Raw genomic sequence first — 114,321 nt, forward strand, 5'->3', positions numbered from 1 at the left:
GGCCAACAAACCAGTCGGCGGCCAGTGGAATTATGACCACGACAACCGCAAAGCCTGGCCAGGCATACCCTGGGAACCGGCAGATTTCCGGCCACGACATGACCATTCAGCCTTGTGGAAAACCATACAGCAGGCAGGCATCAATAGCTTTGGCGAGGCAAATGCAGCTAACTTTTCCTGGCCGCTGAACCGGGCAGAAGCACTGGACCAACTCGATGCCTTTATCCGGCATGCCTTGCCGCATTTTGGTGAATTCCAGGATGCCATGAGCAGCAAGTCATGGCGCTTGTTTCATTCACTGATTTCTTTTGCTCTGAATGTCAAAATGCTGCATCCGCAAGAAGTGGTCAGCAAGGTCGACGCCGCACTCTGGGCAGGTCATGCCGCCTTGCCTGCGGTAGAAGGCTATATACGCCAGATACTGGGCTGGCGCGAATATGTACGTGGTATCTACTGGGCGCAAATGCCCGGCTATGCAGAGCATAATTTCTTTGCGCATGAGGCAGAATTACCTTCATGGTTCTGGACTGGCAAAACAAAAATGCGTTGCCTCTCCAGCGCCATCACGCAATCGCTGGAACATGCTCATGCCCACCACATACAGCGCCTGATGGTCATCGGCAATTTTGCCTTGCTGGCGGGTCTGCAGCCACAACAGGTACATCGCTGGTATCTGGGTATTTATATTGATGCATTCGAATGGGTAGAGTTACCCAATACACTGGGCATGAGCCAGTTTGCTGATGGTGGCATGCTGGCGACCAAGCCTTATGTATCAGCCGCTGCCTATATCGACAAAATGAGCGACTATTGCAAGGGCTGTCACTACGATAAAAAGCAGCGCACTGGCGATAATGCTTGCCCCTACAATGCCCTGTACTGGGATTTTTTTGCCCGCAATGAAGACAAGTTATCCAGCAACCCGCGCATAGGCATGGTCTACCCGCAACTCAGGAAAATGGATAAAGATGTCTTGCAAGCGCTGCGCGACCGGGCAATAGACATACGTGCCAGACTAGATGATCTTTAAGTAGATGTAGCACCATCTGAAAGCCAAAAAATGAATCCCATACAGCCAAACAAGCTCATGCTATCCAAATGGACTGCAGTGCAGGTCGTTGCAAAGCAAAAGCATTTTCTGGTCAGTAAAGTCTATTTGCCTGAGTTGCAAGAAGGGCAGGTCGTTATTAATGCCCAGGTGGAATTTGTTGAACTCGAAGCCGTGTATACCAAGGCCAAACGCAAGATCGCCTGGCGTGAACTGGCTGACACGACAATGTGGAAGCAAGGATGGGTGTGATGCCAGATACGCTATTACCTTCGTTCCCACAGAATTTCAGGGCATTAATTATCGGCGCATCTGGCGGCATAGGTGCAGCGTTTGTGGACTTGTTGCGCGAGCAAAATAATTGCGCCATCATTGAATGCCTGCACCGCCAAAGCCAGCCAGCACTCGACTTTGTTAATGAAGCCAGCATTGCTGAAGCAGCGTCTGCGATGAAACAGCGTGGCCCTTTTCATCTCATCATCAATGCCACCGGCGTATTGCATACTGCTGACTTTATGCCCGAGAAAAAACTGGCCGATTTGCAGTATGAACAAATGCAGGCGACCTTCCTCGTCAATACTTTTGGTCCGGCCATGCTCCTGCGTCACTTTACTCCCCTGCTCGACAAGCAAAGAGGCGTCATGGCCATGTTGTCCGCCAAGGTTGGCAGCATAGAAGATAACCGCCTTGGCGGCTGGTATAGTTATCGCGCATCCAAGGCGGCGCTGAACATGATGATCAGGACTGCCGCCATAGAACTCAAGCGCACCCATCCCAATGCAGTGTTATTTGCCCTGCATCCCGGCACGGTCAACACCGCATTGTCACAGCCTTTTCGCGGTGCCAGCATAGGCCGCCCTGTGTCACAGGCAGCCAGTGAAATGCTGGCTGTGATCGACAGCATGCAGCCTGCACAATCGGGCGAGTTTTATACCTATGCTGGAGAGACGCTGCCCTGGTAATTCCTCAGATCAGTTGCATCACTTCATGCAACTGCTTGCGCGGTTTTTGCGGCCAGTTGCCTGGCGCCGCATAACCCACCGTGAGCAGCATGACCGGGATTTCTGTCTCATGCAAATCAAATTCACGTGACACCGCATCTGCATCAAAGCCACTCAGGGCGCAAGATGCCAGCCCCTTGCCCTGTGCTGCCAGCATCAGGGTCATCGCCGCCAGTGATGCTGAGCGTAATGCTTCATCCCTTTGCAGCACAGCATTATTAGTATGACTTTGCTCTGCCATGCCTACCCATGTTGTCAGCATTTTGTCATCAATGATTCCGGCATTAACAGCAGGGCGCAAGGCAGGTTCCAGTTGCGTGTGCGCATTCAAGGTGCCGCAGATAATGAAAGTTACAGCAGCATCGTTGACCTTTTGCTGATTAAACGCCGCCGCCTGCAAACGCTGTTTGGCTTCATCGCTGACAACCGCCAAAAATTTCCAGTTCTGGAAGTTATAGGCAGAAGGTGCCAGCGTCGCCAGGCGCACCAGTTCGCTGATCTCGCTATTGCTGAGTTTGCGGCTGGAGTCATAATTATTGGCAGAGACGCGAGACTCGATAATTTCTTGTATGGATGGGTGCATTTTGTTTTCCTTGATGTAGAAGAGAGTGATAAAAATTTTAGGCCTGGCTACGCATACTTTTTTGCACGACGATGACGCTGGCAAGAACGATCAATAAACCCGCCAGTGACATCCCGCGCATGCTTTGATCCAGCACAACCCAGCCCAGGATGACGGCAGTGATAGGGCTTAATAAACCCAGAGAAGACACAGCAACCGGTGACAAGCGCGCTATGCCGCGGAACCACAGGCTGTAAGCCAGCAAGGCACCAGCGATGGACAGATAGGCATAGCCCAGTATCTGCGTCAGATTCAGTGAAGGGAGTGGTGCATCCACCAGCAAGCTCAAAGGCAGCAGGATCAAACCACCCAGTAAAAGCTGCCAGCCGGTGAACGCCAATACCGGCAAACTGCTTTGCCAGCGGCGCGACAAATACGTGCCGCCCGCCATGCAAATCGCCCCTGCTGCTGCAGCAGCCAGACCGACGGCATCCATGACAGCGGTGGCAGACAGCAAAAGCGCCGCCATGCCCAGCACCGCAAAGATGCTGGCCGTGATTGTCACTACCGCTGGCCTGCGTTTGTCCAGCAACCAGGCCATTGCCATGATCAGCAAAGGTTGTATGGAGCCAATGACGGCAGCCATGCCACCCGGCAGGCGATAAGCAGCAATGAACAGCAGCGCCTGGAAGAAACCTATATTCAGTGCAGCCAGCACCAGCAAACGCCCCCATTCACGCGACAAGGGCAGACGCTTGCAAAACAGCACCAGCAAAATCCCGCTGGGCAGGCAGCGCAGCAGGGCGGCTGTAAATGGCCGGTCCGGCGGCAAGAATTGCGTAGTGACGATATAAGTCGAGCCCCAGATGGCAGGTGCCAGTGCAGTCAAGAAGGTATCAAGCCAGAAGTTAAGTCGGGAAGGCATATTTGCAGTTTTCATGATAATGTCTTGAGTTCAAGATAAATCATGGTAGCACAAACTATCTTGATATCAAGATAAATTCCCCATGCCGCGTGTGGTCTTTCAAGGCATGGACAAGGAGGCGCAGCAGCCAGCGCATATAATGGACGCCTGCAAAGAATAAATAATCAGGGAGCAAGCAAGATGGGCGAAAAGACAATGGATGCAGTCGACAAGATACTGGAGCAGTGGCGCAATGCCAGGCCAGACCTCGATTGCAGCCCCATGGAAAACATAGGCCGCCTGCGCCGTTGCAGTGACTTGCTGGGGCGCGAACTGGAAGCCACCTTCAGCAGCTTCGGCATGAGCGCCTGGGAATTCGACATGCTGGCCACGCTGCGACGGTCCAGCGCCACCTTCTGCATGAGCCCGACCGACCTGTTCTCCAAACTCATGGTCACCTCCGGCACCATGACCCACAGACTGCAAAAACTCGAAGCCAGCGGCTGGATACTACGCCTGCAAAACCCCGACGACGCCCGCAGCATGCTGGTGCAATTGACGGATACAGGTAAAGATTTGGTAGACCGTGCGGTGGCTGCTCATGTGGAAAATGAAAGGCGCATCATGTCTGGTTTGAGTGCTGCGGATTTGAAGCGTTTGAATGAAGGGCTGAGGGCGATGCTGGCGGTGTTGGAGAAACAATGAAGTTGAGAAAACCAGGCAAATGACAAAGCAACTGAATACGCAAGACATGATGACGCAGGCGCTTGCTGCATGCGGTGAACTTGACTATAAACATGCACTGCCCTTGCTGGAACAATTGGCTGCTTTGGAAATTCCAGAGGCATGTGTACGCCTGGCTTATATGTATGCAGATGGTAATGACGATGTCGCAAAGGATGAAGCGCTATCGACAATCTGGTACTCAAAATATTTCTTCTTGCTCAGACGCCAAATTCAGGAAGGTGATGCTGGCGCTAGTTATAAATTGGCTAGCAGCTATCAGTATGGAAATGGCATTCAATGCGATGAAAAAAAGGCGGTTGAGTTTTATACCCTGGCAGCCAGCAAAGGGCATTCAGAAGCGCAATTTCATTTGTCCTGTCTATGGAAATATGGATGGTGTGGTTTGAAGGCAAATCCAGAGCAACAGATGTATTGGCTTGATCAGGCTGTGCGGCTTGAACACCCAGAAGCTTTATATACTTTTGGATTGATGTATATGCAGGATGATTTCGACAAAGAACAAGGGCTGCGTTTTATAAGGCGTTCGGCAGAACTTGGATTCTGGGTAGCGGGTGACTACTTGGAAATGATATCTGTTAGTCAGAAAAATCAGAATTGAGGGCTTTATTTCATATCCTGGAAAATTGTGTTCATTAAACCTTCTTGATCAGTCCTAGGGCGTATCACACACGGCATAAATATTCACCCCGGAATCTTGAAACACCATGCAGCACATTGCATTGCGCCCTACGTTAATGAGTTATTAGCAGCGATTTACATGCGTCGGATTCCGCAGGGCTAATTGGACCTACATGGGCTATATGTTTAGTGAAGTAGTTCTGATCCCGAAAAAATAAAAAAGATGGCAACTGCCTTGCACTCAATCCTGTCTTTCGTACAGAATGCAGTAGTTCCAATTCGCCGTGAATCCATACCGCATGAAAAACTTCAAGCTTTCCCTGTTAAGGGCATCCCAAATTTTTGTTAATAGGAATTATTTGAAAGGCTTGGGAGCTTTGTTTTTAAAAGCATCGCAACTCTTCATTAACCGGCATCATCAGGGGATAAAACGCGTTGCACTTCTGATCGGACATCCAGGCTCAATTAATGAGGGAAGTGATGGGTATCTTGGTGGTATTTTAAAAGATTTAGATGCTTACCGAGAATTTCTGCAATCTCCTTTAGGCGGTAAGTGGCAGGAGTATGAAATATTTACACTGCAAAGTCCTCCGAGATATGTAGTGGATATGCATCTCACGCTTGCAAGTACTGCTGACTATGCATTCGTAGTTTTCCTGGCAGATGGAGTTCATGCGCCAGCGGTCGATGCAACTATGCTAAAAATCAATGATAAACAGACGATGCCTGAGCACGAACTTGTCATCCCTGGAGCGAGGCAGACGATCATATTGGACTATTGTCGCAAAAAACAGTCAGTCCAAATTGAGGATGAGTCAGATTCGGCAGAAAATGCACCACTACTTACGTTAGATCATGTGAATAGCCGGAAATTTTTCGATAAAGTCATCATGAAATGTGATCCGGAGACGGTCATTGCGCGTTCAAGTCAACATGGTCAATATGCGTGTGATACGCGTTCATACTCATCACAATTGATCAGGCAGTCAAAGAATTTTGCGCTAAACCTGAAATACGATACTTATGGATATTATCCGCTTTCAATTGCACAGGTACATGTCAGGGCAGCTTCTGTTGTGCGAACACAATCCAATAGACAGCAAATTCCAGTATTGGAGAGAGCGAAAACCAATGACACGTTTCCATTTTGTATTTTGGCATGGAAATTTTCTGACTCTTAGTAAATACGCCGTACATTAACGATAGGCAGATTTATCATTCATGTTCAGGAGTTCGTAATTCTGACTGACTTCCTTTTTTCAGGACTATGGTTTTGCTAACTTTCGATTTGTCGCTGTCGATGGATTCGTAGTACAACTGCTTGCCTTCTTTTGAGACGAGTAAGTTTACATTTTGACTGCCGCCATGCGTCCTTGCATTGAAGAACTCTCCGTTTTTGTCAGTTACAGAATCACTGACCCAATTTGCAAAGATCAACCATACCTTTGCTCCTACGACCGGTGCTCCATTTTCATCTACGACTTTTCCAGAAACCCTCATATGCGAATCGCAGGCAGATAAGCTAAAGAAAAATATCGGACAGAGGATGAGTTGTTTGATTAATTTCATATGAGATGATGTGAATTACTTGGTCTTCGATTCAGTTTTCTGAGAAAACGGTCGGTAGGTACGATTAGCGCAAGCGTAATCGTACGCATGTTGTGCATCACAATAAGTATTTTAGATCGTCATCCTCAAGCTGTCAGAGAAATGCATTTTTTAATTTATGTATAGCACTTATGTTTAACTGAGTTGTTAGCGGCGACTTGCATGCGTCCGATTACGCAAGCTAATCGGACCTACCTGACATACCTATGTTTATGCTCCGCGGCTCACAAAATTCTATCAATCTCTTTATGCGGCCTTGGACTATCGCATCAATAAGCCCTGCTACCCACAGCTTTAGCACGTTGCCCGCTGAATTGTCCTTTTCCAAAACCTGTCAAATTCCAGTGACCAGATACTGCGCCTGTCGCCAGATTGATCTTGCCATCGAAGCTGGCTGAACCGGCAAGGCCTTTTCCTGTCATTTGGACGACACCGTCAGTCGATACCTTGCCAGTAATGGTAAAGCTGCTGTGGGCGGTGCGCGAGTCGGCATTACCGAGAATATTGCCTTGATGGTTAACGTGGATATAAAACGTACCTGTATCAGCGCCTTGATAGCTACCGTAATAATCGCCAAGTATGCCCTGATTGCCAGATTCACTGGCACCACTCTGTGCCGATTCTCTGGCCAGCACTGTTGCCTGTGAGCGCAGCTGCGCAAGACTGATTGAACTTTTGGCAGACGCATCTGCTTCGACACCTGCTTCGATACTTGTTGTGATATCAGTCCTTGATTTTTCTGCCGCCTGAGACGCAGGCAATTTATCGGCTGATGCAGGGCTTGTTGTTGCTGATTTCTTAGCTGGAAGCGGGGTTTCTTTTGGAGGCGTAAGCGGCAGCTTTTGGAGTGCGGGTTTTTCTTGTTCAGTTTTTGGTATCAAGGGATAGGTTTGCTTCGCCACAGAGGTCAGGAAAGTTAGGTCTGTTCCTTTTGCAGCATTATCTGTCTGGCGAGTATTGTGTTGAGACAGTGCCAGGAGCAGCAGTATGTGCATTGCCAGGATGGCAATCAGCGGCCATATGCGGATAGCTGTACCACTATGCAATGATTGCTGTATTGATGTCATTCACATATCCCCTGACTTGACTTGGTTCCTGCATTGAGGGCACCAGGGGCATGATATGACAAATCAGTTTGACATGTTTCTGTCATTTTCTGAGACATGGCATGCGCCAGGTGAAGCAGGGACTAACCGGGCTGCATTTGTACCGCCCGCATCAAGCCACCCCGTAATATCCCAAAAACATCCCCGCCGTCAGTTCTATCAAGACCTTTTGCTGCGGCTCTTCCAGCATGGGTTGTCCCATCGCAACCTGTGGCCAGAAAGCCAGGGACTTGAGTTGTCCTTGCAGCATGTCGCCCATGAAGTAGGGGTCGCCAGCCTTGAGTTTTCCATCGGCCTGTGCTGCCCTGATCCAGGCGACGATGCCTTCTTCGCGTTTGCTCATGCGCTCTACCATGTCGCGGGCGCGGTCCGGCGTGTGGATGGTGGCGGCGACGGCGACGCGTACCAGGTCGATGAAATTGGTGTCGCTCATCAGGCGCATCTTGTTACCAAGGAAAGTTTCCAGCTGTTCGCGCAGGTTTTTATCGGCTTGATAGCGAAAATCATCCTGAGAAACAGCGCTTTGCCACAATTTTAACAATATTGCGGCGAACAAATCGTCTTTACTAGGGAAGTGGTTGTACACCGTGCGTTTTGAGACGACAGCCGTGGCAGCGATCTTGTCCATGCTGGTGGCGTCGAAACCATTGAGGCGAAATTCATGGATAGCTGCCTGCAGGATGGCTTCGCGTTTGCGGTCGGTCTGGCGTACGGGTTCGGACATTTTGTAATTTAAGTAATCTTGACTGGTTTGCAGCGAGAGGCTGCGGATAAAAAGAATTTTACACTAAGTAGTTTACTTTTCTAAATTTAGAAACTACACTGTGTAGTGTAATAATTCGATGCAGTAATCTGCAGTAGTCATCTAGCAATTAATTTGTGAGCCAGTTTTTCATTTTATGCCCAAATTTTCGCGATTTGTATTCAGTCTCTTCATGACAGGAGTGTTGATCACCATGGCCTATGTTTCTTATCCCAGTAATGCCCAGCAGTTACCCACTGTGACCCCACAGCCTGCCATTGAAGGTTTCGTCAACCAGGCACCTATGCGTGAACCTGGCTTGCTGGGCAACCTGAAAATCATGTGGAAGTTTTTCTTCGACAAACCCAGGGACACCGTGCCTGGTGGCAGCATCCCAGTGTTTGAACTGACCAAAGAACAGTTATTGGCTGCGCCAGACTATAGCCTGTATCGCCTCGGCCATTCGACCATGCTGATGAAATTGCAGGGTGAATTCTGGCTGACTGACCCGGTGTTTTCCGAGCGTGCCTCACCTTTCCAGTGGATGGGCCCCAAACGCTTTCACCAGCCACCTATCAGTATTGCTGACCTGCCGCCTATCAAGGGCATCATCCTGTCTCATGATCATTATGATCACCTTGATTACGCCGCTATCCTGCAACTGGCGAAAAAAACTGAACATATCCTGACACCGACAGGTGTGGGTGATCGCCTCATCAAATGGGGTATAGATGCAGACAAAATCCAGCAACTGGGCTGGTGGCAAAGCACCTGGATCAATGGCACGCAGTTTGTCGCCACACCGGCCCAGCATTTCTCTGGCCGTGGCCTGCATGACCGCGACCAGACCCTGTGGGCATCATGGAGCATACTCACGCCTGAGCTGAAAATATTCTTCAGCGGCGACACTGGTTACTTCAAGGGCTTTAAAGAAATAGGCGACAAATACGGCCCCTTCGATCTGACCATGGTAGAAACCGGTGCCTATAACAAGATGTGGCCCGATGTGCATATGCAGCCAGAGCAATCATTGCAAGCGCATATCGATTTACGTGGCAAGGTCATGCTGCCCATCCATAATGGTACGTTTGATTTGTCCATGCATAGCTGGTACGAGCCTTTCGAGCGCATAGTCGAACTCGCCAAACAGCACGATGTGAGGATAAGTACACCGCAAATGGGTGAAGAAGTCGATATCGCTGAACCGCAAACCGGCAAGCGTTGGTGGCTGTTCCCCATGGCGCAAGCGAGCAAGCCTGTGTCCTTGCAGTCTGCGCTGGCGGAATAAGTTCAGACTAGCAAATGAGTGAAGATATTTCTTTGCTTGTTCGATGATCTGGACTTGGCAAACCAGTTCAGGCATTGATCAGTGAGAAGCTCGTCGACAAGTCCTTGTCGACGAGCTTGCCAACTTTAGAAACTATGTTCCAGCGCCGGGAAAGATTTGTCTTTCACTGCCGCCACATAAGCCAGAACCGCAGCATCAATACTGGTCTGGCCTTCCATGAAGTTTTTCACGAAACGGGCTTTACGGCCTGGGAATACGCCCAGCAAATCATGCATTACCAATACTTGGCCTGAGCAATCGACACCTGCGCCTATGCCTATGGTGGGGATGTGCAGAGAATCTGTAACTTCCTTGCCCAGGCTGGCGGGAATTGCTTCCAGTACCAGCAGGGTGGCACCGGCTTCCTGTACGGCCAGTGCTTCTGCTTTCAACAGGCTGGCTGATGCATCAGTCTTGCCCTGCACCTTGTAGCCACCTAACTGATGTACAGATTGCGGTGTCAGGCCCAGATGGGCACAGACGGGTATCGCGCGTTCAGTTAAAAACTTGATGGTGGGCAGCAGCCAGGTGCCGCCTTCCAGCTTGACCATTTGCGCTCCAGCCTGCACCAGTTGCACGGCATTGTTGAATGCAGCTTCTGGAGTGGCATAGCTACCAAAGGGCATGTCAGCAACGACCAGGGCTTTTTGGTTGCCACGGGCGACAGCGGCGGTGTGATAAGCGACGTCTTGCAGCGTCACTGGCAGGGTGGAGTCATGTCCCTGGCACACCATGCCCAGGGAATCACCGATGAGCAAAATCTCTACGCCGCAACGGTCCATGAGGGAAGCGAAACTGGCATCGTAAGCGGTGAGCATGGTGATTTTTTCACCTTTCTCACGCAGAGCGATCAAGCCAGGAATGCTTACTGCTTTACGGTCTTGCAAATATTCAGCCATTCTTTTTCTCCAAAGGTGATGCTGTCGTTGGTTTTTTGTTTGACAGCGATTTTGTCTCCACCTACATCTTCTCAAGGTCTGATAAGACCCATAAGTTCACTTGCCAACGAAGAGGAAAGCAACGGCCGCCATGATGCAGGTAAATGCAGCACCGTGTCTCCAGTGCAAGGGCTCATCCAGGACAGTGACCATGAATATGCCAAAAACGATCAGGGCTATGGCTTCTTGTGCAACTTTCAATTGACCAGCGGACCAGCCACCAGCAAAGCCAATCCGGTTTGCCGGAACAGCAAGACAGTACTCAACAAACGCGATTATCCAGCTTAGCAAGATAACACCAAACAGAGGCTTGTTCATCCCGCCTTTGAGATGCCAGTACCAGGCTATCGTCATAAAGATATTCGAGAGTGAAAGCAGTAAGATAACTTGCATATTAATTTTTCGACAATGCACTGAGCATCGCTTTTGTTATATCGAAATACCAGGGCGACATCATACCTCAGCGGCCCGGAAACGTTTAGTGGCGTGTTTTGTAGGAGCGGCTTTAGCCGCGAACATCGGGGCCGTGCCGGGTGATGTGCTTAGATCGGTTAATCGCGGGCGTGTTGGAGGATGATGGTTGATCAACCAATCGCGGCTGAAGCCGCTCCTGCGGGGGGCAAATATCGATTTGTGGTTTTTAAGCTGTGTTTACTTTTGCGGAGGGGATGTTGTAGGAGCGGCTTTAGCCGCGAACATCGGTGCCGTGCCGGGTGATGTGCTTATATCGTTCAATCGCGAGCATGTTGGAGGATGATGGTTGATCAACCAATCGCGGCTGAAGCCGCTCCTACAGGGGGGCAAATATCGATTTGTGTTTTTTAAAGCTGTGTTTCCTTTTGCGGAGGGGATGTTGTAGGAGCGGCTTTAGCCGCGAACATCGGTGCCGTGCCGGGTGATGTGCTTATATCGTTCAATCGCGAGCATGTTGGAGGATGATGGTTGATCAACCAATCGCGGCTGAAGCCGCTCCTACAGGGGGGCAAATATCGATTTGTGGTTTTTAAGCGGTGTTTACTTTTGCAGAGGGGATGTTGTAGGAGCGGCTTTAGGCGCGAACATCGGGGCCGTGCCGGGTAATGTGCTTATATCGGTTAATCGCGGGCGTGTTGGAGGATGATGGTTGATCAACCATTCGCGGCTGAAGCCGCTCCTACGGGTGGGGCGATGGGCTTATAGATAAATGGCGTCCCATAATGGGTAATCGCCCAATTTTTGCACCAGGCCTGCACGTAAGGGGTTGGCAACTACATAGCGCGCCATGTCCTGGATATCTTCATCTGCTCTTGCTGCGTGATCATGAAAACCGTTTTGCCATATGCCGTTCAAGCCGAATAAGGGGCTTATGAGCCGTGAAGATTGGCCCTTTACGTGTTTCATCACTGCTGACAGATCACTGGCTTCACCCAAGGTAAATAACCAGTGCAAATGGTCTGGCATGATAACAAAAGCCAAGGTTGTGCTCATACCAGCCTGATCACTTGCTCGTAATATCTTCACCAATTGACGCCCTATACGCCAGTCTGCAAACAAGGGCTGGCGTTCACGCGTTACTGTAGTGATCAGATAGATACGACCAGGTTCGGAAAAGCGGCCGCGTCGCAGATTGCTGCCTTGGGCTGGCATTATTGACTCCGTGCAAACTGATAGAAGGTAACAAGAAACTCTGGTTTTTGTTGCTATTGTAGTTCGCGGCTAAAGGCGCTCTTACGGAGGCATTGATGGTAGGAGCGGCTTTAGCCGCGAACATTGGGGGCCGTGTCGGATGATCTGCGTATATTAATCATTCGCGGCTGAAGCCGCTCCTACAGAGGGTAATTCTTGTATGCGTTGCTCAGTCACCGCAGAGACATAGTCTTGCGCACGGCCTTTGCCGGGGATGCTGATATCGACAGATAATTGCAGCAGTGGTAGCAGCACGAAGGCGCGTTCTGTCATGCGTGGGTGGGGGACTTGCAGGTCGGCGGTGTTGATTTCTTCATCGCCATACAGGAGCAAATCCAGGTCCAGGGTGCGTGGGGCATTGCGGTAGGGGCGTTCGCGGCCATGGGCGAGTTCTGTGGCTTGCAGGTGTTGCAGCATGTCGACAGCACTCAGGCTGCTTGAGAGTTCAGCGACGGCATTGACGTAATCATCACCAGTAGAATCGATGGGCGCACTGCCGAACAGGGCAGACTGCGCCACGAGGGTGGTGTCCGGCAATTGCGCCAGCGCGGCGATGGCTTTGCCTACGGTGACTTTAGCGTCACCGAGGTTGGCACCTATGCCTATAAAAATTCGTATGCTCATTCAGCTGCGGCGGCTGCCTTGCGTGGGGCGCGGCGGCGGGGTTTGCGTTTTTTGGGGCCAGCTTCGGCTGTTTTTGGTTTGCTGTTGATCAGTTGTTCACGTTCGGCGCTGTCGCCTTCCATGAAGTCTGTCCACCATTCACCGATTTCTTCATCGATCTCGCCAGAGGCGCAACGCAGCAGCAAGAAGTCATAACCGGCGCGCAGGCGTGGGTGTTCCAGCACCTTGTACGGGGTCTTGCCTACACGTTTTTCAAAGCGTGGCTGCATGGCCCATATGTCGCGCATGTCGGAACCTATCTTGCGCTGTATCGCCAAGGCATCAGTCTGCGTATTCAATACATCATCAGCGGCCAGATGCAGGGCAGGGATGGGAAATTCGCCAGCGGCTTTATAGGCTTCCCATTTTTCCACAACCTGATGCCACAACAGCGATGCAAACAAAAAGCCTGGTGAGACTGGCTTGCCTTGTTGCACGCGTTCATCGGTATTGGCCAGCGCCAGGGTAACGAATTTCTCGCCCAGAGGTTGCTCCAGCACCACGTCCAGCAAAGGCATCAGGCCATGGTGCAGGCCTTCCTTGCGCAGTTGCTGCAGGCAGGCCATGGCGTGGCCGCTGGTCAGCAGTTTCAGGGTTTCATCAAAGACGCGGGCGGCTGGCACATTGTTGATCAGCGGTGCCATCACGGCGATAGGTGCGCGGGTGGATGCGTCTATCGTGAAGTTCAGTTTTGCGGCAAAGCGCACTACGCGCAGCATGCGTACCGGGTCTTCTCGGTAGCGGGCTTCTGGCACGCCTATGATGCGCAGGGTTTTCTTTTTGATGTCTTTCATGCCGCCGTGATAGTCGAGCACGACTTGTGAGGCCGGGTCGTAATACATGGCATTGACGGTGAAGTCGCGGCGGGCGGCATCTTCATATTGTTCGCCAAAGGTATTGTCGCGCAGCACGCGGCCATGTTCATCCTTGGGTGCGCCATCGGTGGCAGAGCCGCGGAAGGTGGTCACTTCCAGCAAATCCTGCCCAAACATGACATGCACGATCTGGAAGCGGCGGCCTATGATAAAGGCGCGGCGGAACAGGCGCTTGACCTGTTCAGGCGTGGCATTGGTGGCAATGTCAAAGTCCTTGGGTTTGACGCCTGTCAACAAGTCGCGCACAGCACCACCCACCACGAAGGCTTTAAAGCCATTCTCTTGCAGAGTCTGGGTGATGCGTATGGCATTCGCGGACACCAGTTGCGGGTCTATGCCGTGGTCTTTATGACTCAGCACAGTGGGCTTTTGGTTGGCGCTGGCGGCATCGCTCTTGTTTTTTACGCCCAGTATTTTGCGAATAAATTTCTTGATCATTGCTTGTCAAACAGGTGAAGTTGAGGCCAACCTTTTGCCTGTGCATGGGCACTTAATTTGGCATTGGGATTGGTTGCGACAGGATGGCTGACGCGTTCCAGCAGCGGTATATCGTTTTGCGAATCGCTGTAAAAATAACTATGGGTAAAGTCGCTGAGTTGCCTTAGTTGTGTAACTTCTTGCTTTAACAGCCAGTCTTGCAGATGCACGACCTTGCCCGCGCCAGAACTGGGCACGCCCAGCAGCTTGCCAGTGATATTGCCATTGGCATCGAGCTCAGGTTCTGCCGCCATTAAATGTTCTACGCCCAGCGCAATGGCGATGGGGGCAGTCACAAAACGGTTAGTGGCGGTGATGATGGCGATCAGGTCGCCCTGGTCCTGGTGCTTCTTGATCAGATCATAGGCAGCAGGCAACAGGGCAGGATTGATGACTTCCTGCATGAATTGTTGATGCAGCTCATCCAGTTTGCTACGCGGGAATTGCGCCAGTGTACCAAGGGCAAATTCCAGATACTCGACCGGGTCCAGTGTGCCAGCCTGGTATTGCGCAAAAAACTCGGCATTGCGGCGGGCAAATTCGTCAGCATCTACAGCGCCAACGCGACACAGGAACTGGCCCCATTCAAAATCAGAATCGATGGGGATCAGGGTGTGGTCAAGATCAAATAAGGCGATATTGCGCATACTATTCTGCCGTGTTGTCAGGGTCCTGCTGTTGCTGCAACATCAGTTCGCGCAGCAGAGGCAGGGTGATGGGGCGCTTGGTGACCAAAGAATAATGGTCCAGCTGGTCGAGGATATTGCTCAGCGTACTCATGTCGCGGCGGTAATGGGTAATCAGATAGGGTAACACGCCAGGGGAGATCTGTATGCCGCGCGCCTGGGCCGCTTTTTCCAGTGCTTCTATCTTGTCTTCGTCTGTCAGGCCATGTACCTGATAAATCAGGCCCCAGCCAAAACGGGTGCGCAAGTCGTCCCGCACATTCAAAATCATGGGCGGGCGGTTGCCTGCACCAATCAGGAAACCACCACGGGCACGCGCTTCATTGAACAGATTAAAGGCAGCGATCTGGTTCAGTGGTGGCAACTGGTCGCAGTCATCCAGCAGGTAGAGGCTGACACCTTCGGTAAAGTCAAAGGCGCTCTCAGGCGCATCTGCCGGGATGTAGCGGGCCGTGCCATCTGCCGCCAGGGCATGCAGCAAATGGGTCTTGCCAGCACCTGGCTCACCCCAGATATAGACTGAACGCTCGCCATACTGGCTGGTGATGCGCTGGTCAAACATGCCCAGCAATTGCGCCAGCTCAGCATTTTGCCCCACCACAAAGGTGGCAAGGGACGGCAGTTTTTGCGCGTCCAGGTCGAGTATTAATTGCCTCATGTCTGACTATAAAATGGACTATTCAGGTAAGACACACGCAAGTGCTTGACGGCAACCGAGATCACGGCAGAGGCTGGCAGGGCAATCAAAATGCCGATAAAGCCAAATAATTGCCCAAATGCCATCAGGGCAAAAATCACGGTCAAAGGATGCAAGCCTATGCGCTCACCCACCAGGCGTGGTGTCAGGTAAAACGATTCTACAACCTGGCCTATGCCATAGATAATGGCGACCGACATCAAGCCACTAAAGCCATCAAATTGCAGGATAGCACCTATCACTGCCAATACCAGGCCCAGGCCATAGCCCAGGTAAGGGATAAATACCAGAAAGCCAGTGATGATGCCAACAGGCAAAGCCAGGTCAAAACGGGCAATACTCAGTGCCACTGAGTAATACACAGCCAGTACGATCATCACCAGAATTTGTCCGCGCAGGTATTGCGCCAGGATATCGTCCACTTCTTCCACCGCACTCGCGGTGACTTTGACAAAACGGCGCGGGATGAAGTTGCTCAGGCGACGGATCAGTGAATGCCAGTCCATCAACAGATAAAACAGCACGATAGGGATCAGCAGCAAATTGGCAATCATGCCCATGACCGCAGTGCCACCAACACGCACAGAATTGAGTACGGCCTTGCCTATGGCTTCACCACTGGTGGATATTTGTTCAGTCAGCAAACTCTTGATGCCATTGCTATCGAGCCTTACCTTGATACCAAATTCATTGAGCAGGGGCGACAGCATTTCATCGAGTTTGTCAAAGAAGCGTGGGATTTGATCTTGCAATTGAGGCAATTCTTTTTGCAAAATAGGGATCATGATCAGTATCATCGCCAGCACAGCCGCTATCAAGATGACAATGACCAGGGTGGCCGCTACCGAGCGCGGCAAGCCAAACCGGCGTATGCGCAGGGCACAAAGCTTGTCCACCCAGGGTGTTAACACATAAGACAAGATGCTGGCGACAATAAAGGGCATCAGCACCGGGCCTAATAAGCCTAGCAACAGCAGCAAGGCAAATGCCACTGCCAGCCACAGCATGGATTGTTTTTGCTCCGACGTAAAAGTAAATGGCATTTTTAGGCTTGGTTAGTAATCATTTGTCATCGAAATTGCCGTTTGTCCCAAAAAAGCGGGGTTTTCGCGGTCAATTTGTTAAAATAGCGCTTTTGCCGGACTTTTCTGGCAATTTCTCTATTTTACCGCCTCCTGCCCCTATTGCCGAATATCATGAGCACTTCTACCCCTGTTTCTCTCTCTTACGCCGACGCTGGTGTCGATATGGTTGCCGGCGACGCGCTGGTTGATGCCATCAAACCCTTTGCCAAACGCACCATGCGCGAAGGTGTCATGGCTGGCATAGGCGGTTTTGGCGCCATGTTTGAAGTCAGCAAAAAATACAAGGAACCTGTCCTGGTCTCCGGTACTGACGGCGTCGGCACCAAGCTGAAACTGGCTTTCCACCTCAATAAACATGACACCGTCGGTATCGACTTGGTGGCCATGAGTGTCAATGACATCCTGGTACAGGGCGCAGAGCCTCTGTTCTTCCTCGACTATTTTGCCTGCGGCAAGCTGGATGTGGCAACTGCCACCGACGTCATCAAGGGCGTGGCCTTTGGTTGCGAACAAGCTGGTTGCGCATTGATAGGCGGCGAAACCGCTGAAATGCCATCCATGTACCCAGATGGTGAATACGATCTGGCTGGCTTTGCTGTCGGCGCAGTCGAAAAATCCAAAATCATTGATGGCAGCAAGATACAACCGGGCGACGTCATCCTCGGCCTGGCATCTTCCGGCATCCATTCCAATGGTTTCTCGCTGGTGCGCAAGATCATCGAAGTCGCCAAACCAGACCTGAACGCTGATTTCCATGGCCGCAGCCTGGGTGATGCCCTGATGGCACCAACCCGCATCTACGTCAAACCTTTGCTGGCATTGATGGAATCCCTGGAAGTCAAAGGCATGGCCCACATCACTGGCGGCGGCCTGGTAGAAAACGTCCCACGCGTACTGGGCGACAAACTGACCGCTGTTCTGCATAAAGACGCATGGACACTGCCACCCCTGTTCACCTGGCTGCAACAACACGGCGGCGTGGCCGACGCAGAAATGCACCGCGTATTCAACTGCGGCATAGGCATGGTCGTCATCGTTGCTGCTGAGCTGGCTGATGCAGCCCTGGCACAACTGACTGCGGCTGGCGAATCCGTCTACAAGATCGGCGAAATCCGCGCGCGTGAAGGTGATGAGCATCAGACCATTGTGGTGTAATGGCTTGAGCACTAGTTAGTATTGATTACGGGACCTTTCAGGTCCCGTTTTTTTGGGAGAGTCATAAAGGCGAGACCCGGCAAAGCTGACATTCTTGTCCTATAATGCAAATATGAGTGTAAATACAATTGTAAATACAGATTCGGTGCAATTATTTACTTAGGTGAACAATGCGCTTTGAATGGGATGAAAACAAAAATCAAATCAATATCCGCAAGCACGGCATAGACTTCAGTGATGCCGCCGATATTTTCAAGCATCCTATGCTGACGCTGTTCGATGGTCGTGAAGATTAAGGCGAAGATCGCTGGATTGCGCTGGGATGGATTCGCAGCGTGATCGGCGTCGTGGTTTACGTAGAAAGGGAGGGGGATGTCATTCGCATTATCTCTGCCCGTAAGGCAACAAAAAATGAGGTGAAACGCTATGAGCAAAGTATCTAAAACAGATTGGAAGCGCCTGGAAGCGATGGGCGATGAAGATATCGACACCAGCGATATTGCCGAGCTGGGTGAGGATTTTTTTCAGCGCGCAGAATTACGCGCACCCGCCAAGCAGACCGTGACCATTCGCCTTGATAGTGATGTGCTTGAGTGGTTCAAGGAACAAGGTCAGGGTTACCAGACACGCATCAATCAGTTATTGCGGGTGTATATGGAAACCAAGCAGCAGAAATCTAATTGAAAATTCGCTTGCTCCTGACTGGTAGCAAGCGAATGAACTTATACTAATAAGTATGGTTACCTGCACAGTCGTGATGTAATCGATCGATCATGTCAACGGTAAATTTAATGAGGCTCGTAATACTTGCTAAGATTTTTAGCAGTTTCAATGGGCGGCGAATTTTTGGTGATAAATCAGGTACCCATCGTTCAAAAATTTGATAGTTCAATTTCATTCTCCTTTAAAAAAAAGTGTAGTTATCATCGCATGCGACTTTGATAAAACCACTTACGATAAACGCCCAAAAATTGCCTATTTCGTGCATTTTTTGATTTTTCCGCAAAAAAAACTATTTTTGGCAAAATTAAAAACAAAAATTAAGCGAACGGTTTGCTCTTGAGTGCAGATTAATGATTGCTTCTTTCTTTTTAGTTAAACAGTTGGGGATTCCAAAAATACTCTAAATTCCATGAAGTAAATAACATTCACTATTTATTAAAAATGAGCGCAATCCCCATTTGACTGCCCCTAACATATGCACGTCTACCTAGATGGCACGATTCGCCACATGCAGTCGTAATCATGTTGTGTTTAAAAATGTACACAAGCAAATACAATGCATTTTCCGAATTTGAAGTGTCCATGAGTAGGAAACGCTAGGCGTACCATTTTTATTTGTAAGTCAGTACCTGTATCGCACAGATTCAGAAGCCACTTGTTAAACCCATGCATAGTCAAATCACTCATATCCTTGCTAATTAAAACAGCTTCGCCCACGATTTTTTCACTGTTAGAATTTGCAGGCAGCCCAGGCATGCATATAGCAATGCGTTAACGGCGAATTAATCAGCTTTGCTGTCCGGGCTTGCATCTATTCTTTTCTGCTTGAATGACTTCAGTAAGCTTCAGGCAGCCACTTTTTATAAATGCGTTCAAAGCTGCCGTCGGCCTTCATGTCTCGGAGGTTTTATTACCAGCAGAGTGCGATACGAGTTGCGTCCTGTACTGCTTCCCAAACCATCTTGTTCGTACTCACGCTATGTATAAAGTGAGTTCTAACTGTCCAGATTGTCCAAATTGTCCGGTCCCGGACAACTATCCCAAGTCGTGCAAGGAGAGTGGCAAATAATAATCATTTATCTTTATTGCCACATAATAATCCTGTATATTTGCCTGCAAATCCCCTGTACGACCTCCCTCCAGAAAGGATACCTGTATGCACCATGCATTGCGTAGTTCTTTGATTCTGCTGGCTCTGATCGGTGGCAATGCTGCTGCGACGAGTCATTCACTGGGTATAGAGCGCAAGCAATATGGCGAATCGATAGCCTATGACATGAATGCCTCAGGCCAGGTGGCTGCCGTCATCAAGGAGAAAGACGGTACGCCGCATGCCGTGTTTTTTCAAAATGGCAAACTGGTCAGGCTGGAAATGCCTGGCGAAACCGAGAGCGAAGCCAAGCGCATCAATGACAGGGGCGACATCGTCGGCTCTTCCAAAAAGGGGGAGATCTGGCGGGCATTCATCCGCAATCGCGATCGTGAAGTAAAAGAGCTAGGCACTCTGGGTGGCCCGCATAGCTATGGCGCTGCCATCAACAATACCGGCATGGTCGCAGGGTTTTCTGACACGCCAGATCGTGACTGGCATGCCTTCCTGTACCAGCCCGGCGAAGCACTGCAAGACCTGGGCACGCTGGGCGGCAGGGTCAGTTATGCCAGCGGCATTAATAATGCTGGCGAGGTAACGGGTACGTCCATGATTACCGACGGTTCACGCCATGCTTTCCTGTACAAGAAAAACACCGGCATGGTCGATCTTGGCACACTGGGTGGCCGCTATAGCGCAGGCACAGCCATCAATGACCAGGGTGCTGTGGTTGGTACTTCTGAAATGAAAGACCGTCGCTGGCATGCCTTTGTCCATGACGGCAAACAGATGGTAGATCTCGGCGCCAAGATAGGTTTTGGCGACAGCTTTGCAACCGGCATCAATAACGAAGGCCATGTGGTTGGCGTTGTCGATACCCAGGATCTGCGTTTGTCCTTTGTCTGGCGCGACAATAAAATGACCCTGCACCCGGCTGGTAAAAGCCTGTACCTGACCAATGCTATCAATAACGTAGGCCAGGTCATAGGCGCAAGTTACGACCGTGGCCTGAACGCTGCTACCATGCCGTCCAACGCCGTCCCCTTTGTCGATATGGGCGGTGACAAGATACTGGGTTTTAATATCGTCACTGTATTGATTGCTGCGGTAATCGCCATTTTCCGCAAGCGTATCAAGGGCTTGTTTTTCGATAGCAGGTTGTTTTTCAGGCCTTGAGTTTGCCATGAAGCAGGCAGCGAATGCCTGCTTCATATTCAACAGCAGCAATGAGTGATGCGATAGCCCAATATTGCTATTTCTCGATTGCAGGCTTGAAAGCAGCAACCTGTTTAAGCAGGCTTTCCAACCCACCATAGACGCTGATCTTATCGATTTTTTCAGTCATTTTTTCCAGTGTCTCCAACTCCTTGAGACGCAAGGCAACCGGGTTATCTTCCATCACTCTTGAGGTATTCATGAGTGATCTGGTGGCGGCGGTTTCTTCGCGGCGGCGTATCACATTGGCTTGCGCAGCTTTTTCTGCCTCCACTACCTTGCCCAGCATGGTTTTTATTTCACCCGGCAAGATCAGGTCCTTGATACCAAGGCTGACTATTTCTATACCCTGGACCTGCGCCTTTTGAGCAACATAGTGCAATATCTGTTCATCAGTTTCATTCTTGTTTTCCAGCAGGCCATCAAGCGTCTTGCCGCCTACTGCAGCCCTTAGTGCAAACTGGATTTCCTTGTAGATGAAATCTTTGTAATCATTCAGGCTGGCCAGCATCAGGGGTGCGTCTGTGATTTTATATCCTGCCGTTACATTGACGCGTAAAGGCACCTTGTCCTGTGTCAGCATTTCCTGGCCGGTAATTTCCAGCGTCGTCAGACGGGTATCGATGACGGTCAGGCTTAAGCGGTTTCCGCCGTGCCAATAGGCATAAAAACCTGGTTTCAAACTGGCGTGGAAAACGCCATCAATGTATAGCATACCCACATGTTCTGAAGGCACTTCGTAACTTGTGATGTGTGGTGCCAGTAATTTCGCATTATTGGCGTTGCTGCGCATAGCCAGTACGATGTGGTCTTCAATTGCGCGTGGTGCCTGTGCCAATGAAATCAATTCCAGCGTCAAGTCGCTACTGGCGAGCGCGGGTGTCGCCTGGCCGGTGACATGCACCAACTCATTTTTGTCCCACCAGACCGCCAGTTGCTGGTCACTGGTTTCTATCTTGTTCAGTTGTGTCGACAAGACCGGATGCGCGCTGGCGACGATGGCATGCACGACGTCTTTGGCATCTATCACTTGTGACTGCCGGCAAATCGTTAACTTGGTCTTGGGCAAAACATCAAAATAAGCGTGTCTTCCGGGCAATAGAAAATCACTGAAGCTTTCCTCTGCAAACAACAAGCCATAAGCACCCGCCGGTATGGTGACCTGCTTGACGCAGCCAACAGATACACCGATGGGAATTTGCTTTAACCACTCGTCAGGCACCTTCAAATCTGGCGTGATATTTGCCCTGAACACTTTAACGCCCAGACCCTGCTTCCAGAAGGCGCGTAATGAATTTGGTGTCACGCACAGAAATTGCTGGCCACTGCATACCAGCGCCACTTCATCGTGCCCTGTGCGGACAATTTCCAGATCTGTGGCCAGTGCTGCCCCATGATGTGAACTGATCCACTCAAGGTCAGCAATGTTTGCCGGGAAATCAGTCAGGTTGCCAAGCTCTACACGCTTGGACCTGGGTAAGAAATAACTGCCCTTGGCAAGAATTTTTTCAAAACCGCTACGGCCATATAAAAGACCAATCTGGTGATCTTGAATTATTTTTCGGAGGAACATAGACATTCTCAATGAAGATAAATATTTCGTCAGATGAACTCAAGAAGCCGGGGCAAGAAAAAACTATGTAAGTCAGTCAGGCGAAAACACACTGACACACATCAGTTTTGTGCAGAATAGCCTCAAGAGAACTATCCCCGCAGCATGGCGGATGAGCGTGCATGTAAGGTGCCGCAATCTTGCTTCTCGTACGCTCGCCAGAGAAACGTCAGCAAAGACACTGCTTACGTTTGCCTGGCCTTAATAGTTTGAATTAAGAACCGGGACACATACATGGTAACAATCATGCGAAGCGATGCTGCGTTGTTCAGGCGCATGCAAACTGAATACTTGAGTTTGCATGTTCAAGAACAGGAAAGCAGTTCCCTTGAGGATTACTACTGATGTATTACACATTTTTACTTCGATCAGATTACGAGTCTGAGGCTCATTTTGAGCATGGTGCGTAGTATAGGAATCGAACCTATTAACAGTTGCCTGGTGCGGTACACAAACGCATAAAATACGCTGTGCCAGCCTGAACCCATGAGTCAGAGCCTCTGCAATCAGACAACTTAGTTCCCACCGAGGAAACGCAAAGTGAGTATAGCCTGTTTGATTGCGCTGAGATTTGAAAAATGAAAAAATTTATGCCTGATGCATGCTCAGGCTTTATATATTTGTTTTCCCGCCATTTTTGACCAGGCCCTTGTGGTGGTTTATGCTGGATAATCGATCCGGCTCACTTTAACGATAAAAACCATGACTACGCTTAACGAAACCTGGGAAGAACGACTGGCTGCCTTATGGGCAGCGCTCGATACTATGCCGGTACAGGATTTCATTGCAGGCGTCGATGCAATGGCTGCCGAGCTACCGCAAGATGATGCCACTGGTCTGTTTGAACGTGGTGCTGCGCGAGACTCTTGCGGTTTTCCTCAGCTTGCCATTCCCCTGTATCAGGCAGCACTGGGAGCCGGACTGTCGGGTTTGCGGCGTCGCCGGGCAAATATACAGATGGCCAGTTCCTTGCGTTATCTGGGGGACCCGCAAATTGCGGCGGATTTGCTGTTTACAGAAATGCAGGCGAGCAGTGATGAACTCGATGCAGCGGTACGCGGCTTTCTGGCCCTGGCACTGGCTGACCTTGGTCGCGAACGCGAGGCGCTGGCTATCAGTCTGACAGCTTTGTCGACTTATCTGTCACGCTACAACCGCTCGCTGGCAAGGTATGCGCAGGGCCTGGTAGAAAAATCGACTGACTGACGATGTGCGCAATGTTGTTGAGCAGGTGCGATTAGCTTTGCGTAATCTCACGCCTGTGATGCCTGAAAATTTCTGCAAATATTCTCATAAGTGAGGGGATTTTTTTCTTGAGTTGTGTCCGATGCAGCGGCCACACTTGTCATTGCGAGCTTTAATCGTTAATCACATACGTGCGATTACGTGGGGGCTAATCGCACCTACAACTGGGATAATTTACTCGCGCGGCTTCACAGCGGAAACATCTGTTCCGCAACCTGCTCCCAAGTGTCCCGTGGCCCGCTCACAGGCACTTGCTGCATGCAAAATGTGATGTCTGAATCTGGCCTGATCAACATATAAGCGGTCAACTGGCGTTGAAAATCTGCTGTGCCGATATCTTCAATTTCACCGTAAGCCTCCAACAACGACTTGAGCAGCAAAGGGTTACCTTGCGCCATGAATATCATGGGCGTCAAGATTTCCAGCCTGTCGCTGTTACCGACGATGGCATCGCCAAAGTCCAGCAAGCCGCTTAACTTCCATTGCCCCTCTTCCTGCTTCGCCATCAAATTCCATGGATGTATGTCCATATGGATAAAGCGTGGCTCGCCTGCACTGGCAAAGTCTCCGGCAGCTTCTATGTACGGCATGACTTGTGCAAGCAAGCCCTCAGGCATTTTCCTGCGCTGGTGTCTGGCCATGCAGCCGTCGATTAACTCTTGTATATACGCTGGCCAGTCTACCTTGATGGCGATGCCTGCATCAAACTCTACATGACGAAGTTCACGAAAAAGCTGGCCAGTCTGGACCATGATGGCTTGTTTCTGTTCCAGCTCCAGTGAGGGCCATATGTCGGCCAGTAAAGTGCCCTGCAAGCGGCTGAAGATCACAAAAACCCAGTGATCAATTTCGCCGCTGGCGATCAGGCGTGGTGTTTGCAAGGACAGTTTATTTTCCAGCAGTGGCGCAACCAGGATTTCCTTATCCCCCTGACGCCGCCAGTTGGGTGGCGCAAGTTTGACGATCACTTCATCACCCAGTCCGAACAAGGCATTCCCACCCAGCGGTATTTTCTCCCATGTGCCAGCGGGCAGGTCGTATGCCTGTTGCAGATGCTCCAGTACCGGCATCCAGTCTGTCAAAGGTGTATTTGCTATGTAGTCATTGCAGGCTGGATTGTCTAAATTTTGCGGCAGGCAGTTGAGGATTGTTGTCATTAAATTTTGTGTGAGGAAATTTTTTATTATCAAAGCAAGGGTAACCCAAAAGTAACGGGACCACCAAGGTCCCGTACACGATCAAATTAAAAAATAGAAAATTTCGTCAAGGCAGTCGCGCATTGTCCTGCTTGATTTTGAACACTTCTGTTCCTATCGCATAGCCGACAAAACCCTTGTCCGTTGGCAGCAGGCGTATCTTGTTGACGGCGCGGCCCATGGGGACGTGCTTCCAGTTCTGGCCGCCATCGGTGGTTTGATAGCCGCCGTCGATGGCACCTACCCAGCCGGTGTTGGCATCGATGAAGCCAACACCAAATTCACGTACTTTGATATCGTTGACCAGGGGGATTTCTTTCCAGCTCAGGCCGCCGTCTTCTGTCTTGGCAACATAGCGCTGGCTGGTGGCGGGGTCAGGGTTGTAGCTTTGTATGGTCACATAGCCGGTATCGCGGGTCGGGAAGCTGGCTTTCCAGGTCAGCTCATACGGGCGGGTGGATTCATAGACGGTCTTCCAGCTTGTACCGCCATCCCTGGTCATGATGATGCGGGCATGGGATTTTTCTGTGTCGCTGCTGGATGCGCCAAATACAAAACCTGTCATCGCATCAAAGAATTTGACGTCGAGTATCATGCCTGTGTATGGCGTCATGTCCATGCTTTTCCAGCTGCTGCCACCATCGAGCGAACGCAGCAAAGTCGCCGGGCCGCCGACGCGGCCACCGGCATGGATGATTATGCGCTTATCGAGTACGCCAGAATTGATGAATTGATTGTGCAGTATATCGATGGCGCACAGGCCCTTGATCTGTATGCCTTCCAGCCCTTTGGCAACTTGCCAGCTGACACCGCCATCACGGGTTTCATACAGCGGCGTGGTATCGGTGACACCAGGAAAATAATCAGTACCAATATTGCCAGCATAGCCGTGCATGGCATCGACAAAACCTACCGTGCGAAAGAAAGTGCCGGGCTTGGATAATTGCTCTTGCCAGTTCTGGCCACCATCCGTGGTTTTGTAAATCTTGCCGCCACCATTCACATACCAGCCCAGCTCAGGCTGGACAAAGAAAATATCATCCTGCTTACCCTTGTAGGCGACAGTATTGAGTTTGCTCCATGCCGCATCGATACTCAGTTGGTAGCGCGGTGCGCTGGTCTGCGGGGCCGTACTGCATGCCGCCAGGCCTATGCATAGCAAGCCGCTGAGTATAGTTGCTGTTGTCGCCGTCCAGATTTTTTGTGGTTTGGTTTTCATTTTTATTCTTGATGTAAATGTTGAAAACGTTTGGACTGGGCTGGATGGCGGAAGTTTCTGGAACTGTTTAGTGCCCGGAGAAATGTTTGATGGATGTATTTCTTAACTGATGATGTGCTTGCATAGTCTTGTTGCCGGACAGGTGGCAATCGAAAATACCGCATGGGCTGTACCTGATTTTTCGAGGTACAGCTCAAATTTCGATCTTTGTAACTTAACTCAAACGCCTGTGCCTCACCAGCACCTGTTCCTGCGCCTTGAAATGTGCAGCGAGTTTTTCCACCATGTAGACAGAGCGGTGCTGGCCGCCGGTGCAGCCTATGGCGACGGTGAGGTAGCTGCGGTTGTCGCGTTTGAAGGCGGGCAGCCATTTGGCGATGAATTGCTGGATGTCGGCAAACATGTCGTCTGCCATGGGCTGCTCTTTGAGAAACTGGATGACAGGCTCGTCACGGCCAGTCAGCGGTCGCAGCACGGGGTCGTAATGGGGGTTGGGCAGCATGCGCACGTCGAAGACAAAGTCGGCGTCCAGTGGCACGCCTATCTTGAAGGCGAAGGATTCAAACATCAGGGTCAGCGGGGTGTAGCCTACCTGTATGACATCCTTGACCCAGGCGCGCAGCTTGTTGGCGCTGAGGTCGCTGGTGTCAATGACATGGGCCACGACTTGTATGCCTGAGAGTATCTCGCGTTCTTCCTGTATGCATTCTGTCAGGCTGAGCCTGTCGCCAGGTTCTTTGTCGAGACCAAGGCGGTGCGACAGCGGGTGGCTGCGGCGGGTTTCTGAAAAGCGGGCAACCAGGGATTCTGTACTGGCCGTCAGGAACAGCACTTTGACATGATGGCCCTGGTCACGCAGGTTCTTGATGGAGTCAGGCAGGCCTGTCAGCAAATTGGCACTGCGGGTATCGATAGCGATGGCAGCAGCGGGTATGCCTTCGCGTACCAGGGTATTGATAAGGTCTGCCAGCAGGCTGGGGGGCAGATTGTCGACGCAATAATAACCGGCATCTTCAACTACATTCAGGGCTACCGATTTACCGGAGCCGGAGATACCGGAGATAAGCAGGATGTCCATAGCGGATGCGGTCGTGGATAATAAGAGTAATCAGTCGCCGTTTTCCATGGCGCGTCGTTGCCGCTCCATAAAATCTTCCAGCGTATTAATACCACGTAATTGCAGAATGGTATTGCGCACCGCCGCTTCCAGCAAAACCGCGATATTGCGGCCAGCAGCGACCGGGATGACGACTTTTCTGATCTGCAGGCCCAGCACTTCTTCGGTTTGCGAATCGATGGGCAGGCGTTCGTAATTTTCTTCGAGGGTACTGCGACGTACCAGATGCACGATGAGTTTCAGGCGCATCTTGCGGCGTACGGCGGTTTCGCCAAAGATGGTCTTGATATCGAGCAGGCCCAGGCCGCGCACTTCCAGCAGGTTTTGCAGCAGCTCGTGGCAACGGCCTTCTATCATGTTCGGGGCGATGCGCGAAAACTCGACGGCATCATCGGCCACCAGGCCGTGGCTGCGTGAAATCAGTTCCAGCCCCAGCTCGCTCTTGCCCAGGCCGGATTCACCGGTGATCAAGACACCTACGCCCAGCACGTCCATGAAGACGCCATGCATGGTGATTTTTTGCGCGAGTTTTTTCGACAGATACACGCGCAGATAATCGATGACTTGCGCCGATGGATAAGGGGTAGAAAACAGCGGGATATTATTGTCGTCGCAAGTCGTCAAAAATGCCGGTGGCGATTCCAGACCCTGTGCCACGATGAGGGCAGGCGGTGCACCGGCGACCAGTTCACGCATGAGATTATTGCGCGAAGCATTTGACAGGCGGTTGTAATACGAGAGTTCCTGATGGCCCAGCACTTGTATGCGGCCAGGGTGAATCAGGTTCAAATGGCCGACCTGGTCGGCAGAAGAAGCTGCATCGCCCGTGATCTGCTTGTCTGCACCGGCAAAACCGGCAAACCAGCCCAGCTGCATGGTGTCGCGGTTATCGTCGTAGATCTTTTGTACCGTGAGTTCTGTCAATGATGGCATGGCTATATGGGTTGAATCTGACGATGTGCTGCTGGGTAGCAGGGAGGAATAGCTAATCAGGGCGGCCAGTCATGCACACGCATGGCTGGCACTGGCATTCAATCAGGCATTGCCTGGCAAATTCGGACGCCATGCCATGATTTTTTCATAGATCGCTGCCGCACTGGTTTCCGTATTGAGTGTCTCGCGGAAAGTTTCATTCGACAGCATTTCGGCCACTTCAGACAGGATTTCCAGATGCTGTTGCGTGACATTGTCAGGCATGAGCAAAAAGATCAGCAGGCTGACAGGCTGGCTGTCTGGCGACTCAAATGGAATGGCTTCTTTTAATCTGACCAGGGCAGCAATCGGGGCTTTCAGGCCCTTGATGCGGCCATGCGGGATGGCAACGCCATGCCCCAGGCCAGTAGAGCCCAGGCGCTCGCGGGCAAACAGGTTATCGGAGACAACTGAGCGCGCTATGCTGCAATTATTTTCGAATAACAGCCCGGCCTGTTCAAATGCTCTTTTTTTGCTGGAGACTTCCAGATCCAGAAGTACGTTGTTAAGAGGCAGGATTTTTGCAATATTCGTCATGGTGCAAGATCGTTTTACAGCGAAATGGTGCGATGCACAAAATTAGGTTTTGACAAATTATAGGCTTCTTTTGACTGATATGCGCAAAACCTGACAACACTTTTAGCGAACGTTGTCTCTTAGTAATTTTTCAAATTTATCAACAGGCAATGGCTGGCTGAAATAAAAGCCCTGCATCTCCTGACAACCAGAGTCTGCCAGGAAGAACATCTGGTCGGCTTTTTCCACACCTTCTGCTGTGACACTCATGCCCAGGGCATTGGCCATGGCGATGATGGCGTGCGTCAGTACAACAGAATCCGGGTTGCCCGGTATTTCGCGTATGAAAGAGCGGTCTATCTTGAGATTGTCGATAGGAAAGCGTTGTAAATAAGATAAAGACGAGAAGCCTGTGCCGAAATCGTCAAGCGAAATGCTGACGCCGAGTTTCTTGATGGCAGCAAAAACCGGTAACAGCAAGTCTATGTCACCCATCAGCAAGCCTTCGGTAATCTCCAGCTGCAGGGCAGCGGCAGGCAAGCCTACTTCCTGCAAGACTTGCTCTATGTATTTTGGCAAGCCAGGGTCCTGGAATTGCTTGGGTGAGATATTCACGCTGATGACCATGTCGGGCGAATACTGTTCGCGCCATAACTGGGTTTGCAGGCATGCCTGGCGCAAGATCCAGCGGCCCAGCGGCAAAATCAGGCCTATCTCTTCCGAGATGGGGATGAATTCATTCGGCGGCACCAGGCCCACGTCCGGCATTTGCCAGCGTATCAGGGCTTCTGCACCAACGATCTGTGATGTGCTGAGGCTGATCTTGGGCTGGTAATACACCAGGAACTCATTGTCCGTCAGCGCACGGCGCAGATTGGTTTCCAGCGCATAACGGTGCTGGGCGCGGACATTGAGTTCTGTTGTGAAGAACTGGTAATTATTGCGGCCAGATTCTTTGGCATGGTACATGGCAGAATCAGCACAACGCATGAGCGTGGGGCCATCTTCACCATCATGCGGGTAGACACTGATGCCTATCGACGTGCCCAGGTGATATTCGTTGCCATCGATGACGAAAGGATCTCGCATGCGCGCCAGTACGCGTTCAGCCAGGTCCTTGAGTTGTACGGCATCTTCAAAAGCTTCGGCGACGATGACGAATTCATCGCCACCCAGGCGGGCCAGCATGTCGGTCGTACGTATGCAGGAACTCAGGCGCGAAGATACGTCGCGCAAGAGCGTATCGCCAGCCGCATGACCAGCGGTGTCATTGACGTTCTTGAACCTGTCCAGATCAAGGAAGAGCAGGGCCAGACGGTGCTGGGTGCGCTTGGCACCCGCCAGGGCCTTGGTCAGGCGCTGGTTGAGCTGATGGCGGTTCGGCAAGCCAGTCAGGGCATCGTAAGACGCCATGAAATGCAATTGCCTTTGCGTCTCGCGCACTTCTGTCGTATCAGTAAATGAGATCAGCACTGCAGACACCGAGGCGCTGCTTTTCTTGTTGATGGGCAGTACATTCACCAGCAGCCAGACGATGGAACCATCGCGCAGTTCCACTCCCATGGATAAATTCAAAATCGGCGTCTTGTTGCGGAACACGACCGAGGCAGGGTCATCACCCATGCGTATGGATTGTCCCTCGTCACCGAGTATGCTTTTGAAATAACGGTGCCGTCTGCCGACAGCACTGATATCGTCGATCTTGAGAATGCGTTGGGCGCTGGGATTGCAGGTCAGGATCTGGCCGCTGGGGCCTATCACCATGATGCCTTCACTGAGATTGGTGACCACGGAGCGATAGCGTTCTTCGCTTTCCTCCAGGCTTTGTTCCATGTTCTTTTTGTCTATCGCCAGGCCGATAAGATCGCAGGCATCCATCATCATGGCCTGTTCATCTTCATTCGGGCTATGCACCATCTGGTGATACACGTCTACTGTCCCGAGCAGGGTGTTAAAGGCGGTAGTGATGGGCAATGACCAGCAAGAACGCAGGCCATAACGCAGGGCTGGCTCACGCAGGTTTTTCCACAGCGGGCTGACAGCGATGTCCTGGACGATGGTAGTGCGGTTGTAATAGATAGCTGCCGAGGCCGAGCCTGAACTGGTATCGACAGGCACGTTGCCGAGCAGGGCACAAAAGCCGTCTGGCAGCGAAGGCCCGGCACCAAAACTCAGTTGCTCGGTGCTGGCATCATACAAAGTGATAGCGCACAGCGCGCCATTGTCGAGCAGCCTTTCCATGCGGTCGCAAACGTCTTCCAGGATATCGGTCAGAGGCTTGTCGAGCGCGATCATCTCGAGAATTTCTTTCTCGTGATGCAGGGCTTCATGGACGCGGCTGGATTTGTAACGGACTTGATCGATGAGGGGCAGTGCGGTGACGGTAGCGCTGGAGCGTGAATTGCTGCGGGGAGAGATTTCTCTTGCAGTCAGCAAGATGGCAGTTTGTTCATTAAAACTGAATTGCCTGCCACGCACTTCTATATCCAGCAATTGACCATCCAGCCGTATGCACTGACAGGTATGTTTGCTTTGTGCCCCATCCTGCCGCAATTTTTGCAATATGGTTTTGGCACCTTCATGATGCCGTCCATGCAAAAAGGCTTCGGGTTGCAAGCCTATCAATTGCTGGGCATCGCCAGCGTGCATGAGTTCTACACCCGCCGGATTGGCATACACCAGATTGTCGTCTATCAAGACATACATCGCGTCCGGATTATGCTCCAGCAAGGCCATATGCCAGTCTGGACTGGCGACAGGCTCGCGTGTGCTAGTGCTTGAAAACGGGACCGGAATTATCACGACAACAATCTATAAAACGAATAAGTCTGCTTACTTTACATCAAGCAAGTTCTAAGAACAATGATGGTAATTAGCTAGCATATGAAAAACATATGAATGCAGAGCAGGGGAAATTTGCCTCAATTCCATGCGCTGACAGGGGCAGATGAGGGACGCAGACAAGTGTCAGCAACCACCCATTTGCCGCAGTTTTTATTTCAGCTCAAAGCGCACGAACATGAACAGTACATCGCCATTACCCTTGTTCTTGGAAAGGCGCGGTACATAGGTCGCCATCAGTTTGGTGCTGCGTGTGCCTATGGATGCCACCGGCAAAATCACAGGGAAGGGGATGCCACCAAAATAATCAGTACGGCTGATCAATACGCCAGTCGCGCCACCGCCAACTTCGACCTTGTCACCCAGAGTCTTTGTCCACTGATATGCATAGCCAGCCATGGGTTGCGGGCGGAAGTGCGAATCAGAGATCACCATGGTGTACAGCATTTCTTCATTGTCTTCCTTGGTACGGATGGCTTTGCTGAAACCCAGGCCCCAGGTATGTTCATTCAGCTCGGCAATTCTTTCCTTGGTGTAAGTACCGCGGCCATGATGGGTATGACCAGCAACCATCAGCGACAGATCACCTTCATCAAGGATTTTATTGACCTTGGCTTTGGCACTGTCCCACCAGCCCATGTCTTCCTGGGTGGCTGGTGCTGGCGGCGTGCTATTTGTGGAGGTTGTCTGGGCCTGACTTGTTGATATGCATAACAGCAGGCTGGATGCGCACAAGGCAGCGCGCAGGGAAAAATGTGTAAACTTCGACATAATATTGGTTACAAATGGATACAAAAAATAGGAATAAGAAGGATGCTGCCCGGCTTACTGGCGCGCATTCCGGCGGTTGTCCGGGCCCTGGCCCGTACTGAAATTGCTGCGCCATGGATTGATGTCCAGCCCGCCGCGACGGGTATACCGTGCATAGACTGACAACTTCTGCGGTTTGCAGTGGCGCATGATATCGACAAAGATGCGTTCCACACATTGCTCGTGGAATTCATTGTGGTCGCGGAAGCCTATCAAATACTGCAACAGGCCTTCCTGGTTGATTTGCGGGCCTACGTAATGGATTTGCACACTACCCCAGTCTGGCTGGCCAGTGACCAGGCAATTGGACTTCAGCAAATGCGAGATCAGGGTTTCTTCTACTGCTGGCTCATCAACATTGGCGGTCAGCAGTGTTGGATTGGGGGTATAGCTATCGACTTCAACATCGAGCCTGTCGAGCAACTGGCCTTGCAGTTCATGCATGGCGAGTTTGTCGAACTGGTCTGGCGTGGTCAGCTTGACCTGCACTGCCGCACCAAAACCGGCAGACAAATCTGCCTGCAACAGGCTGACGAGAGCATCAGTGCCTGCCAGGCGGGTCTGGTTAAAAGAATTCAGGTAAAGCTTGAATGATTTGGATTCTATGATGTTCGGCGAGTCTGCTGGCACGGTAATGGCAGCGATTGCAACTTGCGGTTTGCCGCGCATGTTGAGCCAGGAGATTTCATAGGCATTCCAGATATCCACACCAAAGAAAGGCAGGCTGCTGCCCAGGCCTATCTCTTCCCTTTTTCCGGAACGGGAGATAGGGAACAGCAGGCTGGCATCATATTCGGACTTATAAGTCGCGGGCTTGCCCAGTAAAGAATGCTCAGGCGTATTTGGTGCGGAATCTGTCATGTTGTCTGTATTAACTTGGGTAGGCTGTATCAGCCCAAAAATAATTGATAAACGGGATTCTTGCTTTCATCCCAGTAACGGTAGCCCAGGGTTGCCAAAAATTCGCGGAAAGCCTTCATTTCTTTCTTTGGAACCTGCAAACCCACTAAAGTTCTGCCGTAATCGGCACCATGGTTACGGTAGTGGAACAGGCTGATGTTCCAGTTCGGTGCCATGCTGTTCAGGAAACGGCCCAAAGCACCCGGGCGCTCAGGGAATTCAAAGCGGTACAGCAATTCATCCTTGGCCAGACTGCTCTTGCCGCCGACCAGATGGCGGATATGCAGTTTCGCCAGCTCATCGTGCGTCAGGTCCAGCGTGGCAAAACCATGCTTTTCAAAATTCTTGGCAATTTTGCCAGATTCCAGCTTGTCGTGTACTTGTATGCCCACAAAAATATGCGCGGCTTTTTCATCACTGATGCGGTAATTGAATTCTGTGACATTGCGCGCGCCTATCAGTTCACAGAAACGGCGGAAGCTGCCGCGCTCTTCCGGTATGGTTACGGCAAACACCGCTTCACGCGCTTCACCGACTTCGGCACGCTCAGCGACAAAGCGCAGGCGATCAAAATTCATGTTGGCACCACAGGCGATGGTGACCAGGGCTTCATTCTTCAATGGCTTCTTGTCAGACTTGGCGCGTTCTATATAGGCTTTGCAACCTGCTACTGCCAATGCACCGGCTGGTTCCAGAATGCTGCGGGTGTCCTGGAACACATCCTTGATGGCGGCGCAGACAGCGTCGGTATCAACCGTAATCACTTCATCGACATATAACTTGGCGAGGCGGAAAGTTTCTTCGCCCACCAGCTTGACGGCAGTACCGTCAGAGAACAGGCCTACATCATTCAAAGTCACGCGCTTACCCGCTTTCAGGCTGCGTGCCATGGCGTCAGAGTCGGTCGTTTGTACACCAATGATCTTGATATCCGGGCGAACCGCCTTGACGTAAGCTGCCACGCCAGAGATCAGGCCACCACCACCGATGGCAACAAAGATAGCGTGTATAGGTTCAGAATGCTGGCGCAAAATCTCCATGCCCACTGTGCCCTGGCCGGCGATAACGTCCGGGTCATCGAAGGGATGGACAAAGGTCAGCTTGCGTTTCTTTTCCAGTTCCAGCGCATGGCCATAGGCATCGGTATAGGAATCACCAAACAGGATGATTTCAACCAGATCACCACCATGGGCGCGCACTGCATCGATTTTGACGGGCGGCGTGGTGGTCGGCATGACAATAACGGCCTTGCAACCCTTTTTGCGGGCACTCAGGGCCACACCCTGGGCATGGTTGCCTGCAGATGCACAGATGACGCCGCGCTTGAGTTGCGCCGCTGTGAGATGGGCAATCTTGTTATAAGCACCGCGCAGCTTGAAGCTGAACACGCTTTGCATGTCTTCGCGTTTGAAATAAATTCGGTTATCCATGCGAGCCGACAGGCTGGTGGCGTATTCCAGCGGGGTTTCAAATGCGACGTCATAGACGCGCGCTGTCAGGATCTTTTTCAGATAATCGGTGCTCATGGATGTCTTATTGTTAGTTAAAAATGGCTGATCTAGTCGTGATTTACTGGTGATCTAGAGCTAATTTAGCCCTAAGTCGCAGCATACTGATTTGAAATTGCAGGCGCCATTATAATGTATGCTTTTTACAGCCATATCAAACCACGATGATAGAAGCCGCAGTCCATTGGTTATTAAGCATGCTGGCCCTGCCTGAAATTGGTCTCAGTTCAGTCTTTATCATCAGTTTTATCTCCGCCACCTTGTTGCCCATGGGGTCTGAGCCTGCAGTTTTTGCCGTCATCAAAAGTAATCCCGCGATTTTCTGGCAAGTCATCATCGTCGCCACCATAGGCAATACCCTGGGTGGCATGGTTGACTATGGCATAGGCTATGCCGCCAAACAAGCCTTTGACCGCGAGCGTGAAAGCTACTGGTATCGCTGGCTACAGCATTTTGGTGCCAAAACCATGCTGCTGGCCTGGCTGCCCGGCATCGGCGACCCTATCTGCACCCTGGCAGGCTGGCTGCGTCTGCCTTTCTGGCCCAGCGTGTTTTACATGGCCGTGGGCAAATTTGCACGTTACATCGTCATTACCTGGTTATTGCTCAAAGTGCCAGAGAGGGTCTGGACAAAGATCGCCAACTTTATATTCTGAGCAGGTTCTGACATGGGCCGGGGTAAATATTATGGCAAGTGGCGACGCGCGGGCGAAGAGCTGGAAGCGGCTTTCTACCAGCAAGGCTGGGCAGCACGCATCGCCTATGCATTGAAGCTGCAAGGTGGCTTGTATATAGACAGGCGGGATTTTTACCTGCCTCTGCCGGTTACTAAAGGCGTTCACTGCAAACTGGCCTTCATCTCAGACTTGCATGCTGGCCCCTTGACGGATGTGCGCCTGCTGCAACAGGCATTTGCCGCCATCGCTGCCTTCGAGCCAGATGTCATCCTGTTTGGTGGTGACTATGTGTCCCTGCATGCCAGGCATATGCAAGACCTGGTCAAACCGCTGGGTTTGCTTAATCCGGCGACGCCCAAGTTTGCCGTCGTGGGCAATCATGACCTGTGGCTGGATGATGAGCATATAGCCAGGTGCCTGCAAGATGCGGGCGTACAAGTGCTGGTGAATCAAAACGCTCGCCTGCCTGCACCATTCGACGCGATTTCCATCTGCGGCATGGACGAACCCGGCGTAGGCATGCCCGACGCAGATCAGACTTTTGCCGGTGCAGGCGAGTTGCGCCTGCTGCTCATGCATTCGCCGCTGGGCCTGAAACATGTCGCTGGGCATGATTTCCAGATCGCCTTTTGCGGTCATACCCACGGCGGGCAAATTGCCACGCCGGGCGGCATGCCCCTGGTCTTGCCACCCGGTTCGGGTGAGCGCCGTTATGCCCGCGGCTTGTTTGCCTTGCCAGACGGGCGTCAACTGCTGACCAGCCGCGGCATAGGCATGAGTGATTTGCCAATACGCCTGTTTGCCCCGTCTGAAGTGCATTTATGCCATTTGCATTCTGTCCTTGATGTAGTAGAACATGAATAACCCTAAATTTTTATGCTGTAAGCGGATATAAGGCAATGTTTGACTATAATGCTTGCTCTAAAGCACGATTAGCTTGATTAGCAAGAACAGCAGGGCTGGCACTAATAAAGCTTGTGTTTACGGCAATTACAATAGTTTTTATCTGAATTTATCTGAATATTTTCGCCCTAGCATGCGGCTCAGGCATGCGCATTACAAGGAAAACAAATGCAAGATAGCAAATCAACAAATCAACAACCACGTCGTGGATTTTTGCAAGGCCTGGTGGCCACTGCAGCAGGCGTCACTCTGGCAGCGCCAGCAATGGCAAAACCGGCAGCCAGCCCAGCGACAGTGCATCTGGATGCGGCCAAATGGTCGCCACGCAACCGTGAACTGGTTGCCGCCATGATCGCCCGCAATGGTAGCGCCAGCAAAAACTATTCTGCCAAGCGCAAGCCTTACGCCGTGTTTGACTGGGATAACACCAGTATCATGAATGATTGCGAAGAAGCTTTGTTGATCTATCAAATCAATCATCTGGCATTCAAGCTGACCCCGGCAGAATTCTCCGCCACTATCCGTCAAAACGTACCGGTTGGTAACTTCACTGCTGACTACAAAAATGCAGCAGGCAAGGTACTGGACCTGGAAAGCATTTGTACTGACCTCGACAGCGACTATGCCTACCTGCACGCCAACTACAAAGGTCTGGCCGGTAGCCGCAGCCTGGAAGAAATCATGGAAACACCACAGTTCCAGGATTTCCGCGCCAAGCTTTACTTCCTGTACGAAGCCGTCAATGACACGCATGGCGTGAATGTCGGTTACCCATGGGTTATCTACTTCTTCGCCAACATGACCGTTGCCGAAGTCAGCGCACTGGCAGAAGCTTCGAATGATGCCAACCTGGGCATGGGCCTGAGCAAGATCAAATTCACCAGCCCGGCATCCCTGCCTGGCGTAGCTGGCGTCATCACGACTTCCCACTTCCAGGGCATACGCCTGTGTACAGAAGTGGCAACACTGATGGACACGTTCCGCCAAAACGGTTTCGACGTCTACGTCAGCACCGCTTCGCTGGAAGATGTAGTTGCCGTATTCGCGACCAATCCTAAATACGGTTACCACGTCAAACGTGAAAACGTCCTGGGCCTGCGCCTGGAACAAAACGGCGATGTTTACAAAAACGCCTACCGCAAAGACTGGCCTTTGAACTGGGGCCCAGGCAAGACTGTCGTCATCAAACGCGAGCTGGTTGCCAAAAAAGGCTACGGTCCTATATTTGTTGCTGGTGACAGCGATGGTGACTACGACATGCTGCGCGACTTCAAAGAAACAGAAATCGGCCTGGTCGTGAACCGCCTCAAAAAAGGCAAGATCGGTGAATTGTCCAAAGCTGCTGCTGACGCCGCCAAAGAAGCCAACCCACGCTTCCTGCTGCAAGGCCGTCAGGAATCCACAGGTAACTGGTTGCCAGTGGAAACAACACTGAAACTGGGCAAGACTGCGCCTGCTTTGCTGGGTTGATTTTTTCTACATGAAGAACGGGCGGCTGAGGCTGCCCGTTTTTTTAAGCGAAAAATTGCAATAAAGTTAATTGCTGTATTAAGGAATTTTTGGTATTAAGATTGTTAGCATCTGAATTCATTACTTATGCCTGCAAAGTATGAAGAGCGCGATACAGGCAAAAGAACTGCTACAGGTAAAAGAGACAAATGAGCAAACATGACAAATTACTCGATGTGCTGCACGGTACAGCGCAAGGCTTGCATTCTGCCGGGGTAATGGATGCCACTACCATGCGCGAGTTTGATGCTCCATGCCTGCCACCAGTGCAAGACTATACGGCTGAGCAGATCAAGCACCTGCGGTTGCGCGTCAAGGCGAGTCAGGCTGTGTTTGCGGCTTACCTCAACACCAGTCCTTCAACAGTGCAAAAATGGGAGCAGGGGCAAAAACATCCCAACGGCCCTTCGCTAAAACTATTGAATCTGGTGGATCGCAAGGGTTTGGAAGTGCTGGCTTGAATTTCGATAAGCCTTTCTTTAAAGGGCGTCAGTTTGATGAATGCCTGAGCATCAAAGACATGATCAATATGAGAGAACTGGCATTGTGTATTCCATCCACGTAGGCCCTGTGACCATTAGTTTTGCGTCAGCAGTAATGACTGTCCCGCGTCAAATACAACACCAAGACTGGTGCGACGAAGAGGGAGTGTATGTTCCTCAACCCATTGCAATCAAGCAAAATAACTCATTTGCTATCCTGAGAAGTGAAGTTGGCTCTATGGGAGAAAAAGGGCCTCACCATGTCAAGGTTTGCGAACCGTTTGTCTACACGGTGTCTGACTTGGCAAAACAATTGGTGGGCCAGAAACAGAATCTGCATACGCTGGATGAGATATTGCAAATCATGATGTTGACGGATTATCCTTGGGGGAAATTGCTGGCATGCAATTGGTATAAGCTTGACTATGTCCCCGGGTTCGTCTGCTATTATTTATTACCTCATACATGTCCGGCGATCAGCATAGGGACATTGAAGCTGGATTGGCCAACAGTGAATGTCATGCCCAGAGATGTTGCTGCTGAGGCAAAATAAAAAAGCGTAAAAAGAGATAAGGCCAGGTTTATCTGCATCGCCTCGTGCAAATGGACTATTGCCTGCTTACGCACAGGTGTAAAATACGACAAACGATGTAAATCAAATTTCCCTGCACAACATTTGTGCAGCCGTAATTGAGATGAATTTGCAAGCTTAGCCACTTTTGCGTCATTTCTGACGACTTTTGCCAAATTCCATTTGGAAAATTGCCACAAACACCATTCATTACCGTATAAACTTCAAGGCTGTTGGCGCGTTGTGCATCGCAATAAGCTAGAATGGACTTTTATATATCCGTCCAACCACGTCACTGATGAATGCTCCAGCCCAGATACAGGCCTTGCTCGCAGATGCACCCCAAGGCGCAACACCGACCCGCGTGCGGGAAATTCCCTATAACTACACCTCGTTCTCTGACCGCGAAATCGTCATCCGCCTGTTAGGTGAAGATGCATGGCAATTGCTTGATCAATTGCGCGGCAAACGCCAGACCGGGCGATCTGCGCGCATGCTGTATGAAGTGCTGGGTGATATCTGGGTCGTGCAGCGTAATCCCTATCTGCAAGACGACATGCTGGACAACCCGCGCCGTCGTCAGGATTTGATTGATGCGCTGAACCACAGGCTGGCTGAAGTAGAAAAACGCCGCCTGAGCACGGTCAACGATGATGCCGAGCGCAGCAATAGCGTGGAAATCCTGGTGCAGGCTGCCCGCAAGGCCGTGGCAGCATTTTCCAAGGATTTTCGCGACACCTATGATTTGCGCAAAAAAGCCAACAGGCTGCTGGCGCGCTTCACGGCAAAAGACAATATCAAGTTCGATGGCCTGAGCCGTGTATCGCATGTCACTGATGCAACCGACTGGCGCGTGGAATACCCCTTCGTCGTGCTGACGCCTGACACTGAAGATGAAATGGCTGGCCTCGTCAAAAGCTGTATAGAGCTGGGCCTGACTATCATCCCACGCGGCGGTGGCACGGGTTATACCGGCGGTGCTATCCCGCTGACGCCTTTGTCGGCCGTCATCAATACAGAAAAACTCGAACAACTGGGCGAGGTCGAAATGACGCGCCTGCCGGGTGTGGATCGCGATTATGCGGTTATCTATTCAGGTGCCGGTGTGGTCACCAAGCGCGTCTCGGATGCTGCTGAAAAAGCCGGTTTTGTATTTGCCGTAGACCCAACCTCGGCCGAAGCCTCCTGCATAGGCGGCAACGTCGCCATGAATGCAGGCGGCAAGAAGGCGGTATTGTGGGGCACTGCGCTCGACAATCTGGCTTCATGGCGCATGGTTGATCCTAACGGTGACTGGCTGGAAGTGACACGCCTTGAGCATAACCTCGGCAAAATCCATGATGTGGAAGTGGCGAAGTTCAAGCTCGAATGGACACACCCTGGCGAGAAACAGCCCTTCAAGACCGAACAACTTGATATCAAGGGCCGCGTCTTCCGCAAAGAAGGCCTGGGTAAGGACGTGACAGACAAGTTCCTCGCGGGTTTGCCAGGTGTGCAAAAAGAAGGTTGCGACGGCTTGATTACATCGGCCCGCTGGATCTTGCACAAGATGCCTAAGTTTGCCCGCACCGTTTGTCTGGAATTTTTTGGTCAGGCACGTGATGCGATACCGAGCATTGTTGAAATCAAGGATTACCTCGATAACGAAACCCGCAAGGGCGGCGCTATTCTGGCAGGTCTCGAACATCTGGATGAACGCTATCTGCGCGCTGTCGGTTACACGACCAAATCCAAACGCGGTGTCTTGCCCAAGATGGCCTTGTTTGGCGATATCGTCGGCGATGATGAAAACGCCGTGGCTCAGGCCGCGTCTGAAGTCATACGTATTGCCAATACCCGCGTTGGTGAAGGCTTTGTCGCCGTCAGCCCTGAAGCGCGCAAGAAATTCTGGCTGGATCGCGCCAAGACGGCAGCGATTTCCAAGCATACCAATGCCTTCAAGATCAATGAAGACGTGGTGATACCGCTCAACCGCATGGGTGAATACACCGATGGCATAGAGCGCATCAACATAGAATTATCGATACAAAACAAGCTGGCCTTGCTGGATGGCTTGAAAGGCTTTTTCGCCAAACGCAATCTGCCGCTGGGCAAGAGTGAAGATGCTGCTGGCGATGATATCCCCGCGTCTGAATTGCTGGAAGACCGCGTCAATGAAGCCAATGTCTTGCTGCAGGCAGCAGAAGCACGCTGGACTTATCTGCTGAATAATCTCGACAAGCCACTCAGTGCAGCCAAGGCAGAATTGCTGGAATTGGGTCTGGACAAGCTGGAATTTGTCTTCGATGAAAGATTAAAAATACAGCCTGATGTGACCGTGTTTTCCATCGTCCAAGACAGGACAGTGCGGGTATCCTGGAAGACAGAAATCCGTGCGCAACTGCGCCAGATTTTCAGCGGCTCTGCCTTCAAGCTGATACTTGATGAATGCGTGGCTGTGCATAAAAAAGTCTTGCGCAGCCGCGTCTTCGTCGCTCTGCACATGCATGCCGGTGACGGCAACGTGCATACCAACTTGCCTGTTAATTCTGACGATTATGAAATGCTGCAAGTGGCGCATCACGCCGTTGCCCGCATCATGGTACTGGCGCGCTCACTGAATGGTGTTATCTCTGGCGAGCATGGCATAGGTATCACCAAGCTGGAATTTTTGACTGAAGATGAAATCAAGGATTTCCGCTCGTATAAATTGCGCATAGACCCTGAAGGTCGCTTCAACAAGGGCAAGCTGCTGAACCTGCCAGACTTTGCTGCCGACCTGCGCAATGCCTACACGCCTTCGTTTGGCCTGATGGGACATGAGTCGCTGATCATGCAGCAAAGCGATATTGGAGCAATCGCCAACAGCGTCAAAGACTGCCTGCGCTGCGGCAAGTGTAAACCTGTCTGCGCCACCCATGTGCCACGTGCGAATTTGCTGTATTCGCCACGCAATAAAATCCTGGCGACTTCGCTGCTGGTCGAAGCCTTTTTGTATGAAGAACAGACGCGCCGCGGTATCTCTATCAAGCACTGGGAAGAATTTGAAGACGTGGCCGACCACTGCACGGTCTGCCATAAATGCGTAACGCCCTGTCCTGTCGATATCGACTTTGGTGATGTGTCGATGAACATGCGCAATCTCTTGCGCAAGATGGACAAAAAGTCATTCAACCCCGGCACGGCATCAGCCATGTTCTTCTTGAATGCCAAAGACCCGGCGACCATCAAGGCGGCGCGTCAGGTGATTTTTGGCTGGGGTGTGGCGGCACAACGTCTCGGTAATACGGTATTGAAAAAGCTCGCCAAAAAACAGACCAAGGCACCACCGGCCAGCCTGGGCAAGCCTGTCATACGCGAGCAGGTGATTCATTTCATCAACAAGAAAATGCCGGGCAACCTGCCCAAGAAAACGGCGCGTGCCTTGCTGGATATTGAAGATGACAAGATGGTCCCCATCATCCGCAACCCGCAAACCACGACAGCAGATACTGAAGCCGTTTTCTACTTCCCTGGCTGCGGTTCAGAAAGGCTGTTCTCACAAGTCGGCCTGGCAACCCAGGCAATGTTGTGGAATGTAGGCGTGCAAACCGTGCTGCCACCAGGTTACCTGTGCTGCGGTTACCCGCAACGCAGTGCCGGCCAGTTCGACAAGGCCGAGAAGATGATCACCGATAACCGCGTGCTGTTCCATCGCATGGCGAATACCCTGAACTATCTGGATATCAAGACCGTCGTGGTTTCTTGCGGCACTTGTTATGACCAGATACAGGGCTATGAATTCGACAAGATCTTCCCTGGCTGCCGCATCATTGACATCCATGAATTTCTGCTGGAAAAAGATGTCAAGCTGGCCGCAGTGAATGGCACGCGTTATATGTATCACGACCCTTGCCATACACCGATGAAATTGCAAGACCCTTTAAAAACGGTGAATGCACTGATCACCACGGTCGATGAAGTCAAGATAGAAAAGAATGATCGCTGCTGTGGCGAAGCAGGTACGCTGGCAGTATCGCGTCCTGATATCTCTACCCAGATACGCTTCCGCAAGGAACAGGAAATGAACAAGGGCGCAGACAAACTGCGCGCTGACGGCTTCACTGGCGACGTTAAAATCCTGACATCCTGCCCGGCCTGCCTGCAAGGTTTGACGCGCTATGACGAAGATTCGTCTACGACCGCAGACTACATCGTCGTCGAAATGGCCAAGCATATTCTGGGACCAGACTGGATGCCGGAATACGTTGCCAAAGCCAATAACGGTGGTATAGAAAGGGTGCTGGTGTAATGAGCATTGTTTGTGAATTATGTGATGCTAGTGCTGGCGATATCCTCGTCAGCACGGATCAGTTACGCGTCATCCTCGTTGATGAGGCTAGCTACCCCGGCTTTTGTCGCGTCATCTGGAACGCGCATGTGAAGGAAATGACGGACTTGTCAGAAGCAGACAGGACGGTGTTCATGCAAGCCGTCTGGAAGCTGGAAGCAACCATACGGTCCGTCATGCAGCCACACAAGATGAATGTCGCCAGTCTTGGCAATATGGTGCCGCATCTGCACTGGCATCTGATCCCGCGGTATACCGATGATGCGCATTTCCCTAATCCTATCTGGGCTGTTGCGCATGGCAATGCTGACCAGGCTGCATTGGACGCACGTCGCAACTTGTTGCCGCAATTAAGGCAAACCATTATTTCGAATTTCGCATCATGAGCATAGGCAATCCACAACCAACTTCCCTGAATGCACGCACACAATCGCGGGTGCTTGAAGTCGCTTTTGATGATGGCAAGGCGTTTTCTTTGCCGTTTGAATTGCTGCGCGTGTCTTCGCCTTCTGCCGAAGTACGTGGCCATGGGCCAGGGCAAGAGACCCTGCAAACGGGCAAGCGCGATGTTGGCATTATTGGCATAGAGCCAGTCGGTAATTATGCGATCAAGCCTATCTTTTCTGACCAGCATAGCTCGGGGATTTTTACCTGGGATTATTTGTATTGGCTGGGTGAAAACCAGGCGCAGGTATGGCAGGAGTATCTGGAGAAATTGCAGGCGGCGGGGTTTGTGGGGGAGACGGGGCGGGATGCGCCTATGGTAGTGAAGGGTGGGGGGAGTTGTGGGACTAAGCATTGAGTGAGCATCTATCTCAGATCTCAATTCTCAGATTTCACGTCTCAGGTATAGACCAGCACCGCGATCTTTTGATAAGCCGTACACACATTAACGTCATTCCAGCGTGCTTTTAGCTGGAATCCAGCGGCGTTCTGGGCATGTAGTAAAGGTTATTAACATGTAGGTTGGGCTACGCATCATCAGCCCAACACTCAGCCGTTGATCAACGTATGCTCAAGAAAACGAAGCGATATTTCTGAGTTCGTTTTTTAATTGCCTGCATGCGTTATTTAAGATTGCCGGCCGGTGGTAGACCGGCAGCTACCCACCTTTTTGTCTCGCCAAAAAAGGTGGGCCAAAAAGGCGACCCAGGCGTCGTCGCCCCCTGAAGGGGGTTCCCGTTTGTGCAGTACAAAAAATGGGAAATGCCCAAAACTCGCTGCCCTTGCAGGGCGCACAATCGCTTGCAAGCGATTGCTGTTACGCAGGCGAAGTGCATGCACTTCGAAACCCCTGCTACACCTCAAACATCGGCCTTTCTTTTTCCATTTTCTGCCTTGCAGCAAAGGCATCGACACATGGGAACTGCAAATTCAAAAGCAACACCAAAGTCAAACCCAACTTCAAAACCGACACTAATATGGGTGCTGTTGAGTAGTGTGTGCCCAGCTTGGTTGCCTATTCCAAATCTGCCATATCAAGATAAATCGTCCCCTTAACACCAGCCCGTTTATCCACCTTGTATTGCAAGACCTGCAAAAACTCCGCATCTGTCACAGCCTGCAATCCTGTCTTTTTCACCACCACATCAGCCATCGCCGCAGCCGCAGGCACACTGATAGCCAGCACATGATCAAAGTCAGGCCTGCTGTCAATTTCCTTCAACAGGAAACGTTGCGTGCCACTACCAATCTGATGATAAACAGCCTGCTTGTTCTCCCGCATTTGTGGCGATAACTGGCGGAAGATCAGGGTTTTTTCTACGACTACCGGCACATCCTTATATTCGGTTTTGCCGCCCTGTTCAAAATGCCCAAGCACTATATTGGCCTTGAATTGTTTCAGTGGCAGCTTGCTGTCTGCGGCCAGTCTGGCGATCTCGAATTGTTCTGGTTCCATGGTCCACAAGACCAGTTTTTGTTCCAGCCTGGCTTTGATGGCAACATCGAGCTTTTTATCGAGACAGCGTATTTGCAGTACGACCTGGTAATCATGCGGTGCATGGAACATCGGCAGGTGCGAGACATACATGCCTTCGCTGTTGCCGAACAAAAGCATGCCGTGTACGCCCCAGGTGGGGCCGTGTTTGTTTTCAGCATGGGCGCTGAAGATGAAGCAAAAGCTAAGCAGGAATAAAGATAATAAACGTCTCATAGCTTCACACCTTCACCAGCAATTTGCCGCGATGTTCACCTGTGAATAAAGAATTCAGGGCGCTAGGTAATTGTTCAAAGCCATCGATGATGGTTTCTTCAAACACCAGTTCACCCGCCTTGACCCAGGGTGAGACGATGGCCAGCATTTCATCCATGCGGTGCAGGTAATCGCGGGCCAGTATGCCTTGTATGGTGGCGCGCTGGTAGAGCATGTGTTGCAGCAGACGTGGGCCCATTTCCGCTACGTCGAGGCCACCGCTGTACTGGCTGATCTGGCCGCAGATGATGATGCGGGCGCGGCGTTTGATGATGGGGAGGATGGCGTCGGTGACCATGCCGCCGACATTGTCGAAATACACATCAACACCGCTTGTGAGTTTCAGTATTTCCTGGCTCAGTGTTACGTCATCGCTGTATGCCTTGTAATCAAGCGTCCAGTCAGCGCCCAGCTTGTCCTTCAGCCATGCGCATTTTTCTGCGCCACCGGCTATGCCCAATACTTTTGCGCCATGGCGTTTGGCGAATTGCACCACCAGTGAACCAACTGCACCGGCTGCGCCAGATACGACGACCACTTCACCTGCATGCGGCTTGCCTGCTTCGGTCAGGCCAAACCAGGCGGTGCGGCCCGGCATGCCGAGTACGCCCAGCGCGGTGGATACGGGGGCAATGGTAGGGTCTATCTTTGTCAGTGCGCTGACATGCACACGCGCATGGCTTTGCCAGCCTGTCATGCCAAATACCCAGTCACCTTCTTTCAGACTGGCGGCATTTGATGCCAGCACCTGGCCGACTACACCTGCCGCCTGCACGGTATTGAGCGGGTGTGGTTCCGGGTTATAGGTGGGTTTGGATGACTGGTTGATGCGCATATAGGGGTCTACGCTGATATAGCGTGCGGCAATCAATACTTCATCGCGGTCCAGGGAGGTATCAAGGAGCTGGTTGCGCAATTCATAGTGTTCATCGCTGACTATGCCTGTGGGATGGCGGCTGTATATCCATTGCTGGTGTATCTGGTTTTCAATGCTGGTCATGGCGGGATCAAGTGAGTAAGAGATGCTGATATAGTAGGTCTGTTAAAATGTCTCGTAAAGCAATATAAATTCACATTTAATGTCCAAATTGGACATTTAGGCGAGAACTTAAATAAAATGAACCTGATAGACCTGAAAATCTTTGCCTGTGTAGCCAGGCAGCCATCGCTGGGGGCCGCGGCGCAGGAGTTGCATTTGACGCCATCAGCAGTGTCGAAAGCCTTGCGCAGGCTGGAAGGGGACCTGGATACGGTCTTGTTCGACCGTTCTGCCAAGCAACTCAATCTGAATGCCAGCGGCCAGCGCATGCTGGAGTTTGCACGCAACATGCTGGCCATGGCTGAGCAGGCCAGGGCTGACATGGGTGGTGAACAGGCCAGCTTCAGTTGCCGTGTGGCTGGTCCGGCAATTTTGCTTTGGCGGCTTGCCAGCCAGCTGGCCAGTGCCATGGCGGCTTATCCGGCGGCTGACTTGCATATGAGCAGCATGTATGAAGAAGATGCCCTGGCAGCATTGGCCCGCGGCGAAGCCAATACCGCCTTGGTGACGGCAGAGGTGCTGGATGGCAGGTCGGCTTACTGGTCGCCAGAATGGCAAAGCCTGCCGCTGGGGGCATTGAACTTGCAGTTACTGGCTGGCTTGCAGCATCCGCTGGTGCTATCTGCGCTGGAGCAGGGGGCTGGCAGGCAAGCTGGGGCATTGCAAGTCAGCAGCGGCCAGGTGCTGGCACATGATTTTGTCAGCCCCACCCGTTCCTTGTTTTGCGGCAAGCAGCGCGGCAAGCGTTCAGATGGCTGGCGCGACGACCAGTTGCCGCGCAAGATTGCTTACTGGATGGATGATTTGCAATTATTGCTTTCCATGCTCAAATCAGGCAAGGCGCTGGCCTATCTGCCCGATTTTGCCCTGACTGACCCTGAACTGGTGCGGCTGGAAGTGGTGGATTGCGGCTTTAGCTGTAGCGAAGAAGTGCATCTGGTCTGGAATGCCAGCACGGCTGCGCAATGGCAACTGGAGCTGGTGACCGCTCTCAAAGATCGGCCCAGCAAGGCCTGATTTTGGCGATAAGGCAAGGCTTTGGCCTGGGGATAGGCTACAATTCTCCCTGATGATACCAATAGCTATGCATGCATGAGGTTAAGAAAATGAGCAATACCACCCATTTTGGTTATACCACCGTAGAAGAAGATCAAAAAGTCCACAAGGTTGCTGAAGTCTTTCACTCTGTCGCCGCCAAATACGATGTCATGAATGACATGATGTCGGCTGGCTTGCACAGGGTGTGGAAGATCTTCACCGTGGCCCAGGCTGGCGTACGCCCTGGCTTCAAGGTGCTTGATATTGCCGGTGGCACCGGCGACCTGACCAAGGAATTCGTGCGTCAGGCGGGCAAGACAGGTGAAGTCTGGCATACCGATATCAACGAATCCATGCTCAGGGTAGGGCGTGACCGTCTCTTGAATAAGGGCCTGATCACCCCCACCTTACTCTGTGACGCAGAAAAATTACCTTTCCAGGATAACTACTTTGACAGAGTGACCGTGGCGTTTGGTTTGCGCAATATGACACACAAGGATCAGGCACTGGCAGAAATGCAGCGTGTGCTGAAACCAGGTGGCAAGTTGCTGGTGCTGGAGTTTTCCAAAGTGCCGGAAATCTTGCAAAAACCTTATGACCTGTATTCATTCAAGGTCTTGCCCTGGATGGGCCAGAAGATAGCTGGCGATGCTGACAGTTATAAATACCTGGCTGAATCGATACGCATGCATCCCGATCAGGAAACCCTGAAAACCATGATGGAAACAGCAGGTCTGGAAAGCGTGCAATATTTTAATTTGACAGCAGGTGTGGCTGCACTGCACAAGGGTATCAAGTTTTAAATTAATTTGTGAAGTAATAAATTAACCAGTTAGTAGAAGTAGTAAGTGGTAGCAAGTCTTGAATAAGTAGTAAACAAACAGGAAACAAAAACAGGAGTCAAATGATGAAAAAATTTCTGATCGCCATGCTGGTCGTCGCAACAACGATGGCCATGTCTGTAACTGACGCCGAAGCCAAGCGTCTCGGTGGTGGTGGCTCTATAGGCAAACAATCGAATAATGTCTCACGCCAGGCGACACCGCCTGCGGCGCAAAACCATAATGCAGCTACGCCTGCGGCAGCACCTGCTGCTGCGCCTGCTGTTACTCCGCCTAAACCTGGCATCCCCTGGAAGGGTATTGCCGGTGGTTTGATCGGTGGTGCCTTGCTGGGTGCAGCCTTGTCTCACTTTGGTCTGGGTGGCGCGGTTGCCAGCATGCTGGGCAGTTTGCTGACTTTCGCCCTGATTGGCCTGGCAATATTCTTTGTCGTGCGTTTCTTCCGTAGCAGGAACGGCCAGGGTACAGGCAATGGCTTTAACCAGCCAGCGTTTGCAGGTGCGCCAGCCATGCCTTCAGCAGCGCAACCTATGGCTTTCCAGAACAATGCGCCTGGTTCTTCCGGTAGCAATGTCGGTGGTCAAGGTGGCAACGCCAACTGGACTATCCCGGCAGACTTTGACGTGCCTGGTTTCCTGCGCAATGCCAAGACTTATTTCATTCGCCTGCAGGCAGCATGGGACAAGGCTGACATCAATGATTTGCGTGAATTCACGACCGCTGAGATGTATGCAGAACTGAAATTGCAAATCCAGGAACGTGGTGCATCGTCCAATGTGACGGATGTCGTGACCCTGAATGCCGACATGCTGGGTGTGGAAACTACAGCGACCGAGTATCTGGCCAGCGTCAAGTTCAGCGGCATGATCAAGGAAGCGGCCAACGCACCTGCAGAAGCCTTTACTGAAGTCTGGAATTTGTCCAAGCCAGTTAATGGTCAGGGTGGCTGGGTTTTGGCCGGTATCCAGCAAATGTAAAGAAGTTTTGATGCGGCACAGCGATGCTCGCTGCGATTAGCTGTTAAACTGGAAGCCGCCCCGCAAATTGCCGGGCGGCTTTTTATTTGCAGTTTTTTTGCATGATACTTTTGGCCGCGCACCCCATGCTGGCCAGGTGTTTTGCAATTGCCCTGATTTGAACATGATTCCCATCGCACCTTCTGCACCTGTTGCACACTTTATCAATCACCTGCTGGCACAAGAAAGCTGGGCCAGGAACAAGCTCTTGCCGCATGCTGGCAAGATTGCCTGCATAGACTTGCAAACCCTGCAATTGCGCCTCAAAGTCGCGTCAGATGGCTTGCTGGAAAATGCCGGTGCTGATGAACAGGCGCAAGTGACTATTTACGTCAAACTCAGCGACTTGCCGCTGATTGCGCAAAACCGTGAGCGTGCTTTTTCTTATGTCAAAATAGAAGGTGATGCCGACTTTGCCAATACGATTTCCAGCCTCAGCCAGAACCTGCGCTGGGAAGCAGAAGAAGACCTGAGCAAACTGTTTGGTGATGTGGCGGCGGTGCGCATGGTAGGCTTTGCCAGATCACTGCACAAGACAGCGCTGGAAACCCATCAAAAAATCCAGGAAAACCTGGCAGAATATTTTTTAGAAGAAAACCCCATGCTGGTGCGGCCCCAGGCCGTGCAGGGCTTTAGTACCGAAGTCAACAAGACGCGGGATGATGTCGAGCGTCTTATCAAGCGCATCGAAAAACTGGAAAGGATGCGCGGATGATATTGAAGTTTCTGAGGCTGGCAAAAATCATACGCATAGCCATCAAATATGGCATAGACGAGATTGCGATTTCCGGCCTGTCCGTGCCACGCACGGCACGCCTGATCGACACGCTGATTTTCTGGCGCGATATCTCGGCCCCGCGTGGTGAACGCCTGCGCAAGGCGCTGGAAGAACTCGGCCCCATCTTCGTCAAGTTTGGTCAGGTATTGTCGACCCGGCGCGACCTCATGCCCTTTGATATTGCCGAAGAGCTGGCACATCTGCAAGACCGCGTGCCCTCGTTCGACCCTGATCTGGCAATAGCGCAGATCAAGAAATCCCTGGGTTCTCATCCTGACCAGTTGTTCGCCAGTTTCGAGCGCGTGCCTGTCGCCTCTGCCTCCATCGCCCAGGTACATTTCGCCGTGCTGAAAGATGGCCGCGAAGTGGCCGTTAAAGTCCTGCGCCCCGGCATGAAAGAAGTCATCGATGATGACGTCGCTCTCATGCAAATCGCCGCAGGCTGGCTGGAAGCCTTATGGGCTGATGGCAAGCGCCTCAAAGCCAAAGAGGTGGTTGGCGAGTTTGACAAATACCTGCATGATGAACTCGATCTCATGCGCGAAGCGGCCAATGGCAGCCAGTTGCGCCGCAATTTTGCCGACTCGGATTTGCTGATGGTGCCAGAGATGCACTGGGATTATTGCTCGTCTTCTGTCATAGTCATGGAACGCATGCAGGGCATACCGATTTCACAACTGGATAAACTGCGCGAAGCCGGTGTAGACCTTGGCAAGCTCTCGCGTGATGGCGTCACCATCTTCTTTACCCAGGTGTTTCGCGATGGTTTCTTCCATGCCGATATGCACCCCGGCAATATCCTGGTATCGACGGCACCTGCTACTCTGGGCCGTTATATCGCCCTGGATTTTGGCATCGTTGGCACCCTCAATGATTTCGACAAGGACTACCTGTCGCAAAACTTTCTGGCCTTTTTCCGCCGCGATTACAAGCGCGTGGCAGAAGCGCATATAGAGTCAGGCTGGGCGCCCAAGGACACCCGTGTCGATGAACTGGAAGCCGCAGTGCGTGCCTGCTGCGAACCCATCTTTGATCGCCCGCTAAAAGATATCTCTTTTGGCCAGGTCTTGCTGCGCCTGTTCCAGACTTCGCGCCGCTTCAATGTAGAAGTGCAACCGCAACTGGTGCTGCTGCAAAAAACCCTGCTTAATATCGAAGGCCTGGGCCGTCAGTTGGACCCTGATCTTGATTTATGGAAAACCGCCAAACCCTACCTGGAACGCTGGATGAGCGAGCAGGTAGGCTGGCGCGGCCTCATAGAAAAACTCAAGGCCGAGGCACCGCGCTACAGCCACATCTTCCCGCAACTGCCACGCCTGGCACACCAGGCCCTGACACGTGCTGGTGAACCCAATCACAGTGATGAGATGTTGCAGGCCCTGCTGACAGAACAAAGGCGCACCAATCGCTTGCTGCGCACCATCGTCTATTTTAGTGCTGGCCTGTTTTCTGGTGTCGTGGTGGCGCAATTGCTGTTGCGCTTTTATTTCAAAGCCTGACTGATATTGCACTATGGCTTATTTCCTGACCCGAGATCCATGTGACCCGCAATTCTGGGATGAACGTTTTGAAAAATACTTCACACCCTGGGACAAGGGCAATGCTCCTGCAGATTTGCAAGCCTTCTTGCAGACCGCTGCCGGGCCTATGAATACCCTGATCCCTGGTTGTGGCAATGGTTATGAAGCCGCGTTTCTGGCGCAAGCTGGCTGGCCAGTCGTGGCCATCGATTTTTCACCCGCTGCCGTGCGCAGTGCGCAAGCTGCGATAGGTGAATGGGGCAGGCATGTCATCGAGGCCGACTTTTTTGCCTATACGCCTGCACAGCCGCTGGACCTGATTTATGAGCGCGCCTTCTTTTGCGCCCTGCCGCCAGCCATGCGTGCAGATATCGTCAAACGCTGGGCCACTCTTTTGCCAGCAGGTGCCTTGCTGGCCGGGTATTTCTTCTTTGATGATGCACCAGATGCCTCGCCCAAAGGGCCACCGTTTACCATACACAGTGCCGCATTTGCGGAATTGATGTCGCCGTATTTTGTCTTGCTCGAAGAGCGGGCCGTCAGTGATTCCATACCCGTGTTTGCGGGCAAGGAAAAGTGGCAGGTTTGGCGACGCTTGTAAGGTTGTAGGTGTGTAGGTTGGGCTACGGTTTACCAGCCCAACACTGGGCCTCAAAAAACGTATACCTTATTTAAGCGCCCAGTGTTGGGCTGATGAACCGTAGCCCAACCTACGATGTTAATTAGGCCCGGCACAACCTGCGAGTAACAAAGCCCGCGTTAATTTGCGATTCACGCAGGCACACCCCTTGCTTGTTCATTCCCCATACTGACCACGTCATAAGCCGGTCACCTCTGTGCTTCACTCTCCCTCATGGCTTATGCCTATTGAAAGGGAATGGAATGAACAAAACAGTCACACTGGCATTGCAAGGTGGTGGGTCGCATGGCGCACTGACCTGGGGCGTGCTGGATCGTCTGCTTGAAGATGGGCGTGTCAGCATAGAGGCGATCAGCGGTTCCAGTGCCGGGGCCATGAATGCAGTGGCGCTGGCGCATGGTTATCTGGAAGGTGGGGCGGATGGTGCCAGGCAGGCGCTGAAAGACTTTTGGGATAGCGTCGCCAGCAGTTCACCCTTCAGTATGCCTTTTGAAGAGCAGGGGCTGACGGCCGATATTGCAACGCAATCCGAGCTGCCTGCGGCCATGAAGCATTTGTTTTCCTGGACGCGCTTTTTTTCACCCAGCCAGCTCAATCCTTTTGATATCAATCCCCTGCGCGATATCCTGGCAGCGCAGATAGACTTTGAACGCCTGCGCCAGCAGCCTGGTATTCAACTCTTCATCGCAACTACCCAGGTCAGCACCGGTACCTTAAAACTGTTTCGTAACCGCCAGATGAGCCTGGATGTATTGCTGGCTTCAGCCTGCCTGCCGATGATACACAGGGCCGTCGAGATAGAGGGCGAGGCTTACTGGGATGGTGGCCTGACTGCCAACCCGCCCCTGTTCCCGCTGGTGCATAAGTGCAATGCTCGCGACATTATCGCCATCCTGCTGCATGCCCAGCCGAGGGCGCAAGTGCCTTCATCTGCCAGTGAAATCTGGCAACGCCTGACCGAGATGGGTTTCAGTTCCACCTTCCATACTGAATTGCAGGGCCTGCTGCTGGCCAAGCGTGAAGCAGACCGTGGCTGGCTGACCTGGGGGCGGCTGGAGCGCCGCCTGCGCAAGCTGAACCTGCACGTGATTGCCGCACCTGAACTCATGAGCCAGTTAAGCAGCCATAGCAAGATGAATGCACAGGCGGCATTTTTGCATAGCCTGCATGCAGAGGGGCGGGCAAGGGCGCAAGTCTGGCTGGATCAGCATTTCCAGCAACTGGGGCAATATTCCAGCTTCAGGATGGCGCATCTGTTTCGCTAGCGCCGGAGGGGGCGCTGGTGTTACCATCATCAGGTTTTCACTGGTATCCCTAGACAGACATGCGCCTCTTCAAGTCCGCTTCCGACCTTACGCATTTAAACGGCATCCCGCTACAGGCAGATGCCGTGCACACGCTGCATACCGCAGCAGACTACCGCAGTACTTTACTGGCAAAAATTGCCCAGGCAAAACACCGGATTTATCTATGTAGTCTGTACCTGCAAAATGATGAAGCCGGGGCCGAAATCATGCAGGCACTGTATGCTGCCAAGAAGGCCAGGCCCGAGCTTGATATTGCCGTCCTGGTAGACTGGCACCGTGCGCAAAGAGGTTTGATAGGCGCGGCAAAAAGCGGTGGCAATGCGGCCTGGTATCAGGAAATCAGCAAGGCGCATGCCTATACCGTGCCGCTATATGGCATACCGGTACAGACACGTGAATTGTTTGGCGTGCTGCACTTGAAGGGTTTTGTCATTGATGATGAAGTCATCTATAGCGGTGCCAGCCTCAACAATGTTTATCTGCACAAGCAGGATAAATACCGCCATGACCGCTATCTGCTGATCCACAATAAAGTGCTGGCCAACAGCATGGTGCAATTCGTCCGCGAGCATTTGCTGTCCGCCGCTGCCGTGCACAGGCTGGATATGCCAGAGATACCTGCTACCCGCAGCATACGCCGTGAAATCAAGCAATTCAGGGGCAGGCTGAAAAGCGCAAGATATGACTGCAACCTGGCTGAGCAAGAACATGACAGGCATGGCCTGAGCGTGACGCCGCTGGTGGGCGTGGGCAAGAATAATCCGCTCAATAAAGTCATTTGCCAGTTGCTGGCAGCCAGCAAGACGCAGATCACAATCTGCACACCTTATTTCAATTTCCCGCTCGCGGTCACGCGTGAAATCAATCGTGCTTTGAAGCGTGGCGTGCGCATCTGCATCATCGTTGGTGACAAGACTGCCAATGATTTCTTTATCCCGCCTGAAGAGCCTTTCAAGGTCATCGCAGCCTTGCCCTATCTGTATGAAGTCAATCTGCGCCGCTTTGCCAAATCGCACCAGGCAGACATCAGCAGCGGGCAATTGCAACTGCGCCTGTGGAAGGATGATGATAATACCTACCATCTCAAAGGCATGTGGATAGACCAGGATTATGCCCTCATGACAGGCAATAACCTCAACCCGCGCGCCTTCCGCCTCGACCTGGAAAATGCCTTGTTGATCCATGATCCACAGCATGAATTGCAACAGCAAAGACAGGATGAATTGAAGAGCATCATGGAAAAAACAGCCGTCATCACGCATTACCAGGAACTGGAAAAAAATACGGATTACCCAGATCCCGTGCGCAAGTTGCTGGGACGTTTGAGCGGCACAAGGCTGGACAGGCTGGCGTACAGGGTGTTGTAGCAGGTCTGTCGTCACGGAGTTTAGTGCTGCGATTTGTCCATACATATCCATACATGTCCTTGCACTTCTCTGTGACACCTCCGTGTCTCTGTGCCTCTGTGTTGAGAGGTCTTCCATTTTTTCCAGAAGTGCCGAAACAGGCAGGTAGAATATAAAAGTACAGAAGTAAAAATAAAAAAACAAAACAGGAGACTGCGTGAACGCGGAATTGCTATTGCCATTAATAGGCATACCCCTTGTCGTCATCGGCTTTGCGCTGCGCTTTAATCCCTTACTCGTTGTCACCATCGCCGGTCTCGGCACAGGCTTTGCCGTCGGTATGGACTTCATCAGTCTGCTGGAAACCTTCGGTGAAAAATTCCTGAATAGCAGGCAACTCACCAGTTCATTATTGATACTGCCCATCATAGGTTTGCTGGAACACTATGGCTTGCGTGAACGCGCCCAGCAATGGGTGGCGAGCATACGCAGTGCCACTGCGGGCCGTATCCTCATGCTGTATTTTGTTGTGCGCGAAGCCAGTGCTGCCATGGGCTTGCTAAGCCTGGGTGGGCAGGCGCAAACCGTGCGACCTTTGCTGTCACCAATGGCAGAAGGGGCGGCCAGCAATTTGCATGGTGATTTGCCACCCGCCATACGTGACCGCATCGCTGCCCACGCGGCTGCCTGTGATAATGTCGCCTTGTTCTTTGGCGAAGATATCTTCATCGCTTTTGGGGCTGTCTTGCTGATGGCGGCTTTTCTCAAGGAAAACGGCATTACTGGCGTAGAGCCGCTGGCGATAGGTCTCTGGGGCATACCAACGGCGCTGTGCGCCTTGCTGATACACCTGTTCCGCCTGTCACGGCTGGATGCCAGTATTGCCAAAGAGATTGCGGTATGGCAGAAGAGCCATCAAGCCAGTCAGACAAACCAGTCAGAAGCCGAGGTGAAAGCATGAACAGCCTGGTGAGTATTGATCTGGTACTTTACCTCATCGGCATCATCGTCATGCTGGTGGCTTTCATGAGCTTGCGCGATCGCAGTAATCCGCGCCGTATCACAACGGCCTTGTTCTGGTTCCTGTTTGGCTTCAGTTTTTTGTTTGGCGACCTCATGCTGGCTACCCTGGGCAAGCCGCTGACTTACCGTATCGTTGGCGTGACAGTGTTGCTCATGGCAGCGCTGGCAGGAGCCAATTTGCTGGGCATGGGCAAGCACAACGATGATGACAGGCCAGCACGTTTGCAAATCGCTGGCAAGCTGGGTAACCGTATTTTTATCCCGGCGCTGACCATACCCATAGTCACGGTCTTGCTGACGGTGGTGGTGAAAGACTTTCAATTTGCCGACTGGTTTTTACTCGATCAAAAAAACCTGACACTGACTGCGCTATTCATCGCCTGTATCTGCGCGCTGGGTCTGGCTTGCATATATACCCGCGGTACACCTTTGCAAGCTGTGCGCACATCGCGGCGTCTGGTGGACGCCATAGGCTGGGCGCTGACTTTGCCACAAATGCTGGCCATGCTGGGCGGTGTGTTTGTCGCCGCGAAGACCGGGCAATCTATCCAGGATATTGTCAAACTCTTCATCAACCCTGACAGTCGCATGACCCTGATCATCATGTATTGCACAGGCATGGCCTTGTTTACCATGATCATGGGCAATGCTTTTGCAGCTTTCCCTGTCATGACGGCAGGCATTGCGCTACCATTCCTGATCAACCAGCACCATGCCAACCCGGCGGCGCTGGTGGCGATAGGCATGTTCTCTGGCTATTGCGGCACCCTGATGACACCGATGGCAGCCAATTTCAATATCGTGCCCGCCGCCTTGCTGGAGTTAAAAGACAAGTATCAGGTAATTAAAGTGCAGATACCTACTGCATTGCTCGTCCTGGCTTGTAATATTCTGTTGATACACTTCTTTGTATTTCCCTGAACAGGTCTGGAGGCAGGCATGAAGCGCATTTTACTGACAGGGTTTGATCCCTTTGGCGGTGAACAGAGCAACCCCTCGTGGGAAGTAGTGCGCAGGCTGGATGGCTTGCTGATAGGGGACAGCCACCAGATCGTCAGCGCCCGCCTGCCTTGTGAATTTGTAAATTCCCTGCTGATACTCGATGCCGCACTCAGGCAGCATCAGCCATCTATCGTGATCTGCCTGGGCCAGGCAAGCGGCAGGGCAGATATCAGCCTGGAACGCATCGCCATCAATGTCGATGATGCCCGCATGCCTGACAATGCCGGTGCACAACCTGTCGATGTGCCCGTGGTGGAAGGTGGCCCGGCCGCTTATTTCAGCAGCCTGCCCATCAAGGCAATAGCGCAGGAGTTGCATCTGAACGGCATACCCGCCTCGATTTCGCAAACCGCGGGCACGTTTGTCTGCAACCATGTGTTTTATGGACTGATGCACAAGGCCAGCGAGTTGACATCGATACAAAGGGCGGGTTTTATCCACATCCCCTATTTGCCGGAACAGGCAGTGGCCCACCCTGGAGCTGCCAGCATGTCACTGGAAATGGTGAAGACAGGGATTTTGAAAGTGCTGGAAAGCGTATTGAAAACCGACAAGGACTTGCGCATAGCCGGTGGCGCTACGCATTGAGAGCTTTGGCGTGATAAAACAATGTCGCAGGATGCACGGCGCACCCTGCAAATTCCGGGGTTTGCAGTCTTAACGCAATTTCGGCATATCAGCCTGTTTGCCCTGCAAACCTTCGGCTTCCAGATTCTTGTCTGCTTCACTATCAACACACACCTGGGTGTCATTGACGGACTTGTTTTTGGACTTGGCAGCAGAGTCTGCCTTGTCTGAAGGCAAGTTTTTTTCTACCTTTTTTACCAGCACTTCAGCCGCTGGTGCATAGGGGCGGAAGTAGGAAATCAATTGCGCATCCAGGTTGGATACCGCTAAAGGCGCAGCAGTGGCAGCAGCTACCATTGCCAGCAAGGCTGTGGCAAATGACAGTTTGGACAGCAAGTTCAGTCTCGTTTTCATTTTTATATCCTTTTGCGACTACAGTGCAGCTTGGCAGAATGACTTCGGGCAGCAGTTGAATATTAGTCGGGTATCAGTCAGGTGTGAGCCCGCGATGATAACTGCAAATAACGTGCCATAGATGAAACAAGGGCAAAGTCCATACCTAAGTATGATCTCGCCATGCAAGCTGCTGTAAAACCGACGGCTTGCTGTTTGCTTCTTATCTATTCATTACTTACATACTGTCCGCTTTTCTACATCTGACGCGGACACTGCGGACACTCCGGACACATTGTTGGTACAGATAATGCGGGCTTTATTGTACGCCAGTATTGTCATGTTATTTTGTTACATTGTTGAATTTCATCAGCAAGCCTTTGGGGCCAACTGCCCAGCCACTCTGTGCATTGGCAAAAGCCACGGTATTGAGCGGTGTTTTATCCAGCACTTGCCAGGTCTTGCCCGCATCGCGGGAAATGCCGGAACCAGCCAGGCCTGCCGTCACATAAGTACTGGCTGCACCGGGTACCGTGGTGATGACAGACATGAAGCCCTGCGGTGATACCGGTGCTGGCAGCCAGGTCTTGCCGCCATCTTCAGTGCGGGCGCCGTTCAGGCTATCGAGTTGCGGGAGTTTATAGTCGCCACCGACGACCATGCCATGCTTTTCATCGAGAAAGGCTGCCGAGAAAGCACCCTTGCTGGCAACCGCAGCGGGTATGGGCAGGTTGGCGACAGTCCAGCTCATGCCTGCATCGGTACTGGCAAACACGCGGGCCTGCTCAGCACTACCGCTGACCAGCCAGGCATGCTTGCTGCCATAAGTGGCGAGGCAAGTACCGCTGGCGGCAAAAGCACCTTCATTGGCCAGGGCAGTCAAACCTGCATGGCGGCGTTCTTGCCAGTTCTGCCCACCATCTGTCGTCAGCAAGATCTGGAACTGGCCATCAACAGCATCGCCAAACAAGATGCCCTGCTTGCCATCCACAAAAGAAATCGCATCCCAGAAACCTGTAGTGGCTTCATTGGTCTTGAGCAGTTTCCAGGTGTTGCCGCCATCACTGGTTTCATACAGGCGGGACAAGGCACCTGGCCCGGCGCTCATGGCGATGGCGTGCTGGGCATCAAAGCCGTGGATGTCACGAAAATCCAGGCCATCTGCGCCAGCTACCTGCATGCTCTGCCAATGTTCGCCATCGATGGTGCGCAAGACCGTCGCTTTTGCACCGCTGGCCCAGGCCACCCTGGGGCTGACTACTGACAGGCCGCGCAACTCAACTTCAGTGCCACTGTTTTGTGCTATCCAGGCATCTGCGGCAGATGCTGCAAATGCTGGGTAAGTTGTGCTGAACAAGACTGCAAAAGCGATGGTAGCGAGTTTCATGTGCAGATGAACCGGAAATAATCGTGCGCTATTAAACCCGTTTATTTATTTTCCAGCAAGCGTAAAAAATTCGCATTCATGGTGTTCAGGGTGTCTTGCAGTAGCGACCGCAAACCGGAGGATGCATTCCCCGGACTGAGCGCAGCCTGCTGTTCCAGTTGCTGCATGCGCCTGATGGTGGCGAGTGCCGCCGCGCTGATGCCCGCGTCTGCCTGCAGGGCTGCCTGTTCACCCTTGAGTGCAGTCAGTTCACGCAATTGTTCAATTTCAATATGGGCCTGGCGCACGCGGCTATTGCTCGCTATGCCCAGTTTCAACAGGTATTCATCGGCGTTCAACCTTGCATCAACATCGGTATGGCTGGTGAACTTGACGATGATGGCGACCAGTTCTATCGTCAAGAACCATAACAGCCACCAGATGAATTGCAGGCGTCTGTGTACATCGTTTTGCAGCATGTCCCAGGTGGCTGCAAAGTCGGCAGCAAAACCGGCATGCGATGCTGCCTGTATATGCGCAGACTGGATTTTTTCCAGCGCCTGCGCATCTGTCCTGGCCTTGCTGGCGATGGTATTTGCCTGCTGGCGTTCTTCTGCCAGTTGTGCTTTCTCTGCGATTTTTTCCTTGCGCCAGGTGATCAGCGTCGCATTGATTTCCTGCTCCTGTCGCTGGCATCTGGCCCTGGCTGCATTGATACGGTTTTGTGCCGCACTGATTTTTTGCTCCAGCAAGACAGCTTCGGCAGGCAGGGCGACTGTCATGGCTTTGCGCCAGTTAGCGATCTGGCCATTGCTGCGGCGTTCTTCCGTCTTTGCCTGCTCACGCAAGCTCTGCAATTGCTGGCGCATGTCTGCCATTTGCGGTGGTTCGCTCAGTAGCTTGTCTTCTGCCTTTTGCAGCTTGTCATCCAGTGCAGCCACATCTTGCTGCAGGGCTGGCAAGCCGGTTGCCTGTTGCGCACTTTGCAGATTGTGTATCAGGCGGCTGCGTTCCAGTTCGCCGGTTTTGTAGGTGATCTCAGCCCGATTGCTGTCCACATAAAAAGGGTAGACCATGGTGATTGCAGACAATAGCGCCAGCAGGCTGCGCCAGAACAGGCCCATGCTCTTGGCTGCCCAACTGGCATCTGAATTGATAGACATGATCATCTGTCTCTCCAGACACCACTGGAATACCGCCCACAAACAGCCTGCGACAATGGCACCCGTGCTGCTGACGTTGGCCATGGTCGCCAGCATGTGTGCCATACCATAACCGGCAAACAGGGCAAAGAAAATCACCAGTGAGCCTATGCCAAAATACTTGTAGCGGCCACGCGCATACAGGTAATTGCCATCGCTGTCCCGGGTATCAAGTACCTTGAGGCTGACTGCTGCCGACAGGGCCAGCAGGGACTTGGTGGCATGCACTAGTGCATTCATCAAAGACTGACTATTGAAATAGCGCATCACATATTCCTGAACAAGACCATGAAGGGCTGGCTGACGCTCAGCGTTTCTGGTCTGGTTTTGAGTCTGACCAGGCCCTTGCCACTGTCGTCGCGGCTGATGGAGGCAATCGCCCGCAAATTGACGATGGTGGAGCGGTGTATCTGCTTGAACATGCTGTTGTCCAGCACTTGCAGCAAATCGCGTATGGGTTTGCGCAGCAGTGATTCACCTTCTGCCGTCATGACTACGGTGTATTTGCTGTCAGCCTGGAAGTAGGCAATATCATCAACCATGATGAGCCGCGTCTCAGTGCCCACGCTGGCAGTGATCCACACCAGCGGTGCCGGTTTGGGCACATCTGCCGGGCCGCCACTGAGCTGGCGCACCAGGGCGCTGACAGCCTGTAAATCTATCGCACCCGTCAGTGCCCGCATTTGCAGACGCTTGACAGTGGCCAGCAACCTGTCCTGAGTGATGGGTTTCAACAGGTAGTCAACCGCGCCTTTTTCAAAGGCATCGATGGCGTACTGGTTATAGGCAGTGACAAACACGATCTGGCTATGCGGGCTGACCTCAGTCATGGCGGCTGCCACTTCCAGGCCGCTTAAACCTGGCATGCGTATATCGAGAAACACCACATCCGGCTGGTGCGTGGCAATGGCTTCCAGCGCACTGCCGCCATCATCACAGGCAGCAGCAATTTCCAGTTCCGGCCAGGCCAGGCTGAGCTGCTGCAACAAGGCTTCGCGCAACAGGCTTTCATCTTCAGCAATGACGCATCTAGGCATGTTGTTCTCCCTTGGCTTTGGTGACAGGGACAGTGATGGTGGCCGCAACTCCACTGGGGAAATTACCCACCAGCACAAAACCTGCGGCATTGCCATACGCCAGGCGCAGGCGTTCACGCACATTCTTCAAGCCTATGCCAGTGCCGCCTATCTCCGTGCCCAGGCCATTGCCATCATCGGCCACCGTGACAGCGACATTGCCTTCATGCTGCCTGGCGATGATCCAGATGGTGCCGCCACCGGTCTTGGGTTCCAGCCCGTGCTTGATGGCGTTTTCCACCAGGGTTTGCAGCATCATGATGGGAAAGGGCAGGGCTTTCAATTCTGCTGGCACCTGTATCTGTATATTCAGGCGCGCACCCATGCGTATCTTCATGATGTCCAGATAAGCGATAGAGCGTTCCAGTTCTTCGCCTATGGTGGAAGCGGTATCTTCAGTGCGCGGCAATGAGTGGCGCAGGTAGGTAATCAGGTTGCCCAGCATCTGGTCAGCTGCCGCCGGGTCTGCCCGCGTCAATAATTGCGCACTGGCCAGGGTGTTGTACAGGAAGTGTGGCTCTACCTGTGCATGCAGCAAATTCAGTTTCGCTACCGTCAGTTCTTTTTCCGTGACAGATTGCGCCGCACTGGCTTTTTCCTTGCGCCTGCGTTCTGCAATGCGACGGGTAATGGCGCGGGTAATGGCTTCGGCGTTTTCCAGATTGGTGCCATTGTCGACCAGGAACAGGTCTGTCCAGGCCGGGCGCTCTGGTTCGCAAATCAGGGTAAGGCTGCCTATCCCGTCGCCAGGTGTGATGGTGGCGAGTATCTGGTTACGCTTGATCGTCAAAAAATCCAGCACTTTTAATTCGGCGACAAAATTTGCCTGGTAAGGCTCTATGCGTTTGACCTTGGCGCGAATTTGCAGGCTGTCCCTGGCACTCTCGGTATCTTCTGCACCCGGCAGGTCGCGTATCGCAGCATTCACCAGCTCAAAGGCTTCACTGGCTTCCAGCGGTATTTCTATCTGGCGGCGCTGGCGATTGGACAATGTGGATGCCGTGACCTTGCTGGCAATCAGCCGCACCCGGAGTACATGAGAAAAAATGATCCCTATGACCAGTCCCATCAGACCCAGCGGCAGGAAGATGAACTCACCCGGCAGGTGGTTTCTGAATATCCCGTTAGCGATCAGTATGGTGCCGAACAGGATGAGCGTGCCCCAGCCAAAGCTGGCACGGATGATAAACCAGAGAGTCGTGAACATGCTTATTTCCTTCTTATTTGCAATTGCTGCCAAGAATAATTGCCCGCGCCCCTTTCGTCTCGCATTTTCCGACGAAAGCAAAAAAAATCTGATGAATTCAGGAAATAGAGGGGCAAAGCCTGCCAGGGTCTTTCCAAAAGCAAGTTAAAAAATGGCTTGCATTGTTACTGTGTGGCGCATAGTATTATGCTGTGTACGGCACAGTATAGATAAAAAAAGGAAACAAAAACATGTCAGAAGAGCGGCTGGACAAAATGCGTCTGGAATTGCGGCGCGGGGCGCTGGTGCTGGCTGTGCTGGGTTCATTGCGGCAGGCGCAGTATGGCTATTCCCTGCGCAAAGCCTTGCTCGACCATGGGCTGGATATCGACGAGGGCACTTTGTATCCCCTGGTCAGGCGTCTGGCTGACCAGGGTTTGCTCGACAGTGAATGGCAGCAGGGTGAGGGACGCGAAAGGCGCTATTACATCCTGTCGCAAGAAGGTGTGGAATTACTCGAAAAACTCACGCAGGAATGGCAAGCCTTGAATGGCACGCTGGCGACTATTTTGGAGACTGGACGATGAATCTGCTGCAAAAATATATACATGCGGTCAAACAGGAATTGCCGCTGGCGCAAAGAGAAGACATAGGTCGTGAATTGCAGGCCAATATCCTTGATCAACTCGATGCTATTCAAGAGCAAACCGGCAGGGAAGCCAGCCAGGATGAAATCGCAACCGTGCTGGAAAAACATGGTCACCCGTCCCAGGTAGCGGCGCGTTACATACCCGTCACCCCGCTGGTCAGCAGTGATCTGATGCCAGTCTACAAGCTGGTCATGAGCTATGCCCTGGGTATCACCCTGCTATTGCAGATACTGAAAAGTGCCGTCGTGTATTTGCAGGTCGGGCATTACAATACATGGCAGGTAGTGATGCAGATACTGGCTGGCTTTGTAGAGAAGGGCGCACTGGTATTCACCTCGATAACCGTGGTGTTTTATCTGACTGCCAAAAGCGGCATGTTGCCCGACTGGGCCAGCAACAAGGGCTGGCGCGTGCAAGACTTGCCTGAACAGGAATATGACTGGCAAAAAATACGCGGCAGCGACATCATCACCGACTTGTCTGGCTGTGGTTTTATCCTGCTGCTGATCTGGCATAAATTCTGGATGTCAGCCGCGGCCCTGCAACAGTTACGTGTGGATTTTTCACCTGCCATCGCAGCTTACCTGCCCTGGATGACGGTGCTGCTGCTCGCCTCAGTGGCATTTTACATCTGGTGTGCCAGTCAGCCGTTTTGGACGAGGCTGAAACTGCAACTGAATATTCTGCAAAACTGCCTGTATGTGATCCTGTTCTTTATCTTCAGCCAGCTTGATGCTCTCATGGTTGATACGGGCGCGTCCACGATATTTGGTTTGCAACACCTTGATAAGGGCATACGCATAGGCTGCCTGGGTTATGCGATCTATCTTGTGTATGAAATCTGGCGCGATGCGTGGCGCTACAAGCTGCTTAGCCAGCAACAGGCAACAAGGAAAATGCCAGCCTGAGTAAAACCTGGCGCTATAACTTGCAGTTGTAGGAGCGGCTTCAGCCGCGAACATTTTGCCCATGTCAGCCATTTCTATGGATACGGACATTCGCGGCTAAAGCCGCTCCTACGGGATTTTTCATTGAAAATATGCTATCTTTATCGCGTTACGCCGGACCCATATCTAGCCCGGCACCAAAGAACTCATTTCATTGCTGAAATGAGATGCCCAAACTCTGAAAAAAGCAAGGCAGCATATGGATGTCAAACTCAATTTCATCAACAGATCCAGTGATACGAATAATTCCAGTGTGGTGATTTTTCAAAAAAATGTAGCTACCAGTTTTGATGAGCTGGCGATCGCCTGGAAGGTCATTGAAAAGACTGGTTCCGGGGACAGTCATGCCTTTCATTTTCCGGTATTTTCTTTTATTGGTGCCAGTGATTCCTGGGGCAATCATACGCCCTTGCAGCCAGTGCAAAACGGCGCAGTATTGCAGATGGAATTGACCAACTCAGGCGCGCAATTATTGCCAGTGGCCAGCGTGGATAATGCGGTCCAGATGGACTTTGCTGTCACTGCCAATCAGCAAGAGGTCAGTATTCCTGACTTTGCTGCAAGTGCGGAACAGCTGCAAGTCGCCAATGCCCTGCCACAAGGTGCGCTCAATGTGTCTGTCTACAAAGACGGTACTTTGCTGGCGGCTAAAACTTCAGTGGTTCCAGGGGAAAAAGCAGTGTTTGAATTCAAGCCTACTATCTGGGTAGGCGTGGCCAGCGAGGTCGAACAGGGCCAGGTCATGAATTCAGCCATTATTTCCAGCATCAATACTGAATTATCCTTGCTGGGCATTGCCAGCGCAGATATTGTCATGACTGGTGGCGGCCCAGGCAAAGATGCGCCACCCCTGGTTTTTACATTGGAAAATATTGTGCCGGCTTGAGCTGGTGTGGCTATGGCTCGCAAGGGCAAGCTCTTCGAACCTGTTTACGATCTGTAGCGAGCGTCAGCGGGTTGAAGAGCAGCGCAAAAAGCGGAATGTACTCTAGTACATGAGCATTTTGAGGAGCGCATGAGGCCCGATCACGCTCGCGCAGTAAGATCGTAAATAGGTTTAGTGTCTGGCTGGCGGGTCCAGCCTTATCACCGCCATAGGTGGCGGCTCGTTAGGCAGCCATTTTTGATGGATGCGGGCGAAGTGGCCTTCCTTCTTCAGCCAGCGCAAGGCATCTTCCCATGCCTTGATGGTACTGGCCGGGGTTTGCGTGGAAAAAGCCAGGTAGAGTTCCAGGCTGTCGAGGACTTTGACTTTCTCGACTTCATCGGCAGAGCGGCCTATTTCTTTCAATACCGAAGACACCACCAGGCTGCCTTCCACCCATAAATCAAAACGCCTGGCCAGCAACATATTGGCAATGATTTGCGGTGTCGGTGCCTGCTCTATATTTTGAAAACCTTTCTTGCGCGCCGTGTCAGCAAAGATGCTGGAACGATAAGCCCCCACCTTGAGTTTTTGTATGTCCTCGCCCATGCTTTGCAGGCGGGCAGCATTGCCCTTGCGGGTGTACAGCGATGTGGTGGAGATGGCGATGGGGCCAAGCAAGACCATGAGCTTTTCCCGCTCTTCCGAGCGCCCTACGGTAAACAGGAGGGTATTGGGTTCTTCCAGCAGGGCCTTGTAACCACGTGCCCAGGGGACAACCTGTACCGGCTGGGTATTGCCCAAATGTGCCTGCATGGCTTGCACGACTTCAACTGCCATGCCCTCGGCTTTAGTACCGTTGCCAAAACTGATAGGCGGCCAGTCTTCAGTGAAAATTTGTAATTCCTGCGTTTGTGCATGCGCAGGCGATGTAATCATGAGGACAAACAATACCAGCATGCACGACAGCAATGCTGTCAGGCTATTCAGCTGTGCATGACTGGTGAATGTAGAGGACTTGTCTGGCCGCATCTGTAACCATAATCTTGTTGTACAAAGTGTAAGCTGATGGCAGAGCTATTAATTGCCTTACTGAAATTTACAACAATTGCTGCGCCAGCGATAGCAGTATGCGCAAACGGTGTTGCTTATGCCGCATGCTGACACCGTTTTCTACAAAACGGGGTGCTTTTCAAGGGCACCCGGTCCATTTAAAGCATACTCAGGTTTTCCCCATGGCTGGCCTGGCCGCCATCCTTAATTCCAGTGCTTGCTTGAACTCTTGCCATGTACCGCTGCGACCATGTACTCCTACCAGTTGTTGTACCTGTAACTGGTGCTGCCTGATCAGGCTATCCAGTTCCATACCCACATCAAACACTGGCGGGACTGGGCCAATTTCAGGCAGGTAATACAAGTCGCCCTGAAATATGATCTGGTACCCCTCATCGTATGCCACCAACATGTCAGAAGCATGACTGCTTGCCATGGGGTAAATGCGTATGCTGCGGCCACCCAGGTCCAGTTCCCGCGGCGCGCTGACTTCGCTGACTTTGCTGGCCACATCCTCGCCCAGTTGCCTTTGCACTGCAAGCCTGCCATCCTTGCCTGTCAAAATCTGTATGCCTTCCTGCATGTACGCTGGCGTCCCAGCGATGTGATCTTTATGGGTATGTGACAGCACGATGTAGGCGAGTTTGCGGCCAGGAGCTGTCTGCTCTATCAGTGCCCTGATCTTGCTGCCTTCAGCAATGCTGACGGGCGCATCATAGATAGCCACACTATGCGTGCCAACCGAGAAACTGCTGTGGTAGCCGGATTCACTGCCATCAACGCGATAAGTGCCAGGCGCAATCATGGTGGCGCGCAATGTGCCCTTGTCCTGTTGTTCTATATAACCCGCGGGCAAGTCAAAAGTGTGGGCATCGATATGGTCTGCCACCTGGGTATTGATAGTCCATTGCACTACCAGCTTGTCGCCATTTTTGATGATAATTTTCTGGGCCTGTTTAAAGTTTTCTGCCGCCCTGTAATCTGCATACTCATAAGTGAAGTTCGCGCTTTTGGCACTCAGCACAGTGCTGCTGCTTCTTTCCATGATCATACTGGCAGGCCGGCCAGCGGCATCATTGAAACTCCATTGCTCTAATTCTTCATTCTCCTGTCCTGATAATTTCCCTGGCAATTTGATGGGCTGGCGATTGCTGGCATGTTCCAGCAATAATGCCGGACTCAAAAACAGGTAGTCGGCATAAGCATTGCGGGATTTTGTCGCATCCTCCCTTTCTATTTCCACACCCTGCCGCCATTGCAGCAGGTCTACGGTGGCGACACCATCCCTGTTGCCGCTGGACAGGAAATGAAACTTGATGTTACCTGGCCAGACAGATTCACTGACAGAGCGGAAATGCCCATCTTTTTGTAATATCAATTGCTGTTTGAGTTTGATTTCCTGCACCGCGTTTTGTGGTGTCGCTGCCTGATGTGATGCCAGGCGCGTGCCCTGCATATCAAGCGTGACAGCAAAGTTTGGGGGCATGGTTTGCGCCTGTGTACTGCCGCTTGCCAGCAAAATACAGATGCTGGCAAGAATGGCTGACAGCGGCAATCCTGGTGGTAAAACCTGTGATGTAAACATCGTGATCTCTCCTTGTCTTTGACAAAATACAAAATGAAGCTTGATGCCGTAAATGGCATGCAAGTTTTGGCAAGAGATCGGTGCTGCAGTTCAAGAAATTCAAACCACTGTGGGATGTATTCGTCACAAGGCAGGTGGAGATTGGCAAAAGTTTTAGCGGACGCTAAGAAGGGGATGCGGTGATAGGGGGATGTGTGACAGATAGTGAAGAAACCAGCTCTTGTCAGGCACAAGAGCTGGCTGATTTTACAAATTACCGTTCGCTCAAACCACGCATTTTTGCATTGCGTGCATCATCCTTTTCTTTCGACTTTTCTGCGGGTGCAGGTGCCGGTGCTGGCGCGGGAGCTGGCATCGCTCTCGGCGCTGGTGCTGCCGCAGGCATGGGCGTTGGTGCAGTGGCCGGCATTGCTCTTGGAGCAGGCGCTGGCATCGCCGACGGCATAGGCATAGGGGCTGGCCTGCTTTCCATGCGCGCAGGTTGTTGAATCTGCTGCGGTTGTTGCACTGGCTGCTGTATAGGCTGTGGAGCAGGCTGGATCAATGGCGCCTGTTGCACCGGTCTTTCTATTTGCACAGGGTCAGGGCGGCGCTCTATGGGTCTGTCATTGCCACGTTCAATATTGCGCTCTGGCATTCTTTCACCGCGCAATTCCTGCTGACCATTATTATTCCAGGTGCTGCCAGGCCGGTTGACCCTGTCATTATTTTCCACCTGCCTGCCTGAGTTCGGTGTACCCATAATGGCATTATTGGCTGGCGTGTTTGCCGTCGGTGTATGCAGTGGTTGCTGGTTGACTGGCGGATTCACAGCAGGAGCGACATTGATGGTGGCTGGCTGCGATGTACGTGGATTATAAACATTGGCATTGCCCGGCATGGTATTGCCATTATTGGGCATGCCATTGCCATACTGACGTGGCTGGCCTGGCTCAGTGTTCCAGTTGCTGCCTGGCCGTGGCGCTCTCTCGCCACTGTCCACAGGCCTGATCTGGTTTGGCGTTACCGTGTTGTTATTGGCTGGTGCATTTACTGTGGGCGCAATATTGATGCTGGAAGTATTGCCTGGTTGTGGCGTTACATTTGCCGGTGTGCGCGGTGGATAGACATTATTACTCTGGATACCGGTATTCGGCGTAGTGAGGCCAGCACCGACCGGGCGCGTGCCGGGTGTGGTGTTGGCATTGACTTCAGCAGGTCGAAAAACTGGTCTGCCTTCTTGTCTGACTTCATTTGGATTCTGGTTGCTGATCAAGCCGCGCTGCTCGGTACGTGTCGCAGGCATTACCAGGTTTCTCTGGCGGTATTGGTCACCATCACGCCAGTTTTGCTGGCGTGCTTCACCAAAACGGTTATTACTGCCCGGCGTAATACTTGGTGCCTCAGTCAGCGCGACCGGGGTTTGCCTGCCAGACGATATCAGCCTGTTGCTGGAGACAGGCATGACATGCTCACCACGTACAAAGGTGGTGGTTGGCACGACAGTAATGGCATGCTGCACACCCTGGTTCACGTAGCGGCTGTTGACCAGGCTGTTATTTACCACCAGGCTTTGATTCAGGCGCTGTATGTACTGGGTATTGCGGGTATATCCAGGGCGATAGACTTCACCAGGCCCGAGCGGGAACCATGCTACTGAAGGTTTGGAGCCATGCTTGTGGCCGCTGAAATCTCCACCGCCAACAAAAGCCACCAGGGCTGGTGCATACACTGGGCGATGATGATGCTGACGTGGACCCGGCACCCAGGCCCAGCGTGTGCCTACATAGGCCCAGCGGCCATAGTGATATGGTGCAAAACCCCAGGGCGCACGATCTACCCAGGTCCAGCCCCAGGGCGCAACAAAGACCCAGTTACCATCACGGTAAGGTGCCCAGCTCGCACTCACCTGGCGCGGATACCAGACCGCGCCATAATCGGTCGTGGTTTCCCACACACCATATTGATCAAGCTGCTCATATCCGATGACTTCGCGCGAGACATAGCGCACGGTTTCCAGGTTTTCTTCAGCGCGATCACGGTCTGCCGCCCACAGATCAAAAGTATCAAGTGGCGAGACTGAGCCTATGGAATTGTGTTGCAGATTGCTACCCATGAAACGGGTTTGCTCACCCTGCCTGATAGTGATGGTATCGCGCTCACCATGGGCAATCGCAGTACCACGTCTTACCTGTACTGTGGTGCTATTGTCTTCATTGACCGTGATCTTGTATTCGCCGGGTTCTTGCAGCGAGAACACCAGGTTAGGTGTGCGTATGTCAAAATTTTCCCTGCCATTGAGTTCGCGTACACGCACCACCATGCCACCCTGGTTCAAGTCCACCTGGGTATTGTCATCATCGAGCAGGTTGAAGCTGATGCGGGTATTTTCCTGCATGCGCAAGACATTCGGGCCCACATGCAATTCTGCCTTGCCAGCATAGGGCACTTGCAGGCTGTCGCCAGTAGAAATGGGGCGGTTAGGCATCAGCGCCGTCCAGTTATTACTGCCCACATCAGCAAAACTGATATTGCCGTAGGAATAACTGACCCGGGCAACGCGGCCCGGCGGCTCATCCTGGGCATGTGCCGTGCCTATGTAAAACATGCTGGCCATTGCCAGTGCTGCGATTTTCAATAATGGCAGATGACGGGTTTTGACAGATGAAGCGGGTTTATCGAATGCAGACATGGATTTCTTCCCGGCATGGGGTTAAACAAAATGACTAGTTCTACCCTTAACGCATGAGCAGGCCATTTGGATGGCAAGAGATTTCACAATGTTTGTATTTTTTTGTAGCAGCCCGCAAATGCTTGTAAAAATCATAGGCCTTGCAGGCCGGGATTTCATGTTGGCCTGAAGACAATTCAGCTCAGCCTTGCTGTTGATTCAGGCATTTGATTTTTGCCAGTTCCATCTTACCCTGCTTTACAAATTCCTCACCCTGGCGCGTGATCCAGTCATAAACACACCGCACAGCATCAAGCTGCAGGCCTTGTTTTGTGGCAAGCAAATAGTAGTCGCTCTGGCTCTGCAAACTGCTGTCAAACAATCTTTGTAATTGTCCGGACCTGATCCTGTCACTGACATGGCTGTGACGCTCAAAAGCAATGCCATGCCCGTGTTCTGCGGCTTGCAATACCAGGTTGCTGTCATCAAAGCTGATGCTGCGCAAAGTTTGTTCGGCATGCAAACCCAGCGCCTTGAAATACGCAGACCAGGATGAACCGGCACCTATGGTGTGGGCGTGCACCAGCAAGGGCAATTTGAGCAAGTCCTGGACTGTGGCGGGCTGGTGCCTGGCAATAAAATCTGGTGAAGCTACCGGGTAATAGTATTCAGTCATCAGCTTATGGACCTGGACATTCGCCCAGTTGCCGCTACCAAAACGCAAGGCCAGGTCGACGCCGTTTTCACCCAGTTCTGCGAGTTCTATGCTGGCCTGTATTTGCAAGGAGATATCAGGGTGGGCCAGATAAAAATCATGTAGCCTGGGTAGTAGCCAGTATGCGGCGAACGCCGGCAGGCTGGCAATTCGCACTACCTGGCGCGGGCTGCGATGATGCTGACTGATGCGGGCAATGGCCGTACCTAGCTGATCCAGCGAGAGCGTGACCGCCGCATGCAATTCACGCCCTGCATCGGTCAGCCTGACGCCATTCTGGCGCTCGAATAATTCCAGCCCCAGTTGTTCTTCCAGTGAGCGTATGCGATGACTGACCGCACTGTGGGTGAGACTGAGTTCCTGCCCCGCCAGACGGAAATTCTGCAAGCGACCTGCCGCTTCAAAAATACGTAAATCATTCAAGCCCGGAATTTTTTGCATATCGTTTTTACAGTGAATTTTTCTCTATACCCTGGTGCATATTTGTCGCTAGTCAGCTTGTTGCTGCCACAAGATACTGTGAACTTTATTGACAGGGAGTATGCATGCAACATCCATATTATCAATACACAGGCAAGGCCAGTTTGCCAGGAGCAAGTAAATGAAAATAGATCATATCAGCCTGCTGGTGACTTCACTGGAAACCAGCATGCCTTATTATGAATGCCTGCTGCCGCAACTGGGTTTTGTCGAGACCAAGCCGCAGGTCTGGACTGATGGCGAGGGTTTCTTTTTCCAGTTCCTGCAGGCTCACCCTGATACCCGGCCCTATGAACGCTATGGCGCAGGCATGAATCACCTGGGTTTTGGTGCCACATCGGCAGAGCAGGTCATGCAAATCCGCCAAACCATGCATGACGCCGGGTTTGACGTGCCAGCCATGCAAAACCTGGGTGGTTCACTGGCCCTGTTCATGAAAGATGCAGACGGCATACGTTTTGAAATCACTTACTATGCGCCAGGTGCAGCAGTGGTGGATTAGGATATGTAGGAGCGGCTTCAGCCGCGAACAGCAAATGCCGCAAGCTTGCGTCACACATGGCCTGTATAGAAAATCTTCGCGGCTAAAGCCGCTCCTACAGGTCAGGATTGCCAAGACTTGCCAGCCATTGCTCACCGATATTGACAAGCTCAGCATTGAACTCTGGCAGCAAGGAGAAATGGCCCCAGTCAATTTCCACATAGTCTTTTTTGCCTGACAGGCGCTGGTAGCAATTCAGCGTCAGCTGCGGCTTGACCATCTTGTCGCGTTTCTGGTTCATGACCAGCACAGGCACAGATGTATTGGCTTCCAGCGGTATCGCAAAAGCCGTATCAAGCATGCTGGCGAAATAGCGTGCCGTGACCGTGCGCAGCGTCAGAGGATCAGCTTGCCATTTAGCGTAAAAGCCCAGTGCCAGATCACGTTCATCCATCATGTTTTCAAAGCGTGCGAGTGGACGATAAGGCAGGCGCAGTCGCGGTGCCAGTTTCGCCAGCAAGCCACTCATGGCCCTGCATGTTCTGGCCAGGCCTGGGATGTTTGCCAGTGCCGCAAAACGGGTAAAGGCCAGGCCGGTGACGGGGTCGCCAAAGTCATACAGATTGAGGCACACTGCTGCTACAGGCGGTTTGCCCTGACTGGCCAGCGCGGCTGCCGCTGCATAAGTCAGGCCGCCGCCTATGCTGCCGCCGCACAGGTATAAGGGGCCAGCAAATTCCTGCCTGGCCCAGGCGGCTACATCAACGATGTTTTGCACCGCCTCAGCCACCGTAAAATCCCCCATGGCACCGCCAGAGCGTCCCTGGCCTTTCTGGTCTGGCACGACCACGGTATAACCCTGCTCATAAAATGCCAGTGCCAGGCCGACGAAGATACCGCCATATCCACCACCACCATGGTTGAGTATCAGCACCGGTGCTGCTGGGTTTGCTTGCTGATACAGGTCTATATGCAATTCCACTCCCGTTGATGGCAGATGGCGGGTTTGCACTACCGCCAGCACGCGCGCCAGCAGGGCGGGGTCATGGTAGCAATGCCAGTAAGTTTGTTCAGAATGTGCTTTGTTGATCGTCATGGTGCAGTCCGGTAATCGTGAGGACTATAATATGAACAATCATTCACATTGTCTATTCGCATTCAGGAGCTGCTTATTGCCATGAGTAAATCACGTGGTCAGTCTCTCACCCGGCCTAACAATCGACCTATAACCCAGCCTTTAAAACAGCCTTCCCAGCAGCGTTCCCGGGTCACGGTGCAGGCCATCCTGGAAGCAGCTATTCATATTTTTGATGAATTTGGCTATGCCGCAGGCACGACCTCACGTATCGCCAGCCGGGCCGGTGTCTCAATAGGTTCTCTTTACCAATACTTTCCCAACAAGGATTCGATATTGACGGCCCTGGCCGAACAGCATCTGGCAGAAGGTCTGGCACTCAGCGTAAACCTGCTGGAAACCCTGCGCACGACCAGCCAGGCGCTGGAACCGGTATTGCATGACATCGTCGGCCACATGATTGCCCTGCATGAGCATAATCCGGGTTTGCACAGGTTGTTATATGAAGAAGGCTTGTTGCCAGCACAATTGCGGCAGACTGCGAAGCAGGCTGAACAGTTTTTGATAGAAGAAGTGGCACGCTGCCTGAGCCAGCGAGCTGATGTCGCTGTTGTTGCAGACCGCCAGATGCAGGCCTACTTTGTCGTGCATGCGATTGAGCATTTCACCCACAGGCTGGTGATAGACCAGGCACCAGTGGAGTTTCAGTTACGGGGGAAGAGTGAATTGGTTGGTATGTTGCAGAGGTATTTGCAGGCATAGACCTGGAAGGGGCTTAGGTTGGGGGCGCTTCGTAGGTTGGGCTACGGGGTATCAGCCCAACACTCGGCGCTTAAATAACGTATGCGTTTGCAAAGGCCCAGTGTTGGGCTGGTAAACCGCAGCCCAACCTACAAATGTACAATTACATCATCACATTAATGATGGCATTACCTATCCCCAGGATAGCCGCACCCGAGATCAGACCAGCACTGATGGCTTCACAGCCCTCTACCCAGAAGGTATGGCCTTTCGTGCCTTTTTCAGGGTTTTTCCTGCCCATGTACCAGAATATCAAGGCACCCAGCCACATCGCGAAGCAGGATTCTGGTGGCAAGACCACGCCCAGGCCGATGGAGACAGCAGACAGCGGCAAGCGGCCACGGGTGATGACATTGGTCACTTCAATGAACACGGCACACAGGCCAGCAACCGCCATGGCGATGATGGCAGAAGTCGGCAAGCCACTCACACCCTTGGCAATGATCTCGGCCACACCCTTCCACTGCAAGGCAGACGGGAAGGCGAATTGCTCGCTGACGATAGTTGCCGTACTGCGCAAGCCATTCGCATCAGGTGGCAAAAACAGCAGGAAGAACAGCGGCACGCAAGCCAGTGCACCAGAAACGATACCGATGATATGCCCGATGACCTGGTGACGCGGTTTACCACCCAGCATATAGCCAGGCTTGATATCAGACAGCAATGAAGAGGCATTGAAAGCGATGTCTGCAGTCATACCGGCTGGCAGCAGGTTGTTGGCCGGATTGCTGCGGTCTATCGCGCCCATGCTGAATTGCGTGATCTTGGCCAGCGCACCGATAGGTGCCCAGGAAGTCAGCGCCATTGCATTGATACAGATAATGGTCAATACAAAAATTAGCGGGAAGGCAATCAGCGCCATGATGTAAGGCACGCCAAACAGGGTATTCACCAGCCAGGCAGCAATCGCGCACAGGATAGGCACGCCTACATAAGAAATCCACAGCGGCACTTCTATGTCTTTCAGCGGATCAGGGCCAGTGTCTTTTTCTTTCTTGCCGCCACCCGTCATGGATTTGAACGCTGCCTTGAACAGCTCAGGCTTGGCCAGCAAGCCCACCATGGAACCTACCACCATCATGGTCACAGCCCACCACAAGCCCCATTGATTGACAATCTCGGTACGGGAAATTGCCACCACCGTGCCATTCGGCAGGGTACGCGCAGCGATATCGCCGTTTTGTATCATCCACGGAGCCAGGATGACAAAGTTGATGAAGGCACCCAGCATGACGCTGCTGGCAACCCGCACACCCATCAGGCCACCGACACCAAACATGGCGACGTCAGCAGTCAGACGCAGGCCCAGCTGGCGCACGTCCGTACCCATGATCTTGGGTATCCACCAGTTGAGCTTGATGGCGGCGTTATAGTAATAAGTGTCCAGACGCTCATGCAGATACCAGGGCTCTGTCATGCCTGCCCATTTATCCATGCGCAAAATCTTGAACTGGATCAGACGCATCCAGCCATCGCTGACTATCATCTGGTACAAGCCAGCGAACAGACTGGTATAACCTAGCAGCTTGGCCTTGTACATGCCGCCACCAGCGCCGTCAGTATAGAGAGAATCAAGTACCACGCCACAGGCGCGGCCTTCAGGGAAGGGGAGCTGGTCTTCATTGACAAAGCGACGCTTGAGCGGGAAAGCCACCAGCACGCCTATCAGGGCGACCACCATGACCCAGACCAGCATCTGCCACCAGGGGATGATCTTGCCGGTGATGAGCATATACGCAGCCAGGCTGGAAATCATGGGGTTGATCATGTAACCCGCAGCAGTGGCGATGGATTGCGTGCAATTATTTTCCAGGATGCTGTAGTCGGCAGTCACGCCCAGGCTATGCAAAATCTTGAAAATCGCAAACGACAAAATCACCGAAGTCAGGCCAACACCAATACCTATGCCAGTCTTGGCACCGATATAAAGGGCCGTGGCGGCCAGTATGCCACCCAGCAGGAAACCGGTCAGGGCAGAGCGCAGGGTAAGCTGCGCCATGTCCTTGCGATATACATTGTCAAACCACCATTGGTCTTTCTGTCGTCGTGTCCAGGTGCGTATCTGTTCATCATCCAGCTGTTGCAGAGCCATGTATCCTCCATTTTTATGTAAGGACTTGCGCAAAACCACCCCGACTGCACAGCAAAGACTGACAGTAACAATTTTGCGTAAGTCCTGATTGCGAACTGCTGCCTTATGGGCGGCAACTCTATCCTCAGTGTGACGCCGCGGCTCATTTTTTTGTCAGCTCGAGCCTTGGGCGGTAGCGCAATATAGTGTTAGCTGAACAGCATGTCAATTTTTGTGCGCTGCACTGAGGAAAACAGCCTGAACTTGAGCAAGCTAGAGGCGTCCAACAGCAGTAAAATGCTGGCAACAAAGTTTGTAATAAAGTTTGCAACAAATACATGCGGAGAACATTTCATGGAACTCAATCAGTTAGCGGAAGCCTATGTCAAACTCGTCCTGGCCGTTGGTCAGCACGACCCGGGCTATGTCGATGCCTATTACGGCCCGGCAGAATGGCAGGCAGCATCGCAAAAACTGCCCCTGGCAGACTTGCTGCAGCAAGCAGAAGAACTGACGGCACAGGCACAAGCCCTGCCAGCAGCAGAGGCCGGGCAAGAGCTGCGCCAGGACTTTTTGCGCCTGCATGTCGCTGCCGTGCGCACCTATATCGCCCATCTTGCAGGCCATAAACTGTCTTTCGATGATGAATCCCTGGCCTTGTACGATGCCCGCTCACCAGACCTGAGCCCTGCAGATTTCGACCCCATCCTGGCAGAACTGAGCCAGCTACTGCCGGGCGAAGGTGATTTGAATACGCGCCTCAGCACTTATGCAAAACAGTTTGAAATCCCGCAAGACAAGCTTGATATCGTGTTCAAGGCCGCCATCAATGAATCCCGCGCCCGCACCAGGAAATACATCAGCCTGCCAGAAGAAGAAAATTTCGAGATTGAATATGTCAAGGACCAGGTCTGGAGTGCCTACAACTGGTATAAGGGTAATAGCTATAGCCTGATACAGGTCAATACCGATTTCCCCATGTTCATCAGCCGCGCCATCGACCTGGCCAGCCATGAGGGCTACCCCGGCCACCATGTCTTTAATCTGCTCATAGAAAAGCATCTGGTCAATGACAATGCCTGGGTAGAGTACAGCGTCTACCCGCTATATTCACCCATGTCTTTCCTGGCCGAGGGCAGTGCCAACTACGGCATAGAAGTCGCCTTCCCGCATGCCGAGCGCATGGCCTTTGAAAAAGAAGTCCTGTTCCCGCTGGCAGGCATAGACCCGGCCAAGGTTGAGCGTTATTACCAGGTGCAGGCCGTCCTGCAAAAGCTGACTTACGCTGGCAATATGGTCGCCAAGCTGTATCTTGATGGCGATATAGACACCGAAGCCGCCGTCGCCATGCTGATGAAATACGCCCTGTCTGACGAAGCCAGATCACGGCAACGCCTGCGCTTCATGGAAAAGCACAGGTCTTACGTCATCAACTACAACCTTGGTCAGGATATGACCAAGGCCTATGTAGAAAAACTTGCCATACCGGGTGATGAACAAAGCCGCTGGCAAGTCTTTGCCGAGCTGTTGTCCAAGCCCCGCACAGCGTCGATGATGAAAGTTTAAGTCTCTGACAGCGCAGTTATCTTGCTTATCTGTCTGGCCTTATCAACATCCGGGCTGCGGTAAGCTTTTTCCGGTATCGTAGCCAGGGTCGATGCGTGTAGCTGCTGATTGTCGAGCCCATAGAATTTCTGGAAGCTCATGATCAGCGGCTGCCATTTGTCCGGATCTATGCGGTCAGGGTTGCCATCCAGCAGTAGCGATGCATCAACATGCAGGCGTTGTATGCGTAACTCGAAAGTCAGGATGCCCCCCTTGAGCATGGCTTCATCTTCTGCAATGCCATGCATGGCCGCGACGGTGCATTCCTGCTGCACCAGGCATTCCTGTACCCGCGCCGCTGTCACTGTTTCTGATGCTTGCGGCGTCAGGCCCGCCAGTTCAAATTTATTTCTCTCCAGCCGGTAACCGCGCGCTGCCTTCCATGGGGACATTGCATCCGAGCCTGTCGTCAGCGCCAGTTTGTTGACAGCGGCCACTTCATTGACGGATGCGAGATTGAGTACACACTGGCCGTTTCTTTTCAGGTTGCGGGCGGTTTGTGAGCTTGACCCCACACCGATAACGGCACGCCAGCCCAGCCAGAATATGGAAGAGATAGGGGCCAGGTTAAAACTGCCATCTTCATTGACGGTGCTGACCAGGATGACGGGGGTGCCGAAATAGAGTATGGCGGATTCGCTGCTGATGTGCATGGTGTCCTCGCATGTGGGTTGTTCGATGTTTGGTTCGATGGAGGAAGTATGCGGGGTGTTTTTTGTTTGGGCTGGCTGGAAACGGACAGGGGATTTCATTCGCCCTTCAAAAAATTCAAACCGCCAGTTGTTGATACATGCTGGTAATCTTGTCCATCACTTCCAGTATGCGTTCACTGGTGGTGGCGACATTGCTGGCGGACTGGCGTTGCAGTTTGCCGTCATTGCTGTGGCGCAGGGCTGATTCGAAAAATGCCCATTGCGACTGGGCCAACAGCAATTCATCTTTCAACCTGGTATTGCTACCGCTGGCTGCTTGCAGGGTTTGCATAGCGGCAGAGAATTCCTTGCGGGTACTCTCTATGTTGCTGGCAGTATTGCCGGGCGCGATGTTCCAGTTGGTGGCCTGGTAGAGTTTGGCCAGGCGTTGCGATAGCATGCGTTGACGGCCCGCCAGGTTGACCAGTTTTCCCGTACTGCTGCCTGCATGCTTTTCCAGTTGCGTGGTGACTTCGTCTGCCATGTGCAGCAGGGTTTCGCTGTGCTTGAGCACTAGCCTGGCGTCGCCCGGATTAGGTGCTTTGCCTACCAGTGTCTGTTTGTATTCCTGCCAGGTTTTTTCCATGATGGATAAATTATTGCGTATATCCGCAGTAGGCGCAAAGGCATGCAGCTCTACCAGTTGACGGTCAAAACTGGACATGGACTGGTCCAGTATTTTCTTTGATGTTTCCGTTTCTATGTCCAGGCCAATTTGCAGGTAAGCCTTGGCCAGTCTTTGCGTCAACATGCGCTGACGGCCAGCCTTGTTGATGGCGTCGTTGACGCCAGCGACCTGGGCCAGGGTGGGGAAAGATAAAGCCAGGCCTGCTGCTGTGACCAGGCTGCTGGTGATGAATGTTCTGCGTTGCATGCCAACTCCATATACATTGTGAATACGATGGAGTGCAGACTAGGCGCTACAAATTTGAAAGGCTATTCCTCAATGGAACTAGTCCCGCCGGTTTCTGATGCAGGCTTTGATTTAGCGCAAGCATCTAAAAAAGCTGGCTACTGTCTATTTGTATCCACCGGCATCAAGGCCCGCAAAGGTATAGGCGCAGACATGATGATGGAAGTACGCGTCTCACCATAATGATTGATATTCCCGACAAAGCTTTCCAGATGCCGCAAGTCTCTGGTCGCAACGCGTAAAAGAAAAGAATCCTGTCCTGTCACATGCAGGCATTCCAGCACTTCGGGCAAAGATTTCAGATGCGCGATGAGGCTGGCTTTTTGAGGTTGGGGGACGGTGATGCCGACTACCGCCTGGACTTGCAGGCCTATGGCTTCGGCATGCACTTCAGCGCGATAGCCCTTGATGACACCGGCTTCTTCCAGGCGTTTGACTCGCTCTGAGGTGGCGGGCAGGGACAGGCCGGTTTCGTCGGCGAGTGCTTTTAATGAGATGCGGGCATCACGTTGCAGGGCGGCCAGGATTTTCCAGGCTTTGGCGTCGATATCCATGATATTTAAGTCCAGATGAGGATACGCAAGAATAGTGAAGGCAATGTAGCAGTTTTACCTGAATTATTCCATGTTAATGGGCTTTGCAAATCTTCATACTGTGTGCCTGTTCGTGATTATCTGAGGCAAAGATGGAAGCAAGTTTATTTTTCAAAGCCATGTTGATAGGGCTATCGATTGCAGCGCCGGTTGGCCCCATAGGTTTGCTGTGCATACAGCGCACCCTGGCACATGGCATGCGTACCGGTTTTGTCAGTGGCATGGGGGCTGCCTGTGCCGATGCCGTGTATGGTGCGATAGGGGCCTTTGGCATGGTGGCGGTGACTGATTATTTTATCTCGCTGAGTACCCCACTGGCCATAGGCGGGGCGCTGTTCCTGGGATGGATGGGGGTCAAGCTGCTGCTGACAAAAAATGAAGAAGGGCAGGCCGCCAGCGTGGGTACGCAGAAAACTGGCAAGGCGTTTATCTCAGTATTTGTCCTGACTCTGGCCAACCCCATGACCATTATTTCGTTTATTGCTGTGTTTGCCAGCATCGCCGGGCCCAAGGTGCTGGGCCATGCGGCAGCAGGGCTGATGGTAGTGGGCGTGTTTTTGGGATCAGCAATCTGGTGGCTCATGCTCAGTGCAGGTGTTGCCTTGCTCAGCAGGCAAGTGGGAGCAGGTGTCCTGGGCTTGATCAACCGGCTTGGCGGCCTGCTGCTGCTGGGTTTTGCGCTTTGGCAGATCCTGCAGATTCTGCAGAATCTGCAAGTGTTCTGAAGGCAGGCGCAAGAAAGTGTTGCTGGGCAGAACTTTCAGTTAAAATCTGGCCTTCACACATTAATATATTAAGCATCATGCGTACATTTTCTCGTCTCTTGCTAGCCCTGCTAACTGCCAGCGCGCTGGGCATCAACAGCCCTGTTTTTGCCGATACAGCCGCGCCTGCACCCGCCAGCTTTGCCCAGGACTTTGAAATCTTCTGGCAGTATGTCGATGAAAATTATGCCTATTTTGATGCCAGGAAAACCGACTGGAAAGCCGTACATGAAAAATATGGCCAGCAAGTCAAGTCCGTTACCAGCAAGCGTGATTTTGTCGCCATGATGGAAGCGGTTGTGGCAGAGTTGTATGATTCCCATGCCCATCTCGCCACCAGCCTGCCAAATTCGCCACGTCTGGTGCCGACGGGCACTGACCTGTGGGCAGAATGGCGTGGGCAGGATGCAGTTATCACTGATGTCAGGGCAAATTCAGCAGCAGAGCGCGCAGGTGTGCGAGTAGGTATGAAAGTGCTGGAAGTGCACGGCCAGCCAGTGGCACAGGCGGTCACGCAATTTGGCCCGCCCAGCTTGAAAACCGCTGACCCGGTAGCGCGTGACTGGGCCTTGCGTGTGGCACTCGCAGGCCCACGTAACCAGGCCGTGAAAATCAAGGTCGCCAGTACACAGGGGCAGATACAGGAAATAAGTTTCACCCCCGGCGTAGAACGCCCGGCCACGCCTTTATCTAGCCGCAGCCTGGGTGACATAGGCTATATCCGCATCAATAACAGCCTGGGTGATAGCGCCCTGATTGCCGCCTTTGATGAAGCACTGGACAAGCTGGAAAACAGCAAGGCACTGATACTGGATTTGCGCGACACGCCCAGCGGCGGTAATACCTTCGTGGCACGTGGCATGATGGGCCGTTTGATCAGCCAGGACCAGGCATATCAAAAGCATGAACTGGTGTCAGAAATGCGCGAATCCGGCGTCAAGCGCAGCTGGGTAGAATACGTCAGCCCGCGCGGCAAATTCATCTACAGAAAACCTGTCGTTGTACTGGTTGGCCACTGGACTGGCAGCATGGGCGAAGGCATGACGATAGCACTGGATGGCATGAAAAGAGCAAAGATAGTCGGCACCCGCATGGCCGGACTGTTGGGCGCACTGGGTGAAGTCAGCCTGCCGCATGCGGGTTTCATCGTCCGCATACCGAATGAAAAACTATTCCACCTGAATGGCACTCCGCGTGAGAATTTTGTGCCCGATATCCTTGTAGACCCAGGCAAGCAAGAGCCTGGCAAGGATGCGGCTCTGGATGTCGCTGTTGATTTACTGCGCAAGCAATTGGCAGGGAAGAGCAAGTAAACTCAAATTAACGCATACGACATGCAAGGCTAAGAGTGCGCATAGCGCGCATTATTTATTCCTTGCTGTTGCCTGTCGACTCATTTCTGCATCAAGTGCAAAGCGCAATTCGGATCCAACTTGCTTTAGTGAGTCAAGTTTGTCTGGTGTCAGCCAGTGCATGATGGCATGGTATTGCAAGGAAGATGGCTGGCCATAAATAGTACGCCTGGACCAATGGTAAAGAAAAGAATGCAAAGCACGCTTGATTGTCGTCTTTACCTGGTCATCAGCCAACTCTGTCAGTGATGCTATATGCAGGCTATACCAGGGGGTAATATGCACGGCGTAGTCCAGGATATGCAAGAAAAAAACAGCATCAGCTTGTTTGTGCCGGGCTAACTGTTCTAGTGCAGTAAACTCCAGCAAATCGCCCGAATTTATCGCAATTTGCAGGCATTGCTTGAACACCGTCATGGACGAATCATTCAGGCAGGCATGCAAATACACTGGCAAACTGGATGGATCAATCTTGCACGCAGTTTGCAAGGCCGCCTTGCGCAGGCTGGGATGTTCATCCTTCAACAGGCTTGCAACAAGCTCCAGTGATGAAGCAGATTTTTGCTGGCGTATGCCTTCCAGTGCCAGCAGCTTTTTGCGCACAAACGGGGTGTTTGCCAGCATTTCCCTGTAGGCGACGCTTAGTTTTTCTGCCTCCTTGCCTGCCCACGTTCTCGCCATCGTGCGTACGGTATAGCTATTGTCCCAGAGGGCGAGCGCCAGGACTTCATCTGTTGGCCGTAGTTGTCGCTGCCTGGTTGTGAGCAACACCATGCGCCGCAAATGCATGGAATTGATTTTGTTCAGCATGCCATACAGCATCAATACATCATCATCAGCCAGATTGGCGACTTCAGGGCTGGCGGCCATCGTCACCAGGACATCCCTGGTGGCAATGGCTTGCATGACTTTCTCCAGAGGAGTCCAGTCAAACAGGCGCAGTGCCAGTTGCCAGCACAGTTTGCGTATCTGGTGTTGATCTGAGGTCAGGCCAGTCAATATCATTGCATGATTATCCGGGCTGGACAGACGCGTCACGACTGACTCCATGATTTTTTCGGCATTGCTCCTGCTCTGTTTTCTCAACGCATAGATGTCGGGCAGGGCGGTAATGATTTCTGCTGCAGCCAGCTTGCCTAACCAATCCTGCATGGTGAGTTCGGCAAGTTCGCGTATGCCGCTCACATAGTCATTGAGTCTGTTGACGATGGCGCTGAAGGCAGAAGGCTGTTCTTGTGCAATGAGAACCCTGAGACAAAATTCACGCACATAACCATCTCTGTGCCGCAGGTGATACACGGCAGTCTGTGCAGACAGGGATGCTATCTTGCTGCTGTCGATAGTCGCTCCAGTACGCCAGTCGAGAAACGCTTCATAAAAGGCGCTGTCTTCAATCATGAAATAATCTGCATGCATCTTCACATCTGATCTGCTCAGTCGTGATGCCGGGACCGTGTTTTCGCGCTTAAACAGCAACTGTATGCGATGATGAAAATTGATATCCATGTAGAGTGAGTATGTGCATATGATCCAAACTGGTAAGGATCACCTGCATCGAATTATTATCAAGCTTCAGGATACTGCAAATTTTCGTGAAATGTCTACCTGCAAGCGGCCATGCGCTGTAGGAGCGGCTTCAGCCGCGAATGCCCGATACGGCCAAATCTTTCGCGGCTGAAGCCGCTCCTACAGAGAAAAGAAGATTGCTCATGATATGCAATTCAACGCAAAGCATTCACCATGGCATCCTTGGGATAGTTGATCGTATAGTCTGCCCTGAACCTCAGGGCAGCATATTCTGCGCTTCATGCGCCCCTACATATTTGCGGTAGATTTTGAGTAAAGTGCCATCCTGTTGTATGGCCTTGATCAGCATGCCCCATTCATGTGCTTCGGCCTGGCTGAAACTCGTTTTGCTGATGGCAAAATTACCCTGAACTTGCAGGTTGCCCTTGTCCCAGTCGACCATGCGTACAGAGTTGGGGTTGACTTTGGCATTGATATAAAACTGGAAGACACCGGGGTAGGAGGTGGCGGCGGCAACCTCACCCTGTATCAAGGCATTGATCAGATGCGCCTCATCTGCATATGTCCTCACCCTTTCTTCCTTCGTCCATTCAGCGATGAGGGGGTCATAAAAGGCACTGTGCGCGAAACCTCTGATGACGCCAAATTTAAGTGAACGGGTAGCCTGGAACTGGGCAAGCGTATGCAGTGTGCTGGGAGCTGATGGCCCCAGCAAAATGATATGGTGGCTGCGCACATAAGGAAATAACCACAGGTATTCTTCGCGCTCAGGTGTGCTCAGCGTGGCCGTCATCATGTCGATGCGGCCAGCTTTTAATTCTATCCAGCTACGTGCACGCGGCTGCACTTTTGCATTAAAAACACAGCCGCTGCGCCTGCTAAGCTCATCCACCAGGTCACGGTCTATGCCATTGCCCGCAGCGATGCCGCGCTCGGATTTGTAGTAAATACCCAGCTCAAGAAAATCCAGTCTGATGGGGTGTGGCGGACACTTGGGAGTAGCTGCTGCCATATTGCAAGCAAGGTAAAAGGGCAGCAGGCAAGCGAGGAAATAGCGATTCAGCATTTGTCACCATCTGAAATACCTGTCAACACTGGCTGAGCTATGAACTACGGGTTTGGCACAGTGGATTTTCAGAATACCACTTGCCCCGAAGGCATGGCCTTTTGAAATGTCAAGCTTTGAAAAAAGTGGATGGAAAAAATACACTTGCAGGTATTTACACGCGATGATGTCATGAATGACATTGTCTAAAGAATATCCTGGCGCTTTTATTAATGACACGCCATATACTAGCAAGCTAAAAAATCTTTGCCCTTCACCAAATGAAAGTAGCCGCATGAGTAAATTGTTTTCCGCCGCCTGTGAAAGAAACAGCACGCCTATCCTGCAAACCATAGCGCCGCTGCTGACTGACAGCAAGACATTGCTGGAAATAGGTAGCGGCACCGGCCAGCATGCGGTGAGCTTCGCCCGGCAACTGACCCATTTGCAATGGCAAACCAGCGACAGGCAGGAATATCATCCCAGTATCATCGCCTGGATGGCAGAGGCTGCCTTGCCCAATCTCTTGCCGCCATTTGAATTGAATATCGGTATCAGCCCCTGGCCGCAACAGCAGTTTGATGCCGTCTACACCGCCAATACCTGCCACATCATGGCATGGGAAGAAGTAGAACTCATGTTTGCCGGTGTTGCCAGCTTGCTGAATGTGGGCGGCATGTTCCTCATCTATGGCCCCTTCAATTATGCCGGTGAATTTGCCAGTGCCAGCAACCAGCAATTCGATGCCTCACTCAAACAGCAAGCCACCCATATGGGCATACGCGATATAGAAAACATGTTTATCCTGGCAAGCCAGCACGGTATGCGCATGCAGGATGATATCGCCATGCCTGCCAATAACCGCTTGCTGGTGTTGAGCAAGGGTGGATGAGGATAGATAGAGGCTTGAATGGCGCGAGCGAGGCCCTGAAGGCACTCGAAATTGGGGGGAGTAGATGAAGGAGGAGATGGCAGAGGGATGGGCGCTCAGGAAATTGTTTTCTTGTAAGCACGTCCCCTACAATCTCAATGCATCTGCCCTTGCTTTTCCAGCGCACTCAGCGCCAGTTGATATTTGGCCTCACTGATCAATTCATCCGATGGTTCTCCATCACCACGCATTTCAAACATGGCTTTCAGGTTGCCAAACAAAGCTCCGATAGTAAAGATAGGTCCCGATGGAAAACTCCACCAGCCTGCGAAAAAACTGACCAGCATACCTCCGCGATTTTCTTTCCTGCCACACTGGACGCAACATAAGCGCGTCCTGGTCTTGTGCGTACCCTTGATGAAGTATGAAATCGCGGTATATGAATAGCGCATCTCGACAGGGCTGCCCATGCTGCTGCACACCGGGCATGCGCCAGAACGAATTTTTCCAGCGGCTTGCAATATCATTGCCTCGGTCAGATCAACCGCAGCCTCGCTGACCCTGGCACGGTGCAGGCATTTCCTGGAACAAAACCGCTGGCCTTCGTTCAGTACTGGATCATGGCGGGCAGAGTTACCGCAAAAATCGCACTCTATCGTCCCGCGCGCTACCCTGTATTGCGCCTTGTGGACTTCTTTGCTGATGCTGTCTATTTCGGTCACGGACATGCCGCGCATCTTCAAAATATCGCGGATAGCATCTTTCGCATTGTCGGTCAGGTCTTCACTCGACAGCTTGACCAGTAAATGCTCGCTACCCATCTCTGAAAATTGCTCGATAAAAAATTGTTTTGGGTACATAAGGGAAATGGAAGTCAAATGATGGTTTAGCGCCTGGGATTATAGTCGCTTTAACATCATAAAAATACCTGATGCATGTTTTTGTAAAAATAAAACTAAGATAGTTGCAATTAATAACTAAGTGAACTATCCTTGTATTCAAGCAAGCAGGATATCGCCTGAAAAATACCAAGGACACCAAATGCTCAATATCAAATTCATTAAATTCCAGCCCACCACCTATGTGCTGCAAGTCAAGAATGGCGAGATCAGGCGCGAAGGCGCGGGGCTGGCCTTCTTTTACTATGCGCCCACGACGACCATGCTGGCCATCCCCATGGCGAGTGAAGATACGCCGTTTATCTTTGAAGAAAAAACCGCAGACTTTCAAACTGTGACCGTGCAAGGCCAGGTTACTTACCGCATCAGTGATCCCAAAAAAATCAGCAACTTGCTGAATTTCTCGATCAACCCGGTGAGCCAGCAATACATCTCTGATGATCCGCAAAAGCTCTCACAGCGCATCGTCAATCTGGTCAAGGTACTGACGCGCAAAGGCTTGCAAAGCCTGGCGCTGCGCGATGCGCTGAAGTCGGCAGATACGCTGGGCGGTGCGGTTACCGTGGCTGTGCGTGATAGCAAGGAACTGCAAGCACTTGGCGTGGAATTGCTGGGCCTGAGTTTCCTGGCCTTGAAACCCACGCCAGAAGCCGCCAAGGCGCTGGAAGCCCAGGCGCGCGAACAAATCCTCAAATGTGCCGATGATGCGATTTATGAGCGCCGCAATGCAGCAGTAGAGCAGGAGCGCCGCATACGCGAAAATGAATTGAATACCGAAATTGCCGTTGAAAGCAAAAAACGGCAGATACGTGAAACCCAGATGGAAGCTGAAAAAAGCATACAGCAAAAAGAAAGCGAATTAAAACTCGCCCAGATGCAAACCAAAATTGCCGAAGAAAGCCAGCAAACCACCTACATCAAACTGGCGACTGAAAACGCCAGGTCAGAAGCCGACAGCCGTGCCTATGCTGCCCAGACCCTGATGCATGCTTATAGCGGCGTTGACCCCAAGGTCTTGCAGGCACTGGCGATGGGCAATATGCAATCTGGACAGTTGATTGCCCTGGCATTCCAGGAACTGGCTGAAAAAGCCGGGACCATAGGCCAGTTGAATATCACGCCAGATCTCTTGCGTGAACTCATGCACCAGCCCGCATAAAAAGGAAATGGCCATGCAGATGAACCGGGCGGCTGAACGCCAGACAGAAAACAAGATCATCCTGGTCACCCGCAAAACCAGGCTGGAAGAACTCATTGCCAAATACAATACTGTCGGCCAGGCCAGGTTTTACATAGAGCATCTGGGCGCTGATTTTTCCAGTTACCAGGCTGAGCATGATAATTACCAGGCCTGTGTCAAAGCAGCAGAAACCAGCTTGTTGCGCCTGGGGCGCTTGCAAATTGTAGAACGCGGCTTTGTACCCAATATGATCTTTGGTGAACACGATATCGTCATCGCCCTGGGGCAGGATGGCCTGGTCGTTAATACCATGAAATACCTGGATGGCCAGCGCCTGATCGGCGTCAATCCAGATGCCCAACGCTGGGATGGTGTGCTGTTACCCTTTGAAGTCAAGGACCTGCCCAGCCTGGTGCCCGAGGTATTGTGCCAGCGTCGCCCTGTGCGTGAAGTCACCATGGCCATGGCCAGGCTCAATAATGGCCAGACCATGCTGGGCGTGAATGATATCTTTATCGGCCCCAAAAGCCATATCTCGGCCCACTACACCATACACAGCGATGGGCAGCAAGAAAGACAGTCATCGAGTGGCATCATTGTCTCTACCGGTCTGGGTTCCACAGGCTGGATGAAAAGCGTACTCGCCGGTGCCAGCGCCATCTGCCAGCCGCTGGAGGATGATTTCCCCTACGAATTACCCCTGATCCCCATGCCAGCCAGCAGCAGTTGGGACGCCAGGGAATTGCAGTTTGCCGTACGCGAACCTTTCCCCAGCAAGACCTCATCCACCAATCTCGTGCATGGACGCATACGCGATCACGCCAGCCTGCAAGTCACCTCGCTGATGCCAGAACACGGCGTCATCTTCAGTGATGGCATAGAGGCTGATTACCTGGAGTTCAATGCAGGCCTGACAGCCGAGATAGGCGTGGCTGAAAGGCGCGGGTATCTGGTGATGTAGTTCGCTGTCTTCAGACCAGAAAAGCTGAAGGCAGGTGCCCAAAACGTCTCTTTTATATAAAATCAAACTAAGATAGTTGTAAATGTTAACTAAGTGAGTTATCCTGAGCCATCGGCTATCCAAATCCAGGGATAAGCAGTTCACACAGCAAGGATCACTCATGAACATCAGCTTACAACAACGCTATCTTGGCACACTGGCAGGTCTGGCCTGCGGTGATGCTGTTGGTACGACCGTGGAATTTTCTGCACGTGGCAGTTTCGCGCCTGTTACCGATATGGTGGGGCGCGGGCCGTTTGGGCTACTACCCGGTGAATGGACAGACGACACTTCCATGGCCCTGTGTCTGGCAGAGAGCCTGCTCAGTAAAGATGGCTTCGATGCCAAAGACCAGATGGGACGTTATCTGAACTGGTGGAAATGGGGTTACCTGAGTTCTACCGGTCTTTGTTTTGACATCGGCAATACCGTGCGTGCGGCCTTGTCGCGTTATGCCAGCAGCGGTGAACCTTATTGCGGCCTGGAAGATCCTGCCACTGCTGGCAATGGCTCGCTGATGCGCCTGGCACCGGTGGCCATGTTTGGCTATCCTGATGTTGCTGCCGCCATCCACTACGCCGCAGAAAGTTCATGCACCACCCATGCCGCACCCGAAGCCATACAATGCTGCCAGTTACTGGCGGCTTTATTGTGTCGTCTGTTTGGAGGTTGCAGCAAGGCAGACCTGTTTGACACTCTGCCATTTACGCCAACCGAACCCAAGGTAATCGCCATCAGCCAGGCCAGCTTCCTCTCCAAAACCAGGGACGAGATACGCGGCAGCGGTTATTCAGTAGCATCGCTGGAAGCTTCCTTATGGTGTTTCATGCACACAGATAATTTCAAGGACGCCATCCTCACCGCCACCAACCTGGGTGATGATGCCGACACCACCGCCGCCATCACCGGCCAGCTTGCCGGTGCTTATTATGGCATAGCAGGTATTCCTGCCGAATGGCTGGAAAGACTTGCCATGCGTGAAGATATCCTGCGCATGGCAGGGGACTTGTATACGCGCTTTGGTAGCAGGCAATTGACAGAGAGTTGAGATAATGAAAGAAGTCACAGGGGATTTACTGGCGCTGGCCTTGCAAGGCCATTTTGATGTCATCGTCCATGGTTGCAATTGTTTTTGCAATATGGGTGCAGGTATCGCCAAGACCATCAAAAAGAAATTTCCTGAAGCCTATGCAGCCGACCAGGAAACCCTGCCCGCCGACCATGCCAAGCTCGGTAGTTACAGCCAGGCCAGCATAGTCAGGGGCGATGCACGCTTTATCATCGTCAATGCCTATACCCAGTATGACTGGCGTGGCAACAGCGTGAAAGCAGACTACGCAGCCATACGCAAGGTGTTTGCCAGTCTGCGGCATGACTTTGCCGGCTTACGCATAGCATATCCCCTGATAGGCGCAGGACTGGCCAGAGGTGACTGGGATCAGATCGCTGCTATCATCGATGCAGAATTGGCAGGCATGGATCATACGCTGGTGAGATTTAATGCCTGAATAAATTATCTGAACATCTACTCATGATTAAAAGACCTACAAGAATAGAACGTTTGACTGGCGGCCTGGTGGGTTTACTGGTCGGCGATGCATTGGGCGTTCCCTATGAATTTCACGACGCATCAACAATCCCCGCAGTAGAACTCATAGAGTTCCAGCCACCTGCTGGCTTTGCACGTTCACATCACCTTGTACAACCCGGAACCTGGTCGGATGACGGTGCGCAAGCACTTTGTTTGCTGGCATCATTATTGGAATGCGGGCAATTTGATGCAGATGATTTTGGTCGTAGGCTTGTCCTGTGGTATGACGATGGTTATATGGCAGTTGATGGAATTGTTTTCGATGTGGGCATCATTACAGGCAAAGCGATACTTGCCATGCGCCAGAATGTGCCTGCGCTTGAAGCGGGAGCAGGCGATGAGTATGACAATGGCAATGGTTCATTGATGCGCGTATTGCCACTGGCTTTATTTCATCGTGGCTCAGATTCTGATTTAGTCAGAATTGCACAATTGCAGTCGCAACTTACTCATGCTCATATGCGCTCGCAAGTATGCTGCGCGCTCTATTGTCTTTGGGCACGCCGGATTCTTGACGATGCTGTTGATCCGTGGAATGAAGCTGTTGGTACACTGAGGACCATTTATGCAAATAAACCCCAGGAACTTGAGGAACTGGAATGGTCGATACGACCAGACGATGAACCGATAGGTTATGGTTCAGGTTATGTGGTTGATAGCCTGCGTTCTGCCCGTATGGTGCTGGAAGCCGGCAACTACGAAGCAGTAGTTCGCGCTGCAGTTCGTTTAGGTAATGACACTGATACGACGGCTTGCATCGCTGGTGGGCTTGCGGGCATTCGCGATGGTATCGACGGCATACCCGAGCGATGGAGAGAACAACTGCTTGGGAAAACAATCTTTTCACCATTGTTAAAGCAATTACTTGCTCGCCATGAAGAGTAAATGCGCAGGCTTATGTTGAGAGATTACGCTTTTGCATCAAATCAAATTTTGCATGTAGGAGCGGCTTCAGCCGCGAAATTTTTCTGCTTGAACTCTATAGACAGCCGGGACAGTGTTAGCACCTGTTCGCGGCTAAAGCCGCTCCTGCAGAGAAATTTTGCAGCAAACTGAAAATGCCTGACTGCAATCAGGCAGACTATGGCATTCACAGCTAAAATGAGAGCATAGTTTCAAGATTTTCTATCATGAAGTTCTACTCTCATCCCAGGAGCTGTTGCAAATGAAAACCAAGTATTCCGGCGCGCAGCGCAATGAGCGCGATACCTTTGGCGAGATTGCCGTCCCCGCAGATGCATTGTGGGGCGCGCAGACCCAGCGTTCCTTGCATCACTTTGCCATTTCCACAGAAACCATGCCGCCAGAACTGGTATTGGCACTGGCCCGCGTCAAACGCAGTTGCGCGCAGGTGAACAGTGACCTGGGCCTGCTGGATGGCAAGGTGGCAGGGGCAATTGCCCAGGCGGTGGAAGAAGTCCTGGCGGGCACGCATGCAGATGCCTTCCCGCTGTCGGTCTGGCAAACCGGCTCAGGCACGCAGAGCAATATGAATATGAATGAAGTGCTGGCAAACCGTGCTTCTGAATTTTTGGGCGGCACACGCGGCATGAGCCGGGTCGTGCATCCAAATGACCATGTGAATATGGGCCAGTCATCCAACGATGTCTTCCCCACGGCCATGCATGTGGCTGCTGCTGCGGCCGTTATCGAACAGGTCTTGCCTTCCCTGAAAAAACTGCGCGCCACCCTTGATGCCAAGGCTAAGGAATTTGCCGACATCATCAAGATAGGCCGTACCCATTTACAGGATGCCACTCCGCTGACGCTGGGCCAGGAAATCTCTGGCTGGGTCGCGCAACTTGATTATGCCGATAAAGCCCTGCGCCACACCCTGCCAGCCTTGCAGGAACTGGCGATAGGCGGCACGGCAGTGGGCACTGGCCTCAATACCCATGCTGACTTTGGCGACCTCGTTGCTGCCAATCTGACACTTGATACCGGCATTGCTTTTAGCGCAGCCCCGAATCGTTTTGCAGCACTGGCGGGCCATGATGCCATGGTCAGCAGCCACGGTGCACTCAAGACCCTGGCCACTGCCCTCATGAAAATCGCCAATGACATACGCTGGCTGGCGTCAGGCCCACGTTCTGGCCTGGGTGAATTGCAGATACCAGAAAACGAACCCGGTTCATCCATCATGCCCGGCAAGGTCAATCCTACCCAGTGCGAAGCTGTGACCATGCTGTGTTGCCAGGTGCTGGGCAATGATGTGGCACTCAGTATAGGCGGTGCATCCGGCAATTTTGAATTGAATGTCTTCAAGCCCCTGATCGTGCATAACTTCCTGCAAAGCTGCCGCCTGCTGGCCGATGGCATGGCCAGCCTGGATGAGCATTGCGCCCAGGGCATGCAAGCCAATCGCGCACGCATCAAGGAACTACTCGATAATTCCCTTATGCTGGTGACCGCACTCAACCCTTATATCGGCTATGACCGCGCCGCCGCGATTGCCAAGCATGCGCATAGCAAGGGCACGACCCTGCGTGAAGCAGCACTGGCTCTCGGTTACGTCACTGCTGAGGAATTTGATGGCTGGGTCAGGCCGGAAGACATGGTTTGATTTGCCGTGTTACTTAGCAAAGCAGAGTGTGCATGGCGCATTCTGCATATCGCATTCACAAGCTTGAATTTAATTAACACCCATATCACCTGGAATTATTTTTATGTCAGAAGCATTCATGATGGTCATCCTGATCCAGACCAAACCTGGTCAAAGCAAAGAACAAATCGCGGCCTACACCAGGCTGGCCCCGCTGGTGCGGGCCGAAGCAGGTTGCCTGCAATACGATATGCATGGCGTAGATGGCGATGAAAATAAATTTGTGCTGGTGGAGAAATGGGCTTCCAAGGCAGCCCTGGCTGCGCATGATGCCATGCCTTATATGGTAGAGGCAGATGCACTCAGCCCCGGTTTCCGCACCGGGCCTGCCACTGTCTTGTTTCTGGGGCCAGTGATTGCCTGATTGATGCAGGATGCATCTAGCGTATTATCAACGCATCATTAAGCGCAACATTAAAAGTACCATTGAACGTTACGTTCCATTCAAAGTACATCATGAAAAAAACCTGCATAAAAATAGCTGCTTACAGTTTGTTCTCCCTGGCCATGGCGGGCTGCGTCAGCCAGTCTCAACAAGCGCCTGTTGCGCAGGTTGATAACAGCAATTATCGCCCCGTCATCCTTGTTTCCATCGATGGCTTCAAACCAGAATATCTGGGGCGAGGCGTGACGCCCACGCTAAACGCCCTGGCCAAAGAGGGTGTGAGGGCAGAGAGTATGCGCCCATCATTCCCATCGATCACCTTTCCCAATCACTACACGCTGGTGACAGGCTTGCGCCCTGATCATCATGGCATCGTGGCCAATACCATGGATGACAAACATATTGCAGGCGTGCGCTTTAAAATGAGCAATAAGGAAGCCGTGCTCGACAGACGCTGGTGGGACGGCGCAGAACCAGTCTGGGTCACGGCAGAAAAAAATCAGGTCAGAACCGGCATCATGTTCTGGCCGGGTTCAGAAGCCGCGATTCATGGCGTACGCCCGTCTGCCTACAAGGCTTTTGATGAAACCGTCACGCCAGCAGCGCGTGTCGATACCGTGCTGGGCTGGATGGAGCAGCCTGCCGCTACCCGCCCTGGTTTCCTGACCGTCTATTTTGACCAGGTCGATCATGCTGGCCATGATTTTGGTCCGGATACCAAAGAAGTGACAGCGGCTGCTGCCACGGTTGATGCCGCCATCGCCCGCCTGGTCGATGGCTTGCGCGCGCGTAACATCAACGCCAATATTGTCATCGTCTCTGATCACGGCATGGCAGCCACCAGCCCACAGCGCACCATACAACTGGACAAGATTGCCCAGCCTGCAAATTATGATGTGGTGGTGTATGGCAGCTTTGCCGGGATAGAACCCAGGTCAGGGCAGGAAGATGCAGTCGCCACAGCGCTGCTGAAACCCCATGAACATATGCAATGCTGGAAAAAAGAAAACATCCCGGCCCGCTATCAATACGGCAAGCACCCACGCGTGCCGCGTTTCATTTGCTCGGCAGATGTAGGTTGGCTGGTGGTGCCAGATGCCAAGGCTGCCGCCAAGGCAAACAGCGGTGCACATGGTTACGATAATCTCTCCAAAGAAATGCAGGCACTGTTTATTGCCAACGGCCCGGCCTTTAAGAAAGCGACGGTCTTGCCAGCCTTTGATAATGTCGACGTGTACCCACTTTTGATGAAATTGTTACGCGTGCCAGCCCGGCCTTCGGATGGCAGGATTGATGCCATACAACCGGCTTTGGTCCAGTGATTGCTGTTGGTGGGGAGCATTGAGATCAAGACCAAAAAGCTCACCACAGAGACACAGAGACGCAGAGCAGGCACTGAGAAAAATTAGGGACGTGTACGATAAAAATGCGATGTGCCTGGAGCGCCTTGGCAATCTATAGCACATCGCATTTCTATTTTTTCACTCCGTGCACCTCTGTGTCTCTGTGCCTCTGTGTTGAGAGGTCTTGAAGTTTGAGGTCTCGCAAGTCTATCCGTATTCGCAAGTCTATCCATCAGCTTATTGCTGCCGGACTCGTCGCTACCTCGCCCGCAGCAAAGGCCTGCAAGCCTGCACCTGCCAGGCGGTAGCGTACCCATTCATCCTGCGGTTTTGCACCGATGGACAGGTAGAACTGTATTGCCGGTTCATTCCAGTCCAGCACGCTCCATTCGAGCCTGCCACAGCCACTTTCGACGGCCACTTGCGCCAGATGCCTTAACAAGGCCTTGCCTGCGCCGCTGCCACGGTGGCTGGGCGAGATATACAAGTCTTCCAGATACATGCCCTTGCGACCCAGCCAGGTTGAATAGCTGAGAAAGTAAATTGCATAGCCAACTGGCTGGCCATCAATGGCGCAGATCAGTCCGCGTGCCGGGCTGTCGGCGGCAAACAGGCTTTGCCTGACATCATCGACACTGGCAATGACTTCATGCTCGGCTCTTTCATAAATTGCCAGTTCGGTGATATATGCGTGGATCAGGGCTGCATCATCTGGCAGGGCGGGGCGGATAGTTATATTCATGGAAATCTCATTTCAATCTGTCGCATTCATTTACAGCACTCATTGCCACACTCATTGTCATATCCTAGCAAGCCAGCCTACAATGCGGCAAGTGCAATTACTTCACACTATCATGCAGAATATGCATCTTGATCTGCGCAAGCTGGATCTCAATCTCCTGCTTGTGTTCAATGCCCTGTATCACCAGCGCTCAGTCACGGCTGCTGCGCACGAGCTGGCGTTGAGCCCATCTGCCCTCAGTCATGCGCTGGCCAGATTGCGTCAGGCATTGGGCGATGAGCTGTTTGTGCGGCTGGACAACCAGATGCAGCCGACGCTGCGGGCAGAACAGATTGCCAGCACAGTTAGTGCAGCACTGGCACAGTTGTCAGCAGGGCTGAGCCTGAACCAGCGTTTTGCCCCCACCAGCAGCCAGCGCAATTTCGTCATATCGGCCAGCGACTATACGGCCTTTGTAATTTTGCCGCGCCTCATCAGCAGGATGCAGCAGGTCGCACCGCAAATCACCCTGCGCATCATCAACACCAGCCAGAAGCTGGCACTTGATGAACTGGCTGCGGGCCATATCGACTTTGCCCTTGGCTACGATGAAGAACGTACGCCACTGCCTGCTGGCCTGGAAGAATTTGACTGGCTGCAAGACGACTATGTCGCCATCGCCAGCCAGCAACATCCACAGATCAAACGCAAGCTGACGCTCAAGACTTATCTGCAAGCCCGCCATGTCGTCGTCACGCCCTGGAATGAGAGCCGCGGCGTCATCGACTATGTGCTTGATGGCATGGCCCTGCAAAGGCAAGTGGCCGTACAATTGCCCAATGTGCTGGTGGCCCCCTTCATCATCGCCAGCAGCGAACTCATCATGACCCTGCCACGCCATGCCGCCATGACGCTGGCACAGGCAGCAGGCATAGCCATCTACCCTGCACCCTTTGCCATACCGCCGTATACCCTGAAAGTGTATAGCCATAGCAAATATGCGCGCAGCGATGCGCATCTTTGGTTGCGCAGATTGATGATGGAGGTGGCGCCAGGAAGCTGATTGCTTAAAGTATTTTTACCAGCGCGTAGGTTGCGTTGCAACGCACTGTTCAGTCATGCGCAAGTGAGATTAGCTTAGTCGCATGCATGTCGTGATCCAGAAGGGGGCAACGTTAGCCATGCGTACGAATACGCTGCGCTTCGCAACTACCTGTCACCTTGACTTACTCAATGCTGAAAGGGCATATTGCCAGGCCGCCGCATACCCTGGAACTGTTTGCGATACACCCGCTTGCACACTGGCATTCATCATTGTCAACTCAACTGTCTGCTGACTATCTTTGCCTTGCAACACTGGCTGTGCCGCAGCCAGCGCCATCAGCAATTCCGTCGTCAACTTATCCAGTGCCGGGCGGATTTTTGTTTTGAGGTCAGGCGGGTTCTCAAACAGCGCTTGTGACTTGTTTGTCCATTCCTTGAACAAGGCCGTTTGTATCAGCTTGCCTGCGATGATCTGCGCAGCAAAAAAATCCTGTGCCAATTTGGGTTCAAGACCATATTCTGGTGCCTGCTTTGCAAGTGCATCCAGTATCTGTTGTTCACGTACAGAGTCATCAATCGCGGCCCTGGTATTCCATTTATACATGGCCACATCCTGTGCGAGGTCCAGTCGTTGCTGCATGAGGCTCAGCAGGCGCAGCAGTCCGGTGTCGCTGGCGGTTTGTGCCTGTGCAGGAGATGCCAGCGTTAATGCTGCACATGTCAACGCAAAGTAAAGCAGCCAGTGCTGTAAGCCTCTGCGGGATGCATGGAAAAATGCAGGAATAAAAAAATTGGGTGGCATGAATATCTCAGTTCCAAAAATGAAGAAAGCTATCTTATTCACGCAACTGCCTGATACGCAAATAAATGCGTGCCATGGAATATCCCAGGTAGATGGTGATGGGCATGGCTATCCCATAAACGATCATATATGCCAGCTTGCCACCACCCAAAGTATGCAAGCTGGATTGGGGGAGACTGAGATGAACTATCAATATGCAAAACCAAAATAGCAAACCTGGCATGCGTCGCTTGTATTTCATCTGTTTCGATGCATCGTCAGAATAAATTTCTGCTTTTCCTGCGTGGAGAGTATCCGTCACTGGCATGCGCCAGTATTGCCAGCCATTTGACTTGAGTACATGCTCCCAGCCCGCATCTATCAGTAACTGTTGATAGCTGTCATCCGGTTCGATGACATTGGCGACATTCCATTTTGCGTTCGGCACGTAGTCGAGGCGATAGGCAATTTGCGCCGGTGCGCCCTGAGCAAAGGTATAGATACCGAGGACATTGCGTGTCTTTAAATGCAAACCCTGGCTTGCCATTTGCTGCAACCAAAGCTGTTCTTGCTCATCTTCCCATGAGTGGAAACATTTGAATTTTTTGATCAGTATTTCACTGGTTTTTGTATCTGGATCTGCACTCACTTTGCCGCCCCCATTTTTAATTTTGGCAGTGCGAACTGCGCGTTACGAAACATGATTTCCATGCGCCGTATTTGCTCAGCCAGCACCAGCCTGCCTTTGTCGCTGAGTTCGTAGTATTTGCGCCGCTCTTCTTCCCTGACCTTGGTGATCAAGCCCTGTTTTTCCAGCGTGGCAAATGCGCCATACAGAGTGCCAGGGCCAATGACGACATTGCCTTCGCTGATGTCTTCTACTTTTTGCATGATGGCATAACCATGCAAAGGCTCGGTCAGCACCACCAGCACATAGAAAGTGGCTTCTGAAAGAGGCAGATACTTTGAATAGTTGATGTCGCTCATTGATGCCCTGAGTTTGCTGGTGCTTATATCGAGAGATGATATATCGGAAGTCGATATAGTGTCAAAGAAATTATCGCAGCAACGCAGCATCTCAGATAAAAAAAGGCCGATTGAGATGCTCACTCAATCGGCCTTGCTCTGACAAGTTTGGCTCTGGCGAGCCTGGCTTTTTGTTTTATCAAGCCTCGTCTGCAGGTACCTTCCAGTATCTTACCGCCAGTGCTGCCAGCGCCGTAACTGTGGCCATGCCGGTCACGCCTGTCCAGCCCCATTGCGCCAGCAGGGCGCTGCCCAGGGTGGCACCGGCTGCCATGCCGATGAACATGCCGACAAACAGCACGGCATTGAGGCGGCTACGGGCGCCATTGTCTATGCCATAGACGATGGTCTGGTGGGCAATCAGTGTGCTCTGCACACCCAGGTCAAAACCCAGCGTGCCTATGCCCAGTAACCACAATTGTGCCGTTGGCGGGAACAGCGGGCTGAGGTTCATGATGGCAAAGGACGCTGCAGTCAGCCCGGCACCCAGTTTGGTGACCAACTCCGGCCCGCGTTTATCGGCCAGGTGGCCGGCCAGTGGTGCAGCCAGTGCGCCTGCTGCGCCAGCCAGGCCAAAGGCACCCGCCACGGCGCTGCCCATATGAAAGGGCTCGGCATGCAGCATCACTGCCAGGGTAGACCAAAAGCCGCTAAAGCCCATCGCCAGCAAACCCTGGGCCAGTGCTGCACGGCGCAACGTGCCGTGGCGGCGCATGAGGTCCAGCAGTGATGCCAGCAAGGCGCGGTAACTCATGGTGGTCGTCGGCACAAAATGGGGCAGGCCACGCCAGATAGCAACGGCAATCAGCGATACCCCCACCGCCGCCAGCATGAACATGCTGCGCCAGCCAAAGTGCTCAGCCACAAAGCCACTGACTACGCGTGAAAGCAAGATGCCCATCAACAAACCCGTCATGACCGTGCCCACCACTTTGCCGCGGCGTGATTCATGCGCCAGCGTGGCAGCAGCAGGGACGATGTCTTGCGCCATGGTGGCCGTCAAGCCTATCGCCAGGCTGGCAATCAGTAAAATGCTCAGGCTGTTTGCCAGACCTGCAGCAATCAGGGCAGCGACCAGCAAGCCAGCCTTGATGAGGATGATATTGCGGCGGTCATGCCTGTCGCCCAGCGGGGCCAGCAACAAGATACCCAGGGCATATCCAAGTTGCGTTAGCGTAGGGATAAAGCCTGCGTCCAGGTTGCTGACGCCTATATCGGCGGCCAGTATGCCCAGCATGGGTTGGCTGTAATACAGCGATGCCACCGACAAGCCAGCCCCGCTGGCCAGCAATAACACCAGTGGTGGTGAGGGCAGTTGATGGACGGGCGCGAGATTGACGGCCGCCTGCCCGGGCTGCAAAGCAGCACTTTGGTCATGCGATTGGTGAATGGATGACATACTTTGTTTCCTCTTCTGATTCGTCTTATGCATTGCTGCACAGTGTATTTCTTGATAGAGTCATGCGGTAGTAGCAGTCAACGCAGATTTGTTATACATTAGACGTATGACCAAGCAAAAACTCATGCATCCTGACCAGACTGCCACCGCATCCCTGATGGCGGGCGCAGGTGACCGCATAGAGCTGATGCAAACCTTTGTACGCATCGTCGAGGCCGGTAATTTGTCAGCCGCAGCAGTGCAACTGGGTACGACCCAGCCCACCGTCAGCCGTCGTCTGCAATCGCTGGAGCAATTCCTGGGTGTGCGGCTATTGAACCGCTCCACCCACAGCATGCGCCTGACTGCCGATGGAGAACGCTGTTATGAACATGCCAGAAACCTGCTGGTCAACTGGGCAGCCTTTGAGTCCGACTTGCGTGGCGTGACAGAAGAGCCTGAAGGTCTGCTGCGTGTCGTCGCTCCCCATGCGTTTGGCCAGCAAAGACTGGTCAAGCCACTGGCCGACTATCTCAGGCTATATCCGCGCGTCAACGTAGAGTGGCTGCTGCATGATGAAACTACCTTGCAGGATTTTATTTCTGCGGGCATAGACTGCGCGATACAGATAGGCGAGCTGAGCGACACCAACCTGGTCGCCATCAAACTGGCCGAAGTGCCGCGCATCGTCGTTGCTGCGCCATCGATACTGGCAGGCAGGCCCATGCCCCAGCAAGCCATAGACCTGGCGGGCTTCCCCTGGTTATCCCTGCGTACTTTTTACCGCAACGAAGTATTCCTGCGCCAGGTACACACTGGCGAAATCCAGCGCCTCGCCTTTACCCCGCGCATCAGTACCGACAACCTCTACGCCCTGCGCACCGCCACGCTGGAAGGCCTGGGCATAGCCATAGGTTCAGCCTGGATACTGAAAGACGACATCGCCAGCGGGCGGCTGGTACAACTGGTGCCGCAATGGCAGGCCACACCCTTGCCAGTGAATCTGGTGTATCCGTATGCACGCTTTTACCCGGCCAGGCTGCGCAAGTTCATCGAAGTGATCAGGGCTGCGGTGCCGACGACTTTGCATGGGTGATGGCTGGTCATTGTGAGAGATAAAGGTTTCGGGAATTTTAAAAAATGCAATACAATTTCATCATTGAAGAACTCCTGTATCCCGCTAGCGCGGCTCACTTTTTACCCTGATTGAAAATACGAATACCCATGAAAAAAATCACTCCCCTTATTTCTGCACTGGCTTTCTTGCTGTCCGGCTGTGTAGGTGCGCCCAAAGTTGATTTGGCCAACATAGACAGTACCTGCGCACAGCAATGTTCAGCCAACCATAGCAGTTGCATGAGTGGTTTCAAATTGTTCCCTCTGGCGAATGAATCAGCCTGCAAGACAGCAATGGAAACTTGTGCGCAGTCATGTCCAAGCAAGTCAGAAGCAGCAAGTCTTGTAAAAGGCAAGCCAGCGCAAGGGTCCGCAGCTGACAGGCTGAAAGAACTCGACGCTCTCCTCAAAGATGGCTTGATCAGCAAGCCTGAACATGAGGCAAAGAGACAGGAGATTCTCAAGTCCATGTAAGTAGAATGCGAGAGAGTGCCTCTACTGTTTCTGTACGGGCAGATTTAGCGGGGGCACGCTTCGTCATTTTTTCAGGTATCCGGTTATCGCCCACCTGGGCTGGCTGCCTGCCTTTGTGTATGCTACAAGCTGCAAACGGTATCATGCGTATCTTGCACAGTGGAGCTTCTCCGCAATTCGCTGATGCTTTCAGCGGTCTTTATGCTACCCGCATGTCAAACAGCTTGTTTGACATGCCAAGCGCGCAGGGTCTTTCAGCAAAACACGATGGCTGTCTTGTGCGTCAGACTCAGACGGGCGCATTCAAATAAGAGTATCCAGGATTCCAGTTCGCGATAACAACTGGTTTGCTGCATTGCTTCTGCGCAGATGCGCGCGGCTTCTGCATCTGACAATTGCCCATTGTTGAGCTGGATGCCAAGTGCAGGTGCCACCAGTACCAGCTCTTCCATCAGACGGTAAGATGAACCAAGCATGCCACCTGGCAGGCCAGTATCCCCGTTTTCGGCGAACAAGACTTCTTCAAAGTCGACTGGTACATAATAGCCTTCTGCATCTGAATGACAAATCAAATGACTGCTCAGGTAGTCATATTCCGCTTGCAGCACTTCATCCTGGCTTGGGTCCTCTCCTTTTGGCAAGGGTGTTGCCAGCCATGCCGGGTCTGCCCTGCGGTGGGCGTAAGCACGGCGCAAATAGTGGATATAGGAATAGGGAAAGCCATCAAGCTCAGAGCGTGAATCCAATTGCGGAAGCGAACGTGGCTCTACGTGCGCAGGCAAGCCTGCTGCATTCAATACTTTATTGATGGCTGCCCAGCCTGGGGCCAGCCCTTCATCACGATTTGCATCATGATTGTCCCGTCCCGACAATACACCTACACTGATACCCAAACCCATTCTTCTCTCCCCAATATATGCTGCATGCGGTGCCTGTGTACACAGTGTCAAAAAAAGTGATGGTATCGTTTCAAGTGGAGGGATGCAAATCAGATTGAGCAATTCCGCCGTCCCCCCAGTTATTAGCCAGCTTTCGCTCCCGCCCAAGGCACTCAGTTATAATCCATAGCGGGAACGATGGTGTAATGGAAGCACACCTCAACCAAGAGGAGATGGCGTCGGTTCAATCCCGGCTCGTTCCCAATTCATGCAGATGGCAGGGGGCGTTGTGGCGCACCCTTGTAGTGCCCAGATTTCACTCGCGCCAAAGTCATTCCGCTATAATCCATGCCGGGAACGGTGATGTAATGGAAGCATAGCTCCACAGCAAGGGAGAAAGCGTTGGTTCAAACCCAACTCGTTCCCAGTCGATTCGATAGCTTGTGATTGTTGTCGAAATTATCGTTGAATTTATCATCGAAATATTGTTAGCTTTCCAGATTACTCCGCTATAATCCGCGCCGGGAGCGATGGTGTAATGGAAGCACATCTGCATTGCATGCAGAAGGCGTTGGTTCAAACCCAGCTTGCTCCCTATAATTCAAGATGAACGCCCCATGCCTTCATGTGCATGGCCAGTAAATTTGACCGTTGCAAACCCACTCCGCTATAATCGCCGACGGGAACGGTAGCGTAATGGAAGCGCGTCAACATACGCATGAGGGAGGTGTTGGTTCAAGCCCAACCCGTTCCCACCACTCAGCGCGCACACCTGCGTGTGTAAATGGACAGACGAGGATACCCGCGGTGGCATTTACCGATGAAGAACTGAACATCGCCTTGAAGGTGCTGCAGTTGATTGCAGATGAGCCTTCGCAGATGGATGATCATCCGCGCTTCAAGACCCTGATTGCCAAGATACAAAAAGGCGCCAAGCGTGGACACAGGCATACACGTGCCGAGGCCGCAAAAGAACAATTGCGCAATGCACGCTTGCAAACCGGGCTGGTACGCTCGCAACAAACTGCGGCCTTGCCTTTGCTGTCAAATGAGACAAACGGCAGCGCTCTATGGTCACAACGCTGCTATGTCTGCAAGCAAGGCTTCCAGCAACTCCATCATTTCTACCATTCCCTGTGCCCGCTATGTGCTGAGAAGAACTGGAACAAGCGTCATCAGCGCGCCGATTTGCGCGGGCGTTATGCACTGGTCACGGGTGGTCGCATCAAGATAGGTTTTGAAACAGCTTTGCGTCTCTTGCGTGATGGCGCGCATGTCATCGTGACGACCCGCTTCCCGCAAGATGCCGAACGGCGTTTTCTGGAACTGCCAGATTTTGGCGACTGGGCAGAGCGCCTGAGCATCAGGGCGCTGGACTTGCGCTGCATTCCAGACGTAGAAGAATTTGCCGACAAGCTGGGCCAGGAATTGCCCCACCTCGACATACTCATCAACAATGCAGCGCAAACCATCAAGCGGCCACGCGAATTTTATGCCGCCCTGATGGCGGCCGAACCAACGCCCTGGTTGCTGGAAGCGAAGACGCAATATCTGGGGCAATTGCCCAGCTATGCAGATTATTTTCCGCAACAGGAGATAGACATCTACGGCCAGGCACTGGACAAGCGACCCAGCAATTCATGGTCGCAGCAACTGCATGAAGTATCGACGATGGAGCTGCTGGAAGTGCAACTGGTGAATGCCGTTGCGCCATTTATATTGACTGCCCGTCTTAAACTGGCACTGCTGCGTTCACCCCATCTGCGTCGCTTTGTCATCCAGGCTTCTGCCATGGAAGGGCAATTCAATCGCAGTAGCAAAACAGAATTTCATCCTCATACCAATATGGCCAAGGCTGCGCTCAATATGATGGTGCGTACCAGCGCCCAGGAATGGGCGCGCGACGGCATTTATATGAATGCGGTGGATACCGACTGGATCACCGATGAAAAACCTTACCCGCATGCCATGCATGTGCGGCAAACGCAAGGCTTTTATACGCCACTCGATATCATCGATGGTATGGCGCGCCTGATAGACCCGATAGTGCGTGGTGTCAATGAAGCAGAGACGCCACTATCTGGCCATTTTCTTAAAGACTATGAACCCTATGCATGGTGACTTATCACAATTTGCAGCCATGGAAGAGCACAGCAATGTGCAATGCCCTGTGCATCGCGTCAGCATCACGCCATGCGATGCGGCTGAGCTTAAGCCCCTACTTGAACATCTTAGTGACAACCTCGGAGTCAACCTAAATGCGCCAGGTAATCAGCAATTTCCACGCGGGACCCTGACCAGCGATGGCCGTCTCGATCTGTGCAAGCAAAGCCTGGGTGTCGATCATTGTCTGAGCGTCACCAAAGCACTGGAACACAATACCCAGGTACGCAGTCTCATGCTGGGGACAGATGCGATAGGTGATACCGGAGCCGCTGCAGTGGCCGGGCTGGCCAGCATTAATTCCCATCTTGAAGTGCTTTATCTGGGCTGCAATAACATCGGGCCTGCGGGTGCGCTGGCGCTGGGCAATACCCTGGCGGCTAGTGCGCCAAATATTACCGGCCTGTGGTTGAAACGTAATCCGCTAGGCCCTGAAGGTGCCGCGACTATCGCCCACATGTTACGCAGCAATCAGCATTTACGCGTGCTGGATCTGGTGAATACTGATTTGCGTGCATCAGGCGTGCAAGCCATCGTCGATGCACTGTGTAGCGATAATCACAGTCTGCAAAGCCTTTACCTCAGCGGCAACGGCCTCGAAGCAGCCAGTGCCGTTGACCTGGCACGCCTGTTGCGCGATGCACCGCATATCAAGGCGCTGTACCTGAGCGTCAATCGCCTGGGAGATGAAGGCGCTCTGGTGCTGGCAGATGCCTTGCGCCACAACCACACTTTGCATACCCTGGAACTGGCCAGCAATGGCATCAGCCAACAAGGAGCCCGCGCCCTGTTCGATGCAGCAAGGCATTCATCATTGCAAAGCCTTAATCTGGGCTATGCACCCTCTACCAAAGTGCTGGGTGCACAAGCCAATTGCTTGGGCGATGAGGGTGCTGTGCAAGCCGCACACCTGATCGACGAATCTTTCACATTGCGCAAACTTAATCTCACTCGCAATAACATCAGCAAGCATGGCCATGCGATATTGTTTGATGCCGCGCTGCGCAGCACGCAATTGACGCAACTGAGTACCGATAGTCGCTTGCCTGATGAACTAAACGAACATTTGCAGCGTAATTTATCTCTCTGCGGAGAAGTTGTTTCGCAGGATCAGGCCATGATCAGGAGTGTTTATCGCTAGTTTACAGCTTCAGGTTTCGCACGCATCTATATTTACTGGAATTTTGATGAGCCATAAACTCAATATGCTGGCTGAAATTTTGAAAAGAAATAGTGATGATCCAGATTCTATCGATATGGAAAATGAAGTTGATCACTATTTTTTCTTTCAGTCGATTTCAAACGCAGATGATCTTGAAGCGGCGTGGTCACTCTTTGATGAGCATAAAGAAATTCGTAGCAGGCTGCTGAAACTGGAAAGCAATACAAGGGAAATTCCCGGTTGGGGCTATCTCTGTCCTCAGCATGATCAGGTCAGATGCAGCGAAGATGAACTCTTGTCTCTGGTTTTCTCACACATATCCCACCTTCGGCCATTGCTTTTGGAAGAAGACTACAATGAAGAAATTATTTCTTTTATAGACTGCGGATTTTCGATAGAAATAGCGCCGTCGTCAATTGAAATACCTAAAGTCGCGGACAATGAACTATTTGGTGTTCTGTATGAAGCGATAAGTGAGTATCGGAGTGAACATTTTCCTTACGATATACCTCATTATCAAGTATTGCTGAATTGGGCAATTTATCTGACCAAGTGTGACGAAGTCGCCAGCTATCTTTTATGGCCCTGCTTAAAGCATAAATTGACACTGCCGGATTCTTGCATGGATGCAGGCGCCAAACTGTGGAAGCTGGGTTGCAGAGATCGTTACTGGGTAAAGGATTTGGACTTCGGATCGAAAACCGTGTATTTCCAACCACCCTGGCTGGACAAGTAAATTTGAATTTTTCATCAACTGATAAGCACGACTGGTATGCGCTGATGCGATCGCATTTTGCCCATATGTTAAAAAATCAATGTATCCTTAGCATAAACCATAGTCGTCCAAAAAATTGGAATTTTTATGTTTAACTTTCTCCAGTCAACTATCTACGTACAGATTTCTCCTGATCGTCTGAGCATGCGGGATGTGAAGTCTGGCCAGTCGATTTCAGAAATACCCGAACTGGCAATCAGTGCGCCACCAAAGCAGAAATTGCTGGGTATAGGTGCCGCAGCACGTGCGGCTGCAGCCAGCCAGAATGGTGCTATCTTGGTCAACCCTTTCGCTCACCCTCGCTCCCTGGTTTCTGACTTTACCGTGGCAGAGCAATTGATCAAGGCATTCCTGTCCCGCCTGGTGGGTGGCCCAAGTTTGAAGATGTCACCCGTCGTCGTCATCCATCCCCAGGGCAATCCCGAGGGAGGTTTTACCCAGGTCGAAAACCGTGCATTCCGTGAACTTGGTTTCGGTGCAGGGGCAGCAAAAGTCCTGCTCTGGCAAGGTGATGACCTGACAGATCAGGAGATATTGTCAGGCCAGTTTTCATCGCGTGGACAAATGTGTGAGTGAATTATATGCAGACTGTGCAGACTATGCAGTTGTGGCCCGCGTCGCGTAATCGGGCACATGCTTAGGGTCTGAATTAGCAGCATCCAGATAGCCTGTTTGTGATCTATGCTCCTTGACTGCTCGTCAGAACGCTATTGCACACTCGTCTGAGGGCCGCCATTGCAGCATCCCGCGCATCGGGAAAAGCATCAGCAGGATGACGCGCCAGCCACTGCGCCAGTTCATTGATGGCACCATTGATGGCAGAGGTGCTGGCATCGATCTCCAATCCACTCAATTCACCTTCGGGGCTGAGAATCTCGCTCAGCACGGTGCGGAGTTGCTGGTAACCATGGCGCTCATCCAGCCTTGCCCAAGTCTCTGCCCTCAGCACCGAGGGGCCATCTATCAGCAACACTTGGCGCGGGCCCGGCTGCGATATGGCGTCGATCCAGGCCATGGCACCTGCTATCAGTTGCTGCCGGGGTGATCCCTGGGTATCTGCTGCTTTCTCAATTGCTGAACTCAGGTCGATGTGCACTGCTTCGCACACCGCCACGAACAAATCTTTCTTGTCACGGAAATGGTGGTAGAGCGCGCCGCGAGTCAGGCCTGTGGCCAGCAACAAAGCTTCGGTCGACGTATTGGCATAGCCATCTTTCTCAAACAGGGCACGTGCAGCAGCAATCAGCCGGGTGCGGGATAGTGCACCCTGTGCCAGACGGCGGTTGGCGACAGGTGTTGGCTGGAGAGATGGGCTAAGCGAGTTAGTCCCGGCTTCCGGGTTGGTTTTTTTTGTTGACATACAGACTATATGTATCCATAATTAATTAGACATACAGATAGTATGTACCACTCCCCATCCTTAATGCAACAGGAGCTATCATGCCGACTCTCTCGCCTGCCACGCTATCGCAACTGACTTCTGCCTATCCCCTGGTCACCACTGCCAATATCCATGCATCACGTGATTTTTTTGTGCAGCACCTGGGTTTTGAAGTGGGCTTTGAGGCATCCTGGTTTGTATGGTTATCGCGCAGCACTGGCGAAACCGGTACGACAGCGATTGCCTTCATGACGCCAGACCATCCTTCGCGCCCACCTGGCCCTGAAGCATTCAATGGCCAGGGCTTGTTGCTGACCTTGCAGGTAGACGACGCCCGCGAGCAAGAAACCCTGATGCGGGCCGCTGGTGTAGAAATACTCTACCCGGTCAGACACGAAGCATGGGGCCAGGTACGCTTCCAGGTACGCGACCCGTCCGGGCTGGTACTGGATATTGTGGAACAGGCCGAACCTGCTGAGGGCTTTTGGGATGCCTATATGGACGGCAATGTGTAAGTTAGTGAGATGGTAGAAAGTAGAAAGCGGGCACGCATCCCAGGCATTAACAGCGCGACTTGTCCTTGCTGTCAGCAGCTTCGTTGATGAGTGTCTCCAGCACCTGCAAGTCAATTTCGCTCAGCCTGCGTATATAAAGGCAGCCCTTGCCAGATTTTGATTTGCCCAGATTTGCCACCAGTTCTGCATGCCTGGCTGCGGCGAACAAGCCATACAGGCTGATGTCACCCTTGCGCGAAGAAAAGCCTACCAGGCAGATATCACCCTCGCGACCACTTTCATAGCGGTAGTGATAATTGCCAAAGCCAACGATGCTGTCACCCCACATGACGGCAGGCTGCTTGGTGGCTTTGGACATGAGTTGTATCAAGACTTCACAGTCCTGCCGCCGCGCATCATCGGCGATGGCAGCGATGTAATCGTCCACGCTATTCTCAGTTGCCTTGGTTTTGTTCTCAGCCATGTTTGTCTCACGAATATTTTTCTTGATATTGAGTATGCCGCATGCCAGCGATGTCTATTTTTTGAAGCGACAGATTTTAGTGTAGCGATGGGAAGCAAAAGTGTCTATACAATGTGCAACAGAATTTAATGCCTCATTCCCGATTGGGCAGGCTGGGTTAAAATCCTGCCAGGCCAAGATTTTTCTTCCATCACTCTCCAGACTTTTGACACTTTCACACTATGCGCATTCGTCAGTTAACAGACCCCGAAAACGGTAAAAACTGGAGCAGTTATTGCGAGGGCGCGAATGTACGTGTCCGCACTGGCGCTCCCGGCAAGGAGAAAGAGAGTGACAAGCCTCAGGATAATCCTGATGCCGCCCTGGCATGGGCAGAGAAAGAAGAATGGTCCAGGATCAAGAAAGGCTTTGTTCTGGATCAAGCCGGGGCGCAAGCCGGTGAACCCCGCCTGCATCGCCTGCGCAGCAAGGCATATACAGGTGCCTTGCCAATAGCCGATGTAGATGGGCAATTGCTATGCAATAGTTTTGACGATACACGACCTGGTGATTGCTTGTATTTACTGGATGCATCAGGCAAGAAAACTGCATTGCCAGACTTGCCCCAGCACCGCATGGTGTGGAAGGCGATTTACCTGCCAGCCATGCAGCGTCTGCTGATCAAGGCTGACCATCAGGTCTTGTCGTGGGCCAAAGGCGATACTGCCTACACCATCCTCTCTGCGCCCAACCCTCATCCGGTAAGCTGTCTTGACGCGCAGGCTAATCTTGCTGTCTGGTATGCTGAACCCAATCTGGTGGTGACAGACCTGAATTCTGGTTTACAGCTTTTGGATATCCCTTTGCCCTATGAACTGCATGGCGGTCATTCCCCGCAAATGGAGGCAGCCTTGTCACCTGATGGCGATACCATCGCTTATTGCGCCCGCGCAGGAGAGATAGTCTTGCTGGATATCGCGACAGGCAAGGTGCGCGCCAACATCGCTGGCGACTTCAAGATGATTACGCTGCTCAGATACACACCCGATGGCCGTTACCTGATCGCCGAAGCCGCTTACGGCAATGCCAGCCACTTGTGCTTCGACATGCAAAGCATGTCTTTGCGTGCAGGCTGGCCCGCTTCCAGCTTTGACGGCAGAACCTCGATAGCCCTGTCGCCAGATGGCAAACTATGCGCCATTGCCAATCGCAACAAGATGCAGATCTACGACTTCGCCACCCTGGAATGCACCTTAAGCTTCAGGATAGAACATGTCGTCAAGCGCTGTAGCATAGGGTGGGTAGGTCAGTATCTTGGTGTGCAAACAGACTATGGCTGTGCGAGTTTATATGCGCTGGGTTGATGGCATCAGATCAAGATAGCATCAAGTCAAATCAGACTTAAAGCTAATTGTCCTGCTCCCACTGCGGATTCCAGACCACTTCCCAAAGATGCCCATCGGGGTCCTGGAAATAGCCTGAATAACCACCCCAAAAAGTATCATGGGCCGCCTTGACGATAGTGGCCCCCGCTTTGCTGGGCTTGTCCATCACAGCATCCACTTCAGATTCAGAGCCTACATTGTGGCCCAGGGTCATTTCTGTCGCACTGGCTGCTGCCAGCTTCAACCCGGTATCATGCGCGATGCTCTTGCGTGGCCACAGTGCCAGGCGCAACCCGGCTTGCAGCGAGATGAAGACGACAGCACCATATTCAAATTCTGTGCCTATGATGCCTTCGGTAGAAAACCCCAGGCCATCACGGTAGAAATGCAGGGAGGTTTCCAGATTGTCGACGCCCAGGGTAATGACGGTGATGCGTGGCTGCATATGCATATCTCCCGATGTGATGGAATCAAATTGATTTGCTAGCGCGTATTGCAAATCCTTCTTGCTGCTATATTCTCGTATAGATCAGTTTAATACAAACAGGGGCAATTCCCCATAATCCAGGAGCGCAGTTTGAAAGCACGCATCAGCAGCTCAATTGCCAAATTTCTTGCCGCCAGCATCATCAGTATGGTGGCGGCCATCATGCTCCCCGCTTGCGCCGTCAAGACTAAGGTAATGCCTGCTGAAACCGCCTATACCGCAGAGTCCACTTATCAAAAACTGAGAGCCAGCTATCCTTTCATCCAGATCGCCAGCCAGACCTTGCCAGCCAGCGTCAGGCTGCTGCCAGATTTGCCTTATGTTCGTCATGGGGATAAAGACTTGCAACTGGATTTATACCTGCCTGCACAAGCGAAGGGGGCAGGCTTCCGTGTCAACCCGGACAGACCAGCGATTGTACTGGTGCATGGCGGTGGCTGGCGATCAGGCTCACGTGACAACCTGGGCGCAATGGCGATACGTCTGGCAGAACGTGGTTATGTCTGTGCCGCCATCAGCTACCGCTTATCGACAGAGGCACGCTACCCTGCTGCCATACACGATGTCAAAGCGGCTGTGCGCTGGATGCGCAGCCACGCCAGCTCATACTATATCAACCCGCATCAAATTGCCGTAGCAGGTGGTTCAGCAGGCGGGCAAATTGCTGCCCTGGTCGGTGTGACAAATGACATGGCAAGTTTCGACATGCAGGCCGGGGGCAGTATTGTTTCTAGCGTTGTTTCCAGCACCGTTTCCAGCGCGGTGCAAGCAGTCATCAATATCGACGGCTTGTCGGATTTCACTTCAGAAGAAGCACGCAGATATGAAGATGACCCCAGCAAAAAAACGACAGCCGCAGGTGCCTGGCTGGGTGGCAGCTATGCAGAAAAAACTGCAGTATGGAAAGAAGCGTCCCCACTTACCCATGTCAGCAAAGACACACCTCCCTTCTTGTTCATCAGCAGTGCGCAAAAACGCTTTAGCCTGGGCCGGGAAGAAATGATGGAAAAAATGAAGGCTATGGGCATCGTAACCAAGCACGTGCAACTACCAGATACGCCACATAGCTTCTGGTTATTTGATCCCTGGCTGGAGCCGACTGTCGATGCGGTCAGCGTGTTTCTGGAAGAAATTTTTTCGGTGAAACGCTGATGCAATGATGCGTAGGATCAGGGCGCTAGCTTCGACTATGCTTTACTTCGGAACAAGATGATAATCATCACCAATACCATCAGAGGAGCAGCGAGACAAAAAAAGAAAAAATTCGCATCAGAAAGATCCCAGTTTTTCGGCAAGAAAAAACTGAGCATGCTTTCAAGAGCATTGGTCGTGCAAATAAAGCGCAAATTCGCCCCATAGATGCCCATAAAAAGTCCCCAGGCTACAGAGGCAGAATAGATTTTGCTAAAGTGTTTTCTGCATGCAAAGGCGAGTGGTATGAAGCCAGCTATCGTCATTAATATCAAGGCTACAGGTGTTCCTGCCAGTTCACTTCCAAATTTCTGGATGGCATCCACAAACGATAAATCCCTGATCCCAAACTCAGGATAAAATTTTCTGAGAAAGATGGCGATGCAAATTTCTGCAACTGCATTGCCTATGGCTGCCAATGTGCAGGACAGTAGCAGGGCCTTACAATAAACAAGTATGGCTTTCATGCGCATACCGGCCTGCGCTTATGGCCGCAATGAATAGTGTCGCCAGCTTGATGCACAATGAAGTCGCTGGAAGAATTCAGGTAAATTTGTATTGAATCATTTTCTCTGTGCAGATCTACCATTGACTCCTGGCTACTTGAAATCAGCACCAGATTTTCACCAGGCTCCAGGGTGAAATCATGCGCCCATGGCTCTATCCATACGACGAGCTCGCTGGTGCCAATATTTGATACAGAGAATTTGAAAGGACTCATTTACTTCTTGATTGCAATGATGGATGCCAGAAGTTTGATCTGGCTACAATGCGTATTTTACTCGTTGAGAAGTAATCAGGGGCGGCTCATTGCGAGCGTCCTGGGAAATATGCCTGCTGAAAAAATGAGATTATCCGGAGCAGGGTGCGCCGTGCGCACCGCTTCTGCTCATGAAAAATTAAAAGGGGCTTATAAACATGCCCCTTTAAATTGCATCTAGGTCGGCACCTGCCCATCCGCCACGATACCCATCTCCTGCATATTCTGCGGTGTATAGCCAGCCTTGATCAGAGCCTGGTTCAGGGCCTTGCGCAGATATTGCAGATCAAACTCGGTACGCGCCAGGTTCAAACCCAGTTCTACAATTTGCCCCGAACGCAACAAGGGTTCACCGGTCGTTTTGTCCCAGTGCAGCAGGTTGTGGTTTTCATTTGGATCGGCATCCAGGTTGTATAACTCCCATTGCGTGTTGGCAGGGTTTTGCGGTTCCCAGTAGCGCACCAGTTTCCAGGGTTTTTCAAAGTAGGATTGTATATGGTTGGGCTGCACCACCGGGCCAGGTGCTGTCAGTGGCTGCTCTTCCGTAGGCTTGCCGGTGGGGCTGGTCAGGCGTTCTGTGATGTTGACATACCACTGGTATTTGTCGGGCAGGTAATTGGTATCGAGTGGCGCTGTGATATTGTCATCGCTGACAAACAGCACACCCTTGCGCTCGCTGGTCTGCACATCACCGCGTATGACAGGGGACAGGTCTTCACCAGCCAGTGGTTTGACATCATGGCCCTGGATGAATCTGGCCAGCGCCTGCCTGTCGTTCTGGTCATAACCAGCCAGGCCCAGCAGGGTCGGCACCCAGTCTACGTGGGTGGTATGGCATTGCACCGTGCGCATGGTTTTGTCGCCATTCACCAGCGGTGAAGAAATGATGGCCGGGATATGGATGGTTTCCTGATAAGCGCCACACCATTTTTCTATCTGGCCACCGTGGGCACCTGCCAGCTCGCCATGGTCAGAGGTGAAGACCACAATGGTGTTTTGATCGAGGCCGCTTTCATACAGGCGTTCAAGGATGGTGCTGACTTCGATATTCACCAGGTATTGCAGGTAGAGATAAAACGCCAGATAGTTGCGATACCAGTCCTCGGCATTGCTTTGCATCTTGAAAGGGTAGGGTGAGGGCACCACGGCATGCTGGCCGCGCAGTGTCGTCAAGGCCAGTTGGAACTTGTATGAATAATCGTACTGGCAATCTGGCTTGCTTGATAAATCGCCGCGCCAGTTGGCTGGCAGCTTGACTTCACCCAGCTTGAAACCACCAGGGTTCAGCGGCACGCGGTAGGTCGCATTGAATTGATTGGGGGCCTTGCCATACACAGGTGGCTGGCTCATCGTGCCCTTCACCGGCGCACCAAAGGGCGCGATGATGTCGCCCAGTGTTGGTGCTGTGGCGGGTGCGTCCACCGCTGGTTGCCAGGGGAAAGGGTAGGCACCTATATCATGCGGATTGACAAACGAGGCCACCGCCAGCCAGGGCCGCAGCTTGAAGCTGGCATTGGTGGGGTTATTGCTGTTGATGATATTCGCCTCCACCCCAAGGCCCTTGCGCCGTAAAAAAGTGGTGACCAGGTCAGTATAACTTTTATCGCGATACACCCCCAGGTTGGGTGTGCCAAAACGCTGGTCAGACGGGATGGAGTATTCCCAGTCACTAAAGCCCCAGTTTTCCAGACTGCCTGTGGGTGAATCCGACAAATCCCAGCGCCCGAAATAATGCGTTTCATAACCCGCCGCGCGAAACCAGTCCCCCATGGTCGGCACGCCATCTTGCGGCAACCAGGGGAAGGCAGGATCAGTATCCACTTTGAACATGCCCTCCGTCTGTGTCACGCCGCTATGCGCGCTGTACTGCCCCGTCATGATGGTGGCTCGGCCAGGCACGCAGGCAATGCTGGAACAGGTATGATTTTGCAGCGAGACACCATGTTCACGCAGTTTGACAAAGCCGGGAAATAATTCAGCATAAGGGTTATCCAGCAGGCTACCTTCTTCAAACCGCAAGATCTGGTACAAGGGTTCCAGCGGATCATAAGAA

111 protein-coding genes, 4 tRNA genes and 1 pseudogene (2 of these 116 cut by a window edge) are annotated in these 114,321 nt (G+C 52.3%); 62 read left to right on the top strand and 54 right to left on the bottom strand.

The window, feature by feature from the left end; all coding sequences use genetic code 11:
• The 3 genes in view from DFR42_RS16465 to DFR42_RS16475 are tightly spaced (at most 30 nt apart) and all read left to right on the top strand, a layout consistent with a single transcriptional unit that may run on beyond the window.
• Positions 1–1,030: the 3' portion of a cryptochrome/photolyase family protein gene (locus DFR42_RS16465; protein ID WP_110256260.1), read on the top strand. It extends 554 nt beyond the left edge of the window; only the last 1,030 of its 1,584 coding nucleotides appear in the window; the start codon falls outside the window, past its left edge; its stop codon occupies positions 1,028–1,030.
• 30 nt (positions 1,031–1,060) lie between these two features.
• Positions 1,061–1,300, top strand: coding sequence for a TIGR02450 family Trp-rich protein (locus tag DFR42_RS16470; protein WP_110256102.1), 240 nt, complete (start codon positions 1,061–1,063; stop codon positions 1,298–1,300).
• A complete protein-coding gene (locus tag DFR42_RS16475; RefSeq protein WP_110256261.1) occupies positions 1,300–2,010 on the top strand; it encodes an SDR family NAD(P)-dependent oxidoreductase in 711 nt (236 codons plus the stop codon). Before DFR42_RS16470 ends, DFR42_RS16475 begins: the two co-directional genes overlap by 1 nt.
• Before the next feature lie 4 nt (positions 2,011–2,014).
• Here the strand turns inward: DFR42_RS16475 and DFR42_RS16480 are convergent, their stop codons facing one another.
• Together DFR42_RS16480 and DFR42_RS16485 are read right to left on the bottom strand one after the other, a co-directional pair.
• Entirely contained in the window at positions 2,015–2,632 is a 618-nt protein-coding gene (locus DFR42_RS16480) for a nitroreductase family protein (RefSeq protein WP_110256103.1), read from the bottom strand.
• A gap of 37 nt (positions 2,633–2,669) precedes the next feature.
• Positions 2,670–3,551, bottom strand: coding sequence for an EamA family transporter (locus DFR42_RS16485; protein WP_245936995.1), 882 nt, complete (start codon positions 3,549–3,551; stop codon positions 2,670–2,672).
• A 165-nt stretch (positions 3,552–3,716) separates the two neighbouring features.
• Between DFR42_RS16485 and DFR42_RS16490 the strand changes: the two genes are divergently transcribed.
• From DFR42_RS16490 to DFR42_RS16500, 3 genes are all read left to right on the top strand, one after another.
• Positions 3,717–4,220 carry a MarR family winged helix-turn-helix transcriptional regulator gene (locus tag DFR42_RS16490; RefSeq protein ID WP_110256104.1) on the top strand — a complete coding sequence of 168 codons (504 nt, stop codon included), beginning with the start codon at positions 3,717–3,719 and terminating at the stop codon, positions 4,218–4,220.
• 19 nt (positions 4,221–4,239) lie between these two features.
• The gene (locus DFR42_RS16495; protein WP_110256105.1) at positions 4,240–4,860 is read left to right on the top strand and encodes a tetratricopeptide repeat protein; all 621 of its coding nucleotides are present in this window, start codon (positions 4,240–4,242) and stop codon (positions 4,858–4,860) included.
• Positions 4,861–5,179: 319 nt separating this feature from the next.
• The gene (locus tag DFR42_RS16500; protein ID WP_110256106.1) at positions 5,180–6,061 is read left to right on the top strand and encodes a caspase family protein; all 882 of its coding nucleotides are present in this window, start codon (positions 5,180–5,182) and stop codon (positions 6,059–6,061) included.
• 34 nt (positions 6,062–6,095) lie between these two features.
• On the opposite strand, the gene DFR42_RS16505 is transcribed toward DFR42_RS16500, so the two are convergent.
• From DFR42_RS16505 to DFR42_RS16515, 3 genes are all read right to left on the bottom strand, one after another.
• Complete coding sequence (locus DFR42_RS16505; RefSeq protein WP_110256107.1) at positions 6,096–6,449, bottom strand: carboxypeptidase-like regulatory domain-containing protein; 354 nt, start codon at positions 6,447–6,449, stop codon at positions 6,096–6,098.
• 308 nt (positions 6,450–6,757) lie between these two features.
• Positions 6,758–7,555 carry a hypothetical protein gene (locus DFR42_RS16510; protein WP_110256108.1) on the bottom strand — a complete coding sequence of 266 codons (798 nt, stop codon included), beginning with the start codon at positions 7,553–7,555 and terminating at the stop codon, positions 6,758–6,760.
• Positions 7,556–7,706: 151 nt separating this feature from the next.
• Positions 7,707–8,318: a TetR/AcrR family transcriptional regulator gene (locus DFR42_RS16515; protein ID WP_110256109.1), complete on the bottom strand. Its 612-nt coding sequence runs from the start codon at positions 8,316–8,318 to the stop codon at positions 7,707–7,709.
• Positions 8,319–8,529: 211 nt separating this feature from the next.
• On the opposite strand from DFR42_RS16515, the gene DFR42_RS16520 reads away from it, so the two are divergent.
• Entirely contained in the window at positions 8,530–9,624 is a 1,095-nt protein-coding gene (locus DFR42_RS16520; RefSeq protein WP_245936996.1) for an MBL fold metallo-hydrolase, read from the top strand.
• A gap of 125 nt (positions 9,625–9,749) precedes the next feature.
• On the opposite strand, the gene panB is transcribed toward DFR42_RS16520, so the two are convergent.
• The 8 genes from panB to DFR42_RS16560 all read right to left on the bottom strand — a co-directional run bounded on the left by panB (position 9,750) and on the right by DFR42_RS16560 (position 16,707).
• Entirely contained in the window at positions 9,750–10,562 is an 813-nt protein-coding gene (gene panB, locus DFR42_RS16525; RefSeq protein WP_110256110.1) for a 3-methyl-2-oxobutanoate hydroxymethyltransferase, read from the bottom strand.
• A gap of 96 nt (positions 10,563–10,658) precedes the next feature.
• Positions 10,659–10,994: a DMT family protein gene (locus DFR42_RS16530; RefSeq protein WP_110256111.1), complete on the bottom strand. Its 336-nt coding sequence runs from the start codon at positions 10,992–10,994 to the stop codon at positions 10,659–10,661.
• Positions 10,995–11,774: 780 nt separating this feature from the next.
• Positions 11,775–12,227 (bottom strand): REP-associated tyrosine transposase, encoded by a 453-nt coding sequence (locus DFR42_RS16535; RefSeq protein ID WP_110256112.1) that lies wholly within the window; start codon positions 12,225–12,227, stop codon positions 11,775–11,777.
• Positions 12,228–12,380: 153 nt separating this feature from the next.
• Entirely contained in the window at positions 12,381–12,890 is a 510-nt protein-coding gene (gene folK / locus DFR42_RS16540; protein WP_110256113.1) for a 2-amino-4-hydroxy-6-hydroxymethyldihydropteridine diphosphokinase, read from the bottom strand.
• Entirely contained in the window at positions 12,887–14,242 is a 1,356-nt protein-coding gene (pcnB, locus tag DFR42_RS16545; RefSeq protein ID WP_110256114.1) for a polynucleotide adenylyltransferase PcnB, read from the bottom strand. The genes folK and pcnB overlap by 4 nt, the downstream gene beginning before the upstream one ends.
• Positions 14,239–14,928: a histidinol-phosphatase gene (locus tag DFR42_RS16550; RefSeq protein ID WP_110256115.1), complete on the bottom strand. Its 690-nt coding sequence runs from the start codon at positions 14,926–14,928 to the stop codon at positions 14,239–14,241. The genes pcnB and DFR42_RS16550 overlap by 4 nt, the downstream gene beginning before the upstream one ends.
• 1 nt (position 14,929) lies before the next feature.
• Complete coding sequence (gene hda, locus DFR42_RS16555) at positions 14,930–15,625, bottom strand: DnaA regulatory inactivator Hda (protein WP_110256116.1); 696 nt, start codon at positions 15,623–15,625, stop codon at positions 14,930–14,932.
• Positions 15,622–16,707, bottom strand: a complete 1,086-nt coding sequence (locus tag DFR42_RS16560) for an AI-2E family transporter (RefSeq protein ID WP_110256117.1) — start codon at positions 16,705–16,707, stop codon at positions 15,622–15,624. Before DFR42_RS16560 ends, hda begins: the two co-directional genes overlap by 4 nt.
• A 153-nt stretch (positions 16,708–16,860) precedes the next feature.
• Here DFR42_RS16560 and purM point away from each other — a divergent pair, with 153 nt between their 5' ends.
• The 4 genes and pseudogenes from purM to DFR42_RS16580 all read left to right on the top strand — a co-directional run bounded on the left by purM (position 16,861) and on the right by DFR42_RS16580 (position 20,893).
• A complete protein-coding gene (gene purM, locus DFR42_RS16565) occupies positions 16,861–17,904 on the top strand; it encodes a phosphoribosylformylglycinamidine cyclo-ligase (protein WP_110256118.1) in 1,044 nt (347 codons plus the stop codon).
• A gap of 170 nt (positions 17,905–18,074) precedes the next feature.
• Positions 18,075–18,347: pseudogene (locus tag DFR42_RS16570) on the top strand (BrnT family toxin).
• Positions 18,331–18,588, top strand: a complete 258-nt coding sequence (locus tag DFR42_RS16575; protein ID WP_110256119.1) for a BrnA antitoxin family protein — start codon at positions 18,331–18,333, stop codon at positions 18,586–18,588. Before DFR42_RS16570 ends, DFR42_RS16575 begins: the two are co-directional and overlap by 17 nt.
• Before the next feature lie 1,195 nt (positions 18,589–19,783).
• On the top strand, positions 19,784–20,893 hold the full coding sequence (locus DFR42_RS16580; RefSeq protein WP_110256120.1) for an HAF repeat-containing protein: 1,110 nt from the start codon (positions 19,784–19,786) through the stop codon (positions 20,891–20,893).
• A gap of 76 nt (positions 20,894–20,969) precedes the next feature.
• Here the strand turns inward: DFR42_RS16580 and DFR42_RS16585 are convergent, their stop codons facing one another.
• Positions 20,970–22,505 carry a slipin family protein gene (locus DFR42_RS16585; protein WP_170133556.1) on the bottom strand — a complete coding sequence of 512 codons (1,536 nt, stop codon included), beginning with the start codon at positions 22,503–22,505 and terminating at the stop codon, positions 20,970–20,972.
• 741 nt (positions 22,506–23,246) lie between these two features.
• On the opposite strand from DFR42_RS16585, the gene DFR42_RS16590 reads away from it, so the two are divergent.
• A complete protein-coding gene (locus tag DFR42_RS16590; protein ID WP_110256122.1) occupies positions 23,247–23,750 on the top strand; it encodes a tetratricopeptide repeat protein in 504 nt (167 codons plus the stop codon).
• A gap of 227 nt (positions 23,751–23,977) precedes the next feature.
• Here DFR42_RS16590 and DFR42_RS16595 read toward each other — a convergent pair whose 3' ends face one another.
• The 9 genes from DFR42_RS16595 to ilvA all read right to left on the bottom strand — a co-directional run bounded on the left by DFR42_RS16595 (position 23,978) and on the right by ilvA (position 34,940).
• Positions 23,978–24,946 (bottom strand): phosphotransferase family protein, encoded by a 969-nt coding sequence (locus DFR42_RS16595; protein WP_110256123.1) that lies wholly within the window; start codon positions 24,944–24,946, stop codon positions 23,978–23,980.
• A gap of 106 nt (positions 24,947–25,052) precedes the next feature.
• The gene (locus tag DFR42_RS16600; RefSeq protein ID WP_110256124.1) at positions 25,053–26,204 is read right to left on the bottom strand and encodes a WD40/YVTN/BNR-like repeat-containing protein; all 1,152 of its coding nucleotides are present in this window, start codon (positions 26,202–26,204) and stop codon (positions 25,053–25,055) included.
• A 214-nt stretch (positions 26,205–26,418) separates the two neighbouring features.
• Complete coding sequence (gene rapZ, locus DFR42_RS16605; RefSeq protein ID WP_110256125.1) at positions 26,419–27,282, bottom strand: RNase adapter RapZ; 864 nt, start codon at positions 27,280–27,282, stop codon at positions 26,419–26,421.
• Positions 27,283–27,312: 30 nt separating this feature from the next.
• On the bottom strand, positions 27,313–28,254 hold the full coding sequence (gene hprK, locus DFR42_RS16610) for an HPr(Ser) kinase/phosphatase (protein WP_110256126.1): 942 nt from the start codon (positions 28,252–28,254) through the stop codon (positions 27,313–27,315).
• A 102-nt stretch (positions 28,255–28,356) separates the two neighbouring features.
• Positions 28,357–28,830, bottom strand: a complete 474-nt coding sequence (locus DFR42_RS16615; RefSeq protein WP_110256127.1) for a PTS sugar transporter subunit IIA — start codon at positions 28,828–28,830, stop codon at positions 28,357–28,359.
• A 102-nt stretch (positions 28,831–28,932) separates the two neighbouring features.
• The gene (locus tag DFR42_RS16620) at positions 28,933–31,611 is read right to left on the bottom strand and encodes a sensor domain-containing phosphodiesterase (RefSeq protein WP_146218870.1); all 2,679 of its coding nucleotides are present in this window, start codon (positions 31,609–31,611) and stop codon (positions 28,933–28,935) included.
• 192 nt (positions 31,612–31,803) lie between these two features.
• On the bottom strand, positions 31,804–32,421 hold the full coding sequence (locus tag DFR42_RS16625) for a hypothetical protein (protein WP_110256129.1): 618 nt from the start codon (positions 32,419–32,421) through the stop codon (positions 31,804–31,806).
• A gap of 54 nt (positions 32,422–32,475) precedes the next feature.
• A complete protein-coding gene (gene queF / locus DFR42_RS16630; RefSeq protein ID WP_110256130.1) occupies positions 32,476–33,321 on the bottom strand; it encodes an NADPH-dependent 7-cyano-7-deazaguanine reductase QueF in 846 nt (281 codons plus the stop codon).
• A gap of 29 nt (positions 33,322–33,350) precedes the next feature.
• A complete protein-coding gene (gene ilvA / locus DFR42_RS16635; RefSeq protein ID WP_281275170.1) occupies positions 33,351–34,940 on the bottom strand; it encodes a threonine ammonia-lyase, biosynthetic in 1,590 nt (529 codons plus the stop codon).
• Positions 34,941–35,032: 92 nt separating this feature from the next.
• On the opposite strand from ilvA, the gene DFR42_RS16640 reads away from it, so the two are divergent.
• The 8 genes from DFR42_RS16640 to DFR42_RS16675 all read left to right on the top strand — a co-directional run bounded on the left by DFR42_RS16640 (position 35,033) and on the right by DFR42_RS16675 (position 44,121).
• The gene (locus tag DFR42_RS16640) at positions 35,033–35,524 is read left to right on the top strand and encodes a YqaA family protein (RefSeq protein WP_110256132.1); all 492 of its coding nucleotides are present in this window, start codon (positions 35,033–35,035) and stop codon (positions 35,522–35,524) included.
• A 12-nt stretch (positions 35,525–35,536) separates the two neighbouring features.
• Positions 35,537–36,409, top strand: coding sequence for a metallophosphoesterase (locus DFR42_RS16645; protein ID WP_110256133.1), 873 nt, complete (start codon positions 35,537–35,539; stop codon positions 36,407–36,409).
• Positions 36,410–36,616: 207 nt separating this feature from the next.
• Positions 36,617–37,918 (top strand): HAD family hydrolase, encoded by a 1,302-nt coding sequence (locus DFR42_RS16650; protein WP_110256134.1) that lies wholly within the window; start codon positions 36,617–36,619, stop codon positions 37,916–37,918.
• Positions 37,919–38,106: 188 nt separating this feature from the next.
• Positions 38,107–38,418, top strand: a complete 312-nt coding sequence (locus DFR42_RS16655) for a helix-turn-helix domain-containing protein (protein WP_110256135.1) — start codon at positions 38,107–38,109, stop codon at positions 38,416–38,418.
• Positions 38,419–38,458: 40 nt separating this feature from the next.
• Entirely contained in the window at positions 38,459–38,992 is a 534-nt protein-coding gene (locus DFR42_RS16660) for a hypothetical protein (protein WP_146218871.1), read from the top strand.
• 316 nt (positions 38,993–39,308) lie between these two features.
• Positions 39,309–43,280 (top strand): DUF3683 domain-containing protein, encoded by a 3,972-nt coding sequence (locus DFR42_RS16665; protein ID WP_110256137.1) that lies wholly within the window; start codon positions 39,309–39,311, stop codon positions 43,278–43,280.
• Positions 43,280–43,705, top strand: a complete 426-nt coding sequence (locus DFR42_RS16670) for an HIT family protein (RefSeq protein ID WP_110256138.1) — start codon at positions 43,280–43,282, stop codon at positions 43,703–43,705. Before DFR42_RS16665 ends, DFR42_RS16670 begins: the two co-directional genes overlap by 1 nt.
• Entirely contained in the window at positions 43,702–44,121 is a 420-nt protein-coding gene (locus DFR42_RS16675) for a gamma-butyrobetaine hydroxylase family protein (RefSeq protein WP_110256139.1), read from the top strand. The genes DFR42_RS16670 and DFR42_RS16675 overlap by 4 nt, the downstream gene beginning before the upstream one ends.
• 657 nt (positions 44,122–44,778) lie before the next feature.
• Here DFR42_RS16675 and DFR42_RS16685 read toward each other — a convergent pair.
• Together DFR42_RS16685 and DFR42_RS16690 are read right to left on the bottom strand one after the other, a co-directional pair.
• Complete coding sequence (locus DFR42_RS16685) at positions 44,779–45,474, bottom strand: hypothetical protein (protein ID WP_110256141.1); 696 nt, start codon at positions 45,472–45,474, stop codon at positions 44,779–44,781.
• A 4-nt stretch (positions 45,475–45,478) separates the two neighbouring features.
• Positions 45,479–46,513 carry an NADP-dependent oxidoreductase gene (locus tag DFR42_RS16690; RefSeq protein WP_110256142.1) on the bottom strand — a complete coding sequence of 345 codons (1,035 nt, stop codon included), beginning with the start codon at positions 46,511–46,513 and terminating at the stop codon, positions 45,479–45,481.
• A 117-nt stretch (positions 46,514–46,630) separates the two neighbouring features.
• On the opposite strand from DFR42_RS16690, the gene DFR42_RS16695 reads away from it, so the two are divergent.
• From DFR42_RS16695 to pcp, 11 genes are all read left to right on the top strand, one after another.
• Positions 46,631–47,569 carry a LysR family transcriptional regulator gene (locus tag DFR42_RS16695; protein ID WP_110256143.1) on the top strand — a complete coding sequence of 313 codons (939 nt, stop codon included), beginning with the start codon at positions 46,631–46,633 and terminating at the stop codon, positions 47,567–47,569.
• A gap of 89 nt (positions 47,570–47,658) precedes the next feature.
• Positions 47,659–48,393 (top strand): bifunctional demethylmenaquinone methyltransferase/2-methoxy-6-polyprenyl-1,4-benzoquinol methylase UbiE, encoded by a 735-nt coding sequence (ubiE, locus tag DFR42_RS16700; protein WP_110256144.1) that lies wholly within the window; start codon positions 47,659–47,661, stop codon positions 48,391–48,393.
• 104 nt (positions 48,394–48,497) lie between these two features.
• Positions 48,498–49,409, top strand: coding sequence for a Tim44 domain-containing protein (locus tag DFR42_RS16705; RefSeq protein ID WP_110256145.1), 912 nt, complete (start codon positions 48,498–48,500; stop codon positions 49,407–49,409).
• A 163-nt stretch (positions 49,410–49,572) separates the two neighbouring features.
• Positions 49,573–50,163: a ubiquinone biosynthesis accessory factor UbiJ gene (locus tag DFR42_RS16710; protein WP_110256264.1), complete on the top strand. Its 591-nt coding sequence runs from the start codon at positions 49,573–49,575 to the stop codon at positions 50,161–50,163.
• Complete coding sequence (ubiB, locus tag DFR42_RS16715; RefSeq protein ID WP_110256146.1) at positions 50,160–51,725, top strand: ubiquinone biosynthesis regulatory protein kinase UbiB; 1,566 nt, start codon at positions 50,160–50,162, stop codon at positions 51,723–51,725. Before DFR42_RS16710 ends, ubiB begins: the two co-directional genes overlap by 4 nt.
• Positions 51,726–51,738: 13 nt before the next feature.
• Positions 51,739–52,347: a methyltransferase gene (locus tag DFR42_RS16720; RefSeq protein WP_110256147.1), complete on the top strand. Its 609-nt coding sequence runs from the start codon at positions 51,739–51,741 to the stop codon at positions 52,345–52,347.
• Between the two features lie 281 nt (positions 52,348–52,628).
• Positions 52,629–53,651: a patatin-like phospholipase family protein gene (locus tag DFR42_RS16725; RefSeq protein WP_110256148.1), complete on the top strand. Its 1,023-nt coding sequence runs from the start codon at positions 52,629–52,631 to the stop codon at positions 53,649–53,651.
• 59 nt (positions 53,652–53,710) lie between these two features.
• The gene (gene pssA, locus DFR42_RS16730) at positions 53,711–55,060 is read left to right on the top strand and encodes a CDP-diacylglycerol--serine O-phosphatidyltransferase (protein WP_110256149.1); all 1,350 of its coding nucleotides are present in this window, start codon (positions 53,711–53,713) and stop codon (positions 55,058–55,060) included.
• 196 nt (positions 55,061–55,256) lie between these two features.
• Positions 55,257–56,000, top strand: coding sequence for a DUF969 domain-containing protein (locus DFR42_RS16735; RefSeq protein WP_110256150.1), 744 nt, complete (start codon positions 55,257–55,259; stop codon positions 55,998–56,000).
• Positions 55,997–56,983: a DUF979 domain-containing protein gene (locus DFR42_RS16740; RefSeq protein WP_110256151.1), complete on the top strand. Its 987-nt coding sequence runs from the start codon at positions 55,997–55,999 to the stop codon at positions 56,981–56,983. Before DFR42_RS16735 ends, DFR42_RS16740 begins: the two co-directional genes overlap by 4 nt.
• A gap of 18 nt (positions 56,984–57,001) precedes the next feature.
• On the top strand, positions 57,002–57,652 hold the full coding sequence (gene pcp / locus DFR42_RS16745) for a pyroglutamyl-peptidase I (RefSeq protein ID WP_110256152.1): 651 nt from the start codon (positions 57,002–57,004) through the stop codon (positions 57,650–57,652).
• Between the two features lie 69 nt (positions 57,653–57,721).
• On the opposite strand, the gene DFR42_RS16750 is transcribed toward pcp, so the two are convergent.
• The 5 genes from DFR42_RS16750 to DFR42_RS16770 form a co-directional block, all read right to left on the bottom strand.
• Positions 57,722–58,045: a hypothetical protein gene (locus tag DFR42_RS16750; protein ID WP_110256153.1), complete on the bottom strand. Its 324-nt coding sequence runs from the start codon at positions 58,043–58,045 to the stop codon at positions 57,722–57,724.
• A 322-nt stretch (positions 58,046–58,367) separates the two neighbouring features.
• Complete coding sequence (locus DFR42_RS16755) at positions 58,368–59,411, bottom strand: WD40/YVTN/BNR-like repeat-containing protein (RefSeq protein ID WP_110256154.1); 1,044 nt, start codon at positions 59,409–59,411, stop codon at positions 58,368–58,370.
• 41 nt (positions 59,412–59,452) lie between these two features.
• Positions 59,453–60,859, bottom strand: coding sequence for a DUF4407 domain-containing protein (locus tag DFR42_RS16760; protein ID WP_110256155.1), 1,407 nt, complete (start codon positions 60,857–60,859; stop codon positions 59,453–59,455).
• Positions 60,859–61,629, bottom strand: coding sequence for a LytR/AlgR family response regulator transcription factor (locus DFR42_RS16765; RefSeq protein ID WP_110256156.1), 771 nt, complete (start codon positions 61,627–61,629; stop codon positions 60,859–60,861). Before DFR42_RS16765 ends, DFR42_RS16760 begins: the two co-directional genes overlap by 1 nt.
• Positions 61,622–62,875 (bottom strand): histidine kinase, encoded by a 1,254-nt coding sequence (locus DFR42_RS16770; protein WP_110256157.1) that lies wholly within the window; start codon positions 62,873–62,875, stop codon positions 61,622–61,624. The genes DFR42_RS16765 and DFR42_RS16770 overlap by 8 nt, the downstream gene beginning before the upstream one ends.
• A gap of 230 nt (positions 62,876–63,105) precedes the next feature.
• Between DFR42_RS16770 and DFR42_RS16775 the strand changes: the two genes are divergently transcribed.
• The 3 genes from DFR42_RS16775 to DFR42_RS16785 all read left to right on the top strand — a co-directional run bounded on the left by DFR42_RS16775 (position 63,106) and on the right by DFR42_RS16785 (position 65,337).
• Entirely contained in the window at positions 63,106–63,441 is a 336-nt protein-coding gene (locus DFR42_RS16775; protein ID WP_110256158.1) for a PadR family transcriptional regulator, read from the top strand.
• Entirely contained in the window at positions 63,438–64,412 is a 975-nt protein-coding gene (locus DFR42_RS16780; protein WP_110256159.1) for a hypothetical protein, read from the top strand. Before DFR42_RS16775 ends, DFR42_RS16780 begins: the two co-directional genes overlap by 4 nt.
• 238 nt (positions 64,413–64,650) lie before the next feature.
• A complete protein-coding gene (locus DFR42_RS16785; protein ID WP_110256160.1) occupies positions 64,651–65,337 on the top strand; it encodes a hypothetical protein in 687 nt (228 codons plus the stop codon).
• A 171-nt stretch (positions 65,338–65,508) separates the two neighbouring features.
• Here DFR42_RS16785 and DFR42_RS16790 read toward each other — a convergent pair whose 3' ends face one another.
• From DFR42_RS16790 to DFR42_RS16805, 4 genes are all read right to left on the bottom strand, one after another.
• Positions 65,509–66,348, bottom strand: coding sequence for a substrate-binding periplasmic protein (locus DFR42_RS16790; RefSeq protein WP_211324329.1), 840 nt, complete (start codon positions 66,346–66,348; stop codon positions 65,509–65,511).
• Between the two features lie 190 nt (positions 66,349–66,538).
• Complete coding sequence (locus tag DFR42_RS16795) at positions 66,539–67,954, bottom strand: MBL fold metallo-hydrolase (protein WP_110256161.1); 1,416 nt, start codon at positions 67,952–67,954, stop codon at positions 66,539–66,541.
• Positions 67,955–68,207: 253 nt separating this feature from the next.
• Positions 68,208–70,625, bottom strand: a complete 2,418-nt coding sequence (locus DFR42_RS29255; RefSeq protein ID WP_170133557.1) for a DUF6600 domain-containing protein — start codon at positions 70,623–70,625, stop codon at positions 68,208–68,210.
• Positions 70,626–70,806: 181 nt separating this feature from the next.
• Positions 70,807–71,760 carry a LysR substrate-binding domain-containing protein gene (locus DFR42_RS16805; RefSeq protein WP_110256162.1) on the bottom strand — a complete coding sequence of 318 codons (954 nt, stop codon included), beginning with the start codon at positions 71,758–71,760 and terminating at the stop codon, positions 70,807–70,809.
• Between the two features lie 160 nt (positions 71,761–71,920).
• Here DFR42_RS16805 and DFR42_RS16810 point away from each other — a divergent pair, with 160 nt between their 5' ends.
• Positions 71,921–72,301, top strand: coding sequence for a VOC family protein (locus DFR42_RS16810; protein WP_110256163.1), 381 nt, complete (start codon positions 71,921–71,923; stop codon positions 72,299–72,301).
• Positions 72,302–72,395: 94 nt separating this feature from the next.
• On the opposite strand, the gene DFR42_RS16815 is transcribed toward DFR42_RS16810, so the two are convergent.
• Positions 72,396–73,376: an alpha/beta fold hydrolase gene (locus tag DFR42_RS16815; protein ID WP_110256164.1), complete on the bottom strand. Its 981-nt coding sequence runs from the start codon at positions 73,374–73,376 to the stop codon at positions 72,396–72,398.
• An 81-nt stretch (positions 73,377–73,457) separates the two neighbouring features.
• Between DFR42_RS16815 and DFR42_RS16820 the strand changes: the two genes are divergently transcribed.
• Positions 73,458–74,117 (top strand): TetR/AcrR family transcriptional regulator, encoded by a 660-nt coding sequence (locus DFR42_RS16820; RefSeq protein WP_110256165.1) that lies wholly within the window; start codon positions 73,458–73,460, stop codon positions 74,115–74,117.
• A 142-nt stretch (positions 74,118–74,259) separates the two neighbouring features.
• Here DFR42_RS16820 and DFR42_RS16825 read toward each other — a convergent pair whose 3' ends face one another.
• Entirely contained in the window at positions 74,260–76,248 is a 1,989-nt protein-coding gene (locus DFR42_RS16825; protein ID WP_110256166.1) for an OPT family oligopeptide transporter, read from the bottom strand.
• Positions 76,249–76,581: 333 nt separating this feature from the next.
• On the opposite strand from DFR42_RS16825, the gene DFR42_RS16830 reads away from it, so the two are divergent.
• Entirely contained in the window at positions 76,582–77,793 is a 1,212-nt protein-coding gene (locus DFR42_RS16830; RefSeq protein ID WP_110256167.1) for a hypothetical protein, read from the top strand.
• Here DFR42_RS16830 and DFR42_RS16835 read toward each other — a convergent pair.
• From DFR42_RS16835 to DFR42_RS16845, 3 genes are all read right to left on the bottom strand, one after another.
• Positions 77,790–78,485 carry a flavin reductase family protein gene (locus DFR42_RS16835; RefSeq protein ID WP_110256266.1) on the bottom strand — a complete coding sequence of 232 codons (696 nt, stop codon included), beginning with the start codon at positions 78,483–78,485 and terminating at the stop codon, positions 77,790–77,792. The genes DFR42_RS16830 and DFR42_RS16835 overlap by 4 nt on opposite strands.
• Before the next feature lie 115 nt (positions 78,486–78,600).
• On the bottom strand, positions 78,601–79,398 hold the full coding sequence (locus DFR42_RS16840; RefSeq protein WP_110256168.1) for a type IV pili methyl-accepting chemotaxis transducer N-terminal domain-containing protein: 798 nt from the start codon (positions 79,396–79,398) through the stop codon (positions 78,601–78,603).
• Between the two features lie 137 nt (positions 79,399–79,535).
• Positions 79,536–79,991, bottom strand: a complete 456-nt coding sequence (locus DFR42_RS16845) for an Lrp/AsnC family transcriptional regulator (protein WP_110256169.1) — start codon at positions 79,989–79,991, stop codon at positions 79,536–79,538.
• A 131-nt stretch (positions 79,992–80,122) separates the two neighbouring features.
• Here DFR42_RS16845 and DFR42_RS16850 point away from each other — a divergent pair, with 131 nt between their 5' ends.
• Positions 80,123–80,755, top strand: a complete 633-nt coding sequence (locus DFR42_RS16850) for a LysE family translocator (protein WP_110256170.1) — start codon at positions 80,123–80,125, stop codon at positions 80,753–80,755.
• Positions 80,756–80,832: 77 nt separating this feature from the next.
• Entirely contained in the window at positions 80,833–82,107 is a 1,275-nt protein-coding gene (locus tag DFR42_RS16855; RefSeq protein WP_110256171.1) for a S41 family peptidase, read from the top strand.
• Between the two features lie 51 nt (positions 82,108–82,158).
• On the opposite strand, the gene DFR42_RS16860 is transcribed toward DFR42_RS16855, so the two are convergent.
• Both DFR42_RS16860 and DFR42_RS16865 read right to left on the bottom strand, forming a co-directional pair.
• A complete protein-coding gene (locus tag DFR42_RS16860) occupies positions 82,159–83,652 on the bottom strand; it encodes a HEAT repeat domain-containing protein (protein WP_110256172.1) in 1,494 nt (497 codons plus the stop codon).
• Positions 83,653–83,929: 277 nt separating this feature from the next.
• Positions 83,930–84,739, bottom strand: coding sequence for a substrate-binding periplasmic protein (locus tag DFR42_RS16865; RefSeq protein ID WP_110256173.1), 810 nt, complete (start codon positions 84,737–84,739; stop codon positions 83,930–83,932).
• A gap of 274 nt (positions 84,740–85,013) precedes the next feature.
• Between DFR42_RS16865 and DFR42_RS16870 the strand changes: the two genes are divergently transcribed.
• Positions 85,014–85,610 (top strand): DUF938 domain-containing protein, encoded by a 597-nt coding sequence (locus tag DFR42_RS16870; protein ID WP_110256174.1) that lies wholly within the window; start codon positions 85,014–85,016, stop codon positions 85,608–85,610.
• 134 nt (positions 85,611–85,744) lie between these two features.
• Here the strand turns inward: DFR42_RS16870 and DFR42_RS16875 are convergent, their stop codons facing one another.
• Positions 85,745–86,449 (bottom strand): hypothetical protein, encoded by a 705-nt coding sequence (locus DFR42_RS16875; protein ID WP_110256175.1) that lies wholly within the window; start codon positions 86,447–86,449, stop codon positions 85,745–85,747.
• 181 nt (positions 86,450–86,630) lie between these two features.
• On the opposite strand from DFR42_RS16875, the gene DFR42_RS16880 reads away from it, so the two are divergent.
• The 8 genes from DFR42_RS16880 (at position 86,631) to DFR42_RS16915 (ending at position 94,568) form a co-directional block, all read left to right on the top strand.
• Positions 86,631–87,647 carry an SPFH domain-containing protein gene (locus DFR42_RS16880; RefSeq protein WP_110256176.1) on the top strand — a complete coding sequence of 339 codons (1,017 nt, stop codon included), beginning with the start codon at positions 86,631–86,633 and terminating at the stop codon, positions 87,645–87,647.
• Positions 87,648–87,660: 13 nt separating this feature from the next.
• Positions 87,661–88,629 carry a diacylglycerol kinase catalytic domain-containing protein gene (locus tag DFR42_RS16885; protein WP_245936997.1) on the top strand — a complete coding sequence of 323 codons (969 nt, stop codon included), beginning with the start codon at positions 87,661–87,663 and terminating at the stop codon, positions 88,627–88,629.
• Positions 88,630–88,789: 160 nt separating this feature from the next.
• Entirely contained in the window at positions 88,790–89,716 is a 927-nt protein-coding gene (locus tag DFR42_RS16890; protein WP_110256177.1) for an ADP-ribosylglycohydrolase family protein, read from the top strand.
• Positions 89,717–89,720: 4 nt separating this feature from the next.
• The gene (locus DFR42_RS16895) at positions 89,721–90,176 is read left to right on the top strand and encodes a macro domain-containing protein (RefSeq protein ID WP_110256178.1); all 456 of its coding nucleotides are present in this window, start codon (positions 89,721–89,723) and stop codon (positions 90,174–90,176) included.
• A gap of 23 nt (positions 90,177–90,199) precedes the next feature.
• Positions 90,200–91,144 carry an ADP-ribosylglycohydrolase family protein gene (locus DFR42_RS16900; protein ID WP_110256179.1) on the top strand — a complete coding sequence of 315 codons (945 nt, stop codon included), beginning with the start codon at positions 90,200–90,202 and terminating at the stop codon, positions 91,142–91,144.
• 280 nt (positions 91,145–91,424) lie between these two features.
• Positions 91,425–92,822, top strand: coding sequence for a class II fumarate hydratase (gene fumC, locus DFR42_RS16905; protein ID WP_110256180.1), 1,398 nt, complete (start codon positions 91,425–91,427; stop codon positions 92,820–92,822).
• A 103-nt stretch (positions 92,823–92,925) separates the two neighbouring features.
• Positions 92,926–93,225, top strand: a complete 300-nt coding sequence (locus DFR42_RS16910) for a putative quinol monooxygenase (RefSeq protein WP_110256181.1) — start codon at positions 92,926–92,928, stop codon at positions 93,223–93,225.
• A 92-nt stretch (positions 93,226–93,317) separates the two neighbouring features.
• A complete protein-coding gene (locus tag DFR42_RS16915; protein ID WP_110256182.1) occupies positions 93,318–94,568 on the top strand; it encodes an alkaline phosphatase family protein in 1,251 nt (416 codons plus the stop codon).
• Positions 94,569–94,821: 253 nt separating this feature from the next.
• Here DFR42_RS16915 and DFR42_RS16920 read toward each other — a convergent pair whose 3' ends face one another.
• Positions 94,822–95,331, bottom strand: a complete 510-nt coding sequence (locus DFR42_RS16920; protein ID WP_110256183.1) for a GNAT family N-acetyltransferase — start codon at positions 95,329–95,331, stop codon at positions 94,822–94,824.
• A gap of 121 nt (positions 95,332–95,452) precedes the next feature.
• Between DFR42_RS16920 and DFR42_RS16925 the strand changes: the two genes are divergently transcribed.
• Positions 95,453–96,373: a LysR family transcriptional regulator gene (locus DFR42_RS16925; RefSeq protein WP_211324339.1), complete on the top strand. Its 921-nt coding sequence runs from the start codon at positions 95,453–95,455 to the stop codon at positions 96,371–96,373.
• Between the two features lie 153 nt (positions 96,374–96,526).
• Here DFR42_RS16925 and aroQ read toward each other — a convergent pair whose 3' ends face one another.
• The 4 genes from aroQ to DFR42_RS16945 form a co-directional block, all read right to left on the bottom strand.
• Complete coding sequence (aroQ, locus tag DFR42_RS16930) at positions 96,527–97,156, bottom strand: gamma subclass chorismate mutase AroQ (RefSeq protein WP_146218874.1); 630 nt, start codon at positions 97,154–97,156, stop codon at positions 96,527–96,529.
• 34 nt (positions 97,157–97,190) lie between these two features.
• Positions 97,191–97,784: a DUF2812 domain-containing protein gene (locus DFR42_RS16935; RefSeq protein WP_110256185.1), complete on the bottom strand. Its 594-nt coding sequence runs from the start codon at positions 97,782–97,784 to the stop codon at positions 97,191–97,193.
• Positions 97,781–98,122, bottom strand: a complete 342-nt coding sequence (locus DFR42_RS16940; protein WP_110256186.1) for a PadR family transcriptional regulator — start codon at positions 98,120–98,122, stop codon at positions 97,781–97,783. The genes DFR42_RS16935 and DFR42_RS16940 overlap by 4 nt, the downstream gene beginning before the upstream one ends.
• Before the next feature lie 178 nt (positions 98,123–98,300).
• Positions 98,301–99,560: an MFS transporter gene (locus DFR42_RS16945; RefSeq protein ID WP_110256187.1), complete on the bottom strand. Its 1,260-nt coding sequence runs from the start codon at positions 99,558–99,560 to the stop codon at positions 98,301–98,303.
• Between the two features lie 106 nt (positions 99,561–99,666).
• Here DFR42_RS16945 and DFR42_RS16950 point away from each other — a divergent pair, with 106 nt between their 5' ends.
• Complete coding sequence (locus DFR42_RS16950) at positions 99,667–100,635, top strand: LysR family transcriptional regulator (RefSeq protein WP_425450883.1); 969 nt, start codon at positions 99,667–99,669, stop codon at positions 100,633–100,635.
• A 128-nt stretch (positions 100,636–100,763) separates the two neighbouring features.
• Positions 100,764–101,129 (top strand): SHOCT domain-containing protein, encoded by a 366-nt coding sequence (locus DFR42_RS16955; RefSeq protein WP_110256188.1) that lies wholly within the window; start codon positions 100,764–100,766, stop codon positions 101,127–101,129.
• Positions 101,130–101,383: 254 nt separating this feature from the next.
• Here DFR42_RS16955 and DFR42_RS16960 read toward each other — a convergent pair whose 3' ends face one another.
• On the bottom strand, positions 101,384–102,028 hold the full coding sequence (locus DFR42_RS16960) for a hypothetical protein (protein ID WP_110256189.1): 645 nt from the start codon (positions 102,026–102,028) through the stop codon (positions 101,384–101,386).
• Between the two features lie 171 nt (positions 102,029–102,199).
• Between DFR42_RS16960 and DFR42_RS16965 the strand changes: the two genes are divergently transcribed.
• The 8 genes from DFR42_RS16965 to DFR42_RS16995 all read left to right on the top strand — a co-directional run bounded on the left by DFR42_RS16965 (position 102,200) and on the right by DFR42_RS16995 (position 106,683).
• A tRNA-Leu gene (locus DFR42_RS16965) sits at positions 102,200–102,270 on the top strand.
• A 91-nt stretch (positions 102,271–102,361) separates the two neighbouring features.
• Positions 102,362–102,433: transfer RNA gene (locus tag DFR42_RS29260), tRNA-Ala, on the top strand.
• Positions 102,434–102,531: 98 nt separating this feature from the next.
• A tRNA-Ala gene (locus DFR42_RS16970) sits at positions 102,532–102,602 on the top strand.
• Positions 102,603–102,689: 87 nt separating this feature from the next.
• Positions 102,690–102,761 (top strand) — tRNA-OTHER (locus DFR42_RS16975).
• A 53-nt stretch (positions 102,762–102,814) separates the two neighbouring features.
• Positions 102,815–104,128 (top strand): SDR family NAD(P)-dependent oxidoreductase, encoded by a 1,314-nt coding sequence (locus DFR42_RS16980; protein WP_211324330.1) that lies wholly within the window; start codon positions 102,815–102,817, stop codon positions 104,126–104,128.
• On the top strand, positions 104,109–105,311 hold the full coding sequence (locus DFR42_RS16985; protein WP_170133558.1) for a leucine-rich repeat domain-containing protein: 1,203 nt from the start codon (positions 104,109–104,111) through the stop codon (positions 105,309–105,311). The genes DFR42_RS16980 and DFR42_RS16985 overlap by 20 nt, the downstream gene beginning before the upstream one ends.
• A 46-nt stretch (positions 105,312–105,357) precedes the next feature.
• Positions 105,358–106,068 (top strand): hypothetical protein, encoded by a 711-nt coding sequence (locus DFR42_RS16990; protein WP_110256191.1) that lies wholly within the window; start codon positions 105,358–105,360, stop codon positions 106,066–106,068.
• Between the two features lie 126 nt (positions 106,069–106,194).
• The gene (locus DFR42_RS16995; protein ID WP_110256192.1) at positions 106,195–106,683 is read left to right on the top strand and encodes a rod shape-determining protein; all 489 of its coding nucleotides are present in this window, start codon (positions 106,195–106,197) and stop codon (positions 106,681–106,683) included.
• A 103-nt stretch (positions 106,684–106,786) separates the two neighbouring features.
• On the opposite strand, the gene DFR42_RS17000 is transcribed toward DFR42_RS16995, so the two are convergent.
• Positions 106,787–107,467 carry a TetR/AcrR family transcriptional regulator gene (locus DFR42_RS17000; protein ID WP_110256193.1) on the bottom strand — a complete coding sequence of 227 codons (681 nt, stop codon included), beginning with the start codon at positions 107,465–107,467 and terminating at the stop codon, positions 106,787–106,789.
• A gap of 80 nt (positions 107,468–107,547) precedes the next feature.
• On the opposite strand from DFR42_RS17000, the gene DFR42_RS17005 reads away from it, so the two are divergent.
• The gene (locus tag DFR42_RS17005; protein ID WP_110256194.1) at positions 107,548–108,003 is read left to right on the top strand and encodes a VOC family protein; all 456 of its coding nucleotides are present in this window, start codon (positions 107,548–107,550) and stop codon (positions 108,001–108,003) included.
• Between the two features lie 46 nt (positions 108,004–108,049).
• On the opposite strand, the gene DFR42_RS17010 is transcribed toward DFR42_RS17005, so the two are convergent.
• Entirely contained in the window at positions 108,050–108,466 is a 417-nt protein-coding gene (locus DFR42_RS17010) for a DUF1801 domain-containing protein (protein WP_110256195.1), read from the bottom strand.
• Between the two features lie 221 nt (positions 108,467–108,687).
• On the opposite strand from DFR42_RS17010, the gene DFR42_RS17015 reads away from it, so the two are divergent.
• Positions 108,688–109,809, top strand: coding sequence for a WD40 repeat domain-containing protein (locus DFR42_RS17015; protein ID WP_110256196.1), 1,122 nt, complete (start codon positions 108,688–108,690; stop codon positions 109,807–109,809).
• Between the two features lie 43 nt (positions 109,810–109,852).
• On the opposite strand, the gene DFR42_RS17020 is transcribed toward DFR42_RS17015, so the two are convergent.
• Positions 109,853–110,275, bottom strand: a complete 423-nt coding sequence (locus tag DFR42_RS17020) for a VOC family protein (protein WP_110256271.1) — start codon at positions 110,273–110,275, stop codon at positions 109,853–109,855.
• A gap of 132 nt (positions 110,276–110,407) precedes the next feature.
• On the opposite strand from DFR42_RS17020, the gene DFR42_RS17025 reads away from it, so the two are divergent.
• The gene (locus DFR42_RS17025; RefSeq protein WP_245936998.1) at positions 110,408–111,469 is read left to right on the top strand and encodes an alpha/beta hydrolase; all 1,062 of its coding nucleotides are present in this window, start codon (positions 110,408–110,410) and stop codon (positions 111,467–111,469) included.
• 35 nt (positions 111,470–111,504) lie between these two features.
• Here the strand turns inward: DFR42_RS17025 and DFR42_RS17030 are convergent, their stop codons facing one another.
• The 3 genes from DFR42_RS17030 to DFR42_RS17040 all read right to left on the bottom strand — a co-directional run.
• Positions 111,505–111,975 carry a hypothetical protein gene (locus tag DFR42_RS17030; RefSeq protein WP_146218875.1) on the bottom strand — a complete coding sequence of 157 codons (471 nt, stop codon included), beginning with the start codon at positions 111,973–111,975 and terminating at the stop codon, positions 111,505–111,507.
• Positions 111,972–112,229 (bottom strand): hypothetical protein, encoded by a 258-nt coding sequence (locus DFR42_RS17035; protein ID WP_110256198.1) that lies wholly within the window; start codon positions 112,227–112,229, stop codon positions 111,972–111,974. The genes DFR42_RS17030 and DFR42_RS17035 overlap by 4 nt, the downstream gene beginning before the upstream one ends.
• Positions 112,230–112,445: 216 nt before the next feature.
• On the bottom strand, positions 112,446–114,321 hold the 3' portion of the coding sequence (locus DFR42_RS17040) for a sulfatase-like hydrolase/transferase (RefSeq protein WP_170133559.1). The gene runs 140 nt beyond the window's last position; the window shows 1,876 of its 2,016 coding nt (coding positions 141–2,016); the start codon falls outside the window, past its right edge — the gene reads right to left on this strand; its stop codon occupies positions 112,446–112,448.

This window comes from Undibacterium pigrum, assembly GCF_003201815.1.
Lineage (GTDB): Bacteria > Pseudomonadota > Gammaproteobacteria > Burkholderiales > Burkholderiaceae_D > Undibacterium > Undibacterium pigrum.

Coding starts and splice junctions, on each gene's coding strand:
- DFR42_RS16640 (WP_110256132.1), top strand. CDS start 35,033: ATGATAGAAGCCGCAGTCCATTGGTTATTAAGCATGCTGGCCCTGCCT.
- DFR42_RS16910 (WP_110256181.1), top strand. CDS start 92,926: ATGTCAGAAGCATTCATGATGGTCATCCTGATCCAGACCAAACCTGGT.
- DFR42_RS16645 (WP_110256133.1), top strand. CDS start 35,537: ATGGGCCGGGGTAAATATTATGGCAAGTGGCGACGCGCGGGCGAAGAG.
- DFR42_RS16685 (WP_110256141.1), bottom strand. CDS start 45,474: ATGAGACGTTTATTATCTTTATTCCTGCTTAGCTTTTGCTTCATCTTC.
- DFR42_RS17020 (WP_110256271.1), bottom strand. CDS start 110,275: ATGCAGCCACGCATCACCGTCATTACCCTGGGCGTCGACAATCTGGAA.
- ubiB (WP_110256146.1), top strand. CDS start 50,160: ATGATATTGAAGTTTCTGAGGCTGGCAAAAATCATACGCATAGCCATC.
- DFR42_RS16770 (WP_110256157.1), bottom strand. CDS start 62,875: ATGTTCACGACTCTCTGGTTTATCATCCGTGCCAGCTTTGGCTGGGGC.
- DFR42_RS16660 (WP_146218871.1), top strand. CDS start 38,459: ATGCCTGAGCATCAAAGACATGATCAATATGAGAGAACTGGCATTGTG.
- queF (WP_110256130.1), bottom strand. CDS start 33,321: ATGACAGATTCCGCACCAAATACGCCTGAGCATTCTTTACTGGGCAAG.
- DFR42_RS16505 (WP_110256107.1), bottom strand. CDS start 6,449: ATGAAATTAATCAAACAACTCATCCTCTGTCCGATATTTTTCTTTAGC.
- DFR42_RS16675 (WP_110256139.1), top strand. CDS start 43,702: ATGAGCATAGGCAATCCACAACCAACTTCCCTGAATGCACGCACACAA.
- DFR42_RS16925 (WP_211324339.1), top strand. CDS start 95,453: ATGCATCTTGATCTGCGCAAGCTGGATCTCAATCTCCTGCTTGTGTTC.
- DFR42_RS16585 (WP_170133556.1), bottom strand. CDS start 22,505: ATGTTCCTCCGAAAAATAATTCAAGATCACCAGATTGGTCTTTTATAT.
- DFR42_RS16485 (WP_245936995.1), bottom strand. CDS start 3,551: ATGAAAACTGCAAATATGCCTTCCCGACTTAACTTCTGGCTTGATACC.
- DFR42_RS16775 (WP_110256158.1), top strand. CDS start 63,106: ATGTCAGAAGAGCGGCTGGACAAAATGCGTCTGGAATTGCGGCGCGGG.
- DFR42_RS16820 (WP_110256165.1), top strand. CDS start 73,458: ATGAGTAAATCACGTGGTCAGTCTCTCACCCGGCCTAACAATCGACCT.
- DFR42_RS16780 (WP_110256159.1), top strand. CDS start 63,438: ATGAATCTGCTGCAAAAATATATACATGCGGTCAAACAGGAATTGCCG.
- DFR42_RS16870 (WP_110256174.1), top strand. CDS start 85,014: ATGAGTAAATTGTTTTCCGCCGCCTGTGAAAGAAACAGCACGCCTATC.
- purM (WP_110256118.1), top strand. CDS start 16,861: ATGAGCACTTCTACCCCTGTTTCTCTCTCTTACGCCGACGCTGGTGTC.
- DFR42_RS17035 (WP_110256198.1), bottom strand. CDS start 112,229: ATGAGTCCTTTCAAATTCTCTGTATCAAATATTGGCACCAGCGAGCTC.
- DFR42_RS16615 (WP_110256127.1), bottom strand. CDS start 28,830: ATGACGAATATTGCAAAAATCCTGCCTCTTAACAACGTACTTCTGGAT.
- DFR42_RS16665 (WP_110256137.1), top strand. CDS start 39,309: ATGAATGCTCCAGCCCAGATACAGGCCTTGCTCGCAGATGCACCCCAA.
- DFR42_RS16810 (WP_110256163.1), top strand. CDS start 71,921: ATGAAAATAGATCATATCAGCCTGCTGGTGACTTCACTGGAAACCAGC.
- DFR42_RS16830 (WP_110256167.1), top strand. CDS start 76,582: ATGGAACTCAATCAGTTAGCGGAAGCCTATGTCAAACTCGTCCTGGCC.
- DFR42_RS16985 (WP_170133558.1), top strand. CDS start 104,109: ATGAACCCTATGCATGGTGACTTATCACAATTTGCAGCCATGGAAGAG.
- rapZ (WP_110256125.1), bottom strand. CDS start 27,282: ATGGACATCCTGCTTATCTCCGGTATCTCCGGCTCCGGTAAATCGGTA.
- fumC (WP_110256180.1), top strand. CDS start 91,425: ATGAAAACCAAGTATTCCGGCGCGCAGCGCAATGAGCGCGATACCTTT.
- DFR42_RS16890 (WP_110256177.1), top strand. CDS start 88,790: ATGAACATCAGCTTACAACAACGCTATCTTGGCACACTGGCAGGTCTG.
- DFR42_RS16725 (WP_110256148.1), top strand. CDS start 52,629: ATGAACAAAACAGTCACACTGGCATTGCAAGGTGGTGGGTCGCATGGC.
- DFR42_RS16915 (WP_110256182.1), top strand. CDS start 93,318: ATGAAAAAAACCTGCATAAAAATAGCTGCTTACAGTTTGTTCTCCCTG.
- DFR42_RS16815 (WP_110256164.1), bottom strand. CDS start 73,376: ATGACGATCAACAAAGCACATTCTGAACAAACTTACTGGCATTGCTAC.
- DFR42_RS16765 (WP_110256156.1), bottom strand. CDS start 61,629: ATGCCTAGATGCGTCATTGCTGAAGATGAAAGCCTGTTGCGCGAAGCC.
- DFR42_RS16495 (WP_110256105.1), top strand. CDS start 4,240: ATGACAAAGCAACTGAATACGCAAGACATGATGACGCAGGCGCTTGCT.
- pcnB (WP_110256114.1), bottom strand. CDS start 14,242: ATGATCAAGAAATTTATTCGCAAAATACTGGGCGTAAAAAACAAGAGC.
- DFR42_RS16875 (WP_110256175.1), bottom strand. CDS start 86,449: ATGTACCCAAAACAATTTTTTATCGAGCAATTTTCAGAGATGGGTAGC.
- DFR42_RS16695 (WP_110256143.1), top strand. CDS start 46,631: ATGAACCTGATAGACCTGAAAATCTTTGCCTGTGTAGCCAGGCAGCCA.
- DFR42_RS29255 (WP_170133557.1), bottom strand. CDS start 70,625: ATGTCTGCATTCGATAAACCCGCTTCATCTGTCAAAACCCGTCATCTG.
- DFR42_RS16720 (WP_110256147.1), top strand. CDS start 51,739: ATGGCTTATTTCCTGACCCGAGATCCATGTGACCCGCAATTCTGGGAT.
- DFR42_RS16850 (WP_110256170.1), top strand. CDS start 80,123: ATGGAAGCAAGTTTATTTTTCAAAGCCATGTTGATAGGGCTATCGATT.
- DFR42_RS16880 (WP_110256176.1), top strand. CDS start 86,631: ATGCTCAATATCAAATTCATTAAATTCCAGCCCACCACCTATGTGCTG.
- DFR42_RS16535 (WP_110256112.1), bottom strand. CDS start 12,227: ATGCCAGCCCAAGGCAGCAATCTGCGACGCGGCCGCTTTTCCGAACCT.
- DFR42_RS16580 (WP_110256120.1), top strand. CDS start 19,784: ATGCACCATGCATTGCGTAGTTCTTTGATTCTGCTGGCTCTGATCGGT.
- DFR42_RS16840 (WP_110256168.1), bottom strand. CDS start 79,398: ATGCAACGCAGAACATTCATCACCAGCAGCCTGGTCACAGCAGCAGGC.
- DFR42_RS16755 (WP_110256154.1), bottom strand. CDS start 59,411: ATGAAACTCGCTACCATCGCTTTTGCAGTCTTGTTCAGCACAACTTAC.
- DFR42_RS16530 (WP_110256111.1), bottom strand. CDS start 10,994: ATGCAAGTTATCTTACTGCTTTCACTCTCGAATATCTTTATGACGATA.
- DFR42_RS16470 (WP_110256102.1), top strand. CDS start 1,061: ATGAATCCCATACAGCCAAACAAGCTCATGCTATCCAAATGGACTGCA.
- DFR42_RS16515 (WP_110256109.1), bottom strand. CDS start 8,318: ATGTCCGAACCCGTACGCCAGACCGACCGCAAACGCGAAGCCATCCTG.
- DFR42_RS16950 (WP_425450883.1), top strand. CDS start 99,667: ATGACCAAGCAAAAACTCATGCATCCTGACCAGACTGCCACCGCATCC.
- DFR42_RS17005 (WP_110256194.1), top strand. CDS start 107,548: ATGCCGACTCTCTCGCCTGCCACGCTATCGCAACTGACTTCTGCCTAT.
- hprK (WP_110256126.1), bottom strand. CDS start 28,254: ATGCCATCATTGACAGAACTCACGGTACAAAAGATCTACGACGATAAC.
- DFR42_RS16945 (WP_110256187.1), bottom strand. CDS start 99,560: ATGTCATCCATTCACCAATCGCATGACCAAAGTGCTGCTTTGCAGCCC.
- DFR42_RS16655 (WP_110256135.1), top strand. CDS start 38,107: ATGAGCAAACATGACAAATTACTCGATGTGCTGCACGGTACAGCGCAA.
- DFR42_RS17015 (WP_110256196.1), top strand. CDS start 108,688: ATGCGCATTCGTCAGTTAACAGACCCCGAAAACGGTAAAAACTGGAGC.
- DFR42_RS16500 (WP_110256106.1), top strand. CDS start 5,180: ATGAAAAACTTCAAGCTTTCCCTGTTAAGGGCATCCCAAATTTTTGTT.
- hda (WP_110256116.1), bottom strand. CDS start 15,625: ATGAGGCAATTAATACTCGACCTGGACGCGCAAAAACTGCCGTCCCTT.
- DFR42_RS16825 (WP_110256166.1), bottom strand. CDS start 76,248: ATGGCTCTGCAACAGCTGGATGATGAACAGATACGCACCTGGACACGA.
- DFR42_RS16690 (WP_110256142.1), bottom strand. CDS start 46,513: ATGACCAGCATTGAAAACCAGATACACCAGCAATGGATATACAGCCGC.
- DFR42_RS16595 (WP_110256123.1), bottom strand. CDS start 24,946: ATGACAACAATCCTCAACTGCCTGCCGCAAAATTTAGACAATCCAGCC.
- panB (WP_110256110.1), bottom strand. CDS start 10,562: ATGGCTGAATATTTGCAAGACCGTAAAGCAGTAAGCATTCCTGGCTTG.
- DFR42_RS16480 (WP_110256103.1), bottom strand. CDS start 2,632: ATGCACCCATCCATACAAGAAATTATCGAGTCTCGCGTCTCTGCCAAT.
- DFR42_RS16575 (WP_110256119.1), top strand. CDS start 18,331: ATGAGCAAAGTATCTAAAACAGATTGGAAGCGCCTGGAAGCGATGGGC.
- DFR42_RS16785 (WP_110256160.1), top strand. CDS start 64,651: ATGGATGTCAAACTCAATTTCATCAACAGATCCAGTGATACGAATAAT.
- DFR42_RS16845 (WP_110256169.1), bottom strand. CDS start 79,991: ATGGATATCGACGCCAAAGCCTGGAAAATCCTGGCCGCCCTGCAACGT.
- DFR42_RS16710 (WP_110256264.1), top strand. CDS start 49,573: ATGATTCCCATCGCACCTTCTGCACCTGTTGCACACTTTATCAATCAC.
- DFR42_RS16990 (WP_110256191.1), top strand. CDS start 105,358: ATGAGCCATAAACTCAATATGCTGGCTGAAATTTTGAAAAGAAATAGT.
- DFR42_RS16790 (WP_211324329.1), bottom strand. CDS start 66,348: ATGCGGCCAGACAAGTCCTCTACATTCACCAGTCATGCACAGCTGAAT.
- DFR42_RS16670 (WP_110256138.1), top strand. CDS start 43,280: ATGAGCATTGTTTGTGAATTATGTGATGCTAGTGCTGGCGATATCCTC.
- DFR42_RS16920 (WP_110256183.1), bottom strand. CDS start 95,331: ATGAATATAACTATCCGCCCCGCCCTGCCAGATGATGCAGCCCTGATC.
- pssA (WP_110256149.1), top strand. CDS start 53,711: ATGCGCCTCTTCAAGTCCGCTTCCGACCTTACGCATTTAAACGGCATC.
- DFR42_RS16995 (WP_110256192.1), top strand. CDS start 106,195: ATGTTTAACTTTCTCCAGTCAACTATCTACGTACAGATTTCTCCTGAT.
- folK (WP_110256113.1), bottom strand. CDS start 12,890: ATGAGCATACGAATTTTTATAGGCATAGGTGCCAACCTCGGTGACGCT.
- DFR42_RS16955 (WP_110256188.1), top strand. CDS start 100,764: ATGAAAAAAATCACTCCCCTTATTTCTGCACTGGCTTTCTTGCTGTCC.
- DFR42_RS16520 (WP_245936996.1), top strand. CDS start 8,530: ATGACAGGAGTGTTGATCACCATGGCCTATGTTTCTTATCCCAGTAAT.
- DFR42_RS16490 (WP_110256104.1), top strand. CDS start 3,717: ATGGGCGAAAAGACAATGGATGCAGTCGACAAGATACTGGAGCAGTGG.
- DFR42_RS16760 (WP_110256155.1), bottom strand. CDS start 60,859: ATGCGCTATTTCAATAGTCAGTCTTTGATGAATGCACTAGTGCATGCC.
- DFR42_RS16475 (WP_110256261.1), top strand. CDS start 1,300: ATGCCAGATACGCTATTACCTTCGTTCCCACAGAATTTCAGGGCATTA.
- DFR42_RS16705 (WP_110256145.1), top strand. CDS start 48,498: ATGAAAAAATTTCTGATCGCCATGCTGGTCGTCGCAACAACGATGGCC.
- DFR42_RS16855 (WP_110256171.1), top strand. CDS start 80,833: ATGCGTACATTTTCTCGTCTCTTGCTAGCCCTGCTAACTGCCAGCGCG.
- DFR42_RS16740 (WP_110256151.1), top strand. CDS start 55,997: ATGAACAGCCTGGTGAGTATTGATCTGGTACTTTACCTCATCGGCATC.
- DFR42_RS16805 (WP_110256162.1), bottom strand. CDS start 71,760: ATGCAAAAAATTCCGGGCTTGAATGATTTACGTATTTTTGAAGCGGCA.
- DFR42_RS16590 (WP_110256122.1), top strand. CDS start 23,247: ATGACTACGCTTAACGAAACCTGGGAAGAACGACTGGCTGCCTTATGG.
- DFR42_RS16600 (WP_110256124.1), bottom strand. CDS start 26,204: ATGAAAACCAAACCACAAAAAATCTGGACGGCGACAACAGCAACTATA.
- DFR42_RS16895 (WP_110256178.1), top strand. CDS start 89,721: ATGAAAGAAGTCACAGGGGATTTACTGGCGCTGGCCTTGCAAGGCCAT.
- DFR42_RS16835 (WP_110256266.1), bottom strand. CDS start 78,485: ATGCACATCAGCAGCGAATCCGCCATACTCTATTTCGGCACCCCCGTC.
- DFR42_RS17000 (WP_110256193.1), bottom strand. CDS start 107,467: ATGTCAACAAAAAAAACCAACCCGGAAGCCGGGACTAACTCGCTTAGC.
- aroQ (WP_146218874.1), bottom strand. CDS start 97,156: ATGCCACCCAATTTTTTTATTCCTGCATTTTTCCATGCATCCCGCAGA.
- DFR42_RS16860 (WP_110256172.1), bottom strand. CDS start 83,652: ATGGATATCAATTTTCATCATCGCATACAGTTGCTGTTTAAGCGCGAA.
- DFR42_RS16960 (WP_110256189.1), bottom strand. CDS start 102,028: ATGGGTTTGGGTATCAGTGTAGGTGTATTGTCGGGACGGGACAATCAT.
- DFR42_RS16650 (WP_110256134.1), top strand. CDS start 36,617: ATGCAAGATAGCAAATCAACAAATCAACAACCACGTCGTGGATTTTTG.
- DFR42_RS17010 (WP_110256195.1), bottom strand. CDS start 108,466: ATGGCTGAGAACAAAACCAAGGCAACTGAGAATAGCGTGGACGATTAC.
- DFR42_RS16550 (WP_110256115.1), bottom strand. CDS start 14,928: ATGCGCAATATCGCCTTATTTGATCTTGACCACACCCTGATCCCCATC.
- DFR42_RS16560 (WP_110256117.1), bottom strand. CDS start 16,707: ATGCCATTTACTTTTACGTCGGAGCAAAAACAATCCATGCTGTGGCTG.
- DFR42_RS16795 (WP_110256161.1), bottom strand. CDS start 67,954: ATGTTTACATCACAGGTTTTACCACCAGGATTGCCGCTGTCAGCCATT.
- DFR42_RS16885 (WP_245936997.1), top strand. CDS start 87,661: ATGCAGATGAACCGGGCGGCTGAACGCCAGACAGAAAACAAGATCATC.
- DFR42_RS16750 (WP_110256153.1), bottom strand. CDS start 58,045: ATGAAAACGAGACTGAACTTGCTGTCCAAACTGTCATTTGCCACAGCC.
- DFR42_RS17030 (WP_146218875.1), bottom strand. CDS start 111,975: ATGAAAGCCATACTTGTTTATTGTAAGGCCCTGCTACTGTCCTGCACA.
- DFR42_RS16625 (WP_110256129.1), bottom strand. CDS start 32,421: ATGTCGAAGTTTACACATTTTTCCCTGCGCGCTGCCTTGTGCGCATCC.
- ubiE (WP_110256144.1), top strand. CDS start 47,659: ATGAGCAATACCACCCATTTTGGTTATACCACCGTAGAAGAAGATCAA.
- DFR42_RS16900 (WP_110256179.1), top strand. CDS start 90,200: ATGATTAAAAGACCTACAAGAATAGAACGTTTGACTGGCGGCCTGGTG.
- pcp (WP_110256152.1), top strand. CDS start 57,002: ATGAAGCGCATTTTACTGACAGGGTTTGATCCCTTTGGCGGTGAACAG.
- DFR42_RS16940 (WP_110256186.1), bottom strand. CDS start 98,122: ATGAGCGACATCAACTATTCAAAGTATCTGCCTCTTTCAGAAGCCACT.
- DFR42_RS16510 (WP_110256108.1), bottom strand. CDS start 7,555: ATGACATCAATACAGCAATCATTGCATAGTGGTACAGCTATCCGCATA.
- DFR42_RS16865 (WP_110256173.1), bottom strand. CDS start 84,739: ATGCTGAATCGCTATTTCCTCGCTTGCCTGCTGCCCTTTTACCTTGCT.